Genomic DNA, 113,406 nt, shown 5'->3' on the forward strand with positions numbered 1-113,406 from the left:
CAAACGGCTCGACGCGCTCGTCGGGACGATGACCGCTTCGCGCCCGGACCCCGCCGGGGCCGGGGGGGGGGGGGGGGGGCCCGGGCGCGGGGGGGGGGGGGGGGGGGGGCGGGGGGGGCCCCCCCCCCCCCCCCCCGCAGCTGGGCCCCGGCGCGTTCGTCCCGGGGCTCGGCACGTTCGCGGAGTCCGGTCTCGTCCCGATCCCGTCCCTGCACGCGCAGGCGGACGGGCTGGGGCTGGCGGTCAGGCTCGACGCGGTCGACCCGTACCTGGCGGGCTTCGGCAGGCGGGGTGAGGCGGACCCGGTGTGGTGGCAGCGCGAGCTCGCCCGCGCCTGGCAGGTGCTCTGCGAACGGCATCACCACGCCGCCGGGACGATCGCGGCGGTCTTCACCACGCTGGTGCCGCTGGAGGGCCGGGATCGAGCGCGGCCCGCCAGCGCGACGTCCGGCTGGGCGTACGGGGCGATAGCGCTCTCGCCGCCGCCCGACCCGGTCGCGTTCGCGGAGAGCCTGGTCCACGAGGTGTGGCACCTGGTGCTCGGCGCGGTCGAGGACATGGTCGAGCTGACCGGCCCCGACGACGAACGCCGCTGGTACGCGCCCTGGCGCTCCGACCCGCGACCGCTCGGCGCGCTGCTGCAGGGCTGCTTCGCGAACTTCGCGATCACCGCGTTCTGGCGCGCCGAACGCCACGCAAGCCCGGCCGCCGAACGCCACGCGAGCCCGGCCGTCGAGCGGGCGGAGGCGGAGTTCGCCTACCGCCGGGCCATCACGTTCGAGGCGCTGACCCGCGCGAGCGGCTCGGGGGGCCTGACCGGGCCGGGCGAGGTGCTGGTGAACGGGCTGCTGGGCCGGCTCGGCGAGTGGCTGCACGAGCCGGTGCCCGCCTCGGCCGAGCGGCGGGCGGCCGAGCTCCGGGACGGGCACCGTGCGCGCTGGCTGAGCGCCAATCCCGGGTTTTCGATCTAGACCGTCAGTCGTTCATGGGCTCGATGCCCAGGTTGACCCGGCCGTACTGGGCGGCCAGCCGGGCGTGCGGATGGTCAGGCATGATCGAGCGCTGGTAGCCGTCGAGCATCTTCTCCCGCAGGCTCTGGGCGCCGTCCTTGTCTCCGTCGGCGTTGCGGTCGAGGGACAGGTTGGCCATGGCGGCCAGGGTGTTGGGGTGGTCGGGGCCCCGCGTCGTGACGTTGCGCTCGAGCACGGTCTCGCCCAGCCTCCGGGCCTGCCCCACCTCGCCCAGCGCGGCCAGGTCGCTGGCCAGGTTGTACATGGCGATGAGGGTGTTGGGGTGGGTGTCGCCCAGGAGGGCCTTCATCCCCTCGGCCGCTCGTTCGCTCAGCCCGCGGGCGCCGCCCGGATTGTTCCTGACCCGCAGCACGATGGCCAGGTTGTTGTAGGCCGCCAGCGTGTTGGGGTGGTCGGGGCCGGCCACCTTCTCCAGGCTCAGCACCGTCTCCTCGCCCAGCCGCTGGGCGCCGGCCAGGTCTTCGGTGAGCCGGTAGTCGTTGATGAGGTTGGTGGCCGACTGCAGCGTCTGGCGGTGCTCCTGGCCGAGGGTCGACTTGTGCCGCTCCCAGGCCTTCACGCCCTGGACGAAGGCGTCCTCGTAGAGGCCGACCCGGTTGAGTGCCACGCTGAAGTCGATGGCGACCAGGAGCCGGAACTGGTTCCATGGCTGGTTCTTGCGGTCGATGGCGTTGCTGATCCGCCGGATCAGGTCGAGGGACTCCTCGTAGCGCCCCAGCCCGCGCAGGTCGCGGGAGCGGCCGAACTGCGAGCTCAGCGTCGCGTGCTCGACCGGGCCGAAGATGCGCTGCCGCTCGGCCAGCGTCTCGTCGTCGTAGCGCAGGGCCTCCTGGAAGCGGCCCAGGCAGCGCAGGCTCACCGCCACGTTGCTGCGGATCCGCAGCGTGTCGGGGTGGTCGGGGCGCAGCTGCTGCTCGAAGAGCGGCAGCAGCCTCAGGTCGTTGTCCAGCGCGTCGGCGTAGCGGCCGAGCAGCCGCAGCCCGACGTCGTGCACGCGGGCGCAGCTCAGGTAGACGGCGTCCAGCTCGCCGAAGTTGTCGCGCAGCCGCTGGAGGGTGTCGGCGTGCAGGCGCAGGCTCTCCTCCCACTGGCCGGCGGTGCGCAGCGCGTTGCCGACCTGGACCGCCAGGGCCAGGGTCTGCTTGTCGTCCTGGCCGAACCGCTGCCGCCACAGCTCCAGCGTCGGCAGGCCGATCCGCAGGCTCTCCTGGTGGCCGCCGCGGCGGTAGAGCTGCTCGACCTGGTTGATGATCAGCTTGCGGACCAGGCGGTCGGCGGACTCGACCGCCCGCGAGGGCACCAGGTGCTGCAGGGACCGCTGGTAGATCTGCTCGCTGTCCTCGCGGTCGACCGCCCCGGGATCGGAGGCGGCCAGCAGGAGGTGGGCGGCCTCCTGGAAGCGGGCCGCGGCCTCCGGGTCCTCGCGCACCATGCGGTCCCTGGTCACGGCCTGCACGACGCGGTGCAGCTGCACGACGTTGCGCACGCCGTCGAGCTTGAGCATGGAGTAGCGGCCCAGCTCCCTGGCCGCCCTGCGGAACTCCGTCACGCCGCTCAGCACCCGGTCGAGCGGCGGCGGCAGCTTGGAGGCCACGGCGGGCTGCACGAGCAGCTCCTCGGCGATCGGCTCGGCGGAGAGGCTGGCCAGCAGCTTGAACAGCGCGTCGGCCTCCGGCGAGATCTTGCTGCGCGAGACGCTCCACGTCGTGGCCACGGTCTGGGGGTATTTGATGTCGACCGAGCTGGCCAGCAGCGCGTGCGCGTTGTCGCGGAACAACTCCAGGTATTCGGAGATGCTGGTGCCGGTCTCGTTCAGATACGCGGCGGCGTGCTCGGCGGCCAGCGGGAGGTTTCCGAGCTGATTGGCCAGCTCCTTCGCGTCGGCCTCGGCTTCCACGGAGCCGGACCTACCCGGGTCGGCCAGGGCGGTCACCCGCCTATGAAAGAACTTGACCGTTTCGTCGGGAAGGAACTCCCCTACCTCGATCCCGTCGAGGTCCATCGCCCGCCGCCAGTGGCGGTCGCGCGTGGTGATGATGACGTGGCCGCCGCCGCTGGGCAGGTAGTGCTGCACCGCGTTGGCGCTCTCGACGTTGTCGTAGATCAGCAGCCATCGCTCGTAGAGCTCGCGATTGGCGAGGGCGGACAGGACCAGCCTGGCGGAGTAGTCGCGATCGTCGGGGCGGAAGCCGTCGAGGGACATCTTGCGGCCCAGCCCGATCAGCGAGTTGACGATGGTCTCCTCCTGCTCGGCCCTGATCCACCAGACGAGGTCGTAGTGCTCCGCGTGGCGATGCGCGTATTCGGCGGCGATCTCGGTCTTGCCGATGCCGCCCATGCCGTAGACCGGCTGGGGCGGCTGGCCGACCAGCGCGGTCGAGTGCTGCGCGAGCCGGCTGTGGAGCTCGGCGAGCTCACGCTCACGACCGGTGAAACAGCGGTTGCGGAACGGGATCTCCCGCCCCCAGAGGGTGGGGCGGCGCTCCTGCCGCGCGACGTCCTCCATCACGATCACCGCCACTGGTCGCTATTCGGCTTTCGCCACCGATCCTAATGCGATATCTGCCCGCCGCAGGTCGCGTCCGCACCCAGCGGAAAGAGCATTTCCCCCTGAAGCGGACCGCCCTTAATGGCGGTTTGCTCCGTCACCTAAAGCGCTCTTTGCCGGGATTACTAACATATATTGAGCTATGTCGGAGATCACGCCGTGCCACCATGCGGCCATTCTCGGCTATTGACTGCGGCGGCCCTTTCATGGACCCTCTGAAGGGTTCCGCACCTCGCCGCCATGACCCGGAAGGCGGTGACGCGTGCACGCCGGTGGCATCGACCGCGACAACGAGGCCGCCTGGGATCTGCTGATCGGGGATCTCAACAATGGTGACTGCATCCCCTTTCTCGGCGCGGGAGCCAGCGCGGAGCGGCTCCCGCTCGGTGGTCAGCTCGCCGCGAAATGGGCCGGCAAGATCAACTACCCGTACGCGGATTCCGACAACCTGGCACGCGTGATGCAATACGCGACCACGATGGTCTATCGTGACGCAACCAGGACGAAACGCGAATTCCTGAGGGCCGAGTTCGCCAACGCGACCCCGCCCGACCGGACGGATCAATTCCCGGTGCACGCCGTGCTGGCCCGCTACCCTCTCCCCCTGTACATCACCACGAACTACGACGACTTCATGTTCCTGGCGCTGCAGCAGGCGAGGAAACAGCCCATCTGGGACTTGTGTCCGTGGTATGCGATGTCTTCCGACGACTGGACCGGGAGTCCTTTTCGTGAACCAGCCTTCACCCCGTGCGTGGAGCGGCCACTCGTGTTCCATCTGCACGGCCACCACAAGGAGCCGCACTCGATCGTGCTCATCGAGGACGACTACCTCGACTTCCTGGTCAGGCTGGCCCAGGACGGCAGGCACACCAACGCGTCGTCCGCTGCCCTCCGCGGCGGACACCCGATGACGCTGCTGCCCTTCCCGGTCCGCACCGCGCTGCGGACGAAGGCGCTGCTGTTCATCGGCTACGGCCTGCGCGACTGGACGTTCCACGTCATGTTCCGGACCCTGCTGCACGGCCTGCCCGGCACCATGCGCAGGGAGCACACGAGCATCCAGCTCAACCCGGACGACCACTCCGCCGAGGAGCGCCAATACCTCGCGCGCTACTTCCAGGCCCAGAGCATCCGCATCCTGTGGGAGACCCCGCGCTCGCTCAACGACAAGCTTGCCGCCGGACTCCGGGGGACGCCATGACCAGCAATCCCGAGCCGTACGTCGGCCCGCGCCCCTTCCGCCGCACCGAGTCCGCCCTGTTCCACGGCAGGTCGGAGGAGGCCCGCCACCTGCGGGACGCCTGGCTGTCCGAGCGGGTGGTGGTGCTCCACGGCCCCGCCGCAGTCGGCAAGACGTCCCTGCTGCACGCCGGGGTCCTCCCGCTGCTCGACGACGAGCCGCGCACGCTGACGCTACCCGTCGGACGGCTGATCCACCAGCCCACCTGGCCCCTCGCGCACGCGTCCGGGCCGGGCGGCTACCGCTTCACCCTGATCAGCAGCTGGACCCCCGCCCGCCAGACCCCGGACCCCGGGCAGACGGTCGGCTCGGCGCTGGAGAGCATCCTCTCCGGCGCCGCCCCGCACCGGGTGCTGGCCGCGATCGACCACATGGAAGAGCTGTTCACGGCCTTCCCCGCCCGGCTGCCCGAGCGCGACCGCCTCATCGGCGAGCTGGCCCAGGCCCTGCGGGACCTGCCGCTCAACCTGCTGCTCCTGGTGCGCGACGACCAGCTCGCCACGCTGAGCGGCTACGAAGGGCTGCTGAGCTCCCAGCCGTTCGCCTATGTGCGCCTCGACGGCCTGGGTCAGGCGTCCGCGGTGGCCGCGGTGACGAGACCGGCCTCGCACAGCGGCCACCGCTACGCGCCCGGCGTGGCGGAGCGGCTGGTCGAGCGGCTGCGCAAGACGACCTACACCGACCGGCTGGGCGAGAGCGTCGAGATCGTCAGCGAGCGGGTCTCGCCCTTCGAGCTGCAGATCGCGTGCGCGGCGCTCTGGTCCGGCCTGGGCGACTACGACGACACGATCACCGCGGAGCTGCTCGCCCAGCTCGGCGACCTCGCCGGCATCCTCGCCGCCTACTTCGACCGCGCGGTCCGCGACGTGAGCCTGGAGACCGGCGTGTCCGAGCCGGAGCTGCGCGCCTGGATCGAGACGACCTTCATCACCGAGCGGGGCACGCGCGGCACCGCCTACCGCGGCCTGACGCAGACCGCCGACATGCCCAACGCCGTGGTGGACGCCCTGGTGGCCCGGCACATCCTCACGGAGGAGCAGCGCGCCAGGAGCCTGTGGTACCAGCTCGGCCAGGAACGCCTGGTCGAGGCCATCCGCACCGCCCACCACGTCACGCCTGCCCGCGACCGGCCGCAGGAGCACACGCCCGCCGACTTCCGCGCCGCCGCCGAGGCCGCGCTCGGTGAGGGCAACTTCATCTCGGCCCGCCGCTTCGCGGACGTGGCGGCCAGCCGCTCCTTGGAGCAGGGCGACGAGCGGCAGTTCGCCAACCTGCTGGCGTTCAAGGCGGAGGTCGCCAGGGTCGAGGGCGACCTGGAGGCCGCCAGGGAGACGCTGACCGCGGCGCGCTCGCAGTTCGAGAGCCAGCAGGACGCCCTGGCCACCGTACGGGTCCTGACAGCGCTCGCCGAGGTCTGCCTGTCGATGGGCAGCCCGGACGAGGCGGTGGACCTGGGCCGGCAGGCGGTGGCCAGGATGCCGGGAGACGTCCCGGCCCGCACGCTCCTGGCCCACGCGCTCTGGCGGGCCGGCTCGCCCGCGGACGCGGAAGCCGCCTACAACGACGCCCTCGACCTGGACCGCAACGCCGCCCGGGCACTCTACGGCCGGGGCCAGGTCCGGATCGCGCTCCGCGACTTCCGCGGCGCGCTGGCGGACCTGGACCGGGCGCTGGCGCTCGGCCTGCCCCGGTCGGAGGAGGACCTGGCCAGGGAGGCGCGCGAGCAGGCGCTGAGGCGGCTCGTCGGCCATCCGGAGAGCTGAACCGAGGCGCGAGCAGGCGCCGGGGCGGCTATCCGGAGAGCTGAACCGTCGCGATCTCCCACGGCTTCAGCGCCAGGCGGAGCACACCGTCCGCGACCGGGAGCCGGTCGCCGGGGCGGCCGCGCAGGTCGGCGTGGCGGGCCTCGGTGAAGGCGCCCTCGATGACGGCCTCCGTGGCGGCCGGCGTGAGGGCCACGACCCTGAGCTCCTGCCGGTCGTCACGCATCCGCAGCGAGGTCATCACCACGCCGTCGCCCGTCACCGACAGCCCGGACGCGGGATCGGGCAGCGCCGAAGCGCGGTCGCCCTGGCCCGGGACCACGAGCAGGTCGTGGCGGAAGGTCTCGGCCTGCGGCACGACCTCCTGCCAGGACTCCGCGTACGGCATCAGCGCCAGGCTCACCGAGCGGATCCCGCGTGACTGGGCGGCCGGGGTCGGCAACTGCGGCCCGGCCGGCTCGGGGCGCAGGGCGTTGCGGTTGCGGGACAGGTAGGCGACCGAACGCAGGAGCGTCAGGGCCAGCTCGCCGTCCGCCACCTCGTACTCCGTCACATGCTCCAGCAGCGCCGCCACGCCTCCGGCCGCCACCCACGAGGAGGCGGGGAAGGTGGGCAGCGGGGTCTCGCCGCAGCCGCCCTCCGAGGTGAGCCCGCGGGTGACGACCGCGAACTGGCCCTCGGCGTGCGACTCCGTCGCCGGGGCGGGCAGCGGCACGTGCAGCCGGACCCGATGGTCCGCGCACCGGTTGTCGAACTCGACGCGCAGGCGTGCGTACGGCTCGCCGGCCCGCAGCTCGACGCGGGTGGCGACGACGATCTCCTCGGTCCGCGGGGCCCGCGAGGGAGCGGGCAACTCGGGCGCGCCGTCGATCCCGTCACCCGATGCCGGCCACCGGTACGTACGCCGTACGTCCACCGCCGCCACCAGCGGACCCGAGCAGATCAGCTCCGTCTCGACGGACGACGGCTCGGACACGAGCAGGTCGTCGGCCGGAGGCGCGTGGTTGTAGGTGTCGCCGACGTCGCCGCCGTCCACGATGCGCCCGGCTCCCGTGACCGTCGTGCCGTCCGCGCTCGCCAGCGTCAGCGTGCCGTCGCCGGCGATCGTGACCCGGAGCAGGCCGTTGTCCAGCACCTCCTCGTCGCCGCGCACCGGTGCCGGAGCCGGCCGGCCCTCACCGGCGGGCGACCCGTGCACCTGCTCGCGGGGCACCGGCCGGATGCTCGTGTGGCCCAGCGGCGGGACCTCCACCAGGGCGGCGACCGTGCGCCTGGGCTCGGCGAGGATGCGCACCCGCCGCACGCCGCCGGTCGCCGCGCGCAGGTCGTCCAGGTCGATCACGCCCGACGTCTCCCGCGCCACCGTGAACGTCAGCGTCTCGCCCTCCACCGACCAGGCCGTGATGTGCTGCCCGTACAGCTCGGTGCCGTGGACGAAGGTCAGCGCCGTGGCGGCGTCCATCTCCTCGTCCAGCAGCAGCGTGGGCGCGTACTCCAGCGGCTGCACCGGCACCGGCGCGCCCGAGGGGTCCACCAGCGGGTCGGTGCCGGCCACGTCCACGACCACGACGCCCCTGCGCACGGCGGGGGTCGGGTTGACGAGGAGCACCCCGTCGGAGGGCACCGACGCGGCCAGCCGGGCGGTCACCATGTCGCGTACGGCCTGGCCGAGGTGCTCGGCCTCGGCGATGCGCGCGGCCACCTGCTGGGCGGTGTCGTCCACGCCGCAGCCGGTCACCGAGTCGTGTCCGCTGGCGTCGACCAGCCGCCACCACGCCATGTCGAGGAAGCGGCCCGGCCATTCGGCGCCCCAGAGGGTGGCCAGCGGCTCGGCGTAGCGCTCGACCATCCGCTCGGCGCGGCCCATGGCCTGCTTGACGTGGGCCCGGACCGAGATGACGCCGGGCAGGATGTTGGCGCGGGCGTGGGAGCGCAGCTCGCCTTCGACGCGCGGCAGCCCGTCCACCTCACCGGAATATTTCCCGATATATCCGGACAGGGTGTCCATCCGGGCGCCGATCGCCGCCACCATCTCCGGCAGCCCGCGCACCGGCGCCGAGTGGTCCGTGCCGTACATGGCCAGCAGCGCCCCCTCGGCCCCGTGCCACTCCCGCATGGTCGTGACGAACGCGGCCGCCCGCTCGGCCAGCCCGGCCGAGTCCGAGAACAGGTGAGCCCCGTTCCCGTAACCGCCCGCGGGCAGGTACTGGGTGCGCAGCGCCGTCCCGTCCGGCGCGACCCAGGCGAAGGCGTCCGTGGTCACCGAGGACGGCACCCCGCGGTAGACGCACGCGTGCAGCAGCCCGGCCTTGCGCAGGATCTGCGGCATCTGCGCCGTGTGCCCGAACATGTCGGGCAGGTATCCCACCGGCATCGCCCCGCCGAGCTTGTCCGCCCGGCTCATGCCCAGTTCGAGGTTGCGCACGATGTTCTCGCCCGAGCACAGGAACTCGTCGAGCAGGATCTGCCACGGCCCCACCGCCAGCCGCCCCGACTCGACGAGCGCGGCGATGCGGTCGCGGTTCTCGGGCCGCACCTCCAGATAGTCGTCCACGCAGGCCAGCTGCCCGTCGAGGGTGAAGTGGTAGGCGGGCTCGCGCTCCATGGTGTCGAGCACCTCGTCGAGCAGCGCCACCAGCCGCAGCCGGAAGCGCTGGAACGGCTCGTACCACTCCCGGTCCCAGTGCGTGTGCGGTACGACGACGATCTCGGTGTTCACGCGGCCTCCCCTCCGATGGGCAGATCATGCTGTACGGCGTAACGAGCGGCGATCCGCTGGGCGGTCACGATGTCCTCCAGCCCGCCGCCCGCGTCGGTGAGGGGCGGCTTGCCATCGTTCACGAAAGCATGAAAGGCGGCCAGCTGTACCTCGAACGCCTCGGTCACGTCGCGGTATTCGGTGCGGCTCTCGGCGCCGGAGACCACGGTGAGCGTGGTGGGCGCGTTCATCAGGTAGGGCGAGGGGAAGACCAGCTCCAGCGAGCCCCTGTCGTGGTGGATGGCCACAGTCTCGCGGTAGGCCGGGTAGTCCTCCAGGTAGTGCCAGCGGATCGAGAACCGCCCCCGGACGGGCAGGGGCCCGGTGATCTCGATGGACCCCGGCGCGGGCCCCCACGCCTCAACGTACGAAATTTCCGCAGGAGACCCGGTAAAGCGCCTCAAGAGCGACAAATCGTGGCATATCGAGCCCAAGGCCACCCCGTACAGCGCCCGTACCTGCTCCGGCGCCGACTCCCCCAGCGCCCGCGAGACCAGGTCGCGCTCGGCGGCCCGCAACGAGTCGAGCAGCCCCGGATCCACGTCCCGCGCCTGCGTCAGGTTCGCGAACGCCAGCTGCGACTCCCCGCTCGGATGCAGCACGGTCACCTCGACCGACCTGATCGCCTCCGGTCCGCCCAGCTCGGCCAGCAGTTCCTCGGCCCGGCGCACGGCCGGGTCGTACTGCTTCATGTAGCCCACCATCAGCCGCCCCTCGGGGAGGCCGGCCACCTCGGCCCTGGTCAGCGCGAGCGGCTTCTCGCACAGCACGGCGTACCCGCCGGCCAGCGCCCGGCCGACCGTCTCCCCGTGCGAGCCCGAGGCGAGGACCAGCACGGCCTCGAAGCCCCCGGCCGAGAGCAGCTCAGCCACCGACGTGAAGCGCCCGGCGGCGCCCAGCCGGTCACCCACCGCGTCGGCGAGCGTCCGCGACAGGTCGCAGACCGCGACCACCTCGAACAGGTCGCGCCGCCTCGACAGCAACGGCACATAGACCGCCTGCGTGACGGCGCCGCATCCCACCAGCGCGATTCTCACAGCCCCAAGTCCTCCAGCCTGCGGCGGTTGGCCGCCTGGTCGGCGATGTTCTGGGCGACGGTGCGGCGTCCGGGCAGGGTGTCCTGCTCGATGACGACCCAGCCCGCGTAGTCGATCTCGTCCAGGACGCGCACCACGGCGGGCAGGTCCAGCTCGCCCTCACCGAGCGGGGCGAATCCGCCGCGCCCCATGAGCTCGCGCAGGTCCACGCCGTCGGCCAGGGCCTGGGCGAGGATCTTCGTGTCGCCGTCCTTGATGTGCACGTGCCCGACCCGGCCCGACCAGTCGCGCAGCGCGCTCACCGGCTCGCCCCCGGCCAGCAGCAGGTGGCCGGTGTCCAGGCAGAGCTGCACGTCGGTCAGCTCCAGCAGTCGCTCGACGTCGTCGGGGGTCTCGACGTAGGTGCCGAGGTGGTGGTGGAACACGGGCTCCAGCCCGCGCTCGCGGCACCGGTCGACCGCCCTCTGCACCCGGGCCGCGTAGCCCGCCCACTCGGACGCCGCCAATCCTGGAACGCTCCCACCCGGGCGCGCGAACCGCTCCGGCGACCCCGAGCAGGCCAGCGTGGGCCGCGGCCCGAACCCCTCGGGCGCCGGCGGCGCGGCGGCGAACACGTCGAGCGCGGCCTCCAGCGCGGGCAGCCCGGCCTCGTACGCCGCCGCGTCGCCGTAGGGCAGGTCCACCCAGCCGCCCGCGAGCAGCAGCCCGTTCCCGGCCAGCCGGTCGGCGAGCCCGGATCCGGTGCCCAGGTAGCCGATCGGCCCGGAGTCGATGCCCTCGTACCCGGCCTCGGACAGCGCCCGGACCATCTCGTCGGCGCTCAACGGTGGCGGCTCGGTGGCCAGCTCGAACACGCCGAAGCTCACGGGCGCGTTGGCGACTTTCACTCGCACAGTGCGATCACCTCGTTCTCGTAAGTTTCCAGGCGGTGGCGTCCGTCAAGGGCCCGCAGCAGGACGCGCTCCCCGCGTACGACCTGCCGGGTGCCGTCGGGGCGTACCAGGACCAGGCCGTCGGCGTCCAGGGCGAGCAGTTCGTCGCCCAGCCTGAGCAGCAGCGGGCCGTCGAGGCCGGTGGAGACGGCGGTGCGCCCGGCGCGCACGCCGTCCAGCACCGTGCTCGTGTCCTCGGCCAGCACCCACGTCGTCGGTCCGCCGGGCAGGCCGTCGGAGCCGTGGCGGTGGAAGTCGCTGCCGCCGATCGCGATCACGTCGTCGCGCCAGGCGTCCGCCCAGGCCAGCGGCGCCCCCCAGCGGCGGTCCCACCAGCCGGAGCTCCAGACCTCGGCGATCCGGGGCCGCCGGGTGATGGGCAGCAGCCAGGCGCAGTCGCCGCCGAGCGGGTGGTTGATCGAGATCAGCCCGCCCGCGCGCTCGGCGTGCTCGACCCAGGAGTCGGCCGGCTGCCGGAAGTCCACCCAGCCGACCTCCCCGAACACGTTCGCGTGGCCCCGGTCGGTGGTGACCTCCTGACCCGGGATGAGCGTGATCCCACGGTCGATCTTGCCCAGCCAGGGGTGGTGGCTGACGGTGTTGTGGTCGGTGACGGCCAGGAAGTCGAGGCCGCGCCCGTGGGCCAGCTCGGCCAGTTCGGCGATGGTCAGGCTGCCGTCGCTGTGCAGGGTGTGGGCGTGGAAGTCGCCCGCGAACCACCGCAGGCCGTCGACGGAGGGCACGTCCCGCCGGGGCGGGCGCTCCCCGTGCGGCGGCTCCTCGGCCACCGGCTCGGCGGGGGCGACGGCCGAGGTGGTGATCTCCAGCGAGTAGTCGAGGCCCTGCGGCGGGATGCGGTGCAGCCGCAGCCACACGTGCCACGTGCCCGCCTCAGGCTCGCCCGGCAGGTATCCGGGCGTCGCCCAGTCCGGGGTGATCGTGTACTCGTCACGCGCGCCGCCCGACCAGCCGCGGAAGCCGCCGGGAGCGCCGCAGCCGAGGTCGATGACACCCTGCGACCGGTCGTACGCCAGCCGCACGGTCACGGCGGCGGTCCCCGCGGGCACCTCGAAGGGCACCTCGCGCAGGATCCGCTCCAGCCGGTCGTCCAGACTCCAGTGCCCTCTCAAACAAGCTCTCCGTCCCGGTAGACGAGGGCGCGGTCGCGCCGGGGCGTCGCGTAGCCGTCGTCGCCGATCTCGGGCTCGCTCCCCTCGGGCACGACGGCCTGCACGGTCACGTCGTTGACATCGAGGGTCACCAGGTGGGACGCGCCGAGGTTCTCCACGATGGCCACCTTGCCGCCCAGCGCGCCCCCGCCGGGCTCGGGCGAGTAGGCCAGGTATTCGGGTCGCACGCCGTACACGATCTTCTCCCCGTCGGAGAGCCGTCCCTCGGCCGAGGCCGGGACCGCCACCTTGCACCCTGCCACCTCCAGCGTGTCACCTCGTACGACGCCGTCGAGCAGGTTCATGGGTGTCGAGCCGATGAATCCGGCCACGAACGTGTTCGCGGGCCGCTGGAAGACCTCGGCCGGCGTGCCGATCTGCCGGATGTGCCCGGCTTCCATGACGGCCATCCGGTCGGCCATGGCCAGGGCCTCCGCCTGGTCGTGGGTGACGAAGACGGTGGTGACGCCGAGCTCGCGCTGGAGCTTCTTCAGGAACGTACGCGCCTCCAGCCGCAGCCGGGCGTCCAGGTTGGACAGCGGCTCGTCGAACAGGAACGCCTGCGCCTGCGTGGCCATCACCCTGGCCAGCGCCACCCGCTGCTGCTGCCCGCCCGAGAGCTGGCCCGGCCGCCGGTCCATGAGCTGTTCCAGCCCGAGCCGCGCCCCCACCTCGGCGGCCTTGTCGCGGCGGGCGCCCTTGGCGACCTTCTTGATGCGCAACGGGTAGGCGATGTTGTCCGTGACGTCCATGTGCGGGAAGAGCGCGTAGTCCTGGAAGACCATGGCGACGTCCCGGCCGCCGGGCTGCACGCCCGTCACGTCCCGGTCGCCGATGACCACGGCCCCGCCGGTGGCGGTCTCCAGGCCGGCGATCGTGCGCAGCAGCGTGGTCTTGCCGCAGCCGGAGGGGCCGAGCAGGGCGAAGAACTCGCCGTCGGGGATGACCAGATCGAGCGAGTCGAGCGCCTTCACCCCGCCGGGATAGACCTTGGTCAGCCCGCGTAGTTCGATTCCGGCCATTAACGCTTGATCCCTCCGTGGAAGCGGAAGCCGTACTTCTTGCTGACGAACAGGTACATGAGCACCACGGGAATCGAGTACAGCAGGCCGAACGTGGACAACATGCTGAGGTTGGCCTGGCCGCCCTCGGTGTAGAGGGTGTACGTGATCACCGCCGCCGGATACTGCTCGACGTCCCTCAGCAGCAGATACGGCATCAGGAAGTTTCCCCACACGTTGGCCACGGCCCAGACCGCGACCGTCGCCAGGCCAGGACGTACGAGCGGCACCACCACGTGCCGCACGATCTGCAGCGGCGTGGCCCCGAACACCCGCGCCGACTCCTCGTACGACTTCGGCGTCGAGTCCATGAAGTCCTTGAGCATGAAGATCGCCGCCGGCAGCAGCCCGCCGGTCAGGATGAGAATCAGCCCGAACTGTGAGTCGATGAGGTTGAGCTCCACCGCGAGCTGGAACAACGGCACCATGGCCGCCGTCCCCGTGATGATCGACGACAGCAGCAGCAACGCGTAGAGCAGCGCGTCCCGGCCGGGCAGGCGCACCCGGCTCAGCGCGTACGCGGCCAGCCCGGCCATGATCACCACCAGGACGGCCGTGCCGACCGACAGCAGCACGGAGTTGTAGAGGGACGGCAGCGCGTACGGATGCTCGACGACCGCCTTGAAGTTCTCCAAGGTGAAGTCGGGCACCGTGACCTGGTACGTCGGGTTAGACGTGAAGGGCGCCGTCACCAGCCACAGCAGCGGGATCGTGAAGAAGGCCAGCAGCACCGCGATCAGCGTGTAGAAGCCGATCCGGCCCAGCACGAAACGCGTCATTTCTTGCTCCGGAGCAGCCGCAGGTAGAACACCGCCACGACCAGGTTGATGAGCAGGATGATCGTGGAGACCGCGGCGCCGTGGCCCAGCTCCCCGCTCTGCAGCGCGACCTTGTACACGTGCACGGCCAGCACCTCGGACTTGCCGTCGGGGCCGCCCGCGGTGAGCAGGAAGGGGGTGAAGTCGTTGAAGGTCCACAGGCTGATCAGCAGCAGGTTCGTCAGGATGTGGCCTCTGATGTGCGGGAACACCACGTCCCTGAGCTGCTGCCAGCCGGAGGCCCCGGCCAGGCGGGCGCTCTCCAGGTGCGACGGGGGCACGTTCCCGAGCGCGGCGCCGTACAACATCATCGAGAACGCCGTGCCGCGCCAGATGTTGAACACGATGATCGACAGCATGGGGTGATCGAGCAGCCAGGCGAAGCCCTGGATGCCGAGCAGCGCATTCAGCGTGCCCGCGTCGCGGTCGAGCAGCGCCACCCACAGGAACGACACGATCGCACTGGGCAGGATCCAGGCCAGGATGACCAGGCCCTCGACCACCCGCTTCACCGGCCCGCGCCGGTCGCGCAGCAACCAGGCGATCGTGAAGCCGAGCCCGACCTGCCCGATGACCGCCGAGCCCGCCACGAACTCGACCGTCAGCCAGGTGGAGCTCCAGAACTCCGGGTTGGAGACCGCGTCGATGAGGTTGGCCGGCCCGACGAACCGGGGAGCCGCCGCGGCGGCGCCGGTCAGGCGGTAGTTCGTGAGGCCGAGATAGAGCACCCAGAGCGCGGGGAAGACGAGGAAGACCGCGACGAGCAGCAGGGCGGGGGCCACGAAGGCCCCTGCCCGCAGCCTGCCCAGGCCCGCCGCGTCCGAGCTGTAGCGGCCCGGCGCGGCGGCCTCGGTGGCCTCAGGAGGCGATGTTGCCAGGGCCACCGACGATTCCTTCGAGCTTCTTCTGGTAGTCGGCCGCCGCCTGGTCGGGCGCCGTGCCACCCACCACCGCGGCCGTGGCCTCCTGCAGCGCCACCGACACCTGCGGGTAGACGGCCACCGGCGGCCGGTAGGCCGTCAGCGGCAGCACCTTCTCCGAGATGTACGTCAGCAGCGGCTCACCGGCGAGGATCTCCTTGTTGACGTCGGTGCGCGGCGTGATGCGGACGTTGCCGTCCTTGGTCTCCTCCTTCAGCCCCTCCGGCGAGAGCGTGAAGGTCGCCAGCTCGAAGGCCTCCTTCGGGTGCTTGCTGTCGGGGTTCACCGTACGCAGCGCGCCGCCCGACATGCTGACGAAGTCCTGGCCGCGGATGCCCTTGCCGGGCTCCATCGCGGGGATCATGGCATAGCCGACGACCTGGTCGCGGTCGGCCATCTTGGCCACGCCGGTCGCGGGGTTGACGACGCCGCGCCAGAAGTAGTCGCCCTCCATCAGGATGCCGATCTTGCCCGCGGCGAACTGCTGGAACGACTTGTCGCGGCCCTTGGCCTCCTGCTGGAGCTTGGGGTCGCCGAGGCCGCCGCCGTAGATCTTCTGGTAGAGGCCGAGCGCGTCCTTCAGCGGCTGGGAGGCGCCCGCCCACTTGCCGTCCTTCTGCACCTCGCCGCCCGCGCCCGCGAGCAGCGGCAGCACGCCCTGCATGGAGGTGGCCTCGCCCATCGCCGTGCCGGCGTTGATCTGGATCGGCACGGGCACGCCGGAGGACTTCAGCTTCGTCCCGGCGTCGAGGACCTCCTGCCAGCTCTTCGGCTGCCAGTCGGCCGGCAGCCCGGCCTTCTGGAAGAGCGTCTTGTTGAAGTAGAGCACCCGGCCGTCGGTGCCGACGGGCAGCGCGTACTTCTTGCCGTTGAACGTGGCCAGGCCCTGGACGGCCTCGGGGATCTGCGACCAGCCGTCCCAGCTGTCGGCGTCCGCGCCGACCAGGTCCGCCAGCGGCTTGAGGTAACCCGCCTCGGCGAACTCGCCCGCCCAGATGCCGTCGATGTCGATCACGTCGGCGCCCTTGCCTGACTTGAGGTCCAGGGAGAGCTTGGTCTTGTACTGCTCGTCGTCGACGCCGCTGGGGACGAACTTGACCTTGACGTTCTTGCCCTTCGCCTTCTGCGCCGCCTCGAACTTGGGAATCACCCAGTTCGCGATGAAGTTGGCGCCGGCGGCGTTCTTCCCGCCCGCGATGGCGTTCTGGGTGATCGTCAGCTCGATGGCGTCACCGCCTCCGCCGCCGCCGGACGACTGGCCGCAGGCCGCGAGCCCCAGCCCGGCCGCGGTGATGACCGCGACCACACCTATCGACCGTTTCCGCAATGCCATCCAAACCCTCCGACAGGTCCGTAAGGAGGTACGCCCTGGGCCAATATGTCATGACATCCATATGACGTAAAGGCCTGGCCAAATTTGCGGAGAGTGCTCACACGCTGTGTCTTTGCTCAGCGGGCCGGGAGCCAACCGTCCGAACAGGCGTGTTGTGAGTCGCCCGGGGGTTTGAGTCGAGGGACATTAGGTTACATAGCGGACATCCGAATGTCATGACAATATGCCATAGTGTCGAAGGTAAGCTCCATCCTGGAGGTGCTTTGTACGACCTGATCACGTTCGGGCGCTCCGGCGTCGACGTCTACCCGCTGCAGACCGGTGTCGGCCTGGCCGACGTCGAATCCTTCGGCAAGTTCCTCGGCGGCAGCCCCACCAACGTCGCCGTGGCCGCGGCGCGCCACGGGCTGCGCTCCGCCGTGATCACCGGTGTGGGAGCGGACCCCTTCGGAGAGTTCGTCCGCAGGGCGATCCGCGGGTTCGGCGTGGACGACGCCTTCGTGAGCACCGTCGAGGGCCCGCCGACTCCCGTGACGTTCTGCGAGATCTTCCCGCCCGACCACTTCCCGATCTACTTCTACCGTGGCGAGCACCCGCCTGACCTGCAGATCTCCCCGTCCCATCTCGACCTCGGGGCCATCGCGGAGACGAGCCTGTTCTGGTTCTCGCTGACCGGGCTGAGCCAGGAGCCGAGCGCCGCCGCCCACGCCGCCGCGCTGTCGGCGCGCACGTCGGGCTGGACCGTGTTCGACCTCGACTGGCGGCCGTCGCTGTGGAAGTCGCGGGAGGCGGCCCACGAGGCCGCGCGGCGGACGCTCCCGTACGCGAACGTCGCGGTCGGCAACCTCGACGAGGTGGAGAACGCGGTCGGCGTGCGCGACCCGGAGGCCGCCGCGCAGGCGCTCCTGGACGCCGGGGTGAAGGTCGCGATCGTGAAAATGGGCCCTGAGGGGGTTCTCGCGCGTACCTCCGAGGAGAGCGTGGTGGCGGAACCGGTGGAGGTGAAGGTGGTCAACGGCATCGGAGCGGGTGACGCGTTCGGCGGGGCGATCTGCCTCGGGCTGCTGCGCGGCTGGCCGCTGGAGCGGACGGTGCGCTTCGCCAACGCGGCCGGCGCGTTCGTGGCGGCCCGGCTGGCCTGCGCCGACGCCATGCCGTCCACGGCCGAGGTGGAAGACCTGCTGAACGGAGCGGGCTCTTGAGCGACCTCACCCTGCCCAGGACCTCCGGCTACGAGCGGCTCACCCAGATCCGGGCCACCCGGCCGGAGGAGATCGCCGAGGCCGCGGCCCGGCGGCAGCGGCGCGGACTGCCCGGCGAGGGCGAGCGACTGCTGATCATCGCCGCCGACCACACGGCCCGCGGCGCCCTGGGCGTACGCGACCGGCCGCTGGCCATGGCCAGCCGCGCCGACCTGCTCGACCGCCTCCAGGTGGCGCTCTCCCGCCCCGGCGTGGACGGCATCCTCGCCTCCCCCGACGTCATGGAGGACCTGCTCCTGCTCGGCGCCCTGGAGGGCAAGCTGGCCTTCGGCTCCATGAACCGGGGCGGCCTGCTGGGCTCGGTCTTCGAGGTGGACGACCGCTTCACCGGCTTCGACGCGGCCTCGATCGACGAGATGCGCCTGGACGGCGGCAAGATGCTGCTCCGCATCGACCCGGCCGACCCCGCCACGGTGGCCACCCTGGAGTCCTGCGCCCGGGCCGTCACCGACCTGGCCCGCCACCGCCTGCCGGCCATGGTGGAGCCCTTCTGGGCGCGGCGCTCCGAGTCCGGGGCGCTGCGCAACGACCTGTCCCCCGAGGCCGTGATCCGCGCGATCAGCATCGCCCAGGCGCTCGGCACCACCTCCGCCTACACCTGGCTCAAGATCCCGGCGGTGGCGGAGATGGAGCGCGTGATGGCCGCCACCACCCTGCCCGCGCTGCTGCTCGGCGGCGACCCGCCGGACATCGACGCCGCCTACGCCGACTGGGACCGCGCCCTGAGCCTTCCCGGCGTACGCGGCCTCGTCGTGGGCCGAGCCCTGCTCTACCCTCCGGATGACGACGTAGCGAAAGCGGTGGACAACGCCGCGGCACTGGTACGGGAGACCCGCGCATGACATACGTTCCGTTCGGCAAGGCCGCGAACGGCCCCTGGTCCGTCGAGATCACCCCGTCCCTGGCGGGCTGGACGTACTCGGGCCTGCGCATCGTGGACCTGGCGGACACACCGGTCTCGTTCGACACCGGCGACGAGGAGACGCTGGTCCTCCCGTTGTCGGGATCCTGCACGGTCACCACCTCCGCCGCGACGTTCGAGCTGACGGGACGGCCCTCGGTCTTCAGCGGGCCGAGCGACTTCGCCTACGTCCCGATCGGCTCCCACGTCACCCTCCGGGGCACCGGGCGCATCGCCCTGCCCTCCGCCCTCGCCACCCGCTCCCTCGAGCCCCGCTACGTGCCCGCCGACCAGGTCTCGGTCGAGATCCGCGGCGCGGGCCAGGCCACCCGCCAGGTGAACAACTTCTGCGCCCCCGGCGCCTTCGACTGCGACAAGCTCATGGCCGTGGAGGTCATCACCCCGGGCGGCAACTGGTCGTCGTACCCGCCGCACAAACACGACACCGACAACCCCGGCGAGGCGGTCCTGGAGGAGATCTACTACTTCGAGGTGGCCGGCCAGGGCAACGCCTACCAGCGCGTCTACTCCTCCGAACGCGGCCACATCGACACCCTGGCCGAGGTCTCCTCGGGCGACGTCGTCCTCGTCCCGTACGGCTACCACGGCCCCGCCATGGCCGCCCCCGGCTACGACCTCTACTACCTGAACGTCCTGGCGGGCCCGGCGGAGGAACGCTCGATGGCCTTCTGCGACGACCCCCGCCACGCGTGGATCCGCTCCTCCTGGGAAAGCCAGCCCACAGACCCGAGACTGCCGTTCGGGAGGACTTCATGACCCATATGACCGTCGCCCAGGCCGTCGTGCGCTTCCTGGCCCAGCAGTGGAGCGAGCGCGACGGCGTGGAGCGCAGGTTCTTCGGCGGCTGCTCCGGCATCTTCGGCCACGGCAACGTGGCCGGGCTCGGCCAGGCGCTGGCCACCTCCACCGAGGACCTCCCCTACCACCTGAGCCGCAACGAGCAGGCCATGGTCCACACGGCCGCCGCCTACGCCCGGGCCAGCAACCGCCTGGCCACCCTGGCCTGCACCACCTCCATCGGCCCCGGCGCGACCAACATGATCACGGGCGCGGCGGGCGCGACGATCAACCGGCTGCCGGTGCTGCTGCTGCCCGGCGACATCTTCTCCACCCGCGTGGCGGGCCCGGTGCTGCAGGAGCTGGAGGACCAGCGCTCGTACGACATCTCGGTCAACGACTGCTTCAAGCCGGTCTCCCGCTACTGGGACCGGATCAACCGCCCCGAGCAGCTCCCGTCGGCGCTGCTGGCCGCCATGCGCGTGCTCACCGACCCGGCCGAGACCGGCGCGGTGACGCTGGCGCTGCCGCAGGACGTGCAGGCGGAGGCCCACGACTGGCCGGAGGAGCTGTTCGCGCGCCGCGTCTGGCACGTCCCCAGGCCGCGCCCCGAGCGCGCCGCCGTGTTCCGGGCGGCCCAGCTGGTCAAGTCGGCCGTGCGCCCGCTGATCGTCGCGGGCGGCGGGACGATCTACAGCGAGGCCACCGAGCAGTTGCGGATCTTCGCCGAGACGTACGGCATCCCGGTCGCCGAGACGCAGGCCGGCAAGGGCGCGCTCCCGTACGGGCACCCGCTCGCCGTGGGCGCGATCGGCGCCACCGGCACCACGGCCGCCAACGCGCTGGCCCGCGAGGCCGACCTGATCATCGGCGTGGGCACCCGCTACAGCGACTTCACCACCGCCTCCCGGACGATCTTCGCTCCCGACGCCCGCTTCCTCAACCTCAACATCACCGCCTTCGACGCCGCCAAGCTGTCGGGACTGCAACTGGTCGGCGACGCCCGCGACGGGCTGGCGGACCTGGTCGAGGCGTTCGCGGGCTGGAGGGGCGCGCCGGAGGACTACCGCGCGCGGGCCGCCGAGCTGACCAGGGAGTGGGACGCGGCGGTGGACCGGGCCTACTCGCTGGAGGGCTCGCCGCTGCCCCAGTCCGCGGTGATCGGCGCGGTCAACGCCGCGGCGGCCGAGGACGGCGTGGTGGTGTGCGCGGCCGGCTCGATGCCCGGCGACCTGCACAAGCTCTGGCGGCCGAGCGGGCCCGGCAACTATCACGTCGAGTACGGCTACTCCTGCATGGGCTACGAGATCGCCGGCGGGCTGGGCGTCAAGATGGCGGTGCCGGAGCGCGAGGTGTTCGTCCTGGTGGGCGATGGCTCGTACCTGATGATGGCCCAGGAGCTGATCACGGCGATCTCCGAGGGGATCAAGCTGGTGGTCGTCCTGGTGGACAACTCCGGGTTCGCCTCCATCGGCCGCCTGTCGGAGAGCGTGGGCGCGGAGCGGCTCGGCACCTCGTACCGGCATCGCGACGGCGGGCCGCTGCCCGTCGACCTGGCCGCCAACGCGGCCAGCCTCGGCGCCACGGTGCTGCGCCCCGAGTCGGTCGCCGACCTGCGCAAGGCGCTCGAGGAGGCCCGCTCGGGTTCCAGGACCACGGTCATCTACGTACGCACCGACCCGATGGCGGACGACGCCCCGTCCTCCGAGGCGTGGTGGGACGTGCCGGTCGCGGAGGTCGGCGGCACGACCGGCGCGGCGCGGGAGACGTACGAGGAGAACAAGCGCTCCCAGCGCCTCCACCTGACGCCGCCCGCCTGACCAGGGTTGCCCCCCATCCCCCCGGGGAAGGCCTCTGACCAGGCACGATAGGGGGCAGGGGATGGGGCCGTGGCGGCTGCTCGGGTGGGTCGCGCTGATCGCGGTGGTCGGCTTCTGCCTCAACCAGATCGCCACGGTGGTCATCTCGGTCGTCGTCGGCGTGTTCATCACGGCGCTGCTGCTGCCCCCGGCCCGCTGGCTCAGGTCACGCGGGGTGAACCGCGCCCTGGCCACCGCGATCGTCTTCGTCGGCGGGATCGTGCTGGCCGGAGGGCTGATCGCGCTGCTGGTGCCGCCCACCATCGACAGCATCGCGCAGCTGCGGGTCAGCCTCACCAGGGTGCTCGACAACCTGTACGACCTGACCTCCAGGTTCGGGGTCGACCCGCGTAAGCTCGCCGCGCAGGCCAAGGAGTACCTGACCGCCCAGGGCCGCCAGATCGCCACGGGCGCGCTGGCCGGGGTCAGGACCGCGGGCGAGATCGTGGTGGGGGCGGCGGTGGCGTTCGTCCTGTCGGTGTACTTCGTGCACGGCGGCGACCGGCTCTTCCACTGGCTCGTGGAGCTCGCGCCCGTTTCGGCCAGGGCCCGCATCACCGAGACCGGCGTCCTGATCTTCTCCGTGATCGGCCGCTACATCCGCGGGATCGCGATCGTGGGTGCGGTGGACGGGTTCTTCATCGGCCTCGCGCTGTGGATCCTGGGCGTGCCCATCGCGCTGCCGCTGGCGGTGCTGACGTTCGTGGGGGCGTTCCTGCCGATCGTGGGGGCGTTCACGGCGGGGCTGCTGGCCGCGGTGGTGGCGCTCGTGGCCAAGGGCTGGCTGGTGGCGCTGATCGTGGTCGGGGTGACCGTGGCGATTCAGCAGATCGAGGGGCACGTGCTGGCGCCGCAGGTCTACGGCAAGGCTCTCGACCTGCCCGGGGTGATCATCCTGGTGGCGATCGCGGTGGGCGGCCTGCTCTGGGGGATCATCGGCGCGTTCCTGGCCGCCCCGGTGACCGCGGTGATCGTGGCCCTGCTGCACAGGCCGCGGGCCGAGCCCGCCCCTGTCACTCTCGCTCCGCCGCGACCTCCTCCAGCGACTCCCGCGACCAGGTGAGCCGCCCGGCCCGCAGGTCGTCGATGACCGCGCGCAGCCACTGGGTCTCCGCGGCCGTCACCTCGCGCAGGTATTCGATCTCCAGCATGGTGATGCGCGGCAGGTCGGCATCGTCGGCCAGGCTCGCCTCCAGCCCGGCCAGCGTTTCGGCGACCGCCCGCTCGCGCCGCTCGAGCGCCGCCGCCAGGTCCTCCGGGGCGAGCATGAGCGCGTTCGCCAGCGCGGCCGGGAACTGCGGGAACTCCTGCCTGGGCGTGGCCAGCATCTCGTCCAGCCACTTGAGCAGCGCCGTCCCGCCCTCGGCGGTGAGCTCGTAGACCGTGCGCTCGGGGTACTGCTGGTCGCGCTCGGTCTCCCGGACGCTGATCAGGCCGGCCTCCAGCAGCCGGTCGATGGTCCGGTAGAGGCCGGCCCGCTGGCCCACGTTGACGACCAGGTCCTTGCCCCACTGCTTGAGCATGCGCTGGATCCCGTACGGATGCAGCGGCTGGTGGCGCAGCAGGGCCAGCACGGTCAGGGCGAGAGGCGAGCCACGATCGAGAGCCATGGGCCAATACTAGCCTCAAAATTACTAGTTGACGTGAAACTAGTTTCACTGCAACTATCAATCTCATGAGCGACATCGAACGCATCCACACCGACCACGCCGTCACCCGGCGCCTGGGCAACTGGACCACCGCGGGCCGCTTCGAGATCCGCACCCGCTACGGCCAGACCACCGTCGACCTGCGCTCCCCCGGCCTGCCCGCCGAGATCGAGCTGCGGCTCGACCTCGACCGCGGCGTGGTCAAGCTGCTGGTCCCCGAGGACGCCACCGTCGAGCACCAGGACCTGCGCTGGAGCGGCAGGGGCCAGGTCAAGGACCACCAGGCGCCCGCTGAGGGCTCCGCGCGGCGCATCCGCCTGGTCGGCAGGGCCGCCGGCAGCGAGATCCGCGTCCGCCGCGGCGGCGTCGCGATCATCACCGCGATGTTGTCCCCCGAGTACGTACGCGACGTCCGCCAGGCCCACCGGAACGGCACCCACCCGACCGTCGACGACCCCGCCCGCACCCTGGAGAAGGCGTCGTGAAGCAGACCCCCGTCCTCATCGTCGGCGGCGGCTACGCCGGCCTCGCCTCGGCCCTCTTCCTCTCCCACCAGGGCGTGCCCTGCCTGCTGGTCGACCGCCACCCCGGCGTGTCGCTGCTGGGCCGGGCCCGGGGGATCAACCCGCGCACCCTCGAGATCTACCGGCCGCTCGGCCTGGACGAACCCGTGAAGGAGGCGGGCCGGCCCTTCGACGAGGAGGCCGGCGTGGCCCGCTGCGCGACGCTGGCGGGCGAGTGGCAGTGGCTGTTCGGCGACGAGTCCCCGCGGGCGCTGCCCGAGCTGACCGCGGGCGAGCTCTGCATGGCCGATCAGAGCACGGTCGAGCCCATCCTGATCGAGGCCGCCCGCGCCAAGGGCGCGGAGCTCTGGTTCGACACGCAGTGCCGGTCGATCGAGCCCGACGCCGACGGCGTGACGGCCGTGGTGGAGAACCGCGCCACCGGCGAGCGCCACACGATCAGGGCCCGGTATGTGATCGGCGCCGACGGCTACGGCGGCGCCACCAGGGAGCGGCTCGGCATCGCCCGCACCGGCCTCGGCCCCCTGCGGCACTTCGTGACCTACGTCATCAAGGCGGACCTGTCGGAGATCATCACCAAGCGGGCCCTGTTCTGGATCGTCGGCGAACCCGGCGGCACCGCCTCGGCGGCGTTCGTCTCCCACGCGCTGCCCGACCACTGGGGCCTGTCCCTGCTCTACGACCCGGACAAGGAGTCGCCCGACGACTTCACCGACGAGCACTGCGTCGCCGCGGCCAAGGCGGTCATCGGCCGCGACGTACCGGTCGAGATCGTCAGCAAGGCGTCCTGGACAGAGGCGGTCGGCGTGGCCGACAGCTACCGCTCCGGCCGGGTCTTCCTCGTCGGGGACGCCGCGCACGTGTGGCCGCCCGCCCAGGGGCTGGGCGCCAACTCGGCCGTCCAGGACGCGCACAACCTGGCCTGGAAGCTCGCCGCCGTGCTCGCGGGGCGGGCCTCGGACGCGCTGCTCGACACGTACGAGGCCGAGCGCCGCCCGGTGGCGCTGGAGCTGGCCGACGTGACCGTGCGCAGCCAGGCCGCCAGGTTCGGCTCCGGCTCGGAGGACGACCTGGTGGACCCGGTCACGTGCGTCCTCGGGCAGCGGTACGCGTCCACGGCGATGGCCGGGACCCCGCCCGAGTCGGTGTTCGGCGACGGGGTGTCACGACACGCCCTTCCCGGCACCCGGGCCCCGCACCTCTGGCTCTCCCTCGACGGGCGGCGGATCGGCGTCCACGACCTGTTCCACGACTCGTTCGTGCTGCTGTGCGGGCCCGGCGGGGAGGAGTGGGCGCGGGTGGCGGTCGAGGGCGTGCGGGTGTACCGGGTGGGGTCGGAGCTGGTCGACGTCGAGGGGCACTGGGAGTCGCGGTACGGCTGCGACGCCGTCCTGGTGCGCCCGGACGGCTACGTGGCCTGGCGCTCGGACGATTCGGCGAGCGAGGACGACCCGGCGACCCGCCTGACAGCCACCCTCCACCAGATCCTCCACTGACCCCGGCGCCCCTCACCGGCCCGCGCGGGGAGCGGGAGGTCAGAGGAGCAGCTCCAGCTCCAGCTCGTGCCGGATCGGGATGCCGTCGGCCTCGGCGGGAATGCCCGGCTTGAGGTCCCGCGCCCGGTCCACGCCGTTGCGGTGCAGGGCGATCAGGTCGAACCCGTACCGCTGGTAGAACCGCAGGGCGTGCGTGTTGTCGTTGGTGGTGACCAGCCAGAGCCTGGCCGCCCCGCCCTCGGCCGCGACGGCGCGCACCGCGTCCAGCAGCGCCGCCCCCACTCCCCTGCCGGGCACCACCGCGTCGATCGTGATGATCTCCACGGAGTCGCCACGCCGGGCGTACGTGATGATCCCGGCCGGCTCGCCCTCGATCTCGGCGATGAAGCCCGGCAGCGCGGCCGCGTCGACCAACTCCCCGCGGCCCAGGGCCACCACGGTCGAGCCACCCCAGCTCTCGGTCAGCACCCGGGTCACGTTCGCGAGATCTTGCGGCTCGATGGGACGCACGGATATCGCCATGTCCCTCATTATGAGATCTATGCGATGGGTAACGTTCGACTGCTTCGGAACACTTGTCGACTGGCGGCACGGCATCCGCACCAGCGCCGAGCTGATCGCGCCGGGTCAGGGGGCGCGGCTGCTGGAGGCGTACAACCGGCACGAGCACGTCGTGCAGGCCGAGTCCCCGACACTCCGCTACCGCCACGTGATGGCCGAGGCGCTCCGCAGGGCCTGCGCCGACGAGAAGGTGGAGCTGAACGAGGACGACGCCCAGGTGCTGGGCACGACGATCCCGTACTGGCCGGTGTTCCCCGAGGTGGGCGCCGAGCTGTCGGCGCTGCGCGGCGCGGGCTGGCGCCTGGCGCTGCTCACCAACTGCGACCGCGACCTCATCGCCGAGACGCGGCGGCGGCTGCCCGTGGCGTTCGACGCGGTGCTGACGTCGGAGGACGTGGGCGCGTACAAGCCGGCCGACGCGCACTTCGAGACCTTCAGGCGCTCGTACGAGCCCACTCAATGGGTGCATGTGGCGCAGAGCTACTTCCACGACATGGTCCCCGCCCACCGCCTCGGCATCCCGCGCGTGTGGATCAACCGCCAGGGCGAGCGACCCGCCGACGAGAAGATCATCCAGCAGCTGCTGCCCGACCTCGGCGGGCTGCTCTCCGTGGTCGAGAACGCCTAACGGCGCTGCTCCAGCACGTCCGCGATGCCGGCCAGGAAGGAGTCCACGTCCGCGATGAGGTAGCCGGACCGGAACAGCACGGTCGAGAACTTCGCCGCCCGCACCTCCTTGGCCGTCACCGGGAAGTCGGTCGTCCCGCGCAGGGTGGCCACGATGCGGTCCAGGAAGGCGTCGATCTCGTCCTCGTTGTAGCCGGTGCCCATGCGACCCGGGCGGAAGGCCACCCGTTCGACGCGGGCCGCCTGGGTCTCGAACCACTCCTCGCGCAGCATCTCGCCGGTCGGCTCGGCCATGGCGAGGCGTACCGGCCGCTTGGCCTGGGTCTCCAGCGCCACCACGAACGCCTCCAGGGCGAAGTCGACCGCGGTCTCGACATATCCGCCACGCTTGGCTCGGAACGTGGCCCGTCGCACGTCGTCCGCGCTGACGGGCTCCACAGTGGGCATGCCCCTGCCCAAGGTCGACTCGATCCGCCCGATCAGGGCGTCGACTTCGGCGGGGTCATAGCCTGAACGCATACCCATGACGCGTGGAAAGCGATTCAAGCCCACTCCTCTTGAGAACGTGCTGGGGGCGTCTCCATTGTGGGGCTCTTTATGCTAGCGATGCGACCCGACATATAGCGTTACAAGACCATGCGTCTGTCCAAGGTCTCCTTCCGCTATCGAAGACGTGATCCTTTCGTCATCGAAGACGTCGACACCCAGCTCGCCCCTGGCGATGTGATCGAGCTGACCGGCGTGAACGGGGCAGGCAAGTCGACTCTGCTCCGCCTCCTTGCGGGCCTCACCCGGCCCACGACCGGCACGATCGCCGGGCGTCCCGAGGCGGTCGGCTTCGCTCCCGACCGCTTCCCGACCGCCCAGCCGTTCACGGTCACGGCCTATCTGCGCCACATGTCCCGGGTACGCGGGGGCGCCCTCTGGGAGCCGTGGGCCGAGCGCCTGAACATGGGCCACCTCCTCACCGTCGCCCTGGGCGAGCTGTCGAAGGGCAGCGCGCACAAGGTCGGCCTGGTCCAGGCGCTGATGTCGGAGCCCGGGCTGCTGATCCTGGACGAGCCGTTCGCCGGGCTCGACGTGGACACCCGTGAAGCGCTCCCTTCGATCGCCGGCGAGGTGGCGGGCCGCGGCGGCATCGTCATCGTCAGCGACCACCAGGGCGGCCTGCGCTCGCTGCCCGGGATACGCCATTGGTCGCTGGTGGACGGCCGCCTCAAGGAGAGCACGACGGCGCCCGGCCTCGAACCGGTCGAGGACAGGGGGACGGTCGTCGCCGTCACGGTGCCCGCGTCCGAAGTCCACGACTTCCTCGCCAGGATGCGCGGCGAGGGTTACCTGGCCCGCGAGATCGAGGAGTCCGGATGATCGCCCTGGCCACGTTCCGGCTGGCCGCCTACATCCGTTCGCACCGCATGTTCCAGGCGCTCCTTCTGGCCTTCGCCATGCTGGCGATCCTCTACGGCAGCCGGGCGCCGCGCGGCGGCGAGGCCTCGGCCCTCACGGACGGCGCCGTGCTGATCATCCCCGTCCTGGCCTGGGCGACCAGGAGCCTCCTCGACACCGAGCCCGACCGGCAGCGCGAGTTGTCCGCGATCCAGGTGGGCGGGCGGGGCAGGGAGGTGGCGGCGGGGTTGATGGCGGCGTTCGTGACGTGTGTGGCGTTCGCGGCGCTCGGCATGGGCGCGGCGCTCCTGCTCGGCGTGAGCCAGGCTCCCTCGCGCGGCGTGCTGGCCGCCGCTCTCGTCCTGAACGCCCTGGCCGCGCTCACCGGCACCGCGCTGGGCGCCCTCACCAGCCGCGCGGTCATCAGCTCCCCCGCGCTTTCGATCATGGGGCTGCTGCTGGGGTTCCTGGCGATGCTGCTGCTCAGCTCCTCGCCCCTGCACTGGCTCACCGTCCCGCTCATCGCCTGGATGAAGGCGGCGAACGGGGGTCACCTCCTCGACCAGCTCCCCGAGCTCGGCGCCATCACCCTGGTGTGGTGCCTGATCGGCCTGGGGACGTACGTGTGGCTCCGGCGTAGGGTAGGTTAGTGAACACTCACTCACCCTAGAGGAGACGACGGTGAAAATGATCTGCCTGGGTGACAGCATCACCCGCGCACAGGTGAGCGCCGACTACGTGGCCATGCTCCGCTCCCGGCTGCCCGAGGCGACCGTGATCAACGCCGGGGTCAACTACGAGCCGTCGTCGGAGACGGTCAAGCGGCTCGACGACGTCGTAAGCCAGGACCCCGACGTGGTGACCGTACTGATCGGCACGAACGACGCGAACTCCACGCTCAGCGGGACGCTCGCCAAGACCCTGCGCAAGCGCTGGAAACTCTCCGCGGACCCCACCCCGGAGGCCTACGCCGCCAACCTCACCACCATCGCCCGCCGCCTCCAGGACGAGACGATGGCCCGCGTGGCGATGCTCTCCCTGCCCGTCATCGGCGAGGAGCTCGACTCGGTCTCGGTGCGGCGGGCCGCCGAGTACAGCGAGATCGTCCGGCGGGTCGCGGCGGCCGAGGGTGTCACGTACCTGCCGCTCAACGAGCGGATGACGGCTTACCTGGAGGAGCGGGGCCGGGCTCCCGGCATCCGCTACCAGGCGGAGGGGCGGCTGGCGCAGACCGCCGCGATGCAGCACTTCCTGCTCGGCCGCAGCCTGGACGCCATCTCCAAGGGCCGCGGCCTCCAGCTCACCACGGACAACATCCACCTGAACAGCAGGGGCGCCGCCATGATCGCCGACCTGATCGAGGGCTTCGCCGCCCGCTCGATCGCACCCCTCTAGCCCCGTTCCGCCCGGGGGAGCTCTTGGCGAGTGGGCTATTCGGCGGCTGCGAGCTGGCCGCAGGCGCCGTCGATCTCGCGGCCGCGCGTGTCGCGCACCGTCACCGGCACGCCGTGGAACTCCAGCCGCCGCACGAACGCCCGCTCGTCCTCGGGCCGGGAGGCCGTCCACTTCGATCCCGGGGTCGGGTTGAGCGGGATCAGGTTGACGTGCACGAGCTTGTTCCGGACCAGCTTGCCGAGCAGGTCGGCCCGCCACTCCTGGTCGTTGATGTCCTTGATCAGCGCGTACTCGATCGAGACCCGCCGCTTGGTCTTCGCCGCGTACGCCCACGCCGCGTCGAGGACCTCGGCCACCTTCCACCGCGTGTTGATCGGCACCAGCGTGTCACGCAGCTCGTCGTCGGGCGCGTGCAGCGACAGCGCCAGCGTGACGGGCAGCCCCTCGTCGGCGAGCTTGCCGATCGCGGGCACCAGCCCGACGGTGGAGACGGTGATGCCCCGGGCCGAGATGCCCAGCCCGTGCGGCGCGGGCTCCACCAGCCGCCGCACCGCGCCGATGACCTGCTTGTAGTTGGCCAGCGGCTCTCCCATGCCCATGAACACGACGTTGTTCACCCGGCCGGGCCCGCCGGGCACCTCGCCGGCCGCCAGCGACCGGGCGCCGGCGACGACCTGCTCGACGATCTCGGCGGTGGACATGTTGCGGGTGAGGCCGGCCTGGCCGGTGGCGCAGAAGGGGCAGTTCATGCCGCAGCCGGCCTGCGAGGACACGCACATCGTGACCCGGTCGGGATAGCGCATGAGCACCGACTCGACCAGCGCCCCGTCGAACAGCCGCCACAGCGTCTTACGCGTGGTGCCCCGGTCGGTGGTCATCTCCCTCACCGAGGTCAGCAGGTCGGGCAGGAGCGCGGCCAGCTTCTCGCGGGAGGCCGCCGGCAGGTCGGTCATCGCGCCGACGTCGGTGGTGAGCCGCTCGAAGTAGTGGCGCGAGAGCTGGTCGGCGCGGAACGCCTTCTCGCCCAGCTCGGTGACCGCGGCCCGCCGGTCGGCCATCGACAGGTCGGCCAGGTGCCGTGCGGGCTTGGCCCGCCGGGGCGCGACGAAGGTGAGCTGGCCTGGGGGCTGGGACACGTTCCTGCCTTTGCTTTGAGTGGCTGTCAATCAGGGTAATGAACGTTCGGATCGGAGGTGGCATTCCTGGTTACGGTACGGCTCGCATCGTGGCTGCCACCGGATCTACAGTCATCACGTATGGCGATTTTTCGGTCGGCATCTGGCGAGGGTGGCGCCGAGGTCGTTCTCGCCGCCGGTAACCCGTACGGCAGCCGGACGCTCGTGGTCGAGCGTGACGAGGACTCCTCGGTAGCTTACCTGTGCTCGCCCGACGGCACGGTGCACGGCGCCGTCTGGCTGGCCAACCATCGCCCCGCCCCGGCGGTGGTCGACCTGGCCCGCATCAACGCCGGCCTGCCGCCGCTGATGCCCAGGGCCAACACCCTCCACCCGGACGGCCGCAGGCCGCTCGGGCAGCTCACCGCGCTGTGGTTCGAGGAGGGGGACGGGGTCGCCCTGTACGAGGACGAGGAGCTGCTGGCGGTCATCCCCGGCTGGGCCGACATGAGCAGGGGCATGCCCGGCTACGCCCGCGACGCGGTGGGCGAGTCGCCGTTCGCGTGGGCGCTGTCGGAGGCGCTCGAAGGGCTGCAGTCCCGCCTCTCCAACGCCAGGTCCTACTGGGGCTGGCGGCACAGCGAGGGGTCGTGGCCGTCGTTCCAGCAGTTCGTGATGGGGCATCTGGACGGGGCGCTCGGTCCTGCGGGACGCTATTGGGACGCCAGCGGCGAGCGGCTGCCGACCGTCGGCATCACCGAACGGCCGCCGCATCAGGGCCGCGCCTACACCGTGCTGTCCACGGTGGGGATGAGCTGCCAGCGCATGCCCACGGTCGAGCAGTGGATCGACAAGCCGGGCGCGTACGCCAGGATCGAGCTGGCCGTGGCCACCCGCGAGGACCCGCGCGACGCGGCGCTGCTGCTGGTGTGGCTGTCGCAGTATCCGTGGCACTCGGTCACGTGGCTCGGCCACGGGCACACGGCGAAGTGGTATCACGAGCCTTCGACGTTCCCGTTGGGGCCGCGGTATTCGGGGGTCCTGATGCTGGCCAACGCACCCCACATGCCAGACATGTCAGGATTCGCGTTCGGGGGTGAGGCCGTACGGTGGCTCTGGCTCTCACCGGTCACCACCGAGACGCTGAAGGCGCAGCAGCGGTAGCTAGAAGAACAGCGTCATCAGCAGCCAGACCGGCACCAGCGTCGTCACCAGCGAGTCGAGCCGGTCCATCAGACCGCCGTGGCCGGGCAGGATCGTGCCCAGGTCCTTGATGCCGAGATCCCGCTTGATCATCGACTCGATCAGGTCGCCCACGGTGGCCAGCACCGCCGCCAGCGCGCCGATCAGCGCTCCCTGCCAGATGGCGCCGTGCATCAGCCAGACCACGAGCCACGCCCCGACGGCCGTGCACGCGATCACCGACCCGGCGAGCCCCTCCCAGGTCTTCTTCGGGCTGATCGCCGTCATCTTGTGCCGGCCGAACAGCACGCCCGCGAAGTAACCGCCGATGTCGCTGGCCACGGTCACCGCGATGAAGATCAGCACCCGGTGGTCGCCGTCGTGGAGACGCAGCATCATGGGCACGAACGCCGCGAGCATGGCGGGATAGAACAGCGTGAGCACCGAGGCCGACGCGTCCCGTACGTAACCGTCGGTCCCGTCACTGAACATGCGCCAGACCAGGAGCACCAACGCGAACACCGCGAACGTGGCCAGCAGCCACGTCGGCCCGCCCCAGTACGCGCCCGCATGCATCGCCACCAGGCCCGCGAGCACCGGCACGGCGGGCACCTTGATCCCACGGGTGGCGAAGGCCTTGATCAGCTCCATCGCGCCGACGCCCACGGCAGCGGCGACCACCGGGAGGAACAGCTCCTTGATCGTGTAGATCGTGCCGATGACCAGCGCGCCCAGCACCACACCGACCGCGATCGCGGCGGGCAGGTTCCTTCCGGTACGGCCGCCGCCGCTCGAGCTGGTGTCAGCCGTACGTTCTTCCACAGAGTTTCTCCAAGAGCCACGGCCCCCGCCACTCGGGGCGAGAGCCGTTCAAGACCCGCTACCTGCGGCCAACCCAACGCGACCACCGCAGGCCCAAGCCGCTACCCGCGACGACCCGCCGCAGGCACGAACCCCTTACCCACGACAACCCGCCGCAGGCACGAACCGCCGCCTACGACGACCGCGGAAGTGCGAACCACCGCCTGCGACGACCCGCCATAGGTGCGAACCGCTGCCTGCGGCGGCCGGCCCAACGCGACCACCGTAGGCCTGCTGCCTGCGGCGGCGAGTTGAACGCGGTCCGCCGTGCGGCGTGCCGCTCAGACTTCGAGCAGCTCGGCTTCCTTGTGCTTGAGCAGCTCGTCGATCTTCGCGACGTGCTTCTGGGTGAGGTCGTCGAGCTCCTTCTCGGCCCGCCTGACCTCGTCCTCCCCCGCCTCGCCGTCCTTGATCATCTTGTCGAGGACTTCCTTGGCGGAGCGGCGGATGTTGCGCACCGACACCTTGGCGTGCTCGCCCTTGTTCCTGGCGACCTTGATGTACTCCTTGCGCCGCTCCTCGGAGAGCTCCGGGAACGTCACGCGGATCACCTGGCCGTCGTCGGTGGGGTTGACACCGAGGTCGGAATCGCGGATGGCCTTCTCGATGGCGCCCATCGAACTCTTGTCGAAAGGCTGGATGAGCACCATGCGCGCCTCCGGCACATGGAACGACGCCAGCTGCTGGATCGGCGTCGGCGTGCCGTAGTACTCGGCGTTGATCTTGTTGAACATCGAGGGGGTGACGCGGCCCGTACGGATGGTCGCGAAGTCCTCCTTCGCGACCGAGACGGCCTTGTCCATTTTTTCCTCGGCTTCGAGGAGGGTTTCGTCGATCACAGCGGCTCCCTGTCTTCTAGCTGGCGATGTCGGGCTCGCTCCCTCATTTGCCTGCGGGACTCACCAGCGTGCCGATTTTCTCACCGCGTACCGCTCGCAGGATGTTGCCCTCGCCCATGAGGTCGAAGACCACGATCGGCAGGTCGTTGTCCTTGCACAGGCTGATCGCGGTGGCGTCCATGACAGCGAGGTCGCGGAGCAGCACCTCGCCGTAATCAAGGTGGTCGAACCTGACCGCATCCGGATTTTTGCGTGGATCGGAGTCGTAGATCCCGTCCACCTGCGTTCCCTTGAGCAGCGCCTCCGCGCCGATCTCCAGGGCCCGCTGGGACGCCGCGGTGTCGGTGGAGAAGTACGGCGAGCCGAGCCCCGCGCCGAAGATGACCACGCGCCCCTTCTCGAGGTGCCTGATCGCGCGGCGCGGCAGGAACGGCTCGGCCACCTGCTGCATGGTGATGGCGGTCTGGACGCGCGTCTCGACGCCCCGCCGCTCGAGGAAGTCCTGCAGGGCCAGGCAGTTGATGACCGTGCCGAGCATGCCCATGTAGTCGGCTCTGGCGCGGTCGATGCCTCCTTGCGACAGGGTGGCGCCGCGGAACATGTTGCCGCCGCCGACCACGACCGCGACCTGTACGCCTTCCTTGACGGCCTCGGCGATCGAATCGGCCAGATGATCGACGATCACCGGATCGATGCCCAGCGGCTCGCTGCCGGCGAACGCCTCTCCTGACAACTTCAGCATCACCCGCTTCCATCTGAGCGGGTTGTGCGGATTTTGAGATGAGGAAGCCGCCGTCCGTGTGGATTCGTGGGCTGGCTCCCGGTGGTCCTGCACGGCGGCGGCCTCCTTCGTTCGGTGAATCAAGTTCAGGCTGTCGGCTTGCTTCTTGCCTTGGCCGGGCGGCCCGCCTTGAGCGGCGGGCCTGCCTGGCCGGTTGCTTGCCTAAGCCTAAGCCTGACCGACCTTGAAGCGGACAAAGGCCTGGACCTCGACGCCGTTCTCCTCGGCGTACTTGCCCACGCTCTTCTTGTTCTCCTTGACGAAGGCCTGCTGGAGGAGGGTGAAGTCCTTGTACCAGCCGTTCACGCGGCCCTCGACGATCTTGGAGATGGCAGCCTCGGGCTTGCCCTCCTCGCGGGTCATCTCCTCGAAGAGCTTGCGCTCCTTCTCGACCACGTCGGCCGGGACGGAGGCGGCCTTGAGGTACTGCGGGGCCATCGCGGCGGCGTGCTGCGCGATGTCCTTGGCGACCTCGGCGTTCGGCTTGTCGAGCTGGATCAGCACGCCGACGGCCGGCGGCAACGCCGGGTCGGTCTTGTGCATGTAAGCACCGATGTAGCCGCCCTCGAGGACCGCGAACCGGCGGATCTCGATCTTCTCGCCGAGCGCGGCGTTGGCGACGTCGAGGTGCTCCTTGACGCTCTTGCCGTCGAAGGACGACTCGAGCAGCGAAGCCACGTCGGCGGGCTTGGTCTCGAGGATGTGCTCGACAACCTGGGCGGCCAGCTCCTGGAAGCGCTCGCCCTTGGCCACGAAGTCGGTCTCGCAGTTGAGCTCGAGCAGCGCGGCAGCGGAGTCGCCGTCCTGCTTGAGCGCGACCAGGCCGTTGGAGGCGGTGCGGGCCTCGCGCTTACCTACGTCCTTGGCGCCCTTGAGGCGCAGGAGCTCGATAGCGCGGTCGAAGTCACCCTCGGACTCCTCGAGCGCCTTCTTGCAGTCCATCATGCCGGCAGCGGTGATTTCGCGAAGCCGCTTGACATCGGCCATGTTCACGGAAGCCATTGCTTTTCCTTGTGGGATTTCGTCGTCGTCGTGGATCAGGTGGGCAACGGCACGCCTGCTCACCCTTGGTTCGTACGGCGGGCGCTTGCCGTACGGAAGCCTTTGTCTTGCGTCAGCCTCTGTCTTGCGTTTCGGGGCCCGGCTCGCCTGGCATACTGCCCAGCCTCGCCCTGGCTTACCATCCTGGACCATCACCAGCCAGCACCGACGCCACCCGGCCGGCCCGCCGCGCCCGGTTCGGGCGAACCCGCCCTCTCCGGCCCGGCCGACCACCCTGGCCCGCTGAACTACCCGGTCCAACCCGGCCCGGTCATCCGCCCCGGTCACCCGGAACGGCCCGGCTCGCCACCGGCCCGGCCTGCGACCCAACCCTGGATCGCAACCCGGACCTCGGCTCACAACCCCAGCCCGCGACCCAGACCTCAGGCCCCGGCCCGAACCTCGGCCCCGGGCCTTGAACCGCGACCTCACGGGCCCGGCCCTGGATCGCGGCTCTTGAACCGCGACCTCACGGACCCGGCCCTGGACCGTGACCCAGGCCTTTGACCTACGGCCCAGATCCCGGCTCACAGCCCCAGCCTCGGCATCGGCCCTGAACCTTGAGCCTCGATCTCAGCCCGGCTCTTGGTCCTTGCCTCACTGGGAAGCGTCCTCGCCCGGCGATCACTCACCCGGCGAGGCCGCGGCCCCTCGCTCAACCGTTCACTTGTCTTCGTGGCCCGTTCCTTGCCCGGTCACGGCAGGACCAGGGACATCCCTCGTCCTGCCGTTCCGTTCGCCGGAGCAAGGCGCGCGCCCTGCCTGGTGGACTCTTCACCCACCCGGCCGGGACGGGCCCGTACCTGGGAAACCCCGGGTACCTGAGCGCTGACGTCAGGCCTGCGGCTCGGCGTCAGCCTCAGGAGCAGCCTCCTCCGCGGGGGCCGCCTCAGCCGCAGGAGCGGCCTCAGGAGCAGCCTCGGCCGCGGGGGCGGGCGCCTCAGCCTCGGCCGGCGCCTCGGCCGGCGCCTCGGCAGCGGCGTCGCCGGTGCCCTGCTCGATGAGCTCGCGCTCCCACTCGGCCAGCGGCTCGGCGGCGGCAGGCTTCTCGTCACCGCGGGCGGCGCCGGAGCGAGCCATCAGACCGGCCGCGACACCGTCGGCGACGACCCTGGTCAGCAGACCGACGGCGCGAATGGCGTCGTCGTTGCCCGGGATCGGGTAGTCGACCTCGTCGGGGTCGCAGTTGGTGTCGAGGATCGCGACCACAGGGATGCCAAGCTTCTTGGCCTCGCTGATCGCGATGTGCTCCTTCTTGGTGTCGACGACCCATACGGCGCTGGGCACGCGGCCCATGTCACGGATACCGCCGAGCGTGCGCTCGAGCTTGTCCTTCTCGCGACGGCGCATGAGGAGCTCCTTCTTGGTGAGCCCCGAGCCCGCGACGTTGTCGAAGTCGAGCTCCTCGAGCTCCTTCAGCCGCTGAAGCCTCTTGTGCACGGTGGAGAAGTTGGTGAGCATGCCGCCCAGCCAGCGCTGGTTGACGTACGGCATCCCGACTCGGGCAGCCTGCTCGGAGATGGCCTCCTGAGCCTGCTTCTTGGTGCCGATGAACAGGATGGTACCGCCGTGGGCGACGGTCTCCTTGACGAAGTCGTACGCGCGGTCGATGTAAGAGAGCGACTTCTGCAGGTCAATGATGTAGATGCCGTTGCGCTCGGTGAAGATGAATCGCTTCATCTTCGGGTTCCAGCGCCGGGTCTGGTGACCGAAGTGAACGCCGCTCTCAAGCAGCTGTCGCATGGTGACGACGGGGGCCATGTGCTGGTCCTCCAGGTCTTGGCGCCCTGCGGAAGGGCGCGGTTCTCGGTTGTGCCGCAGCAGCGCGTCGTCTGCCGCCCTGATGCCCCGAAACCCCGCCAGCCGGGCCCATGGCCCGGACCGATGGCGCGGTCCGCAGTGGGGCATGCGAAGTCGGCCTGTGGTCACAGGCCACCGAAAAGTCTACCTCCCGCACCAGCCCAGCCTGACCGTCAACGGTCAATCAGACATCCAGCTCTCTACCCCCACACCCACCCCCATCGTGATCACTCAGTCATCCAGGCACCAAACACCATCAACATCTGACATGCACCGCGCCAACACCGGCCGCTTCCTGTAACTCGACCAACGCCCGGCAGCTCACCCCCACAAACCGCCCGACCAAACCCGCACCTCAGCGCGGATCAGAGCACGACTCCGCACGTCAACCACCGCCTCAGCCAGTCCCTCCGCCCACCCTTGGCCCTCCACCCGCCCTTGCCGAGAACCAGAACACGGTCCCGCACGCCAACCACCGCCCCAGCCAGGCCCTCCGCCCACCCTGACCGGAGACACCACTCAAAGTTCCACATCAGCCGGCCGCATCGTGATCCTCGGTAGGCAGCCCCGGCGTCGGCCTCTTCGCGACCGGGAAAAGGTTCAGTTGCGCTTCAGCGATCCTGGCCCCGCTCGGCGCGGCCTTCTCATCGCGATTGGCAATGAGGTACGGCTCGACCAGCTTCTCGATCGACTCGTTGAGCTGAGCCAGCTCCTCCGGGTCGACCCTGATCCGCATTCGGTTGAACCGGGTGACATCCCGCCACTCATCAGGCTCAGCCTCAACGGCCGCCATGGCGCGATCCGCCTCTTCATGCGCTTCCCTGCGGAACGCCAGCATCAGAGCCACCTTGGCATCCCGTACGTCCGGCTGATCGCCCGGCTTGACTCCGACGCTGATCGGCTTGTTCACGCTCTTCCACAGCCGTTCCCTGCCATCACCACGCGGCGGCGCGTCTTCCACGAACCCGTACTTGGCCAGCATGCGCAGGTGATAGCTCGCGGCACTGGGCGTGATCCCCGCGATCTCCGCCACTTCAGTGGCAGTGGCACTGCCCTCGAGACCCAGCCGATTGAGGATCATCAGGCGCGCCGGGTGGGCCAGCGCCCGCATCGCCCTGGGATCACTGAGCCCCTCACTCATGCCGCCAAGATTACCCGTCCCAAGGTATGAAGCATTGCCTTCATAACTACGAAGGGATATCTTCACAGTTATGAAGCGTTCCCTTCACAACTCCACCATGCCCCCGCACCAGCCAGAACGCTCGTCAATCACCCCAAACCACGCCCACCCAAGCACCGCCCACAGCCAACCAATACGTCCAGCACCCCGTCCCCCACCCTCACAACACCAACGCCGAAGCCACTCCCACCACCCGCGATCAACCCACCGGCCCGACGCCCCCGGGCGCACGGCCTGGGCACCCCACAACCGACGACGACCCAGACCGAATCCCCCGCAACCCATAACCAGCCAAAGGCCCGACGACCAGGCCAAACCCCCGCTCAGCCCCGCACCACCAAACGCCAACCCCATCAGCCCAAACGCCTATAACCACCGACCCACCCGGCCCTCACCGCCGCGCACCCAGTAACAGCCACGACGCCGGCACCCAAGCCCGACCCCAATCAGCTCAGTCCATCCCTCCAGCCGGCCACGTCCGAGGCTGCAGGCGCCATGACCGAGACCGCCACGTCATTGACCGAGGATCGAATGCCTGACCGCAACCTCACTAACGAAAACCGCGCCCCTCACCGCAACCACGCCGCCAGTGCGCACCACATCCCCCAGCGCCACACCCCCGACCCCAAGCACGCGGCTCGTGACGGCACCTCCGACGACCCCACCGCCGATTCGAGCCACCATCACGCAACTCCCGACAGCGCCTCGAGCTCAAACCACCCCAGCCACGCAGCTCCCGACGACACTTCCAACGACCCCAGCACGAGCTCGAACCACCCCAACCACGATGACCGCAGCTCAGATGCGCCCATCCCACTCAGAAAGCAGCGCGACTACCGCTTCCTCTGGGCCGCCCGAACGATCTCCGTCACCGGCTCGGAGGTATCCAAGCTGGCCATCCCCCTGACCGCGGTAACCCTGCTGGCCGCCTCCCCCTCCCAGATGGGCCTGCTGACGGCCGCCGCCTCGGTCCCTGCCCTCGTGTTCGGCCTCCAGTCAGGCGCCATCGCGGACCGGCTCCCCCGGCACCGGCCCCTCATGATCGCCTGCGAACTCGTCTCATGCGCAGCCGCCGCCACAGTCCCCCTGGCCTGGCTCCTCGACCTCCTCAGCGTCGCATGGCTGATCACCGTGGCCCTGGTGATCGGCACAGCCGGCGTACTCTTCAGGGCAGCGAACTTCCCCTACGTGGCAGCAGTCGCCGCCCCTCCCCAGCGAACCGAGGCGATGGCCGGCTTGAACGCCTCCTACTCGGTGGCGTCGGTCAGCGGCCCCAGCCTGGCCGGTCTCCTGGTTCAGCTCTTCACGGCCCCGCTGGCCGTGTTGGCGGAGGCATTGTCGTTCCTGACCTCAGCCCTCTTGCTCCGCGCCATCCGCACCCCGGAGAAGAACGAGCCGGCAACCTCCCGAGGCATGTGGAACGACGTCATGGAGGGCCTGCGGACCAGCGTCACCCATCCCGTACTCCGCGCTCTCCTGGGCGCAGGCGTCACGATCAACTTCTTCGCCATGGCGTACACGGCCATCTACATGCTCTACATGGTGAACACGCTCAACATCCCCAAGCCCCTGCTAGGCGCCCTCATCGCCCTGAGCGGCATCGGCGGCATGCTGGGCGCCTGGATCACGGCCCGCCTGTCCAAGCGCTACGGCGAGAACCGCATCCTGCTCGTCTCGGTGCTCTTCTTCCCCATCGAAATCCTCGCGGTAGGCCTGCTGACCGGCCCCCTTTGGTGGAAACTCTCGCTGCTCGCCCTAACCGGAACGATCACAGGCGGCATCGTCGTAGCCTTCGCCACCTGCATGGGCGCCATCACCCTGCGCGAAACCTCCCCAGAGCTCCGCGGCCGAGTGAACGCCACCATGACTTTCGCAGTACAAGGCGTCCTGGCCCTTGGCGGCATAACCGGCGGCATCCTCGCCGAATTCATTGGTCTACGCCCCGTCATCCTCATTTGCGCAGCAGGCATAGCCCTGAGCGCCGTCTGGATCTGGACATCTCCCCTACGCCCTCACCGCCAACCACGCCCCACCCGCCTGGCGAAACCCAGCAGCGAGCCACCCCCATCCCAAACCATGAACTCCTTGATCGCTTGCAAACGCTACGCTCCCCGCTGACCCGCCACCCCTCAGACGAAGCCCAACCCGAGGCCCCGAAACCAACAGATGGCGGGCGAAAGTGCGGGTCGAGTCAGAGGCGTTTGATCACTTCAACCCCCCGAAGAAGACCCGCAGATCCGTCGCCAGCATCTCCGGTGCCTCCATAGCCGGGAAGTGTCCGCCCCTCTCATACTCCGTCCAGTGGGCCTCGGCAGGCGGGTTGACGAGCTTGCGGACGGTGGGATCAGCGCTGAATACCGCGAAACCCTGCGGCACGGCTGGCGGCGCACCCCACTCGGAAGAGTGGGCCTGTTCGTACAGGAATCGAGCGGCGGAGATGCCAGAGCCGGTGAACCAGTAGAGGCTGGCGATCGTGAGAAGCTGATCCCGGTCGTAGGGCAGGTCGGTCGACCGCTCGAAGCTCTCTACGATCCAACCGAGCTGCCCGGCGGGCGAGTCGTTGAGCAGGTAGCCGATGTTCTGGGGGCGGGTGTTCTGGATCGCCAGATAACCGGAGCCGTCGGCGCGGAACTCGGCCATCCGCTCCAGGGCCGCCTGGTCGACCGGGTCCGCCGGGTCAAGCCTGTCGGCCATGCCGGGCAGGAACGTGGCCGTGGCCGCCGCCGTGTACGGATCGGTCACCGCATGAACGCCCACGACATGCTCGCCATCAAGGCCTGCCACCGCACCGGAGACGCCGGCGCCGATGTCGCCGCCGTGGACACCGTATCGGTCGTAACCGAGCCGCCGCATCAGCTCTATCCAGGCCCGAGCGGTACGAGCCATCGCCCAGCCCGTCTCGCCCACCGGTGTGGAGAAGGCGAAGCCGGGCAGTGACGGGACCACCACGTGAAAGTCCTGCCGCAGGTGCTCGATCAGCATGGTGAACTCGGCGAACGCGCTGGGGTAGCCGTGAGTGAGCACCAGCGGCAGAGCGTCGGGGTTGCCGGATCGGACGTGCAGGAAATGGATCCGCTGCCCGTCGATCTCGGTGGTGAACTGTGGGTACTCGTTGAGCCGCGCCTCGGCAGCGCGCCAGTCGTAACTCTCGGCCCAATACGCAACCAGCTCCTTCAGAAACTCCAGCGGCACCCCGCGACTCCACCCGATACCGGGCAGTTCGTCCGGCCAGCGAGTCCGGGCCAACCGGACTTTCAGGTCATCGACGTCGGGCTGAGGGACAGCGATGGTGAACGGCCGAATCTCCATCTGACGCTCCTTGTCGGCTTGAGTGTTCACCACGCTAGGAGCCAATGCGGCACACTTCCTTCCGCAATCCGCCGACGATTCAGCACCTGCGATCCCCCCAGCCACCACCGCCTCGGCAAAGCCCCGCCGGTTCCCCACACACGCGCCCCGACCAGACCGCCCGACGCGTGCCCCCTCCCACTGACCTGCCCAGGGCCAGAACCGGCAGCCTCATCATCGCAGCGCTTCATCCCGCCCCGAGCCGCCATCGAGCCAGTTATCCACAACCCATAAACACCTCGCCCGCTCCATCCCCAGAACCCCGTTCGCCTCCCCACCACCCCGACGCGCTCAACCAAACTCGCGCCATGACCTCTCTCCCTCCCACCCGGGCAACCCACCCACCAGCATCAACAACCACCCTCACAGCAGAAGGAAGGCCCACCTACTCCACAGAGCCCGACACCCACCACCCCATCGGCGCACCCACCCTGGGCAGCCTCCACCAAACACTCCACCCCAACAGAACGCCTTACCCACTCAAGGCAACACAGGGCACCCCACCACCGCCCACCCACCAGTTCCCCAAACCAGCCCAAGATGCCGCATCATCTCCAGCCCACCACCCCCTCAATCCGCCCGGAGAAGACAAACCACCCCACACTCACCAAGCCCTCACACTCAGCCAAGAACCCACACCACCCCGTACTGGCCAGGCCCCCACGCCCGGGCAAAAAGCCATGCCGCCCCACCCTCGCCATGCCCTCACGGCAGCCCTGGGCACCCTGACAACACTGCTCTTCGCTGCCGCCGCGATCCTTCTTCTCCCCGCTCCCCCGGCGAGAGCATCTCCACCCACATGGCGCTGGCCACTGGACGGACACCCCCACGTGCTGCGCCGCTTCACCCCACCGCCCGAGCCCTGGCTTGCCGGACACCGCGGCATCGACCTGGCCGCTGCCCCATCCACCCCAGTCCTGGCAGCCGGCCCCGGCACAATCCGCTTCGCCGGCCCCGTAGCCGGAAAAGGCGTGGTCACCGTCGAGCACGAGGGCGGCCTCCGTACGACGTACCTCCCTGTCAAAGCGTCCGTACGGCGAGGCGAACCCGTCGCCCCGGGATCCAGGCTCGGCGTCGTAGAAGCCTCACCAGGCCACTGCCGGGAATCTTGCCTGCATTGGGGCCTCCGACGCGGCACCCACTACCTCGATCCCCTCCTGCTCCTGGGCCAGGCGACTATCCGCCTCCTCCCCTTCTGGCACGAAGACAAGAATCCGCTCCCGCCCGCACATGAGGACTCTCCACGAGATGTTGGCGAGCACGAGCGCGCCCTCCAACCACCAGATGGAGAGACCATCAGACCGCTCACCACACAGCCACGAAGATCCCCAGCCGTCCTCGGCCCTGCACCCCCAGCAACGCCAAGGGCCCTGGCCGCCACCCCACGCACCCTCACTTTGATCACGCACGGGACCCACAGCCTGCCGCGGGACACCTCATCGCCAAGCCGTCACGACAGCACGCCAAGCCAACGCCACCCCCTGGCAGCAGCCGGCTCTTTCACTCCCACCACCTCACGTCGGAGACACCACCCCGCTCTCGCCACCCCGACGCTCGACTTCCTGACCCGCTCGGCCTCGACCACCACCACGACATCGGCAATTGGCCTCGGCACCCTGCTAGGGATAGGTCTCCTGATAACAGCCCTGCGCAGCCACAGACGTACTCGAACGGACCACCGGCCTCGAAGAAGGGGCCAGCACCGCGCCACCACAGGAGAAGAGCAAGGGCCCGCGAACACCGGCGCCCGGCACCGTGGTGAGAAACACCCAGCGCCCAGTCGCCTAACAACCACCAACGCGAAGTCCGGCCGCCACCGCAAATCCGCAACTGACAGAAATTAGAAGATCATCCGACGACGCATCCACCCAAACCATCGACGTACTCGCATGCTTGATCATCGCTATCCCTCGTCAGGCCCTCGGATGCGCCTGTCGGTAAGCCGCCCGCAGCCGCTCGATCGAGACATGCGTATAGATCTGCGTGGTGTTCAGAGACGCATGGCCAAGCAACTCCTGAACACTCCGTAGATCTGCACCACCCTCAAGCAAGTGAGTCGCCGCACTGTGCCGCAACCCATGCGGCCCCATGTCCGGAGCCCCGTCCACCTGAGCCAGCCGCGCATGCACGACCCGCCGAACGGTCCCCGCATCGATGCGGCCACCCCGTACCCCAAGGAAGAGCGCAGCCCCTGACCGCGCCCGAAACCACAACGGCCGCCCATGAATGCACCACTTGTCCACCGCCCGAAGAGCAGGCAACCCAAACGGCACAGACCGTTCCTTGCGCCCTTTTCCCAGGACCCGGATGACATGCCGATCCCGATCCACATCATCGACGTCGAGCCCGCACAACTCACTAACCCGCACACCGGTGGCGTACAGCAACTCAAGAAGGGCTTGATCTCGAAGTTCCTTCGGATCCCCAGCCGAGGGCACCTCCAGGACAGCCTGCGCCTGCTCTGGAGCAAGAACAGCAGGCAACGGCCGAGCCGCCTTCGCGCTGCCCAGCAACAACCCCGGATCGGCCGCAAGCCAGCCGCGGCGGTAGCAGTAGGCGGTAAAGGTACGAACGCAAGCGGTCCGCCGTGCCAGCGTGGCCCGAGCCTTGCCAGCCCGATACTGCTCAGCCAGCCACTCACGAAGCACCCCGATATCAAGTCCTTCCAGCCGCCCATCTACATGATCAAGCAAGGAGTTCACGTCACTCAGATAGGCCCGCACCGTGTGCTGCGAAAGATCCCGCTCAATCCGCAAATGCCGCCCGAACTCCCCCACCACTTCTTCACGACCGACACCCCCACTCATCCCAGAACCCCCACTCCGATCCCTCTCACTGCCAAGCCATGACAGGCAGGAAAAACTTCACCGCCCCACTCAAGCTCAACCCCATCCCAGGAACAACTCATAACCACCGGAGTCAGAACAACACCTCATCTCTCAACCAGGAACCAACTCCGCCCGTGGTCAACCAGCACCTGGTTTGCCCTGTCTCAGGTCAATTCGCGTCCGGTTCGCCAGCCCCGGTGGTGCCCAGAACCCGATTGCGCGCCAGGCCAGGCCCTCGACCGGGGCCCGCAGCTGTCCATCCCATCCCGCCCGAGCTAGCGGCACCTCGGAGACCCGTTCGAAGTCGGCCAGGTTGCAGGTTCTCGTCGGTGCCGTGGTGAACGGCTCCGGGGCCCTCCACCCTGGCATGGACCACCTCCACTCAACCCGGGACGCTCCAGCGACTCCACCGAAGTCGGGGCACACCAGTTCGAGAACGCGTCCACTGTGGCATGACAATCCAGAAACGCGACTCCACCAGACTCGGCGCACACCACGGCCTCCATCAAAGTCGGGGCGGTTCACGCTGCCTTCCCGCGTTGAGCCGACCCAGCACCATGGAGTGGAGTCACACCGCCTGGCCGCGCATCGCCCTGGACCCTTTCGGCCATGGCAGTAGTAGGCGCAGTGCCGCCTCAACTTGATCGTGGTTTGCACCATAGGACCAAGCGAACTCGAACGACTGCTCACGAGCGTGGAGTTGGAAGTTCAAGAGCGAGGAGCTGGGAAATGGTGACGGCCATCGCTTGATCCTTCGAGGGCCTAAGTCGAGACCGAAGGAGAGCAAAGCGATGGCCGCAGACATCAGTCTGCCCCGCGAGCGGTGGTTCGCGAAGGGGATCTGTAACCGGTGACCCCGACTTTGTCGCAGCCTATGCTCAATGCTCTGACCAGCACAGACAAAGCCCTTCACATCCCTGATTTCACTGACATCTTCGTCGTTCCGCTGACATTCACCAGTTGAAGCGGCCGACATTTAAGCGTGGAGAAAACGTCCCTCAGCCCCACTGCGTCCACCGACTCCTGGACGCCGGGCGCACTCTCCGGCGGATCAGCGGACGCGCGGTCTGAGGATGTGGTTGAGGCCGCGAGGGAACGCAGCGATGGGTGCCGGCAAAGATTGAGAGCACTTCAGAAACGACGGACTCTGGAGTACCTATGCGCTCCTCGAAAACAAGAACGCCGGGCGGGGCGGGACTCGAATGCGTGGCGGCGGCCCGGGCGCGAGGTAACGTCCCGCGGAGGCCGGCTTGCAGGAGTATGTTCGCCTGCCTCCACACGTCAGCGGCGGTGACTTATGGCATCGCCCGAACGGACACCCTCGCCTCGTACCAAGCGCCGGTCAGACAATTGACCCCACCCACCGCCCAGCCCACTGCATAGACGAACTCGGCGGTCTTGTCCGGGCCGGAGTTGTCCGTCAGACGGCGACACACCGTCCCGCCGACCGCCGACCGCCGACCGCCGACCGCCGACCGCCGACCGCCGACCGCCGACCGCCGACCGCCGACCGCCGACCGCCGACCGCCGACCAGAGCATCGCGGGCCGCTGCCCACGTGACAAGCCGTTACCCAGTTCCCAAGGCTCTGTCGTGTCGGACGCCATCCCCGAACATCACGGCCGGCTGTCGGCGCATGGCTGGGCGGCCTGACGGGCCGTCCCCAGCCCGAGCTGGCGGGCCATTCCCTGCCCGAGGGCCCTATACCGATCGGGCAGCAGTTTCTCGGGCCATAGCGGCCGTCGCATTGGCTCGGTCCGGGCGCCTTCAGAGGTGGATTGTTTGTGCCTCAGTGCCAACCATGCTGCTTGGGAACGAGGGGGAAGTCGTCGTCTGGGAACGGGGGGTCGTCGGATGTGTCGGGCTCGGGGGTGGCTGGGGGTTCTGGGGCGGCGGAATCGGGGGCTTTGGGGTAGGAGACGAACTGTTTGCGGAGGCGCCAGCCGTTTGTGGTTCGTTCTATGTAGCCCGCGGCTGCTAGGCCGCCCAAGGCGCTCAGGGTAGCGTCCAGGCTTAGCCCAGCGGCGACCGCTATGGACGCAGGACCTGCGCCGCCTCGGCTGGGGATTGCGTCGAGGACTTTTCGGGTTGGTTCGTTAAGTTTGTCTCTGGGGACTGCAGGAGCTCGGGACTGAGAGGCCAGGTCGTCGCCTATTACGCCGACCAGGTCGATCATCTCCTCCGGAGAGGTTACGCATACGGCTTTGCGGTCGCGAAGAAGCTTGTGGCAGCCGGCCGACATGCTCGAGGTGACCGGGCCAGGGACTGCCGCCAGGTGTCTGTTGAGCGACACGGCGTGGGCGGCTGTGTTGAGGGCTCCGCTGCGTAGGGCTGCCTCGACCACTACCGTCCCCCTCGACAGGGCGGCTATCAGGCGGTTTCTGATGAGGAAGCGGGCTCGGGTGGGGTGGACGCCGGGCGGGCATTCGCTGATCACGACGCCCCGATCTCTAACGGCGGCGAACAGGACTTCGTGGCTCGCCGGATAACAGATGTCCGCACCGCAGGCCAGGACTACGACCGTTGGTGCGTTGGCGGCCAGGGCTCCTCGGTGCGCAGCACCGTCCACACCGTGGGCACCGCCCGACACGACGGTCCAGCCCGACTCGCCGAGACCGACGCCGAACTCGGCTGCGATGTGGGTGCCGTACGACGTGGCGGCTCGCGCTCCGACGACCGCCACCGACTTGAGACAGGAGAAGCGCAGGTCGGCCGTGCCATGAAGCCACAGACCGAGGGGGCGGCCGGGGCCTAGTTGGTCGAGTTGGGTGGGCCATTCCGGGCTTCCTGGGGTGACCAATCGGGCTCCGGACCTTTCTCCGTTTTCGAGGTCTGCTGCTGGGTTGGCCGCTGCCAGGCGGGCGTGCCAGGCATTGAGACGGGCGGTGAGGTCGGGGGGACGATCTTGGTGGGCTTCCTGAGCCCGCTTGACTTCCTGGGCTACGAACTCTGGTGGCAGAGTGCGGGCGCGGATCGCCTCCACTACCGATGAGGCCCCGTACTGCATCACTAGACGGCCCATGATGGGGTCGCCGACGTCCGCCGCCCTCATGAGCGCAGCTCTGGCCTCAGTTTCGCTCCTGGCCGAGGTTGAAGCAGATGTCGATGTAGTGGCCGATGCAGCGACCCTGGCCGAGGGGGCAACCGTAGCCGAGGGGGTGATGGCGGGCGAGGTGGCGACCGCAGCCGAGGTAGAGGTCGTGGGCGAGGTGGTGATCGTGGCCGAGGTTGCGATCGTAGCGGTGGTGGCCGGGATGACGATCGTGGCTGGTGCGGTGGCGACGGTGGCTGGAGCGGGGGTGGCGGTGGCTGGAGCAGGAGCGGTGGATGGGGTGGAGATCGTGGCTGGGGCAGCGGTGGTGGATGGAACGGCGGTAGTGGATGTGAGTGAGGACAACGGCGGCGGCGACGGCGCGGCCGAAGGTCGGGGCGAAGTTGTGGATGTGGGCTGGGTGGTGGTCCCCGTCTGAGGCATGATCACGGGCTGATGCTTGGTTTCGCTTTCGGGCTTGATTGCGGGCTCATGCTGCGTATCGCTGGTCGTTGGGGTGGTGCTGGTGGGCTCAGGCGTTTCCCACAGCTGATCGACGGGAGTAATGCCGGCGTCGACGGCGATGTCCTCGCCCATGCCGGTGGCGGTTTCTGCGGCAGTGCCAGCGCCGGCGCGGCTTGTGTAGGCGACTGTGGCGGTGCCATTGCCTGCGCTGATGGCGGAGGTGACACTCGTTCCGGCGGAGGTGAGGAGGCTCGTGCAGGCGACAGCGGCGGTACCCAGTTCGCCGAGCGTATCGGGGCTTGTGCAGGTGGTCGCGGCCGTGGCGGTACCCGTGTTAGCGGCTGGAGCGGCGGTGGCTGCTGGAAGGGTGTTGGTCAAGGCTGTTTCGGTAGGCGCATGGGTCATGCCGTGGTCCGGATGGAGGCTTTGTGAACCGTCTGACCGCGGTAGGCCAGGGGTGGCGGCTGGTGGGGGTGTGAGGGGTGTGTCAGCTTCCGGGATTGAGCTGGACATGAGGGCTCCTGGAGGGATGGGGGGCGGGCGGTGGCGAGAGCTGAACGGGATGAGGACCTGGTCGTAGTTCGGGAGCAGGTCATGGTGCCGGAGCACGTCGCGGTGCCGGAGCACGTCGTAGTGCCGAAGCACCTCGCGGTGCCAGAGCACGTCGTAGTGCCAAAAGCACGTCGCGAGGCTGCATGGGGCGCGGTGTGGGGTGGTGGGGGTTGGGTTTGGGGTAGGTGTTAGGACTTCACTCCTAGCCAGAAGCTGAGGGCGGCGTTGGTTTCGTCCTCCTCCGGGGTGTCCTTGTCGGCCAGGTCGGCGAGGGTCCATGCCACGCGTACGACGCGGTCCAGGCCGCGGGCGGTGAGGGTGCCGGAGTCGAGGCAGGACGTCATGGGTTTCATGGCTTCGTTGGACGGGCGGTAGTCGGAGTGGAGCAAGGAGGAGGGGATTTCGGCATTCGTGCGCCAGGGCGTGCCGGTCAGGCGTTTGGCGGCGCGTTCGCGGGCCAGGAGGACGCGTTCGGCCACTGTCTTGCTCGTTTCTACGAACTGGCGGTCGGCCAGGAGTTCGCGTCTGGACGAGCGGACCACGGTGACCTTCATGTCTATGCGGTCCAGGAGCGGGCCGGAGAGCCTGCCCAGGTAGCGGCGCTTGATCGTGGGGGTGCACTTACAGGTATCCCCTTGGTCCTCGGCCTGGGCGCACGGGCAGGGATTGGCGGCCATGACGAGCATGAACCTGGCCGGGAACGTGACCGAGCCCGCAGACCTCGACACCGTCACGCGGCCGGACTCCAGAGGCTGCCGGAGGGCGTCGAGCACGTGGCGGGGGAACTCGGGAGCCTCGTCCAGGAAGAGGACGCCTCTGTGGGCGAGGGAGACCGCTCCTGGACGTACGATCGCGCTGCCTCCGCCGATGATCGCGGCGGACGTCGCCGTGTGATGAGGGCTGACGAACGGGGGTCTGCTCATCATGGGAGCGTTCGGCGGCAGCGCGCCCGCGACGGAGTGGATGGCCGTGACCTCCAGGGCGTGGTCGAGCTCCAGGTCCGGCAGGAGGGTGGGGAGGCGTTCGGCCAGCATGGTCTTGCCGGTGCCCGGCGGGCCGAGCATCCAGAGGTTGTGGCCGCCTGCCGCGCACACCTCCAGAGCCCGTCGGGCGACCGGCTGACCCACGACGTCCGCAAGATCCACCGTCGGGCCGTCGGTGGACTTGGGCAACTCGGCGCACTCCTCGACCCGGGGCTCGGGCTCGTCGTCTCCCCTGCGCAGCCACTCCACGAGCTGGCGGAGGTGCGAAATCGGGATCACTTTGACGTTGGGCACCAGGGCGGCCTCGGCTGAGTTCGCGGCGGGGACGACGACTGTGACGTCACCGTGTTTGGCCGCACCGAGGATGGAGGGCAGCACGCCGCGTACAGGTCTTACGCGGCCGTCGAGGCCGAGCTCACCCAGGAAGAACGGCTCCGCGATGCGCTCGGCCGGGATCACGCCAGCGGCGCCCAGAATGGCCACGGCTATGGCGAGATCGAACTGGGAACCGCGCTTTGGGAGGCTGGCCGGGAAGAGGCTGACGATGATGCGGGCGTCGGGCCAGGGATAGGCGCTGTTGACCATCGCGGACCTGACCCGATCTCGGGCCTCGCTGAGCGCCGTGTCGGGGAGGCCGATGAGGTGGATGCCGGCCAGGCCGTTGCCCACGTCGGCCTCGACCTCGACGGTGCGGCCTGCGACTCCGATAACGGCCACACTGCGCGTACGGGCCACGGCCATCTAGATCGCCCCCCGTACGTGACTCAGGGCGAAGTCACCAGCGAAACGCTCGAGGGCGACCACGTCCACCCGTACGGTGCGGAACGTGCGCGGCTGCGCGGCCAGCCACTTGGCCGCGAGCATCCTCAGCCTGGCCAGCTTGACCGGGCTCACGGATTCCAGGGCTGTGCCGTGAGATCTGCCCGATCGGGTTTTGACCTCGACGACGACCAGGGTGGCGCCTTCTTCGGCGATGATGTCGATCTCGCCGTGGCGGCAGCGCCAGTTGCGGGCGATTATCTGCATCCCCTCGGCCTCCAGGTAGGTCACCGCTACCTGTTCGCCTTGTTTGCCGAGGTCTTGGTCGTGTTTCGCGGCCATATGCCACCTCCGTCGTCGGTCTGGTGCTGGTCCGGGCACCGACTTTCGTGGATGAGGGGTGGTGGGGGTGGGGCCGAACGGGGTTCTGGGGATGGTGGGGGTGGGTCAGGGCTTGGTTGTGGATAGCGGGGTTGCGGACGGGCGGGGTTGCGATTCGCGGTATTGGATGGCGCGGTTCTGGGTCCGGGGATGGGTGGGGGCTGAGGCTCCGCTGTGCTGGTCGGCGGATGGCTCGGTCGCACGGGCCTCACGCGGTGGGGGGCCACGGGTCCGTGGACGAGGCTCGGGTCAGGCAGGGGCCGACGGTCTGAGGGCCAGCGGTCTGGGGCCGTGGGTCCGGTTCGTCGGGTGAGGGTTTGCAGTGCCGATTGCTGTGGTGATCTGGCATTTTGGCCAGTTGGTGCATGTGGGCATAGGTGGTGTGGCTGTGGGCACGGCGCCGTGGGGTAGTGCGGTGCGGTGGGTAGCGCGGTGCCGTGGGGCAGCGCGGTGCCGTGGGTGGTGTGGGCAGGCCTGTGGGTACGCGTGGGGTGCTGCGGCTGTGCGTTATCGCGTCTTGTGGCGGTGGATTGCGTCGCTCATCGAGCGAGGGGCAGCACGGGCATGAAACGGCCGATGCAAGATGGCAGCTTGGGGGCCTGAGTGATGACGCTCATGGGAGTGGTCCGCGGCGTCAGTCGACCTGACCGGCGCACCAGGGTTGGCGGCTGGCTCACAGGGGTCGATGCGGGTGGCGGTTTGGGGGCTGTACGCCGCGTTGAGCCATCCGGGCGCCACAGCGCCGACATGAGGCGCCCTGGGACGCCATAGGGCGCGGTGGGCTCATGAGCGTGGGTACGCGGCGCCGGCCGCCTCGCATCGCGCACGGTGACGGCTTGCCGGGGCAGTGCACAGTAGCGGCTGACCGGTTCCAGTCCTCAGTAGCGGCTGACCGTTGCAGTCCACGGTGGTGGTTCGCCGTTGCAGTCCCATGGTGACGGCTCGCGGTTACAGTCCACGGCGGCGGTTCCCCGGTGGGAAGCACGCGTGTGGCCCGCGAGAGGTGTCTGTGGCGCCTGGTGATGAGGTTGTGGGGCGCGTGCTGGCTGAGCCCGTCCAGGGCCGCGCCGCCGGCGGCCGGTCAAGCTGCGAGAGGGTACGGCCCCCGCCTCGTTACCCCGAGAACCCCTCCTTGGGCATCTCGAGGTCCGCCTTGGCCAGTTCTTCCACGTTCACATCTTTAAACGTGACCACCCGAACGTTCTTCACGAACCGCGCCGGCCGGTACATGTCCCACACCCAGGCGTCCTGCATCTTCACGTCGAAGAAGACGTCGCCGTTCTCCGCGGTACGGACGTCGAGGTCGACCGAGTTGGTCAGATAGAACCGACGCTCAGTCTCGACCACGTATGTGAACAAACCGACGACATCCCGGTATTCGCGGTAAAGCTGCAGCTCCATCTCGGTTTCGTACTTTTCGAGATCTTCTGCGCTCATCGCGGTCCTCCTGTCGTACCGGTCCCCCGGTTCGCCTGGTCAGGCAACCCCGGCCCCCATTTCATTTTCACCCATCCCCCTCGCCACCGTGACGAAGGAGTATCGGTGATCAGGACACGGCCCGTGCGTTTCCAGCGCCAGCCGGTGTCCTGGTGTGACATACCCCTTGTGCACGGCGAAACCGTACTGCGGGTAGCGCCCGTCGAGCGCGACCATGAGGCGGTCTCGAGTCACCTTGGCCACGATCGACGCCGCCGCCACGCATGCGGCCACCTGGTCCCCCTTCCACACGGCCAGCGACGGCGCCGGGAGGCCCGGCACCGGGAAGCCGTCCGTCAGGATGTACTCCGGGTCACAAGGCAACTGTGCGACAGCCCGCCGCATTCCTGAAACGTTGCATTTGTGAAGACCTTTAGCGTCGATCTCCCCCGGCGGGATGATCACCAATCCGATGTGGGAGACGCGGACGATCTGGTCGTACAGACGTTCGCGCACCGCCGGGGACAGCAGCTTCGAGTCGCCGAGGCCGTCGATCTGCCTGCGCAGGATCACGGCCGCGACGACGAGCGGTCCCGCGCAGGCGCCGCGGCCGGCCTCGTCGACGCCCGCGATGGGGGTGAGGCCGCGGCGGGCGAGCGCCCGCTCATAGGCGTAGAGTCCGGAATCGCGCCGGACGACGCTTGGCCGAGGGCGGAACGCAACTGTCATGACAGAGGCAGCGTACGCCCCAAACGCCGCGAACCGCGACCGAAAGCGACCGCTATTTGACCTTGTCGAAAGTGTCAGGACGGGAGAAGAGATACCCCCGGGACAGCGGCCAGTAGCGCACCACGGCCTTGCCGATCACGTCGTTCTCCGAGATGAACCCGCCTCCGGCCTCGTCCATGTGGGCCCGCGAGTCGGCCGAGGCGCTGCGGTGGTCGCCCATCAGCCAGAGCTTTCCGGACGGCACGGTGACGTTGAACTTATCGCCGGAAGCGTAATCGCCGGGGTAGAGGTAGGAAGTCTCCTCCAGCGGCGTGCCGTTGACCGTGATGCGCTTCTTGGAGTCGCAGCACACCACCTTGTCGCCGCCGACGCCGATGACCCGCTTGATGGTGTCCTCGCCGGTGGTCCAGCCCTTGAAGACCACGATGTCGCCGCGCTCGGGCTTGCCCGCCAGCTTGTTGACGAAGACCCGGTCGTTGACCAGCAGAGTGTTCTCCATCGAGACGGACGGGATGTAGAACGAGCCGACCACGAACGCCTGCAGCAGCAGCGCGATGCCCACGCCCAGGACCAGCAGCAGCACCGTCTCGCGGAAACCGCCCTTCTTCTTCTCTTTCGCCACGCCCTCCGCCTTCTTGGTGACGGCCATCAGCGCCTCTTCCCCTTCCAGCGGCGACGAACCAGGACCAAGGGTAGGGCCAGCCCGAACCCGGCGACCAGCGGTACGGAGCCACCGAGCGCCTGAAGCGCCGGTTGCGAGAACGTGTCCGGAATGTCGATCGAGGTCGCCCGGTTGAACGGCCAGACGATCACGAAGGCCCGCCCGATGACCTGGCTCACGGGAATGGAGCCACCGCCCGCGTCACCGGTGTGGGATCGGGAGTCGAGCGAGACCGACCGGTGGTCGCCCATCACCCACAGCCGCCCCTCAGGCACCGTGATGTTGAAGAACTTGTCGGACGGCACGTTGCCCGGATAGAGATAGCTCTCCTCGTCGATGGGCGTGCCGTTGACCGTGATGCGATTCTTGGAGTCGCAGCACTTCACGTGGTCGCCACCGACGCCGATGACCCGCTTGATGTAGTCCTTCTCGCCGGGCACGATGCCGAACGCCGTGCCGACCCAGCGGAAGAAGGCCGCGACCGGGTTGGACGGCTCCTCCATCTGGAACTCACCGTCCCAGGAGTCGACTCCCGAGAAGACCACCACGTCTCCGCGCTCGATGTCACGCGTGTGGTAGACGAGCTTGTTGACCAGAACCCTGTCGTTTTTCAACAGGGTGTTCTCCATCGACTCCGACGGAATGTAGAAGGCCTGGACCACAAACGTCTTGATGATCAGGGCCAGCACCAAGGCCACGACGACAAGAACGGGCAGCTCTTTCCAGAACGACCCCTTCTTCTCCTTTTTCTCGCCTTTTGCTGGCTTCTGAGTCTCTTCGGCGACCACGTCCACCTCGTCCTCGACAGGGCGGCGCGCCGCGCCGTGCTCCTGGCTCTCGCTAGTCATCGCTGACGAGCCTAGATGATGCTTCGGCTCGACAAGCCTCGACCGACGTTACACCCATGCACGAGTCGCTCCACATAAAGGAAACGGCCCTGTAAAGCCGAATGGCCCGCGCGAGTGCGCGGGCCACGGAAAAGACCGGGCTACTTGGCGGCCGTCGTCTCGCGCTTCTCGCGGATACGGGCGGCCTTGCCGCGCAGGTCGCGCATGTAGTAGAGCTTGGCCCGGCGCACGTCGCCGCGGGTCACGAGCACGATCTTCTCGATGACCGGGCTGTGCACGGGGAAGGTGCGCTCGACGCCGACGCCGTAGCTGACCTTGCGGACCGTGAAGGTCTCACGGGCGCCGCTGCCCTGCCGGCGCAGCACGAAGCCCTTGAAGACCTGGATACGGGAGCGGTTTCCTTCGACGACCCGTACGTGAACCTCGAGCGTGTCACCGGGGCGGAAGCTCGGCACGTCGCTGCGCAGCGTCGCCTTCTCGAGCTCCTGGATCTTCGTGTGCATGAGAGCTGTCCTCAAGTCCTCGCGAGCACGCGGAGGTCCACCCGGCCGTGGCTCGCGGCGGACACGCCTGCTGATGTGATGAACCCGGGATCGTTTCCCGGGCATGACAGACCAACCAAATGACGGTTGGCAGCGATTCAGTTTGCCATATCTTCGCGCTCGACGCGAAACGACAGCTCCTCAAGGAGCTTCCTGTCGTGCTTGTCGAGCGTGTCGGGGTCGAGCGCCGCCGCCAGCTCCGGCCTGTTCCGTACGGTACGGCGCAGCGCCTGGTCACGCCGCCATCTGGCGACTTTTCCGTGATGCCCGGACAGCAGCACCTCAGGCACTTCATGCCCCCGCCAGACGGGCGGCTTGGTGTAGACGGGGCCCTCGACCAGATTCTGCATGGAACCGGGCGCGAACGAGTCGTCCACGGCCGACTGGGCGTTGCCCAGCACACCGGGCAGCAGCCGTCCGATGGCCTCGACCATGACCAGCACCGCCACCTCGCCCCCGGCCAGCACGTAGTCACCGATGCCGACCTCGTCGACCCGCAGCCGGGAGCCGTACTCCTCCATGACCCGCGAGTCGATGCCCTCGTACCGCCCGCACGCGAACAGCAGCCACGGCTCCCCCGCCAGCTCCTGCGCCAGCTCCTGGGTGAACGGCCGCCCGCTCGGCGTCGGAACGATCAGCCGCGGCGCGCCGTCCCCGGCCACGTCGTCGATGGCCTCGCCCCACACCTCGGGCTTCATGACCATGCCCGGCCCCCCGCCGTAGGGGGTGTCGTCCACGGTCTTGTGCACGTCGTGGGTCCAGTCACGGAGCTGGTGTACGCGTACGTCGAGCGTGCCGCGCTCGCGGGCCTTGCCGATCAGCGAGACGTCGAGCGGCGCGAAGTATTCGGGGAAGATCGAGATGATGTCGAGCCGCATCACAGCAGGCCCTCTGGCGGGTCGACGACCAGCCGACCGCCCTCCAGGTCGATCTCGGGCACCAGTTCCTTGACGAACGGGATGAGCGCCTCGTCCGCCCCGATCCTGCGTACCACCAGGAGGTCCTGGCCGTGGTGGAGAACGTCGGTGATCTCGCCCACGGGCTCCCCCGCGGCGGTCTCCACCGTCAGGCCGATGAGCTGATGATCGTGGAACTCGTCGGGGTCGTCGGACGGCGCCACCTCGGCCGAGTCGATGACCAGCATGGTGCCCCGCAGCTCCTCCGCCACGTCGCGGTCGGTGACCCCCTCGAGGGTCAGCAGCAGGAAGCCCTTGTGCCAGCGGCGGGCCGCGACGACGAGCGGCCCCCTGTCGGCGGGGTCCGTGGCGATGGACGTGCCCACGGCGAAACGCAGCTCGGGATCGTCGGTGCGTACCTCCACGGACACTTCACCGCGCACCCCGTGCGGACGGCCGATCCGGCCGACGACCAGCTGCAACATGAACTCCTAACGCAAGCGCCCCCATCGGCCGGCAAAGCCGATGAGGGCGCGGAAACCTGACGCTAACGGACTGTTTCGTGCAGGTCGAGCAGGTCGACCCGTACGTACTTCCCGTCGGCCAGGGCGTTCACAACGGTGCGCAGCGCCTTGGCGGTGCGCCCGCCGCGTCCGATGACCTTGCCCAGGTCCTCGGGGTGCACCCGGACCTCCAGGACGCGCCCGCTGCGAATGCGGCGTGCGCGGACCCGGACATCGTCTGGATGTTCGACGATGCCCTTGACGAGGTGCTCGAGAGCCTCCTCGAGCACGTCAGGCCTCGCCCTCGGCCTGGGTCTCGGCGGGGGCCTCAGCCTCTTCCTTCTTCTTGGCCTTCTTCGGCGTGGTGGCGGCCGTGCCGGTGTCGCCACCGGACAGCGCCTCCTTGGCCGCGGCCTCGTAGAGGGCGTGACGGTCAGGCGCGGGCTCGGCGACCTTCAGCGGCGCAGGGGCGGGCTCGCCCTTGAACTTCTGCCAGTCGCCGGTGAGCTTGAGCAGCTTGAGGACGGGCTCGGTCGGCTGCGCGCCGACCCCCAGCCAGTAGGCCGCACGCTCGGCGTTGACCTCGATGCGCGAAGGGTTGTCCTTCGGGTGGTACAGGCCGATCTCCTCGATCGCCCGGCCGTCACGCTTGGTGCGGCTGTCGGCGACGACGATGCGGTATTGAGCGTTGCGGATCATGCCGAGCCGCTTGAGCTTGATCTTGACTGCCACGGGTGTGGTCTCTCCTGCATTCGAGCGTGGGTGAACGGCATCTCGCCGAGTGGGGCACGACGGGACGACGCTCCAGGGACAGGCGCGTCCGGCGGGAGATGAGAGGGCACCCGCATGGCCACGATGTTCCAACATGCCATTGTGCCAGATCCACGGCACTGCCATCGACGTTCCGTCACGGCGCGTCGCCTCCATCCGCGCCCGATCGGCGCCCGAAGGCTCGGCACTGCATGCGACCTGGCCGCATGTACGGCGAGCGACCCGCTCATGGTATCCCGCCGGCGCATGATCTCCGGCCGCGCGAACGGGGAGCGACCGGTTCCGGGTGGGCGTGCGGCAAGTCGAGGCGAGCAGCCGCACGAGGAGGCGGACGCAGGCGCTCAGGGAGACGGGGGCTGCCGGGAGTCCACCAGCGGGAAGGCGGGCCCGGGGCACGCGCCGCTGGAGAGCCATGGCGCGGACCGCGGATGGCCGGAGCGCCAGGGTGCGCCGACGCCCACGCCGCTGGAAATCCGGGGCACCGCCATCGGACGCCCAGGCACGCCACTGCCGGAGAGCCAAGGCAAGGACCGCGGATGGCCGGAGCACCAGGGTGCGCCGACGCCCATGCCACGGAAACCCGAGGTGCGCCACCCCGGAAACCGGAGCGGCATCGTCGAAAACCGAAGGGCAGGCCGGCCGGGGTTGGCCGCCGGGAGAGCAGGGTCCCGGCGGTGGTTACTTCTGGCCGGGCAGGCGGAACTTGGAGGGGTCGAAGCCGGGCGGCAGCTCCACGCCCGGAGGCAGCTTGCCCCCGAGGTTGCCCAGCAGGCCACCGCTCTTGGGCTCCGCCTCCGGAGCCTCGGCGGAAGAGGCCTTGCCGAGAGCCGCCTTGCGCGGGTCGCCGCTGACGCGCCGCCCCTTGGCCTTCTTCTGCGCCTTGCCCGCCTTGCCGCGACCGCCTGGCATGCCGGGAATGCCCATCCCGCCCGCCATCCGCTTCATCATCTTCTGCGCCTCGAAGAAGCGGGTGACGAGGTTGCTGACGGCGGTGACCGTGACGCCGGAGCCGGCCGCGATGCGGGCCCGGCGCGACCCGTTGATGATCTTGGGGTCCTGGCGCTCCCCGGGCGTCATCGAGCGGATGATGGCGGCGATGCGGTCGAGGTCGCGGTCGTCGATGGAGTTGAGCTGGTCGCGCATCTGCCCCATGCCGGGCATCATGCCCAGCAGGTTTTTGATGGGCCCCATCTTCTGGACCATCATCATCTGCTCGAGGAAGTCCTCGAGCGTGAAGTTTTCGCCCGACGTGAGCTTGCCCGCCATCTTGGCGGCCTGCTCCTCGTCGAACGTCTTCTGGGCCTGCTCGATCAGGGTGAGGATGTCACCCATGTCGAGGATGCGGGAGGCCATCCGGTCGGGGTGGAAGGCGTCGAAGTCTTCGAGCTTCTCGCCCGTGGAGGCGAACATGATCGGCCGGCCCGTGATGTGCCGCACCGACAGGGCGGCGCCACCGCGGGCGTCGCCGTCGAGCTTGGTCAGCACGACCCCGTCGAAGCCGACACCCTCCATGAACGCCTGCGCCGTCGTGACGGCGTCCTGGCCGATCATGGCGTCGACCACGAACAGGACCTCGTCGGGCGAGACCGCGTCGCGGATGTCGGCGGCCTGCTTCATCATCTCCTGGTCGATGCCCAGGCGGCCGGCGGTGTCGATGATGACGATGTCGTGCAGCAGGCGCTTGGCCTCGTCGATCGACGTGCGGGCGACCTCGATCGGGTCGCCGGCGCCGTTGCCCGGCTCGGGGGCGTAGACCGCGACCCCGGCGCGCTCGCCCACGACCTGGAGCTGCTGGACGGCGTTGGGGCGCTGCAGGTCGGCGGCGACGAGCAGGGGCGTGTGGCCCTGCTCGCGCAGCCACCTGGCCAGCTTGCCGGCCAGGGTGGTCTTACCGGCGCCCTGCAGACCCGCCAGCATGATGACGGTCGGCGGCGTCTTGGCGAGGCGGAGCCTGCGCGTCTCGCCGCCGAGGATCCCGATCAGCTCGTCATTGACGATCTTGACGACCTGCTGCGCCGGGTTGAGCGCCTGGGAGACCTCGGCCCCGCGGGCGCGCTCCTTGACCTGGGCGACGAACGCCTTGACCACCGGGAGCGCGACATCGGCCTCCAGCAGGGCGATGCGGATCTCGCGGGTGGTGGCGTCGATGTCGGCATCGGACAGCCGGCCTTTGGACCGGAGGGAGGAGAAGACCGATGTCAACCGGTCGGATAGCGTCTCGAACACGTGGTTGGCCAGTCCTCGAAGCGAATGAACGTCTAAGACTCCAGCCTATCCGCTCCGCTAGCCGCTCCAGCCTGGCACGGCCATGCGGACCGAGAGCGCGTGCTCGACCAGGTTGATCAGCGCGGTCTTGACCGAGTCCTTGGACCTGGCGTCGAGGCGCACCATCGGGATGTGCGGCGCCAGGGTCAGGGCGTCACGCACTTCGGTGTCGCTGTGGGCGTACTGGCCGTCCCAGCCGTTCACCCCCACGATGAACGGCAGCTGCGCCTCTTCGAAGTAGTCGATCGCGGGGAAGCTGTCCGCCAGGCGGCGCGTGTCCACGAGCACGACCGCGCCGATGGCGCCGCGGACGAGGTCGTCCCACATGAACCAGAACCGGTGCTGTCCGGGCGTGCCGAACAGGTACAGGATCAGGTCGCGATCGAGCGAGACGCGACCGAAGTCCATGGCGACGGTGGTGGTCGACTTGAGCGGCGTCATGCCCAGATCGTCGATGCCCTTGGAGGCGTCGGTCATGACGGCCTCCGTGGTCAACGGCATGATCTCCGACACCGCGCCGACGAAGGTCGTCTTGCCCACCCCGAACCCACCGGCGACCACGATCTTCGTCGAGGTCAAACCGGGGCTAGAGCCTGCGAAGTCCACTGAGCACCCTTTCCAGCAGGTTGACGTCCGGCCTACCCGCTTCCAGCTGCGGCTGATGCACCCGAACCAAACCCTCTGCCGCCATGTCCGCGATCAGAACACGCACCACACCGAGCGGGATCCGCAGCAGCGCCGAGACCTCAGCCACCGACCTGACCTGCAGGCACAGCTGGCTGATCGCCTTGTATTCGGGGGTGATGTGCGAGAACTCCCGGTGCTCGGCGGTCGCCGAGGACACCAGGGCCTCCATGGCCAGCTTGACCTTGGGCGCGGTACGCCCGCCGGTCACGGCATAGGGCCGTACCGGCGAGGCGGGGTCGTTGCTGGGCGGCGGCTGAGGGGGAGGCTGCCAGCTCCCACTGTTCTGGGAATCCCACGCACCGCTGTTATGGGAGTCCCAGCCGCCGCTGTTCCATCTGGGGTCTGTCACCTACATCACCTGGTCTGGCTGGCGCGCAACTCTGCGCGCACAGCCGGGGTAAGCACCTGGCCGGCGCGATCAACCATCAGCGTCATCTGATACGCCACCAGACCCATGTCACAGTCCGGAGCCGCCAGCACCGCCAGGCACGAGCCGTCACTGATCGACATGATCAGCATCAGCCCACGCTGCATCTCCACGATCGTCTGGTTGACCGGCCCGCCCTCGAACACCCTGGCCGCACCCTGCGTCAGGCTCACCAGGCCCGACGCGATGGCGGCCAGCTGGTCAGCCCGGTCGGCCGGGAATCCCGCGGAGGCCGCGAGCGGCAGCCCGTCTGAGGAGACGACCACCGCGTGCGCGACGCCAGGAACGGTGCTGACGAAATCGGTGATTAACCAGTCCACCCCACGTGCCGACTGGCTCAAGTCATTCATGCGCGCTCATCCCTGCTTTCAACACTTCTCGGACCGGAGGGGTACGTCCTGCCCTCGCTGATGTCGTCACGTGCCGCCCTGAACCCCTGCTGGAAGCTCGAAAGGCGGCTGCGCACCCGGTCCGGCGAGACCGCCGGCATGGGGGCGACGCCCTTGGGCGCCGAGACGGTGTCGGCCGAGCCGGGCACCAGGTTGGCCTTGGGCACCCGCTTGGGCAGCCCCGCCGCGGTCGCACCGTCGCGTACCGGCTCGACGACCGCCTCCGCGGCGCTCCAGCCCGCGTCGGCCTTGGCGGAACCCCAGGTGGCGGCGCCCTCGTTGCCGTGCTCGAACCAGGCCGACTCGACCGAGGCGAAGATCGGCAGGTATTCGTCGCCCGAAGAGGCGGGCTTCACGGCCGGGATGGGACCGGTCGCCGCCGACTCCGTTTCGGGGAAGTCGTACCTCGGCTGCCCCATGTCCATCTGGTCGCCGCCGAAAGGCCGCCTCGGCAGGGAGTTGCCGTTGTCCTGGCCCCACTCGCCCGGCCGGCTGTTGGAGTTGCGCGCCGGCACCCAGACGTCAGAGGTGTCGTAACCGCCGCTGCTGCTGCGCGGGTCGGCCGGCCAGCCCACGTCCACGCTCGGCTGGGCCGAGAAGGACGGCTGTGAGGGGAAGGACGGGTGCCCCGGCCCGGGCTGGTAGCCTCCCGGACCCCACTGGGGGGTGGGCGGCGGCGGCACGGGCGGCATGGGGGGCTGCTGCATCGGAGGCATGGGAGGCATGGAAGGCATGGGCGAACGGGCGCCGAAGCTCTCGTCGAACGAGTCCAGCGTCCCCATGCCGGTGCCGCCGGGGGTCGCGTAGGCGGGAGCCTGCGAGCCGAGCAGCGCTTCCGGCATCAGGACCATGGCGGTCAGACCGCCGGTGCCGTGGGGGCGCAGCTGCACCCGGATGCCGTGGCGGTGCGCCAGACGCGCGACCACGAACAGGCCCATGCGGCGCGACACCGACACGTCCACGGTGGGAGCGTCCATGAGGCGGTCGTTGGCGATGGTGAGCTCGTCCGGGGTCATGCCGATGCCGGAGTCGCTGATCGACAGCATGACGCCGCCGCCGTCGATCCGGCTGCCGGAGACGGTCACCCTGGTCTCGCGGGGCGAGAACGACAGGGCGTTCTCGATCAACTCGGCCAGCAGGTGGATGACGTCGTTGACGGCCTGACCGGCCACGGCGACGCCGTCGGGCACCTGGAGGACTACCCGCTCGTAGTTCTCGACCTCGGACAGCGAGGCGCGGGCGACGTCGACCAGCTTGACGGGCTTGCTCCAGCGGCGGGGCGGTTCCTGGCCGGCGAGGACCAGCAGGTTCTCGCTGTTACGCCGCATACGGGTGGCCAGGTGGTCCAGCTTGAACAGGTTGCCGAGTCGCTGCTCGTCCTGTTCGCCCTGCTCCAGACCGTCGATCAGGGTGATCTGGCGTTCCACCAGCGTCTGGCTTCGGCGGGACAGGTTCACGAACATCGCGTTGACGTTGCTTCGCAGGCGGGCCTCCTCGCCCGCCAGCCGGACCGCTTCGCGGTGGATCTCGTCGAACGCCCGCGCGACTTCACCGATCTCGTCCTGAGAGGCGACGCCGATGGGCTGGACGTCGACGCTCTCGACCGACTCGGACTCACGGAGCTGGCGCACGGTGTCGGGCAGGCGGCGACCGGCGATGAACAGTGCCTCCCTGCGCAGCCTGCGCAGGGGGCCGCTCAGCGAGCGCGCCATGAAGACGGTGACCAGCAGCACGAGGATGAGCAGGATCAGGATGCCGACGGCGACGATGACGGCGCTCTGCTGCTCGGACCCTTCCAGGGTGCGGCTGCGGAGCACGATCGAGTCGGCCACGCGCTGCTCGACCTTGCGCATCCCGTCGACGGTCTCGCTGATGGCGGCGAACCAGTCCTTGCCGTCACGGGTGAGCCCGAGCTTCGGGTCCGACACGTTCCGTGGTTGCCCCAGGCTCTGCAGGAACAGGGCTCGGGCGGCCAGGATCTCCGCGCGGTCGTTGGCCTTGCCGCTGACGGTGTCGTCGTACGCCTGGCGCAGCTCAAGGGGGACCTGCGCCCGGAAGGTGGCCAGCTCGCTGTTTTTCTGGGCGCGCGCGGCGATGAAGGAGTCAAGCTCCACCCGACCGAATTCCCGGGTGGCCAGGGCCGCTACGAGCAGCGCGCGCTGCGTGGAGACGTACTGCTTGGCGCGGGCGAGGGCGGCGAAGCCGGAGACGCTCGCCGAGAGCTCCTTGTCGACCGCACCTTGGTCGATGGTGTCGTTCAGGGAGAGGAGGTCTGTGATGAACCGGTCGTAGAGCTCGATGACGGAGTTCACGTCGAGCTGGGAGTCCATCGCGTTCTTACGCGCGGTGTCGAGCTCGTTGAGACGGTTCTTGATGCGCAGGGCCTCGGGCGCCTGAGGGCTGTCGGAGGTCGCCAGCGCGTCGACGCTGCCCTTGACCTCGGCGACGAGCTTGTTGACCGGCTCGTACTGATCGGTCACTTCGGTCCGGCCGGCCTTGCGCCCGAGGGCGACGAAGCGCGCGGTGTAGTCACGCTCCACCTCGACCTCGTGCGCGAGCGCGGTCAACCGGCTCGCCAGCACGGCGACCTCGTTGACCTGCGCGTAGTCGCCGGCGCTCGCGATCGAGGTGGTGACACGCAGGCCACCGAGCACGAGCGCGGCGAGGGTCGGGATGACGACCAGGACCAGCAGCTTGGAGCGCACACGCCAGTTACGCAGGGAGAAACGCGATCCCGTCCGAGCCTTCCCGGCTTCGCCCGCAACGCCAGGGGCGACCGGCTGCGGTCCACCGGACGCATGTCGGGGGGCTTCCTCTATTAAGCCCGGATCCCCGCCCACAGAGGGGACAACACTCTTCACTTGCCTCCGCAACCTCTCCTCTGACGGTTGGTGCACGAAGATCACGTTATGCAGGTGTTTGCGGTGTGACGCCGACGCACCCTTGGGGCGAGAGCTTATTGGAGCACATCAACACGAGATCGGCCAATAGCGCAAAGATCACGGTCGACACACAGCTGCACATTTTACGCAAATCACAACACCTGCCACAGGCCCTAGAAGTCAAGCCGGGTCCGAGATATTAATCGGACAAAAGGGATATATCGCCACATATGGTGATATATCTTGTTAATTTTAGGAGTTCCCGGTGCATCGGGAACTACGGGCTGCGCTAGGGTTCGACCGTCGCTGACACCCTCAGTTACCAACACCCCCACCCCCATGGGTTCATAAGGAGACGCGTAATGCGGTTCGGTGCATTAGGGCGTAGTGCCCTGATTGGGCTTGTGAGCACCCTCGTCATCACCGGGTGTTCAAGTTCCGGCGACAAACCAGAAAGCGCGAGTTCCGCCGGCGGCGGCATGAAAACCGACCTGTTGGTCGGACAGTATCCGGGTGCGGACTCTGCGCCACTGTTCATCGCCATGGAGCGCGGCTTCTTCAAGGAAGAGGGCCTCAACGTCAAGCAGGAGCCCATCCAGGCTCCCCAGGCGGTGCTCCCCAAGCTCGCCAACGGCCAGATGGACGTGGTGCTGGGCAGCTACGCCACCATCCTGACCATCCAGCAGGCCGGCACTGAGAAGTTCAAGTACATCGCGGACTCCTACCAGGGCGCGCCCGGGGCCTTCGGCATCATGGTCAAGAAGGACTCCCCGATCAAGCAGGTCGCCGACCTGAAGGGCAAGAAGATCGGCGTCAACATCGTCGGTGGTCTGGGCACGCTCACGATGAGCCCCCACTTCAAGATCGCCGGTCTCGACCCCACCCCCGGCAAGGACATCACCTACGTCGTGATCCCGACGACGGAGTGGATCTCCTCGCTGGACAAGGGCAGCGTCGACGCCGTGTGGATGACGGACCCGTACGTCAGCCAGGCGAAGAAGGAGATCGGCGCCACCATGCTGCTGGACACCATGTCCGGCCCGACCGACGGTCTGCCCATCACCGGCTGGGCGGCCACGGAGAAGTGGACGCAGAACAACCCCAAGACCCTGGCCGCCTTCCAGCGGGCCATGGCCAAGGCGCAGCAGATCGCCGCCACCGACCGGAGCGCGGTCACCAAGGTCCTGCCGACCTTCACCAAGATCCCGGCTGAGACCGCCGCCACGATCAACCTCGGCGCCTACCCGACCTCGCTGAACTCCCAGCGCATCCAGCGGGTGGCCGACCTGATGTTCGACTCCGGCCTGCTCAAGCAGAAGATGGACGTCAACTCGATGATCTACGCAGCACCTCAGGGATGATGACCACGATCAACCCGGCGCGGCGCGGGCAGCACCCGCTCGCCCGCGCCAAGCTGGCCAAATACACCCGCCACGCCATCGGCGTGGCGGGTTTTCTGCTTGCCTGGCAGCTTCTCGGCATGACGGGCCTGTTCAAGTGGATGCCTCCGGCCGCGGAGACCCTGGCCAGGACGTTCTCCCTGGCCGTGGACCCGGAGTTCCTCGGGGACATCGGGGGCACGCTCACGGCCGCGGTCATCGGGCTGCCGCTGGCCGTCCTGATCGCCGTACCGATCGGGCTGCTGCTGGGAACGGTCCCGGTGGTCGAGGAGATGACCCGGGTGTTCGTGGAGTTCCTGCGGCCCATCCCCTCGGTGGCGCTGATCCCGCTGGCGCTGTTCTTCTTCCAGCCGGAGATCAACGCCAAGGTGGCGCTCATCGTGTTCGCCGCCTCCTGGCCGATCCTGATCAACACCCTGTACGGCGTGCGTGACGTGGACCCGCTGGGCAAGGAGACGCTGCGCTCGTTCGGGTTCGGTCCCGGCGCGGTGATCTGGCGGGTAGCCCTGCCGAGCGCGGCGCCCTTCATCGCGACGGGCGTCCGGCTGGCCGCCTCCATCACGCTCATCCTGGCCATCAGCGTGGAGTACATCGTGGGCGGTTCGGTCGGCGTCGGAGGCTTCCTCATCGAGGCGAGCACCGGCATCGGCATGGACGCGCTGATCGATGTCGTCGCGGTCCTGATCTGGGCCGGCGTGATCGGGCTCGTCGTCAACATCCTGCTCGCGCGCGCCGAGCGCCGGCTGTTCAGGTGGCGGAACACATGATTCTCACCCTGGTCAAGCGCCTGTGGCTGGTCCCGGTCATGTTCTTCGGCTGGGAGCTGCTCGCGGGGGCGCTCGCCACTCCGTTTCTCCCCGGACCGAGCCTGATCCTGTCTCGGATGTACGAGATGTGGCTCTCCGGGCCTTACATCTTCACCGAAGAGGCGGTCCACAACTTCCTGCCCAGCCTGATCAGGGTGGTCGGTTCCTGGGCCATCGCCGTGGTCGTGGGCGTGGGCCTCGGCGTGGCGATCGGCAGGACCCCCTGGCTGGCCGACATCGTCGAACCGCTGATCGAGTTCGGCCGGGCCGTACCGCCTCCCGTGATGCTGCCGATCTTCCTCGTGCTCTTCCAGATCGGCCCGCAGGTGCAGGTCGCGACCATCGTGTTCGGCATCGTCTGGCCGATCCTGCTCAACTCCATCGACGGCGCGCGCAACCTCGACATGCTGAAGGTCGAGACCGCGGCGGTCTTCGGCGTGCCCGCCCACCTGCGGTTCTTCCGGATCATCCTGCCCGCCGCGGCACCGAAGATCTTCGCGGGCCTGCGCCTGAGCGTCTCCCTGGCGCTGATCCTCATGGTCATCTCCGAGCTCAAGGCCAGCACCGAGGGATTCGGTTATCTCCTCAACATGGCCGTCAGCGCCGCCGACATGCCCGCCATCTGGGCCAACGTGGTGCTGCTCGGCGTGCTGGGCTTCGCATTCAACTCACTGTTCCTCACGGTGGAGCGGCGCGTGCTGTCCTGGCACCGCCACGCCTACCGCCTCGCATAGGAAAGACCACTGCTGTGACCGACCTGTTGTTGAAGAACGTGAAGGTTGTCACCCACGAACACGACGACCCCGTGGAGGCGGACATCGCCATCGCGGACGGCCGCATCGTACGGGTGGAGCCGGGCCAGTCCGCCGCCGGCGAGGTGATCGACGGCGGCGGCAAGCTGGCCTTCCCCGGAGTCGTCGACGCCCACCAGCACTGGGGCATCTACAACCCGCTGCCCGAGGACACCGAGTCGGAGAGCCGGGCCAGCGCCCAGGGCGGCGTGACGACGGCGCTCACCTACATGCGGACCGGCCAGTACTACCTCAACAGGGGCGGCTCCTACGCCGAGTTCTTCCCGGAGGTGCTCAGGCAGGCCGAGGGCCGGGCCTACGTCGACTACGGCTTCCACCTGGCACCCATGTCGAGCGGGCACATCGGCGAACTGCCCGACCTGGTCGAGCGGTTCGGGGTGCCGTCGTTCAAGATCTTCATGTTCTACGGCGGGCACGGGCTGCACGGGCGCTCCGACGACCAGCGGGCGTTCCTCATGCTGCCGGAGGGCGAGCGCTACGACTACGCGCACTTCGAGTTCGTGATGCGCGGCGTGCAGGCGGCCCGGGAACGGCTGCCCGAGCTGGCGGGCGAGATCTCGTTGTCGCTGCACTGCGAGACGGCCGAGATCATGACCGCGTACACGAAGCTCGTGGAGGAGGCCGGGGACCTGAGCGGCCTGGCCGCCTACAGCGCCTCGCGCCCGCCGCACTCCGAGGGGCTGGCCGTCTTCATCGCCTCCTACCTCGCCCACGAGACGGGCCTGGCCAACGTCAACCTGCTGCACCTGTCCTCGGCCAAGGCCCTGGACGCCGCCGTCCGCATGGCGGCGACGTTCCCCCACATCGACTTCCGCCACGAGGTCACGATCGGTCACCTGCTCGCCGACATCGACACGGCCAGCGGCATCGGGGCCAAGGTCAACCCGCCGATCAGGCCCCGCGAGGACGTCGAGGCGCTGTGGGGACACGTGCTTGAAGGCACCGTGGACTGGGTGGTCAGCGACCACGCCTGCTGCCGCGAGGAACTCAAGTTCGGCGAGCCGAGCGACAACGTCTTCGTGGCCAAGGCCGGGTTCGGCGGCGCCGAGTACCTGCTGCCCGGCCTGGTCACCGAAGGCCGCCGCAGGGGCCTGCCGTACGGCAGGATCGCCGCGCTGACCTCGTGGAACCCCGCCAAGCGGTATGGCCTGCGCACCAAGGGGACCATCGCCCCCGGTTTCGACGCCGACATCTGCCTGGTCGACCCCGGGCAGACCTGGACGGTTCGCGCGCAGGACTCGGAGTCGACGCAGGAGTACACGCCGTTCGAGGGGTTCGAGCTGACCGCCAAGGTCACCGACACGTTCGTACGCGGCAACCACGTGCTCGACGCCGGCAAGATCGTGGGCCGGCCGGTGGGCCGCTACGTGTCCCGGCCCGCCTGAAAGCGCGTGCGCCTGCAAAAACGATCATTCCTCGGGTACGCTCACGCAAAGTAACGTGTCTCGCTCTCCCAAATCCCAGTAGGAGACCCCCCCATGGCACGCACTCTGCGCTGTCACGTACTCGCGCTCGGCTCCGTCGCCGTCCTCGCACTCACCGGCTGCAGCGGGGGCGGCGCGTCCCCGGCCTCGACGGGACCCAACGGCCTGGAGAAGGCCACCATCAAGGTCGGGGCGCTGCCGATTCCCGACCCGGTCGCGCTCTACATCGCCCAGGCCAAGGGCTTCTTCAAGGAAGAGGGCCTGACGGTGGAGCCGGTCACGATCACCGGCGGCGCCGCCGCGCTGCCGCAGATCGAGAGCGGCGCCCTGGACATCACGCAGACCAACTACGTGTCCTCGATCCTGGCGGCCGGCCAGGGCAAGAAGATCAAGCTGGTGGCCGACATGTACCGGGCGGCCCCCAACACCTTCGAGATCATGGTTCCCAAGGACTCGCCGATCCAGCAGGTCGCGGACCTGAAGGGCAAGACGGTACTGGTCAACAACCTCAGGAACATCGCCACGCTGGCGGTCACGACCCAGCTCAAGGCGGCCGGGCTCAGCGAGACGGACGTCAAGTTCGCCGAGAAGCCGTTCCCCGAGATGGGCAACGCGATCACCGCGGGGCAGGGCGACGCGGGCTGGATCACCGAGCCGTTCATCACGGCCAACAAGAACGCGCTCGGCTTCCGCACGATCGCCGACACCATGACGGGCCAGACCGCCGACCTGCCCATCGCGGGCTGGATGGCCACCGACGAATGGGTGCGGCAGAACCCGAAGACGCTGGCCGCCTTCCAGCGGGCGATCTCCAAGGCGCAGCAGCTCGCCTCCGGTGACCGCAAGGAGATCGAGGCGACGCTGCCGACGTACACGAAGATCGACGCCAAGACCGCCGCGGCGATCACCCTGGGTACCTACCCCAGCACCCTGGAGGCGGCCCGGCTGCAGAAGGTGGCCGACCTCATGCTCGAGTACAAGTACATCAACGGCCCGATCGACGTGAAGTCGCTCATCGCGGCGAGCCCGGGCGGATGACGGGTGCCCGCCTGCTCCGCGGCGCCGTCGGCGCCGCGGGGTTTCTCCTGGCCGGAGAGCTGTTCATCCGCTTCGGCCTGGGCGAGAACCTCCTCTTTCCACCGCCTTCGACCGTCCTGTACGAAGCCGTGCGCCTCCCGGCCGACGCCACGTTCCTGGCCGGGGTGGGCGCCACCCTCGCGAACTGGGTGCTCGGCCTGCTGACCGCCGTCGCGGTGGCCGTGCCCGCGGGCGTGCTGCTCGGCGCGCTGACGCCGGTGGAACGGGCGATCAGGCCCGTGCTGGAGTTCATGCGCCCGATCCCCTCCGTGGCCATCATCCCGCTCGCGATCCTGCTGGTCCCGGTGGACGAGCTGATGAAGGTCTCCGTCATCGTGTACGCGTCCGTCTGGCCGATCCTCATCAACACCCTGTACGGCATGCGTGACGTGGACCCGCTGGCCAAGGAGTCCCTGCGCAGCTTCGGGTTCGGCCCGCTGGCCGTGCTCGCCAGGGTGAGCCTGCCCAGCGCGGCCCCGTTCGTGGCGACCGGCGTCAGGATCGCCGCCGGGATCGCGCTCGTCCTGGCCGTCAGCGCCGAACTCGTGGCCGGCGGCGTGAACGGGATCGGCGTCTACGTGACGGTGGCCGGCAACGGCAACCGGACCGATCTCATGATGGCGGCGACGTTCTGGGCCGGTCTCTTCGGCGTGATCGCGAACATGGTGCTGCTCGCCGCCGAGCGCCGCCTGTTCCGCTGGCACCACGCGCGGACCGGGGCGGTTTCGTGAAAGGGCTGGCCCGGCTCTGGGTGGTCCCCGTGGTGCTGGCCGTCTGGGAGATCGCCGGGCGCGCGATCGGGGACACCGATTTCCCGCCGCCCACGACGATCCTGGCGCGCATGCACGAGCTGTGGTTCTCCGGCCCGCCCGCTCGTGGCTTCCTGACGAACGACGCGATCGCGAACATCCTGCCCAGCCTCGGCCGCATGTTCGGCGGCTGGCTGCTGGCCGCGTTGATCGGGATCGCGGCGGGCATGCTGCTCGGGCGTTCGCGCTCGGCGACCGACTACGTGGACCCGCTGATCGAGTTCGGCCGGGCCATCCCGCCTCCGCTGCTGCTGCCGCTGTTCCTCGTGTTGTTCAAGGCGGGCCTGACCACTCAGCTGGCCACTATCGTGTTCGGAGTGATCTGGCCGGTGCTGCTCAACACGATCGACGGTGTCAGGTCCGTCGATCGCACCTACACCGACACGGCCACGGTCTTCAACCTGTCGAGGCCGCAGCGCCTGGGCCTGGTCGTCCTCCCCGCCGCCGCTCCCAAGATCTTCGCCGGGCTGCGGCTGAGCCTGTCGCTGGCGCTGATCCTCATGGTGATCTCCGAGCTCGTCGGCGGCACGGACGGCATCGGCTACCAGTTGCTGACGGCCATGCGCAGCTTCGACGGCGCCGGGGTGTGGGCGGCGATCGCCCTGCTGGGCGTCCTCGGCTACGTCGTTAATTCCCTGTTCGTGCTGGCCGAGCGCCGGGCGCTCGTCTGGCACAGGCAGGCCACCGGAAATTCGTGAACTCTCAGGACCGAGAAAGGCATTGGCGATGAAGCTGGCCAGGTTCGTAGTCGCGGGTATGACGATCGCGCTCACGCTCAGCGCGTGCGGCGGCGGAGGAGGGAGCCAGACGGGCACGAGCAGCACTTCGGCCGCAGGTGGGCTGGAGAAGACCCAGCTGCTGGTCGGCGTGGTGCCGGTCCCGTCGTCGGCGCCGCTGTTCATCGCGGAGAAGCGTGGCTTCTTCAAGGAGGAGGGCCTGACCGTCAAGACGGAGATCATCCAGGCGCCGCAGGCGGTCATGCCGAAGATCCTCAACGGCAGCATGGACGCGTTCCTCACGAGCTACGTGTCGCTGATGGCCATCAACGACTCGGGCGCCGCCAAGCTCAAGCTCTTCCAGCACAGCCAGGAGGCCGCCCCCAACATCGCCGGCGTCGTCGTGGCCAAGGGCTCCCCCGTCAAGACGCCGGCCGATCTCAAGGGCAAGACCATCGCGGTCAACGTGCTCAAGGCGCTCGGCCAGACGCTGACCAACGCCCACCTGCAGGAGGCCGGGCTCAAGCCCGAGGACGTCAAGTACGTCCAGGTGCCGTTCGCCGACCAGATCTCCGCGCTGGGCTCGGGCAAGGTGGACGCGGCCTGGCTGGTCGAGCCGTTCCTGACGGCGGCGAAGAAGAGCGGCGCCACGCAGATCATCGACACCACCGACGGCGTGACGGCCGGCGTGCCGATCGACGGGTGGGGCGTCACGGAGGACTGGCTGGCCAAGAACCCGAAGACGGCCGCTGCCTTCCACCGCGCCCTGGCCAAGGCCCAGCAGATCGCGGGCTCCGACAGGAAGGCGATCGACGAGGTGGTGCCGACGTACACGCAGATCCCGGCGGACGCGGCGGCGGCGATGACGCTCGGCAAGTTCTCGATGGAGGCCGACAAGGCCGGTGTCCAGAAGCTGGCCGACCTGCTGCACGGCTATGGCTACCTCAAGTCCAAGGTGGACGTGGCGCAGCTGTTCGCGCCTGTGAGCGGATGATCGAACACCCGATCGGGCGGGCGGTGCTCGGGGCCCTCGGGCTCGCCGTGTTCATCGCCCTCGCCGAGCTGGCCGGGCGGCTCGGGCTGGCCCCGGCCGGATGGCCGTACGTGTCGTCCGTGCTGGCCACGGCGGCGGAGCTGCCGCTGGAGCCGCAGTTCAGGACCGACGTGCTGGCCACGCTGGGCGCGTGCGCGAGCGGGCTGGTGATCGCGGTCGCGGTCGCCGTGCCCGCGGGGCTGCTGCTCGGCACGGTCCCGTTCGTGGAGCGGTCGGTGCGGCCGCTGGTGGAGTTCCTGCGGCCGATCCCGTCGGTATCGCTGATCCCTATCGCGATGTTCCTGTGGACCGAGAGCCAGGACGCCAAGACGGCGCTGGTCGTCTACACCTGCACGTGGCCGGTGCTGATCAACACGCTGTACGGCCTGACCGACGTCGATCCGCTGGCCAAGGACACGCTGCGGAGCTTCGGCTTCGGGCCGGTCGCCGTGGCGCTGCGGGTGAGCCTGCCGAGTGCGGCGCCCTTCATCGCGACCGGCGTGCGGATCGCGGTGTCGGTCACCCTGATCGTGGCCGTCAGCGCGGAGCTGCTGGCGCCGGGCGGGGGCGGGATCGGCGCCTTCCTGTCGCTGGCCGGCAGCGCGAACCGGCTCGACCGCATGCTGGCGGCGCCGCTGTGGGCGGGGCTGATCGGGCTGGCCGCCAACCTGCTGTTCACGGCCGCCGAACGGCGCGTGTTCCGCTGGCACCGGGAACGGACTGGGGACGCCTCGTGAATTCTCTGCGCAGGCTCATGTGGTACTGGCTGCTGCCCGTGGCCGTGCTCTGCTGGGAGCTGGCCACGCGGTCCGCGCAGGCGGCGTACTTCCCGCCGCCGTCGCGGATCGTGGCCAAGCTGCACGAGCTGTGGTTCTCGGGGCCGTGGACGCGGGCGTTCCTGACCGACGAGGCCGTCGCCGACCTGCTGCCCAGCCTGGCCAGGCTGTTCGCGGGCTGGGCGGTGGCCTGCGCGGCCGGGATGGCGATCGGGGTCGCGCTCGGACGTTCGCGCTGGTTGTCGGCCCTGGTGGAGCCGCTGCTGCACTTCGGCCGCTCGGTGCCGCCCAGCACACTGGTGCCGGTCTTCCTGGCGCTGTTCAAGATCGGCACCCCGATGCAGCTGGCCGCGATCGTGTACGGCGTCGTCTGGCCCGTACTGATCAACTCCATGGACGGCGCCCGCAACGTGGACCGGCAGTACATCGAGACCGGGGTCGTCTACCGGCTCGGCCCCTGGCAGCGGCTCACCCGGATCATCCTGCCCGGCGCCTCCCCCAAGATCTTCGCCGGGCTGCGGCTGAGCGTGTCGCTGGCCCTGATCATGATGATCATCTCGGAGCTGGTCGGCAGCACCGAGGGCATCGGGCACCGGATGCTGGAGGCGCAGAGCCAGTTCGACATCCCGGCCATGTGGGCGGGGATCGTGCTGCTCGGGCTGCTGGGCATCCTGCTCAACGCCGGGTTCCTGGGGTTCGAGCGCGTGGTGCTGTCGTGGCACCGAGGGGCGAGAGGCTGAGTCAGCTCACGCGGCGCTCGTTGATCAGGGTGCGCTTCACGCACACGCCGTCCTTGATCCACTGCCAGACGCGGTTGCGGGACTTGCCGTCCTCGCTGAGCACGATCATCTCGTAGAGGCGCAGGTCCTCGTCCTCGGCCTTGTACTGCCAGTTGAGGTAGATGGTGCTGCCGTCCAGCTCCCAGAACTCACCCTTGATCCGCTCGGTGTCGAACCCGCAGCGCCCGCCGCCCAGGTACGTACCCGGGAACTCGTGCACCTCGGTGCGCCCGTCGTCCCAGATGTAGCGGTTGGTCTGGTGGTAGACGGTGTCGTCCAGGATCGCGCAGGTCATCTGGACGCGGTGCCGGTCGATCGGGTTTCCCTCTCGGTCGAGGTGGAGGTACTCGCCCTCCCACTCGCCCTCGTGGCGGGCCAGCAGCGGCATGTCCGCGCGAAGTCCCATCCGCGGCTACTCCTTCGTCGTGTGCCACCAGGGATCGGCGGCGTCGGAACGGTTGACCAGGAAGGCCCTGCGGCGTACGAACCGGCGGATGGAGGCGGCGCCCATCCGCGAGCCGCCGAGCCCCGACAGGCGGAAGGAGTGCTTCTCGCCCTCGTGCACGAGCGCGGTCAGCGAGGCGTCGTTGACGCTGATCGCGCCGGCCCTCAGCCGCGCCGCCACCGCCATGGCCTGCTCCTCCGTGGCGGCGAAGACCGCCGCCGACAGCCCGTAGACCGAGTCGTTGGCCATCGCGACCGCGTCGTCGGGCCCGTCCACGGCCATGACCGGCAACACCGGGCCGAACGTCTCCTCCGTCATCACCAGCATGCCGTGGTCGACGCCGGACAGCACGGTCGGGCGGCACCAGTGGCCGCCGCCGTGCCGCTCGATCCGGCCTCCCGTGTGCACGGTCGCGCCCTTGAAGACGGCGTCGGCCAGATGCGCGGCGATGACGTCCTCCTGGCCCGGGCCGATGATCGGCCCGATCGGGCCGCCCTCGCAGGTCAGGCCCACCTTGGCGGCCCGCTCCACCAGCAGCGCCAGGAACTCGTCGTGGACCTCACGGGCGACGTAGACGCGCTCGATCGACTGGCACGACTGCCCGGCGTTGGCGGTGCCGCCCCACAGGACGGCCGACGCGGCCCGCTCCAGGTCGGCCCCGGCCAGCACGATCGCCGGGTCCTTGCCGCCGAGTTCCAGGAACGCGGGCACGAACGCGCGGGCGGCCGCCTCGGCGACCACCTGTCCTGTCTCCACGCTCCCGGTGAAGACCACGGCGTCCACCAGGTCCACCAGGGCCGCGCCGGTATCGCCGTCGCCCTCGACGATCTCCAGCGGCAGCCCGTCCGGGACCAGCCGCATCAGCGGCTCGATGAACCTGGGGGTCACCTCGCTCGGCTTGACCAGCACCGCGCATCCCGCGGCCAGCGCGGGCACGGCGTCGATGAGGCCCAGCAGCAGCGGGAAGTTCCACGGGCTGATCACCCCGACCAGCTCGTACGGAACCACGTCGCCGCCCACGAAGACGCCGGGCAAGGAGGCGGGGGTCTCGGCCGGGGGTGCGAGGAGGGCGGGCGCCTGGCGTACCCACCGATCGATGAGACCGGCGACGATCTGCCGCTCCAGGACCGACTCCCCCACCCTGCCGGTGTCGGCCACCAGCGCGGCGAGCAGCTCCTCGTCGGCGGCCAGCGCGGCGGCGAACCGGGAGAGGACCTCGCCGCGGTCGGCCTCCAGCCAGCTCCGCTGCCTTTCGCGCAGACCGGCCGCCAGGGCGGCGAGCCGGTCGGGCGGCACAGGGGCGAGCGGCCTGTCGGCCTGCCCGGTGATCGGGTTCCTCACGTTCATGTGGTGCGGCCACGGGACATGATGCTCCTGCGATGCTCGGCGGGAGCCATTGTGATCAGGAGAGGGCCGCGGCTGTCAACGCGCCCACGCGGGCGAAAGCGGCGCGAAAGTGGAGCTAACCACCCCAGCCCGGTACGGCCATGCGGACCGAGAGCGCGTGTTCGACCAGGTTGATCAGCGCGACCTTGACCGAGTCCTTGGACCTGGCGTCGAGCCGCACCAACGGGATGTGCGGCGCCAGCGTCAAGGCGTCGCGTACCTCGGCGTCGCTGTGCGGATATTCACCATCCCAGCCGTTGACGCCCACCACGAACGGCAGTTGAGCCTCCTCGAAGTAGTCGATCGCCGGAAAACTGTCGGAAAGCCGGCGCGTGTCCACGAGCACGACCGCGCCGATGGCACCACGTACCAGGTCGTCCCACATGAACCAGAACCGGTGCTGTCCGGGCGTTCCGAACAGGTAGAGGATCAGATCACGGTCCAGGGAGACCCGGCCGAAGTCCATGGCGACGGTGGTGGTCGACTTGAGCGGCGTCATGCCCAGATCGTCGATCCCCACGGAGGCGTCGGTCATGACGGCCTCCGTGGTCAACGGCATGATCTCCGACACCGCGCCGACGAAGGTCGTCTTCCCCACCCCGAAACCTCCAGCCACCACGATCTTCGTCGAGGTGAGACCGGGGCTAGAGCCTGCGAAGTCCACTGAGCACCCTTTCGAGCAGATTGACGTCCGGCCTGCCCTCGTCCAGCTGTGGCTGATGCACACGGACGAGACCTTCGGCAGCCATGTCAGCGATCAGCACGCGCACCACGCCGAGGGGGATCCGCAGCAGGGCCGACACCTCTGCCACGGACCGCACCTGCCGGCACAGTTGACTGATCGCCTGGTACTCCGGCGTGATGTGCGAGAACTCCCGGTGCTCGGCGGTCGCCGAGGACACCAGGGCCTCCATCGCCAGTTTTACCCGCGGCGCCGTCCGTCCACCTGTCACGGCGTAAGGACGGACGGGCGACGCGGGGTCGGGATTCAGCTGCGGCTGGGACTGGGGCACAGGCGGGGGCGCCCAACCGCCGCTGTTCCATCTCGGGTCTGACACGTACATCACCTGGTCTGGCTGGCACGCAACTCTGCGCGCACAGCCGGGGTCAGCACCTGACCGGCGCGATCAACCATCAGCGTCATCTGATACGCCACCAGACCCATGTCACAGTCCGGAGCCGCCAGCACCGCCAGGCACGAACCGTCGCTGACCGACATGATCAGCATCAGCCCACGCTGCATCTCCACGATCGTCTGATTGACCGCACCGCCCTCGAACACCCTGGCCGCACCCTGCGTCAGGCTCACCAGACCCGACGCGATGGCGGCCAGCTGGTCAGCCCGGTCGGCCGGAAAGCCCGACGAGGCCGCCAGTGGCAGCCCGTCGGACGAGACGACCACCGCGTGCGCGACGCCCGGGACCGTGCTGACGAAGTCAGTGATCAGCCAGTCGACACCACGTGCCGCATGGCTCAGATCGCTCATGCGCCCTCCTCCGTCGGTCGCATGAGCGACAATCGGCTGTGTCTAATTGATCGTTCGCTTCGCTCACTCATGCTCCCTCCTCCCTGTCGTTGTTCCTGGGGCCAGAGGGGAACGCCCTGCCCTCGGTGATGTCGTCACGCGCCGCCCGGAAGCCCTGCTGGAAGCTCGAGAGCCGGTTGCGTATACGGTCCGGTGACACCGACGGCATCGGTGTCACGCCCTTCGGGGTCGAGGTGTCGGCCGAGCCGGGCACCAGGTTGGCCTTGGGCACCCGCTTCGGCAGCCCCGCCGCCGTCTGGCCGTCACGTACCGGTTCCACCACTGCCTCCGCCGCGCTCCATCCTTCGTCCGCCTTGCTCGAACCCCAGCTCGCCCCGCTGTCGCGGCCGAACCAGGCCGACTCCACCGCGGCGAAGATGGGTAAGTAGTCGTCTCCCGCCGAGGCGGGCGGTGCGGCCGGGATGGAGCCCGGGTTGGCCGACTCGGTCTCGGGGAAGTCGAACCCCGGCCGCTGCGGCGGCATGGTGTCGCGGCCCCAGCCGCCCGGCGGGGGCTCGGGGACGGGTCGTCTGGGCAGTGCGCGGTCGCCGTTCCAGGACGGGCTGCGGGGTGGGGTCCACACGTCGGAGCTGTCGTAGCCGCTGCCGATGCGCGGCTCCGACGGCCACGCGTTCGCGTCCGGCTGCCACTGCTGCGTCGGTGGCCAGTTGCCGCTCATCTCCGGGTGCGACGGGAAGGACGGGTGGCCGGGCCCCATCTGGCCGGGGCCCATCTGGCCAGGGACCATCTGGCCGGGGCCCATCTGGTACGTGGGCGGCTGCGGCCAGTCCGTGGCCGGAGGGGCGGGGTGCGGCCCCGAGTACGGCTGCTCGCCCGGGCCGCCGGCGGCCGAGCCCGCGAGGGCCGGAGGCTGGTTGCCCGAGAAGGACGGCATGCCGGAGAAGTTGGGGGCCTGGGAGCCGAGCATGTTCTCCGGGATGAGCACCATCGCGGTCAGGCCGCCCGAGGCGTGCGGGCGCAGCTGCACCCGGATGCCGTGCCGGTGCGCCAGACGCGCGACCACGAACAGGCCCATGCGGCGCGACACCGACACGTCCACGCTCGGCGCGTCCGTGAGGCGGTCGTTGGCCTGGACCAGCTCCTCCTGGGTCATGCCGATGCCGGCGTCGGTGATCGACAGCATCACGCCGCCGCCGTCGATCCGGCTGCCCGAGACGGTCACCCTGGTCTCGCGCGGCGAGAACGACAGGGCGTTCTCGACGAGCTCGGCCAGCAGGTGGATGACGTCGTTGACGGCCTGGCCGGCCACCGAGACGCCGTCCGGAACCTGGAGCACCACCCGCTCGTAGTTCTCCACCTCCGAGAGGGAGGCACGGGCCACGTCCACCAGCTTGACCGGCTGGCTCCAGCGGCGCGGCGGGTCCTGGCCCGCGAGGACCAGCAGGTTCTCGCTGTTGCGCCGCATACGGGTGGCCAGGTGGTCCAGCTTGAACAGGTTGCCGAGCCGCAGTTCGTCCTGCTCGCCCTGCTCCAGCCCGTCGATCAGGGTGATCTGCCGCTCCACCAGCGTCTGGCTGCGCCGCGACAGGTTCACGAACATCGCGTTGACGTTGCTCCGCAGGCGGGCCTCCTCACCCGCCAGCCGGACCGCCTCACGGTGGACCTCGTCGAACGCCCGCGCGACCTCGCCGATCTCGTCGTGCGTGTCCACGCCGATGGGGATGACAGGCCCGGCCGCGCCCTCGCCGCTCTCGCGCAGCTGCTGCACGGTCTCCGGCAGGCGGTGGCCGGCGATGTCGAGGGCCTCGCCGCGCAGCTTGCGCAGCGGCCTGATGAGCGAGCGGGCGATGAGCGAGATGATCGCGGTGACCACGATCATCAGGAGCAGGATGAGGCCGCCGGAGATCAGGGCCGAACGGTTGGCGGCTTCCTCCAGGGCGCGGGCGCGCAGGATGACGGAGGAGGACAGGTCCTTCTCCACGCTGCGCAGCGCGTCGATCTTGCCGGTGCTGACCTCGAACCAGGTGGAGACGTCCTTGTCCGGCCGTACACCGATGCTCAGCTCCTTGCCCTCGGCGGACTGCGCCACGGCCCGCAGCCTGAACAGGTCGGTCTGGTCGACGTCCCTGCCCACGACCGTGTTGCGGTAGAGCTCGAGCTGGTCGAGGGTGGCCAGGGTCGCGAACAGCGTCTCCTCGCTCTCCTCACGCGACTTGGCGTCGGTGAGCGCGTCGAGCTCGCCGCTGTCGAAGCCCTTCTTGTCCAGCGCGCTGGCCAGGACGCCGCGCTGTTTGGAGGCCTGCTCCTTGCCCCGGGCGATGGCGGCCATCGCGCTGGCGCTGTGCGAGACCTCGTCGTCCACCGCCACCTGGCCGACCTGGTCGTGGAACTGGAGCAGGGCCGCGATGATCTGCGAGTACTTCTGGATCATCGGAAGGGGCTGGATCTTCCCCTTGACGGCCGTCTCCCGCAGCGTCGGGATCTCGTCCAGTCGCCGGAGCACGGGTCGTACGGCGTCGGCGTGGGTGTCCGTGAGCTCCCGCGCCCGCCGTTTGGCCTCGTCGATGAGGTTGTTCACACCGCTGTAGGTCGTACGGAGCTGGGCCTCTCGATTGCCCGGGCGGCCCTGGGCGATGTAGAGAGCGGTCTGGTCGCGTTCGAAGGACAGCTCATGGGTGACGGCGCCGAGCTGCTCGCTGAGCTCGGCCACCTCTCTGAGGGTCTGATAGGTGTTGGCGTCCCTGAGCGAGGTGAACACGTTCAGTCCGCCCAGAGCCACGGCCACCGCCGTGGGGACGACGATCAGCGCGATAAGGCGCGATCGCACGTGCCAGTTGCCCAGCCCGAACCTGCGTGAAGGAGGGTTGGGCAGCCGTCGCTTCTGATGCCCGTGCGGCTCGCGGTCGGCGGAAGCTTCAGCGCTCTGCGTTCTCACTTGCCTTCGCAACCTCTCGCCCCTGGAGGGGAATTCTCGGTGACCATGCAGGTAAATGCACGTGGGGCAATATCTACGTCTAGATAGGCGTCATTTGAGCACAGCAGTTGGCGCGAGCCAACCACTACTAGTGCCCCATTGGGGCGTTTATCCCCGATTGTCCAAATATTTCGGCAGAATCGGTAAGGCTGCCCTCTAGCTGGCGAAACAGGCAACGGAAGGGTGCCCAGCGAGCCTCCTCAGGACTCGTGGAATATTCGACTGACTGGCCTCACCAGTAACAGTCGTCCCGTCAATCCCCTCCTTTCACAAACCGGACAAACACCGATCTCTTACCGGTCATCAAATTTTCACGATAGAACGAGAACCCGACATTGCAACCACAGGCGTCGTTTTCGCGATAATGACTACGGATTTGGTGTTACGGTCTATCCCTGTTGTGCGTCAGGCACACAGCCCCCGGGAGCAGAAGCCACCCGGTCCCCCCGCCTGGCTCCATCTGAAGGGAGTCCCTGACATGAGGCTTGGCCGTCCCGCCAGGGCCGCCATCATCGGGTTAGCTTTGACACTCGGCGCCGTTGCGTGCAGCACGGGCGGCTCCACGACACCCAGCGCGGCACCGTCCGCATCCGCCGGCGGCCTGGAGAAGACGAAGATCAAGGTCGCCACCCTGCCCGCCATCGACAGTGCCGCCATCTATGTCGCCATCGACCAGAAGCTCTTCGAGAAGGAAGGGCTGGAGGTCACCCCGCAAGTGGTCCAGGCCGCGCCGGAGGCCATCCCCATGCTGGTCAAGGGCGAGATCGACGCGATGTTCGGCAACTACGTGTCGATGTTCCAGGCGCACGACAAGCAGGCGCTGAAGCTGCGCATCCTGGCCGAGGGCTCTCGCGCGGCCCCCGACTCGCTGAGCATCATGGCCCTGCCGAACTCCCCCATCAAGACCGCCAAGGACCTCGAAGGCAAGACGATCAACGTGAACGTCCTGCACAACTTCCAGGAACTGGCGCTGACGCAGGTGCTCAAGGCGAACAACGTCGACCCGTCCAAGATCAAGTACGTCCAGGTGACGTTCCAGAACATCATGCCCTCGTGGAAGGGCGGGCAGATCGACGCCGCGTACCTGGGCGAGCCCATGGTCACGGCGGCCACGTCCGCGATGGGCGCCCGCAAGATCCTCGACCCGGCGTCGGGTCCCGCCGCCGAGTTCCCGATCTCCGGGTACGTCAGCACGCAGGACTGGTACGACAAGAACCCGAAGACGGCGGCCGCGTTCCAGCGGGCCATCCACAATGCGGCCAAGCTCATGGAGAACAACCGCGAAGTGGTGGCCAAGGTGCTGCCGAACTTCACCCAGATCGACGCGGCCACCGCGGCCACCGTCACGTTCCCGTACTTCTCCAGCAACGACAACCCGGTCCGCCTCCAGCGGGTGGCCGACTGGATGCTGGAGGCCAAGTGGCTCACGAAGGCGATCGACGTCAAGTCGCTGATGTCGCCCACCACGTCCGGGTGAGCACTCAGACCCTGGCACCCGCCCGCCCGGCGTCCGCCGCGACACGCTGGTCACGCCGGGCGGGCGGAGCCCTCGCCTTCGCCGCCCTGATCGAACTGCTCAGCCGGACCGGGCTGGTGGACCCGGAGACCCTGCCGCCCGCGACGGCGATACTCGGGCGGGCGGTGACGCTGATGGCCGACCCCGCCTTCCGCGCCCACGCCCTGACGAGCCTGCTCGCCTGGGCGATCGGCCTCGGCCTCGCGGCGGTGATCGCGGTGCCGCTCGGGCTGCTGCTCGGCAGCGTGCCGATCGTCGACGCCGCCACGCGCTCGGTCGTGGAGTTCCTGCGGCCGATCCCGTCGGTGGCGCTGATCCCCTTGGTGTCCCTCCTGATCGGCACGGGCCTGCAGGTACGCGTCACGCTCGCGGTCTACGCCTCGTTGTGGCCGATCCTCTACAACACGATGTACGGCCTGCGCGGCGTCGACCCGCTCGCCAAGGAGTCGCTGCGGTCGTACGGCTTCGGCCCCCTGGCGGTGCTGCTGCGCGTGTCGCTGCCGTCGTCGGCGCCCTTCATCACCACCGGGTTCCGGCTGGCCGCCGGAGTGGCGCTCATCCTGATCGTCAGCACCGAGATCGTGGCCGGGCGGGGCGAGGGCATCGGCGTGTTCATCTTCTTCGCCGGCATCGCCGTACCCGCGCGGATGACCGACATCCTGGCCGCGGTGTTCTGGGTCGGGCTGTTCGGGGTGCTGGTGAACGCGCTGCTCGTGGCCGCCGAACGGCGGGCGTTCCGCTGGCACCACGCGCGCCTGGGAGAGACGGCATGAGGACCAGGGGCATGCGAGGGGCGGCGTTCCGGTCGCTGGTGCTGGTCGGGCTGATCCTCGCCTGGGAGGTGGCCACGCGACTGGCGGGCAGCACGTTCTTCCCCTCACCCAGCACGATCGTGGTCAGGATGCACGCGATGTGGTTCTCGGGCCCGCCGGGCACGCTGTTCCTGACCGAGGACGCCATCGGGAACATCCTGCCGAGCCTGGGCCGGATGGCCGCCGGGTTCGCGGGGGGCGCGCTGGCCGGGGTCGTGCTCGGGCTCGCACTGGGGCTGTCCGCGCGGGCGTACGACTATCTCGACGGGGTGCTGCAGTTCCTGCGGGCCATCCCGCCGCCCGCGCTGGTCACGGTCTTCGTGGTGGTGTTCGGGTTCGGGCTGCGGATGCAGCTGACGTTCATCGTCTTCAGCATCGTCTGGCCGGTGCTGCTCAACACCGCCGACGGCGCCCGCTCGGTCGAACCGCTGCTCCTGCAGACCGCCCAGGCGTTCCGGCTGTCGAGGGCCGAGCGGCTGTTCCGGGTGATCCTGCCGTCGGCGCTGCCCAAGATGTTCGCGGGGCTGCGGCTCGCGCTGTCGCTCTCCTTGATCGTCATGGTCTTCTCCGAGCTGCTGCCGGGCACCGTGAACGGCATCGGGTTCCAGCTCACGGCCGCGTACCAGACCTTCGACCTGCCCGCCATGTGGGGCGGGATCGTGCTGCTCGGCGTGCTGGGCTACGCCCTCAACGAGCTCTTCCTGGTCGTCGAACGACGGGTGCTGGCCTGGCACCATGCCGCCCAGCAACTTTCCAGCACGTAAGAGTAAGATCACACGCGTTTACAAGTATGCCGATTCCGGCTCGGATAGAGTATTTCCGGCTCCGAGTTGTCCATGGTCTCGCCCCTGAGGAACTCCATTGCTCGAGATAGACAACCTCTCCCACGTCTACGGCGGCGGTACCCCCAACGCGCACCACGCCATCGAGGGCCTCAACCTGAGCGTCGCCGCGGGTGAACTGCTGTGCATCGTCGGCCCCTCCGGGGCGGGCAAGTCGACCCTGCTGCGTTCGATCGCCGGGCTGCTCACGCCGACGGGCGGCCAGATCAAGGTCGAGGGCAACCTCGTACGCCAGACGCCGGACAACCTCGCCGTGGTCTTCCAGGACTACAGCCGCTCCCTGTTCCCGTGGATGTCGGTGGCCGACAACGTGGCGCTGCCGCTGCGCCGCAAGAACATGGACAAGCGCCAGCGCCGCGAGGCCGCCCAGGAGGCCCTGGAGTCGGTCGGCCTGGCAGGCGCGGAGCGCAAATACCCGTTCCAGCTGTCGGGGGGCATGCAGCAGCGGGTGGCGATCGCGCGGGCGCTGGCCTACCGTCCGGCGCTGATGCTCATGGACGAGCCCTTCGGCTCGGTCGACGCGCAGACCCGCGAGGACCTGGAGGACCTCGTCCTCAAGGTACGCGGCCACCACCAGATGACGATCGTGCTCATCACGCACGACATCGACGAGAGCGTCTACGTGGGCGACCGCGTGGTGGTCCTGTCCAAGGCCCCGGCCCACGTGGTCGGCGACCTCAAGGTCGAACTGCCCGGGCCGCGCGACCAGATCACGACCCGCGAACACCCGGACTTCGTCCACCTACGCGCCGAGGTCGGCCGCCTGGTCCGCGGCAGCCACGCCACCGTGTAGGTGGGCCGGGCTCCCCCACCCGTTGCCCATCTGGGTGGTGGGCCTGCTGACACCCGCCCCGAACAAAGGGCCTCGCTCCGCTCGGGCTGTCTTACCAGGGCGCCTCCGGCGCAAACCCACGCGCCTTCGGCGCCATCAGGCCCACCCGTTGACCGACGAGGCGGTGGGCCGACTGATGCCCACCCTGCCGTCTGGATCAGCAATGCTTGTCGGCCGCGACACCCGCTTCGATCTCGGCAACGGTGAGAACGCTCAACTAGAGATCCGGCCGGAAAATCGATCGAGCCCAGGCGATGCGATGCGTTGGGATCAGGCTTCGGCCTCGTGGTGAGCTCGGCGACGACATTGGTGCAGAGCAGATAGATCACTCGCCGCCCTGCCGCTCATCGTAGGAGCGGGCGCCGAACTCCACGCCCTCGAAGGGAGTCGAGAGAAGAAAGTCCATGAAACCGTCGTTGGCGAGCGTGGCCCAACGAGTGAGCGTGGACTCCAGCTCGGAGATGTCGGTCTCGGCGCCGAAGTGGACCAACTGGTCGTCGGGCAGGGACTCGCGGATCTCCCGAATGGTCCGCAGGGGATGCCTGTCATCCGGGCGAGCAGGAAGCGACATGCCATACATGGCACTCATCGTCACTCCTTCCTCTCGGCTTCGTTCCAGAACAGGGCCGATTGGCACCGACGTCAATCGGGCTGTATCGACTGGTCGCCTGCGTGCAAACACCAGGATCACCTTTGCCGATCGAGCTGCTCATCGGGCCCCACCACGCAGGATCTGCTCGAAGGTGTGCCTGGCGATCGCGGTCAATGTCCACACGGTTTCGTGGACGGTTCGCTTGTCGCGGTCGGTACGGCGGACGAAAGCCTGACCGGCCGCGGCGCGCAGCTCGTACGTCGTCGGCCGGCATTCGCACGTCCACGAGACGACGCGGATGCGCAAAGCCCGGCGGTCTGGTTGGTACCAGGCCAATATCAGGTGGCCCGGCTGGGGCGGTGCGGCGTGCGGGCCGTGGAAGTCGGAATCTCGCGCGCCATGTCACCACACCCTTCCTTCGAAGATCTCGACGAGGTTCTTGAGTGCGAGGTCGACACGGGCCATGACGAGTTCGCGGATGTGATCACCGCCCGGAGGCAGCCGGTATCCATGCTTCTCAAGCACGGCATGGATCTCAGCCGCCAAGGGTTCGAATCGTAGATCTGTGGTTGGACCTGCCATGGGCCGGACCTCCAGCGTCCGTTCTAGGGCCCCACTCCAGCGCTTCCACCGGCGTAGGCGATATAGGCATCATAACGAACTAGGCCATGGCTGGCCATGGCCGGGCCTACCTATCTCGGGATAATCCTGGCCGCCTAACCTTCCCATCGTGAGAATCGATCCCAATGGGCTGCGTGCGCCCTACCTCCAACTGGCGGACGCACTTCGTGCCCGCATCGAGGCCGGCGAGATTCCGCCTGGACGCAAGGTGCCGTCTCAGACGGAGTTGGAAGAGGAATCTGGTCTGTCCCGGAACACCGTGAAGAAGGCACTCGACGTGCTGAAGAACGAGGGCCTTCTGATCACCGCGCCCGGTCGCGGACTGTTCGTCACCGAACGCGACGACACCCAACAGGCCTGACGTCGAAGGCAGAGTACCGAGCCGGCTCTGATCGCGGAGATCGACGCACTCGGCAGACAGAAATACCGTTTTCGTTCGGCGGCATGACGTCGGGAATGGCGGCGTGGCAAAGTGAATCGGAACGAATTTGAGACTTCGATGGCACGGCTTGCGTACCACTTCGGTGGGAGGTCTTCATGACTACTCGTGCCGAGTTGATGAACGCGCTGCGCCGTGCACAGGAATTGTCTGACCAGCACTGGCACGCACTGGACCAGCCACTGTCGCAAATGTCGAGCGGGCGCACGTGGACGGGGCCGGTCGCCGATAGATTCGGCGGTGACCTGGCGCAGCAGCGTGCGGAGTTGTGGCGCGGACTTCGCGGGGTCATCGACCATCTCCACGAAACGATCTCCGACCAGACCGTGATGGGGCCGAGAGACGAATGACTTTCTCCTCGATCGACCCCAGAGAAATGCACCAGCTCGGCTCCGGCGTGCAAAATGCCGGAAAAGGCCTGGCCGAATGCGCGGCGCAGCTCCGGGCGATTCTGAACGAGGTCGAGCTCACCCACCCGGGAGTGGCGGCGATCGGCCGGATCGGGCAGTGGCTGACCGAGCAGGCCCCCGACCTCTACCGGCGGCGCGATCTCGCGTACGAGGCCGAGAAGGTCGACGTGGACGTGTTCGGCAACCCGCTCGCCGGTGCGGTCGCCCCTGCCGGGATGGCGCAGATCGACGAGTCGAGGATAATCCCGGCCAGGGTACGTGCCGAGGCGGCACAGGCGGCCCCGCTGTTCGCAGCCGCCGCGCGCGGGGACGCGGGCGCGCTGGAAAAGCTCGCCGCCTTCAAGGGGCGACTGTCCGACCCGCAGTTCGCCACCGCCCTCATCGAACAACTCGGCCCACAGGGTCTCTTGACGCTTCCCGCCACCATGGGAACGCGGGTACGCAAGGCGCTCGACGCCGATCGCGATTCGGCGGCGGCCATCCGGCGGCAGAATCGCGACGTGCTGTCCATGCTGAGCAAGGCCCTCGCCGCTGCCACCGACCCGACCAAGAACGCGCATGTCGGCCGGAAGTTCACGGAGGAGCTGAAGCGGCAGGGGCGCACGGAGATCCCGGCTCCTGACATGGGCGGGCTGACGAACCCTGGATATTGGTCACTCGGCCAGATCCTCGCGGCAGCGCCGAAAGAGGCGTACAGCGAGTGGTTCATGAGGACCATCGGCCAGGACATGATCCGGTGGGACCGCGACTACCTGAAAGAGCATCGCGTACGGTTCCTGCCGAAGGACACCGACGTCTACAACCTTCCCGCGCCCATCGACACGCGGCCGTTCCAGGATTCCGACGTCATCGGCGCCGCCGATCCGATCGCCGCGTTGATGACCGTTGCGAGCACGTCGCGAGAGCGCGCGCAGGCGCTGCTCGACAACAAGGACCTGCTGAAGTACCTGATGAGCGACCGCCGGCCCCAGTGGGAGATGGGCGATCGCGGCGAATCGCTGGGGGAGGCCATGGAGGCGGCGATGAAGGGCTCCGACGCCGACTCCAAGCGGCTGGCCGTCATGGCCACGCAAATACTCGCCGACGAGGTCAAGCCGCATGTGTCGTTCAACGACGCCGGAGAGCTCGAGATCAAGAACCCGTCGGAACTCGATCGCCTCTCCGGCATCCGCGACAACATGGGCCGCATCCTCGCGGAGCACACCGGCGACATCGTCAGCTCGTACTACAAGAACTACGCGCGGGCGAAGGACGGGGAGTTTACGGGCATCGTCGATGGGCGGCCGATCGCCGAATTCAGCCCGCCGGACATCGATCTTGTCCTGCTCGATGTGGCCGCCGATGAGAAGGGGTATCAGGCCCTGCTCTTCGGGCAGATCGCACACATGCGGGGCAGGATCGACCAGGCGATCGCGGCGCACGACAACACCTTTCTGCAAAACGTGATCACGAATGACTCCAAGGCGCTGGGGCACCTGCTCGAGGCCCGCAAGCTGGCGCTGGTCGGCCGAGGTAAGGAGGCCGACGCCGCGGACGCGGCCTTCCGGAAAATGGTCGAGGAGGGCATCGGCCTCGTCCCCATTCCCTTCGCCGGACAGGTGGGCAAAGTGGGACTCAAGGCGGCTGACACCATCTACGAGAACTTCGTCAAGGACGGCTACGCGAAGGCCGGAAACTGGCTGGTGGTACAGGCCGGACACGGCGGCGGGAAGACGGCCAAGGGCTTCGGTGCGGCCGCGTCTGATCAGAAGGCCGCCGAGCAGATGGTGAAACAGATGCTCGAGTCATCCTCTGTCGCCCACGGGTACTACGATCGTGGCGGTCTGAAAGAGCAACCTTTCGTGGAGAACGACCCGCCACAGGTCAAAGCTCCGCACCGGATGACCAGATACGAGTACGACAACTTCGTGAGTTGGCTGGACCGTCATTCCAGAGTGCCCGACAACTTCGGGAGTGCCCAAACGAAAGCCAAAACGGGGGCGGACGAATTCAAGATCAACATCGGTGGCCCTGAACAGAAGGCAGGGGACGATGACTAGGCGGCAGGCAGTGTGGCTCTGTCTGGCCGTCATGGTCCTGCCAACTGTCTCGTGCACGGCGAACGAATCAGTCGGCCCAACTCCTATACCCTCGTCTGCGCGGCGCGACGTCGCTGACCGCCCTCCCTATCTGTGTAATTTCATCCCACAGGCCGCAGTGGCCGAGTTGACCGGTTACACCGGCCAATACACGACTGGCCCCAGCAAGCGCTCCATTGCGGATAGCTGCGCGGTTATGAACGACGTGCAGAGCATCCTCCTCACGGGTTACGAGCGCTCAACCGAGCAGGAAGTCATCGAGAAGTGGATGCGGAACGGGGAGGTGAACGGCCAAGTCAAGCTCCCGCGGGAACTGGGCATAGGATCAATGGACAACTACGAGGTCCGTGGCTATCCGTTTCGTGCGGCTGGCGCCTTGTTCCATTGCGGGAACGAGAAGTCGCTCATCACCATCTACGTTAAGAAAAATCCAGCTCGGGACCAGGACCACGACCTCGTCCAGCTCATGCAGATCGCTCAGCGACGGTTCGCCGAGATGTTCAAGTGCACGCTTGGCGCCCTGCCATCCGGTTAACACATCGCCGACGCCGACCGATTGACCACATATGAGGATGGAAAGGCCCGATGCTGACTGACCGGGGTCGCGGCTCTTCCTGGGCCGTCTATCCACCTGACATCGCCGTCACCGTGTCGCCCGCCATCGGGCCCGGCCCCTTGACCGTCTTGGCGGTGGGCCTGCCGACGCCCACCCTGCCGTCTGGATCAGCTTCGCTTGGCCGCACCGGTCCAGGTGGAGCCGCCGACCTTCCGATGACGTTCGTACTCTCGTGGTGAAGCGTGGTTCGATGCACCCGGCGGGCCGTGGAGGCTGCCTCACCACATCAGCAAGAGCACTTCTGCGGTTCCGCGTTCGACGAGCCCGCCGAGTTCATCCCACAGACTTTTCAGCCGCCGAACGATCCGAGTCGATCACAGACTTCGAACATCTCCATGTGCCGCCATAGGCCCAGCCTGCCCGGCGCGCTCCGAACCTCGACTCCTCAGGTCGTCGGCATCGGACGACAACGTGATCGTGCACTGACGTAATACTTCCGCGGCTTCCGCCGACGAGCATGTTCCGCGTATAGCATTTCCAATGCCATAATGGTTCCATGGCTGACGACGTTGACTTTTTCCCTGGTGATGGCCCCGCCAGCGGCATCTCCGTCACCCTCACCGCCGGCACTCTGCAAGCGATCCGCGAGCGGGTCGGCAAGCGGGGCGTGTCCGCATACCTGGAGAGGGCTGCTCAGCGTCAGATCGAGCGAGACAATCTGGACGAGCTGATCGCCGACTTCGAGGAGGTTCACGGCCCTGCCGATCCTGCGGCCGTGGCGGCCAAGCGGGCTCGACTCACCGGCGATGCCCCAGGGGCAGGGGCCGCCGCGTGAGCGGTGCCCTGGTCCTGGACAGCGAGGGCTTGGCGAAGGCCGTGCAGCGGGATCGGGAGGTGCATGAGTGGCTGGCGGCGGCCCGGGACGCGGACCTTCCGGTTGTGACCTCGGCGGCAGTGCTGGTCGAGGTGATTCACCCAAAGATCAACGACGTCGCGTTGAAGTGGACACTGTCGCGCCTTCGCGTGGAGCCGGTCACGCAGGCTGTCGCCCAGTCCGCCGCCACTCTTCTGCGGAGCGCGGGGTTGCACGGTCACAAGTACGCCATCGACGCCATGCTGTGCGCGACTGCCCTCCAGCATCCGGGCCAGGTGACGATCCTGACCTCCGACGCCGAAGACATTCGCCTGCTCATGGCCGATCATCCGCGAGTAGTAGCTGAGAAGGTCTGAAGCCCCGCTGGTTGTGCCCAGCGACGGGATGAATGCCATATACGGCCTCGATCGCCTAGCCTGTTTTCGTGGATGATGTCCTGGCGGGCCAGGGTTGCGCTTGGGTGTTCGAGGCGGATGCGCTGCGGATAAGGCCCGAAGGCGCCAAGGTCCCCAAACTCGTTTCCGAGCTCGGTGAACGTGTCATCCCCCATGGGGCGATCGCCGAGGTGACCGTGGCGGCGGGTAAGAGGGGCACCGTGGTGCTGCGCGTGGTGCCCAGGCGGGGTGCCGATCCGGTCATGACCGCGGCGGCCGGGCAGCTCAGGGAGGCGGCCGAGCCCTACCGGCTCGTGCTTCCCTCCGGACGGGAGACGCTCGCCGACTATTACGCGGATGAGTTGCGGGCGGCTATCGGCGAGTCCGGGCCGGTGACGCGGTTCATGGTGGAGGCGCCTTCGGTGCCCCGTTCGTTCAAGGGGTGGGACGGGGCGGCGACGTTCGACGGTGAGGCCATCACGTTCACGTGGTTCTGGTCGGGGGCGTCGACCGCCAAATACTCCGCGGGTGACCAGCGGTTCTCGGTCTCGGATCTGGAGAGCGTCGAGTGGCACGCGCCGGAGGGGGCGAGCGGCTGTCTTCGGTTGAGGGTTCGCGGGGGGCGGCCGGATCCCGATCCGAACAAGGATCCGGCCTCTGTCGTCTTCGGGCTCGGTTGGGGGGCGACGCACAAGTCCCTGCCCTTCGCGGCCGCCGTTCTCGCGTCGATCCCGGCCCCGGCGGTCCCGGAGGTGCGCCGGGCGCCGTCGGGTGCCGAGGTGGCCGAGCTGATCGCCAAGCTGGGCGATCTGCGGGACGCCGGGCTGCTCTCCGAGGAGGAGTTCCAGGCGAAGAAGGCTGAGCTGTTGTCCCGCATGTGAGTCCGGGTGAGGACGGGCCCGCACGTGAGTCGGGGTGGGGCCCGGCTCCCAGGTGAGCCCGGGTGCGGACGGGTGGGGACACGCGGGGGCGGGTGGGGGCGGGCGACGGGTCAGAGGGTGGTCAGGCGGATGGTTGAGCCGCCGTGGCCGAGCTTCAGCGACACCTGTCCCGCTGGGGCGTCGGAGTCGATCTCCGGGTAGTCATCGCTGGACACCGTGACGCTGATGCTGTGCCCGGCCGCGACACGATAGTGCGTGGGCCAGGTGCGGATGTCCAGGTCGTACGTCTTGCCGGGGCGTACCGGGACCGCGCGCTCGTGGCCGGAGCGGTGGCTCGCCTTCAGCCAGCCCTGGGTGATGCGGGTGGACGTGCCGTCGGGGGCGACGTCCTGCACCACGACCGCGAGGTTGCCGTCGGCCGCCGTGAACGAGGCCCGTACCTTGGCCTGGACCTCCCCCGCGAGGACCAGGTCGCGCTGGAGCGGCCCGGTCGCGAACGACAGCCGCTGACCCGGCCCGCCCGAGACCGGCTCGGTGTTGACCTCGAAGGTGCGGGTGGCGGGCCTGCCGGGGTCGGGGGCCAGGGTGCCGTCCGCCCCGAGGCCGAGCTTCACCGGCCGCGCTCCGGCAGGGGGCCAGCTGTCGAACTGCTGCCACCCCGTACCCGGCACCTCATAGGAGGTCACCCTGGCGGCGGGTAGCGGGGTGCCGGGGCGGCGGGCCAGCCAGCGGTCCCACCAGGCGAGATAAGCGCCGTTGCCGATGTCGGCGGGCTGCCCGGCCGGCCAGCCGTGCACCCAGGGGCCGGACACCAGCCAGACGTTGCGCTCGCGCGCCTGGAGGTTCTCCACCATGCCCTGGCGGTAGCGGTCGTACCAGCCGGCGATCTCCAGGACGGGGACGTCGAGGTTCTTCCAGCGGGACTTGACGCTGCGTTCGCGCCAGAAGTCGTCGTAGAGGGGGTGCTGGGCGTACGTGACGAGGGTGTCGGGGGCGACGGAGCGCTGCCAGTCGCGGATCCTGGCCGAGTAGATGCCGCCCCGGTAGATGGTGTTCTCGTACCAGTCGCTGATGCCGTCCACGGGGATGATGGCGGCCAGGTGGGGTGGCTTGTTGACGGCGACGAGCAGGGACGAGTGCCCGCCGTAGCTGACGCCCGTCTGGCCGATCCGGCCCGTCGACCAGGGCTGGGCTGGGCTGCCAGCCACTCGATGAGGTCGTAGTTGTCGCGCTGCTCCTGGCCGCTGAAGGGGTCGAGGTAGCCGGGCGAGTCGCCTGAGCCCCGAACGTTGCACACGGCCGCGACGTAACCCCGGGTGACGAAGTACGCGGCGGCCTGGCCCTGGGGGCCTAGCTGGTTGTAAGCGTTGTAGTCGTAGACGATGCCGGGGAAGCGGCCGGGGGCGGGGGTGCCGTCGGCGGTGGCGGGACGGTGCAGGTCGCAGGCCAGGTGGCTGCCGTCGCGCAGGGGTACGGTGACGCGTTCCCGGTGGACGCCGTACTCGGCGGGGCGGTCGTAGGCGAAGAACGGGTCGGGAGGGAGGGATGTGGGAAGAGCGGGTTCGGCGGCTGCGGGAAGGGCGGGGCCGCAGGTCAGGGCCAGGGCGGCGGCGGAAAGTGCGGCCATGATCTTGAGGGGTTTCATCTTCCGGTCCTCTGGGGTGAAGAGCGAGGGGTGGGTTAGAGGGGGTGGGAGGACGGAGGGGGGCCGAGGGGGGTGCCGCCGGGGCCGGTGGTGAAGGTGAGCCAGGGCTGTGGCGGCCGGAGGCGGCCCGTGGCCGGGTCCGTCTGGCCGACTCCGGGGCGGGAGTAGTCGCACACGCCCGCGGGGAAGGCCGAGCGCAGCCGCGCCCACTGCTCCCCCGTGAACGCGACGCCGTCGTAGTCCCCCCGCCGCAGCGGCTTGAGGCGGCATTTCAGCAGGTCGCTGGCCGGCCCCTCGCCGGCCGCGACCCGGGTGTCGGCCTTGTGCGGGTACGCCTGGTCGCAGGCGGCCTGGTCGGTGACCTTGGCGCCGGAGATCCAGCAGGCGTCCACGGCCTCGGTGGGCCGGTGGCGGACGACCTTGGCGGGCAGCGGGATCGGCCGGCGGTCGGCCTCGACGGCGGCGAGCCAGCGGTCCATGACGTCCAGGGGCGAGCCGTCGCTGCCGTTCGTCCAGAGCACCTGGTTGCGGTGGTGGCCGTTGGCCCGGTCGAGCCGGTTGCGGAGCACGAGGCTGCGCCACGGGTAGTGGTAGTCGTTGTTGTCGGTGCCGCGGACCACGAGGATCGGCACCTGGGCCAGCCCCCGGCCGAAGACGACGCGTCCGGTCCGGTGCGCGATCTCGACGGCCGCGGCGTCGGCCTCGCTCCGCGACGGGGTCCAGGTCATGTCGATGTCGAAGCCGCCGACCCGCTGGTTGAGGTCGACGAACTGCTCGGCGCTGATGCGGCCGTCGCGCAGCGCGGTCAGGCCGTACTGGACGCCGACGTTGTCCCACGGCCGCCGGGCGCACGGCACGCCGGCGCACCCCTGCGGACGGGTGCCGTAAATGGAGATCATGAAGTCCTGGAGGGTGCAGCGGACGCCGCCGGGGTTGCGTGCCGGGTCATAGCTCGCCTCGCCCGCGCAGGACGTGCCGTCGTCGGGCTTCATGTAGTCGGGGGCGCGGCCCGCGGAGGTGGCGCAGACGCCGGTGCCGCCGTGCCCGAAGACGGCGGTCCTGTCGTCGGGGTCGCTCCACAGCGGCGAGGCGTCCATGGCGCGGACCAGCGCGGCGCAGTCGCCGAACTCGCGGTAGGCCCCGACGATCTGGTCCGGCCAGTCCTGGGTCGGCAGGAGGCCGTCCAGCAGGCCCGGGTAGGCGTCGGCGACGAGGTACTGCTGGAGCGCCCCGCCCGAGCCGCCGCGGCCGATGGTGTAGCGGACCTCGCCGTACGTCTCGACGACGTGCTCCTTGACCATCATGACGGTCTCGGCGGAGGTGACGTCGTTGCTGTGCAGGGAGTTGTCGGTCATCGTGGACGACGCCACCGCGAACCCCCTGGCGGCCGCCTCCTGCGCCTCCGGCATGCTCAGCCCGCGGGAGACGCCCTGCCGGTACTGCTGGCCCGTGCCCGCCCCGAACACCCACACCAGCTTGTGGTTCCAGTTCGCCGGCACGAGCACGTCGTAGATCCCGCGGTTGACGGTGCCGCGTTCGAGGGTGGCCTTGACGCCGTTGCCGAGGGTGATCTCGCTGCGGACCGGGACGGCGTCGCACCGGTCGTTCAGCGCGGGGCCGAGGCCGTTCTCGGCGGTCTGGCACTGCCACGGCCGCACCTGCGGGCCCGAGAACACCGGGCCGCCCGGCGGGTGGTCAGTGATGGTCAGCCGCTCGGCCCGTCCTCGCGGCGGCCGGACGGTCAGGACGTTCGCGCCGGGCGAGAGGCCGTCGACCAGCCCGGTCAGGGTGCCGTCCGGCCCGGGTACGAAGCGGGAGGTGACGTCGGCGCCGTTGAGCTCGACCCGTACCCGTGCGGAGCCGGTGACCCTGACCAGCGCGTCACCTCCCGAGACCAGGTCGGCCCGGTTCGAGAGCACGTGGATGTCGAGATCCGGCTGCGGCGGGGACAGCGGCAGCGCCACCAGCGCCGGTATGAGGGCAAGCTCGCGCCAGGTCATGTCACTCTCCGGGGGTCAGAGGGAGAACGCGCCCGTGAGCAGCGCGACCACGGTCATCACGAGGGTGGTGGCGAAGGCCCACTTGAAGATGAAGCGCTGGTGCTCGCCCAGTTGCACGCCGCTCATCCCGACCAGGATGAACGTGGACGCGGTGAGCGGGCTCAGCGGGAACCCGGTGGTCATCTGGCCGAGGATGGCCGCCCTGGCCACCTCGGCCGGAGCGCCGCCGAAGCCGCTGACGGTCTCGGCGAGCACGGGCAGGACGCCGAAGTAGTAGGCGTCGGGGGTGAAGACCAGGCTGAGCGGCATGCCGGTGAGCGCCACGAGCACGGGCAGGTGCCCGCCGAGGGAGTCGGGGATGACGCTCACGAACGCCGACGCCATGCTGCTGATCATCTTGGTGCCGGTGAGGACACCGGTGAACACGCCGGCCGCGAAGATCATCGTGGTGACCAGGACGACGCTCTTGCCGTGCTTCTCCAGGAGTTCCTGCTGGCGTTCCCAGGTCGGGTGGTTGACCAGCAGCGCGATCGCGAACCCGACCACGAACAGCACCGGCAGCGGCATCACCTGCAGCACGAGCCCGACCAGCAGGGCGACCGTGAGGACCAGGTTGAAGGCGGTCAGAGCCGGGTGGACGGGCGCCCGCTGGGTGCCGGGGCCCTCGCCGACCAGCCGCTCTTCAGGCATCTCGGGGGCGGAGATCGTGCCGAGGCGGCGGCGCTCCTTGAGCCCGATCAGGTACGACGCCACCAGCACCCACGCGATGCCCGCCGCCATCGCGGGCAGGACCGGCGTGAACACCTGGGAGCTGTCCAGCTTCAGCGCCGCCATCGCGCGGGCGGTGGGCCCGCCCCAGGGGATGAGGTTCATGACCCCGGCGCCCAGGCAGACGACGCCCGACAGGACGAGCGGGCTCATGCCGAGCCGCCGGTAGACCGGCAGCAACGCCGAGACCGTGATGAGGAACGTCGAGGCGCCGTCGCCGTCGAGGGCCACGCACATGGTCAGTACGGCGGTGCCGACGGCGATGCGGAGCGGATCGCCCTTGGCCACGCGCAGGATGCCCCGGATGAGCGGATCGAAGAGACCGGCGTCGATCATCAGGCTGAAGTACAGGACCGCGAACGCGATCATGATGCCGGTCGGCGCGACCTTGGTCAGCCCGTCGAGGACCATCTTCCCCAGCTCGCCGCCGAAGCCCCCGGCCAGCGCCGCCAGAACCGGGATCAGCACCAGCGCGATCAGGACCGACACGCGCTTGGTCATGGTGAGCAGCAGGAACAGAACGATCGTGGTGAATCCCAGGGCCGCTAGCATCGGTGTTCGCCTTCTTCCTCGCCCGGCTCGCGGGGGGTGACGTGCCGGAGTGTTACGGAAGAGTTTCCGAGCGAGGAAATCTCAGGTCCAGCATCAAAGCAACATTTATCCATGCGTTCTGCGCAAAAGTTCGGGTCTATGCTCACGCCATGGAGGCGAACCTGCGGCTGCTGGCCGCGTACGCCGCCGTGGCCAGAGCGGCGAGCTTCACGGCGGCGGCGGCCGAGATGCACGTGTCGCAGTCGTCGCTCAGCCGCGCGGTGGCCGAGCTGGAACGGCTGCTCGGCGCGCAGTTGCTGGAGCGCGACACCCGCAACGTGCAGCTGACGGCGGCCGGGGTGGAGACGCTGCGGGTCGCCGAGCAGATCGTGTCCGCGCACCGGTCGGGCATGAAGGAGCTGGAGCGCTACCTGCTCGGCGAGTCGGGCGTGGTGGCCGTGGCCACGCTGCCGTCCGTGGCCGCGGTGCTGCTGCCCCGGGTGATCTCCGAGTTCCGGCTGCGGCGGCCGATGGCCGGATTGCGGATCATGGACGGCCTGGAGCAGGTGGTGCTCGGCCGGGTGCTCTCGGGGGACGCCGACTTCGCGATCTCCACCGTCGGCGCCGCCCCCGAGCAGCTCGAACACCGCCCGCTGATCAAGGACCGCTTCCACGCCGTGCTGCCCGAAGACCACCCGCTCACCGAGCTCCCGGAGATCACCTGGGAGGAGCTGGCCCGGGAGCCGTTCCTCGCGATCGGGCCGGAGTCGAGCGTGCGGCGGCTCACGGACGCGGCGTTCGCGCAGGCCGGGGCGGTCCCGACGCTGGCGGCCGAGGCGGGGAGCGTGGCGACGGTGGGCGGGCTGGTGACGGCCGGGCTGGGGGTCTCGGCAATGCCCGCGCTGGTGCTGCCGCTGATGGGGGCGGGGCGGCTGGTCTACCGTCCGCTCGCCGAACCCGTCGTGGACCGCCGGCTGGACGTCGTGGTCCGGGCCCGCCGCACGCTGCCGGTGGCGACGAGCGCGTTCCTGGACCTGCTGAACGGGTTCCGCCGCGAGCTGCGGGACCTGCCCGCGGGCGTCTCCTGGAACCGCGACTGAGGCCACCCCGTGATTCATGCGCAAAGCGCATTGAATGATGGGTTTCTTGTGCTGGACACGCATTTCACCGCCTCGGCAGGATGAAACGGATCGGGAGGCGAAGGAGCGCGGGTGACAGGCACGGGTCAGGAAACGGGCGGAAGCGGCCAGGGGCAGCTGCGCGGGCTGAAGGTGGTGGAGTTCGCGCACGTGGTGGCCGGGCCGATGGCCGGCTCCATGCTCGCCGACCAGGGTGCGGACGTGGTGCACGTGGAGGCCCCCGGCGCCGGCGACGCTGCCCGCGCGATGGGCCCGGTACGGGACGGCGTGCCCCTGTGGTTCAAGGTCGCCGGTCGCAACAAGCGTTCGGTCACCCTCGACCTGCACCACGCCGCCGGACGCGAGATCGCCCACCGGCTGGTCGCCTGGGCGGACGTCGTGATCGTCACCCTGCGGGCCGGGCGGCTGCGCGACTGGGAGCTGGATTGGGAGGCCGTGCACCGGCTCAACCCGAAGGCGATCCTGCTGCAGATCTCCGGGTTCGGGGCGACCTCCTCGCGGGCGAACGAGCCGGGCTTCGGCAAGATGGGCGAAGCCAGGAGCGGGGTGGTGCACCTGACCGGGTTCCCCGGCGGGCCGCCCGTGCACACGGGGTTCTCGCACGGGGACGCGGTCACCGGGCTGATGGGCGCGTACGCCGTGCTCGCCGCCCTCCACCGCCGCGCGGGCGACCCCGGCTTCGACGGCGAGTGGATCGACCTGGCCCTCTTCGAGCCCCTCTACCGGCTGATCGAGTGGCAGATCATCGCCTACGACCAGCTCGGCGTCGTACCCGAACGGGCGGGCAACCAGCTCGCCGTCGCGCCCGCCGCGGTGATCAACACCTACCGCTCGGGTGACGGCGAGTGGATCACCGTGACGTCCGCGACCCTCCGCTCGGTACGCAACGTGGCCCGCCTGCTCGGCCTGCCCGACGAGGACTTCGCCACGTCCGCGCAGCAGCACGAGGGCCGGGAGACCCTGGACAAGGGCCTGCGGGAGTGGGTGGCGGCGCGGACCACGGACGAGTGCCTGGCGGAGTTCGCCCGGGCGGAGGTGGTGGCCTCGCGGGTGTTCACCGCCGCCGACATCGCCGCCGACCCGGTCTACGCCGAGCGCGGCGACATCATCACCGTCGACGACGCCGACCTCGGCCCCGTGCGCATGCAGGGCGTGATCCCCCACTTCCACCGGCGGCCAGGGAAGGTCTGGCGCACCGGCCCCGCGCTCGGGCAGGACAACCACCTCGTCTACCACGAGTGGCTGGGGCTCGCCGAGGAGGAGCTGGCGGAGCTGGAGCAGCACGGTGTCATCTGAGCGTCCCCTGCTCCGTTCCCTGCTCTTCGTCCCCGGCACCAGGACGGAGTGGCTGGCCAAGGCGGAGGCGGCCGGGGCCGACGCGGTCATCCTCGACCTCGAGGACGCGGTCCCCGCCGACGGCAAGTCCGAGGCTCGCCGCGCGGTGGCCGCGGCGGTGGCCGGATATGCGGGGCACCTGGCCCTGTTCGTCCGCGTCAACCCGCTGGACGGGTGGGCGGGGGCCGAGGAGCTGCGGGCCGTCGCGGACGAGCGGCTCACCGGGGTCGTGCTACCCAAGGTGAGCGGCCCGGAGGACGTGCGCCTCGCCGACCGGCTGCTCGCCTGGTGCGAGCGCGAACGCGGCCTGCCTCGGGGGCACATCGCCCTGGTGCCGCTGCTGGAGACGGCCTCCGGGCTGCGGGCGGCGTACGACGTCGCCATGGCGGCCCCGTCCCGGATCGCCTACCTCGGCGCCGTCACCGCGCCGGGCGGCGACGTCGCCCGGGCCGTCGGCTACCGCTGGACCCCGGAGAGCACGCTCGGCCTGCGCTCCCGCGTGCTCCTCGACGTGCGCGCCGCCGGGATCCCCAACCCGGTCGCGGGCCTGTGGACGAGCATCGGCGACCTGGACGGGCTGCGCTTCTTCGCCGAGCAGAACCGCTCGCTCGGCTACGAAGGCATGATGGCCATCCACCCCTCCCACGTCCCCGTCATCAACGCGGCCTTCTCCCCCTCCCCCGACGAGCTGGCCCGCTACGCCCGGCTGATCGCGACGGTGGAGGCGGCCCAGGCCGGCGGGTCGGGAGCGGTGACGTTCGAGGGCGAGATGGTGGACGAGGCCATGGCCGCCACGGCACGCGCCGTCCTCGACCGGTACGGCGGATAAACCGGTTGCGGGCGCCGCGAGACTGAACGGCATGGAACGAACGCTGATCAGCTCCATCGCCCACCGTGACCATCCGATCGCCGCGCCCATCACGCCCGGCAACCTCGACCGCCTGCTGCTCCGGGCCGCGCTTCCGGAGGGGGCCCGCGTCCTCGACCTGGGATGCGGCGAGGGCGAATGGTCGCTCCGCGCGCTCGAACTCGTCCCCTCGGCCACGGCCGACGGCGTGGACCTCTCCGCGGAGGCCGTGTCCTCGGCGGGGCGGGCGGCGGACGCGCGTGGCCTGTCCGACCGGCTGAGGCTGCACGAGATGTCCGCGGCCGAGTTCTCCTCGGAGCAGCCGTACGACCTGGTGCTCTGCGTGGGCTCGACCCACGCGTTCCAGGGGTTGAAGGGCACGATGGACGCGGTCGCCAGGTTCGTCCGGCCGGGCGGGCTGGCGCTGATCGGGGAGGGCTTCTGGGAGCGAACGCCTGCTCCCGAGGTCGTGGAAGCCATCGGCGCGTACCCCGGCCTGGCGGGCACGGTGGCCGCCGCCGAGTCCGAGGGCTGGCTGGCGGTCTACGGCCACGTGAGCACCCTCGCCGAGTGGGACGAGTACGAATGGTCGTGGACCGGCACCCTGGCCCGATGGGCCGCCGCCAACCCGGGCCCCGACGGCGACCAGGCCCTCGCCGTCGCGCGGGAGCACCGCGAGCTGTGGCTCAACGGCTACCGGGAGGCGCTCGGCTTCGTCACCCTCCTGCTCCAGCGGGTATGAGAGAGCGGCCGGGCCTCTCGCCGAGAGGCCCGGCCATCGGGGACTAGCCGTTGATCAGGGCCACGGCCAGGTCGGGGTCGAACTGCCCGGCCGGCTTGGTGGAGGCGTTGCACACGCCGTCGGAGTCACCGGGCACCTTGACCCAGAAGATGTACTCGGCGCCGCTCAACTGCCTGACCGGCGAGGCGCCGAGCTTGCGCCCGGGCGGGTTGCACCAGTTGTCCTCGGGCGTGCTGTCCGAGTAGGGGCCGTTGCCGTTGCGGCTGGTGTCGATCACGTACTTCTTGGCGCCCACGGTGCCCGACAGCTGACCGTTGACCCCGACGGCGTACGTCTCGGAGTCGGTGGTCCAGAAGTAGTTCGACACGTTCACGGAGAAGCCGCGGGTGTTGGCGATGCCCGACTTGACCAGCAGCGGCGCGATGACGTCGGGCGCGAGCCAGGTGGCGTTGGCCGCGTCCAGGTAGACCCACGCGTTGGGGGCCTGGGCCTTCAGCACCTGCGTGGCGTCCAGCAGCATCGCGTACTGGTCCTCGGGGTTCTTGCCGATCTTGGTCACGCACCCGGCGGCGGCGACCGCGTCGGGCTCCAGCACGACGATCGCGTGCCTGGTGCCGATGGCCTTGGCGAACTCGGTGATCCACGCGTGATAGCCGGCCGCGTCGCCCGCGCCGCCGCCCGATTGGTTGGCGCACGCGTCCCGGTTGGGGATGTTGTACGCGACCAGCATCGGCAGCTTGTCCTGGGTCTGCGCCGCGCCGACGTAGGTGTCCACGGCCTGGGTGATGTCGCTGAACCAGCCGCCGAACCACTCGAAGATCGGCTTGTTGGCGATGTTCGCGGAGATGGCCGCGGTCTGGCTCGCGTTCGGATTGGCCGTGACGAACTTGGCCGGGTTGGACTGGTTCCACACGAACAGGGCGGTCGGGCGCGTCGTCTGCGTCTCCATCAGCGACACGTTGTCGAACCGGATCACGGGCGTCCCGCCGGACCCGCCGAGCTGGAACGTCACCTCTGCCGCCGTGTCCGTGGCGGTCGCGGCCGTGAACGGGATGCTGTAGCGCTTGCTCGACGTGGTGAGCTGCACGCCCGTGGCCAGCGACTGGTTGGCGCTGGGCGTGGCCTTGTACTGCACCGTGGCGGTGGCCTTGAAGGCGACGGTGGAGTAGGCGTCGAAGGAGAGGGTGTAGCTCTTGCCCGGGTTCAGGGCGGCGGTGGTGGGGGCGGCCACCATGGCGTCCCAGGGGTTGGCGACGACGGCCTTCACGTCCACCCGCAGCCGCTGGGCGTCGAGCGCGACCGTCGTCTGGCCGATCGCGGCCCAGGGGGCGGTGGAGCTGTCGAAGGTGCCGTTCCCGATGAGCTGGGCGGCGGCTGAGGCGGGCTGGGGGACGACGAGAACTGCTGTCAGGACGGCGGCTAAAGCCGCGGTCTTGCCTGCGATGAATCGCACGTGTGCACCTTTCGGCGGGAGTCGCGGTTGATCATTACCGACCCCGTCTGACAAGGTCAAGAGGCGAAGTATGAACGTACGCACCGGCACCGGCGGTGACGGAGCGTACGTGCTACGGCTCCGCTATGATCGGCCGCATGGTTCCTGGCACCTTGTTTCTCTGATCCGCGTCCCTGAGCGGACATCGCAGCGCCTCCGGCGACCCGTCGGCACGGGTCCGGCCGAGCGCTCTGTTCCGCGTTCTTCGACGCGTTGACCGCCGGCTTCCGGCATCCACCGAGAAACGAGTGCATTTCCATGACTTCCCGTTCCCTGTCAGGGCACACGACTGTCCTCAACACCCTCGACCCGGCCGACCCCGTTCTCGACGACCTCGAGCCGCTGCGCGGCGTGGTCGGTGACGCCCAGGTCGTGGCCGTCGGCGAGGGCGCCCATTTCGTCCGCGAGTTCAACCTCGCCCGTGCGCGGCTGCTGCGCTTCCTCCTCGAACGCTGCGGGTTCACCGACGTGGCGTTCGAGCTCGGATCCGCGGACGCCACCGCCGTCAACGCCTGGCTCGCCGGCGAGGGCGACGAGGCCGACCTCCTCCGGCTTGCCGGGCCCCTGACCCGCGGTGTGTTCGGAGAGCTGCTGCTCTGGCTGCGCCACTACAACCGGAGCAGGTCCCAGCCTGTCCGGATCGTGGGGATCGACCTGCCCAACACCCTCACCCTGCGGCCGGACCTCGACCCGGTCGCCGAATACCTGCGGCTGGTCGACCCGGACCTCGACGACTTGGTGGCCGGCGTCCTGCGCGCGGCCGACGAGATCACCGGCGGCTCGGCCGCCGTGTCGGCGCCCGCGTGGGGCGCTCTCGACCCGGCGTTCCGGGACTCCCTCACGGCGAGCCTGTCCCGGCTGTCGCTGCGGCTGCGGGCGCTCGAACCGCTCTACGTCTCCCGCGCCGACCGGCACCGATACGACACGGCCCGGCGCCACCTGGATGCCGCCTGCCACACCGACTACATGCTCCGGGCGATGAACGACCTGTTCTCCGGCGCGGGCCTGCCGGGCGACACGTCGGCGCGCGACCACTACATGGCGGCGGCCGTACGGTGGCATCTGGACAGGGCCGGCAACGGCGCGCGAGTCGTGCTGGTGGCCCACAACAACCACATACAGAAAACCCCGGTCACCTTCGGCGGCCACCTGGCCGGCCTGCCGATGGGCCACTACCTGGCACGCAACCTCGGCCCGCGCTACCGCGCCGTGGCGCTGACCCACACCGCCGGCCAGGTGCCGGAGATGATCGTCCCCGCCGAGGGCTCCCCTGTCGGGTTCACGCTCGACGTCGTCAGCCTCGACGCCCCGGCCCCTGGGAGCGTGGAAGGGGCCCTCGTCGACGCCGGGCTCGGCGGGGCCGTCACCCTGACTGACCTGCGTACGGGGCCGCCGCTGGACCGTATCCGGTCGCAGAGCGCGACCGTGGACACGCCGCTGCACCAGGCCTTCGACGCGGTCGTGTGCACTCCCACCGCGACGGCGGACTCGTCGACCATGTTTGGAGCATCTTCATGAACATCACCAACGCCGTCGTCACCGGCGCCGCCGGCGGGATCGGCAGGGCGCTGGCCGCCCGGCTCCGCTCGGACGGGGCACGGGTCGTGCTCGCCGACGTCGACGAGACAGCGCTCGCCGAAGCCGCGACCGTGCTGGGGGCCGAGGCCATCCGGACCGACGTCTCCGACGCCGCGCAGATGGAGGCGCTGGCCACCGCCGCCCCGGACGTCGATCTCGTCTGCCTGAACGCGGGCATCGTCGGCCGGGACCTGGGCGCGCCGTGGGAGGTGAGCCCGCAGGACTGGGACCGGGTGTTCGCCGTGAACGTGGGCGGCGTGGTCAACGGACTGCGCGCGTTCGTCCCGCGACTGCTCGCGTCCGGCCGGCCGGCGCACATTCTGATCACGGCTTCGCTGGCGGGGCTCGTCACGTTCCCGGCCGGTGGCGCGTACGCGGCCTCCAAGCACGCCGTCGTCGCCCTCGCCGAACAGGCGGCGCTGTCGCTGGCCGGCACGCCGATCGGCGTGACGATGCTGTGCCCGGCCCTGGTGCGCACCGGCATGTCGCCCGACGGCGAGGACCCCGCGGACATCGCCGACCAGGCCCTCGCGGCGGTGCGTGCGGGCGCCTTCACCGTGGTGCCGGACGGCTGGCCGGCCGCGATCACGCGGCGCGCCCACCGGCTGGCGACCGGAGCGCCTCCGGAGATGCCGGCCGCCGGGTGATTTTGACCTCCAGGTCCAGAAGCTGTTAGCGTCGTTGCCATGGGGAGGCCGAAGCAGTTCGATCCGGACGCGGCCGTCGGGCACGCCATGGACGTGTTCTGGCGCAAGGGCTACGCGGCCACCACGCCGCAGGACCTGGTGGACGCGCTCGGCATCGGCAAGGGCAGCCTCTACAACACCTTCGGCAGCAAGCACGCGCTGTTCGAGGCGGCGCTGAGCCGCTACCGCGACAGCCAGGCGGCGGCGCTGATCGAGATGCTGGAGGAGCCGGGCCCCGTCAAGGACAGGTTGCGCAGGGCGCTGCGCCTCCTGTCCGAGATGGACCTGGCCGATCCCGACCGGCGCGGCTGCATGGCCGTGAACACCGCGGCCGAGCTCGGCCAGGCGGACGAGAGCGCGGCGCAGCTCGTGCGGCGGATGTTCGACCGCACCGAGGACGCCTTCCGCGCGCTGGTCGAGGAGGGCCGGCGCACGGGCGAGATCGCCGCCGACCGGGACGCCCGGGCGGTCGGGAGCCTGCTGCTGAACACCGTCGTCGGCATGCGCCTGCTGGCGCGCGTCGCCGACGGCCCGGACCGCCTCACCAGAGTGGTCGACGCGGTCGTCGACTCCCTCTGACCCCACCCCCTGCCGGGATTTATCGCACCCTCATTTTGTACCTTGAGTTCAAGAAAATCGGAGAGATCATGAAGCTCGGACTCGACTCCAAGACCGCCGTCGTCACCGGCGCCAGCCGGGGCATCGGCCTGGCCACCGTGCGGACCCTGATCGACGAGGGGGTACGCGTGGCCGGCGCCGCCCGCACCATCACGCCCGAACTGGAGAAGTCGGGCGCCATAGCGGTGCCGGCCGACCTGAGCACCCCCGGCGGGGTCTCCACCCTCATCGACACCGCCCTCGCCGAACTGGGCGGCATCGACCTGCTGGTCAACAACGTGGGCGGCGGGGACGCCGTGGAGCCGGTCGGCTTCCTCGACACCGGCGACGCGGAGTGGGCCGCCATCTTCGACGTCAACCTGCTCAGCGCCGTCCGCGTCACCAGGGCCGCCCTGCCCAGCCTGATCGAGCGGCGCGGCTCGGTGGTGAACGTCTCGTCCATCAACTCCCGCCTTCCGGCCGCCGGCCCCGTCGCCTACAGCGCCGCCAAGGCCGCCCTGACCGCGCTCGGCAAGTCCCTCGCCGAGGAGTTCGGGCCGCGGGGCGTCCGGGTCAACACCGTCTCGCCCGGCGTCGTCCGTACCGCACTCTGGGACGATCCGGACGGCTTCGGCGGCAAGATGGCCGCTCTGGCGGGCGCGGACCACGGCGCGTTCCTGGAGGGGATCCCGGCGGCGTTCGGCATCACCACGGGCCGCATCACCGAGCCGCGGGAGGTGGCGGCGCTGATCGCGTTCCTGCTGTCGGACGTGGCGGGCAACATCACGGGCGCGGACCACGTCATCGACGGCGGCACCGTGAAGACCCTCTGACGCCCAGGACTTCTTTGGGCGGTGCAGTGGTGACAGCCGGCCCTTACCCGGCGAGCTCCCGTTGCCGTAGCGCCCAAGTAGACGGGCCGACGCCGCAAGCCCCAGGAACTATCCAGGTAAGCGGCCCATCTGATCGAGGCTGGCGGCAGTGAAAATCCAGGTCTATGGCCAACCGGGATCCGGGTGCCCGGTCACCGTAGCTCACCCTCCAAAAGGCCCATCAGGACCATGTCATGCCACGCGCCGTCCCGGCGGAAGGCTTCTCGTTCACGGCCCTCCACGACGAAGCCGACCTTTTCATAGACGCGGAGGGCGGCGGCGTTCTCCGCGACCACCGAGAGCCGAATTCTGTGGAGTCGCATCTCCGCGAAGCCGTATCGGCAGATCACTCTCACGGTGTCGGTGGCATAGCCGCGCCTCCAATACTCCTTGTCCCCGATCCGAAGGTCGAGTTCGGCGGCGCCGGTCTCGGGTTCGGCATCGCGGAGCCGTACTGAGCCGATCAACCGCTTTTCGTTGAGCGGCTCGACGCCGAAGAAGGCGCTGGCATAGGAGTTGCGGGGCAGGTCCTCGAAGCGTCTGGTGATCTGTGCGAGCGACTCGGGATAGCTGCCGAACATCCAGCGCCCGACCTCGGGGTCATTGTTCCAACGCCACATCGGCTCGGCGTCGGAGGGTTCAAGGGAGCGTAGCCGTATGAGATCGCCGGTCAGCAAGAGCCTCTCCATTCACAATGGATCATCTGGTCAACCGATCGACCCTTCCTCGATCTTCGACAGGAGCGGATCGGGGCACGCCCGCAAGATCGAGAGACTACATGGCCATTGAGCAGGATTTCCGATGACCGACCGCTTGGACTCTTATGTCCGCGTACGTGGAACCCGGTGACGACCAACCCGGAGATCCTGATGGCCCCCACCCAGGCATACTGCCCTGCAGCCTCGGGCGGAGGAGCCCCGATCGGGGAATGCGAGGGAATCCGCCAATCGGGGCGTGAAGTGGGTGCCCCTGAGCCACGCCCCCGTCTCTAGAAGCGGTCTATGGCAGCGGCGCCCAGGGAAGCGGAGGCCCGTATTTCTCCTGCGCGGACTTCAGGCAGGAGATGCCTCCGATGGATCTGTGATGTCTCAGCCAACTGACCTTGGCGTAGTGACGCCACTGACGAACAAGCGCGACAGTTCGTGATCACCGAGGCCCGTCACGGGCTTCGAGGGCTGCTGATGACCCTGCCGAACAGCCGACGACGGGCCCCGCTTCCGGTTATCGCCCCGGGGCGGGGCCTCTGCATACGCCACGCCTGGGCGTGTCAGAGCGAGGGGTGACATTCGCCTATCGGCGAAGACCGGAACCGGCACTACCCCCTTGCCCACTCCGCACCGTATCCATACGATCACAATGAGCAACTCATCTAGACGTAGGAGGCAGGCATGGGAAAGCACAAGGGCGAGGAGCCCAGCCTGAAGCCGTTCACTCCCCCAAAGGAGAAGAAGAAGAGCCAGGGCGACGGAGACGGCAGCGCGGGTAAGCGCGGCAGCGGGGACGGGGACAAGAAGGACGGCAAGTGACCCTCGACTTGGGCGCCCGCATTGACGGCCTGATCGACGCCATCAGCGAGCGCCGCCGGGTCAGCGGCGCCATCGACAAGGCGCTGCGGGCCGTGCCCCGGCATCGGTTCGTGCCCCCCACCGGGGTCGTTCTCACCGGAGGCGGCCCCCGCCTCATCGACCGGCACGCCGACCCGGACACCTGGTGGGCCATGGTGTACGGACCGGACGCCATCGTGACTCAGCTCGATGCCGGCGCAACCGACATCCGCGAGGTGGACGGGCGCTACACCTCCTCCAACTCTGCTCCGGGGACCGTCGTCGATCTGCTCACCCTGCTCGATCCGAAGCCAGGCGATCGGGTGCTGGAGATCGGCACAGGGACGGGCTGGACCGCCGCGCTGCTGTCGCACCTGGTCGGGGAGCACGGCATCGTGACCTCGATCGAGGTCGACCAGGCCGTCGCCGAGCAAGCGGGAAAGACGCTGGCCGCGGCCGGCGTGCACCCGCGCCTGATCGTCGGTGACGGGGCGGACGGGTGGGCCGAGGGAGCACCGTACGACCGGGTCCACGTCACCTGCGCCGTCCACACGGTGCCGTATGCATGGGTCGAGCAGACTCGGCCGGGCGGCGTGATCGTGGCGCCGTTCTCGCCCGGCTTCGACGTCGACCTCTCCGTGCGGCTCGTGGTGATGCCGGACGGGGTCGCCGCCGGCCGGTTCCCCGGCTACACGTCGTACATGATGATGCGCTCGCAGGACGGATCCCCTGTCTCCGACGACGACGGCAGCGGCCGACGGTCCACGACCCAGGTAGACCCGCGCACGATCGCGCACGCGCCGGCGGGGGCGGGGCTGGCCATGTCGGCTCTCAGCGGCCTGCATATCCGCGAGGTGGACGAGGGGGACCGTTTCGTGCTGTACGTGGTCGACCCGGCCCACCCGGCCCACTGGGCGGCGGCGGTTCACGACCCGGACGGCGATCACCTCGCATACCAACTCGGCGATCGGTCCCTGTGGGATGAGATCACCGACGCTTACGCACAGTGGGTGTCCTGGGGCGAGCCGGACCGGGAGCGGTTCGGCATGACCATCACGCGGGAGGGCCAACGGATCTGGCTGGACACTCCGGAGCGTACGCTGGGCCGCGCCGGGGCCTGAGCAGGTGGAGAGCGGCCGCCTCTGGCCAGGTGTCAGGACCTCAACCAGGGAGATCGTGCCCCGGGCGCACGCGCCGTTGTCGCGGAACCGCCGACGACCGCCAACCGGGTTCCGCAGGGCTTCCAACCGCGATGAGGCGTGGGGTGCCGGAAGAGGTCCGTCAGGCGCGTGCCACGGCAGACGCTCCGGCCTTCGGTCATCGCGGCGTGCTCGTCCCCTGTGCCATGAGCCGAAGGTACTGATCGCGTCGGTCCGCGACCGGCGCGGGTCCCCGCTTCTACCTGTCCGACACGCCTCGTTCATGGCAACGCCCCCTCAAGGTCAGGTGTTGCGATCGCCTTCAGCACCCAAGCCGCCCAGGTGAGGCCGCTTCAAGTCATCATGACCACCGGCGAGTGTTCATGGGGGGTTCACGCCGGTCTTGTCTGGGATGGAGATGATCAGCCCCGATTGTGGAGGTGTGCGTGTATACGCGAAAAACGACTGGCCGTGTGGCCTTGACCATGTCCATCGTGGTGTCTCTGTTATTGGGCCTGACACCCCCGGCGACAGCGGAAACGGGTTCTGAGTGAAACCGAGAGGCCGGCGCGGCATGATCAGCTTCGCCATTCGTGCGATCGCGAGCGGGTTGGTCCTGGTCCTGACCTTGAGTCTTCTTCGCGTTCCCGCCCAGTCGCAGTCGGCGACGACCGACTGCGGCCTGCCACGCGCGCTGCAGACCACCGCGCCCGCGGGCACGACGGGGATGGAGGTCCTCTGCGGCGAGGACGCCGTCCTCGCCGATGCCACGCTGGTGGCCGCCGACGACGACCTGGTGCTCCGCTTCGCCTTCGAGGGCGTGACCCAGGCGATGATGCAGGACGCGATCGAGAAGGTGTACCAGCCCGGCGTCTCGCTGAGCGACCAGGCGCTCGCCGTGCTGAACGGGCAGCGGGAGCACTTCGAGGACGCGCCGACGGATATCGTCGACATCAGCGACTATGACGACGTCGACGTCGACGGCAAGCTCCAAGCGACGAGTGACGGGCTCGCGATCGTCATCCCGTCCGCGGACGTCGGTGAGGCGTCCTGGGGGTGGTGGTGGCGATCGGTCGTCGTCATGATGGCCACGCTCGGCGTACGCGTGGCCACCTTCGCGTTCTGCGTCTCCTTCGCCGCCCCGCCCGCCAGCGCGCTGTTCATCAACGTCTGCTCGGCCGTCTCCCAGGGCATAGCGGCCTTCAGCGGGTACATGGTGGCCTCCTACTTCGCGGGTAGAGCGCCCAGCGATCCGCAACTGTGGGCCGAAGCGCTCGCGTTCGGGCTGGTCGCGGCGCTGCTGCCCGGAGCCGGCTGGGACCTGGGCAAGAACTGGATGAGCAAGGCGCTGCCCGGCACGGCGGTCAGGGTCGGCAAGACGCTCAAGGACGTGGCCGTGGCCATCAGAGGATGGGCGGGCGAGACCCTCAGCAACCTCGTCAACAGAGCCGGCGAGAAGTGGACGGAACTCTCCGAGCGGGTCTGGGACGCGATCGTGCGCGAGGCGCACCGGCGTGGCATCCCCATGACCGCCTCCTCGCTGCGGGTGATGCCGCTCGGAGACTCGATCACCTACGGCGTGGAGAGTTCCGACGGGAACGGCTACCGCGACGAGTTGTACGCCTACTTGAAGGCCATCGCGCCCGAGGTTGACTTCGTCGGGTCGGTGCAGGCCGGCTCGATGAGCGACCGCGACAACCAGGGGCACCCGGGCAAACGGATCGGCCAGATCGCGGCCTTCGCCTACTGCAGCGTGCCGCGGTACCAGCCGAACGTGATCACCCTGCACGCTGGCACCAACGACATGAACCAGGACTACAACCTGCCGGCCGCGCCCACCCGGCTCAAGAAGCTGATCAACCAGGCGCTGACGCACTCACCACGTGCCGCGGTGCTGGTCGCCAAGCTCATCCCGACCGCCAAGGCCGGGCTGCAGCCGCGCATCGACGCCTACAACGCGGCGCTGCCCGGCATGGTGGAGGACCTGCAGAGCGAGGGCAAGCACGTACTTCTGGTCGATATGAAGCGGGTGCTGGTCAGCGACGGACTGGAGAACGACGCGCACCCGACGGACGCGGGCTACGCCAAGATGGCCGACGCCTGGTACAGCGCCGTGCTCCAGGCGGACGCCAAGGGCTGGATTCAGGCCCCGCTGCCCGAGCGGGCGGCCAACGGCTGCGACCCGGCGGACTCCCCTGTCGACGACGACCCGGGAAACTCTACCGTCGAACCCGGCGACCCGAACCCGGGGGGCCTCGAGCCCGGCGAGACGGCTCTCGGCGAGGGATGGCGCAGGCTGGGCGTGATCGCGCCCGGATACGGTTACGACGTAGGCCGTACGATCATCGCCGAGCTCAACGGCGACAAGCGGGCCGACTATCTCCAGGTCCGGGACGACGGCAGCATCCGCACATCGATCAACACCGTCGGCACACCCGGGTTCCCCGACTGGGTGGACGTGGGTGTGTACGACCCGGGGGCCCATCCTGGTGACGGGGGCCAAACAATCGACGTCCATGGGGACGAGGTGCGCTTCGCCGACCTCAACGGGGACGGCCGCGACGACTACCTCGTGGTCAGCTCCGACAGCAAGGTACGGGCCTACCTCAACTTCCCCGGGACGGGCAACCAGCTCAAGTTCGTCTACAAGGGGATCGCCTTCGACGAGGAGTCGTTCAACCGGGCGAACCTCCGCTTCGCGGACGTCACCGGAGACGGGCGCGACGACATCCTGCGGGTCAGCGCGGAGGGCGCGGTCCACGTGTACCGGAACCTGTGGAACCCCGACGGCGGCGGAGGCAATGGCAACGTAGAGCCCGAATACTGGCCGCTGTGGCTCAACTGGGCCGGCGGCACCCGGGGCTCATCGCTGGAAGCCGTCCGGTTCGCCGACGGCGACGGTGACGGCCGGGCCGACTATCTGCAGGTCAGCGTCGAGGGCGCGGTGCACGCCTTCCTCAACCGCGGTGGCGGGGGCAACGGCAGCTTCGAGGCCCGCTACGACTGGGCCCACGCGTCCAACTACCCCCGCGAGTACGTCCAGTTCGCCGACATCAGCGGTGACGGCAAAGCGGACTATCTGGTCGTCTACCAAGGAGGCGCGGTCCGCGCCTGGCTGAACCGCGGCGGCAACTAGAAGCCCACGGCCCGGTCCAGATAGTCGCCGCAAGAGTGAGTGCGGCCTGGCGGCCTCCGGCGACCTCGTCGCCCCGGACAGCCAGGCCGCACCTCTGCCAGGCCCGATCTACCGACACGGGCCTGGCAGATCCTCCGTGCGATCTCGCGTCAGTGACGATGCGCCGGCGGGCGATCTCAGCTAGGCGATCGCTCAACGAAGCTTGCCTGATCCGGTAAGCAGGCTGGGTAGAAGTCGGCCCACCGCCTCGTAGGTCAAGGGGTGGGCCGACCAGTCGCCGAAGGCGTGGGGTGCGCCGAAGGCGCCCAGACAAGAACGTCTGAGCGCCTTCGGCGCGAAGCGCCCCATTGCGAAGGCCGTTGGCCTCGGGGCGGGATCCAGCAGGTTGAACCCGGACGGGCCGCTGTCCGCCTACACCGGGGTGTGCATGTGGCGGGTCAGGGCGTGTTCCACCAGAGTGATCAAGGTGGATTTCACCGACTCCCGCTGCCTGGCGTCCAGGCGCACGATCGGGATGTGGCCGCCGATCGACAGGGCCTCGCGGAGTTCGTCCTCCGCGTGCGCGAACTGCCCGTCCCAGCCGTTGATGCCGATCACGAACGGCAGCTTCGCCTCTTCGAAATAGTCGATCGCGGGGAAGCTGTCCGCCAGGCGGCGCGTGTCCACGAGGACGACCGCGCCGATCGCACCGCGTACCAGGTCGTCCCACATGAACCAGAAGCGGTGCTGTCCGGGCGTGCCGAACAGGTAAAGGATCAAGTCGCGATCGAGCGAGACCCGGCCGAAGTCCATGGCCACGGTCGTGGTGGTCTTGTTCGGTGTGAGGGAGACGTCGTCCACGTGCGCGGAGGCGTCCGTCATGACCGCTTCGGTGGTGAGCGGCAGGATCTCCGATACCGCACCCACGAATGTCGTCTTCCCCACGCCGAAGCCCCCGGCCACGACGATCTTCGTCGAGGTTAGGCCGGGGCTAGAGCCTGCGAAGTCCACTGAGCACCCTTTCGAGCAAGTTGAGGTCCGGCTTTCCGGCGTCCAGCGCAGGCTGGTGCACGCGGATCAGGCCCTCGGACGCCATGTCGGCGATCAGCACCCGGACCACCCCAAGGGGCTGGCGTAAAAGGGCGGAGATCTCGGCAACCGACCGGACGTTCCGGGTCAGTTGAATAATCGCCTGATACTCCGGACTAAGTAGGGAAATGTCTTGGTATTCCGACGTCACGGAGGACACCAATGCCTCCATGGCGAACTTCATCCGCGGAGCGGTGCGCCCCCCGGTCACGGCATAGGGCCGTACCAGGGAGCTCTGCTTCTGCGGACGGGGAGCCGCCGGATGCGGCGGAGTGCTATCACCAGCCCAACCCTGACCTGACACCATGATCTCCTGTCACCGCCCCACTAACGGGGGCGGGCCGCTTGCAGCTCGGCGCGTACGGCCGGCGTCAGCACCTGGCCCGCTCGCTCGACCAGCAGGGTCATCTGGTAAGCCACCAGGCCCATGTCACAGTCGGGAGCAGCCAGGACCGCCAAACAGGACCCATCACTGATGGACATGATCATCAAGAGCCCACGCTGCATCTCGATAACGGTCTGGGTCACCATACCGCCCTCGAAGACCCGCGCGGCGCCCTGGGTCAGGCTGATCACGCCGGACGCCACAGCGGCGAGCTGGTCGGCCCGATCCTTGGGAAAACCCTCGGAGAAGGCCAGCGGCAAACCGTCGGACGACACCACGACCGTGTGGGCGACGCCCGGCACGTTGTTCACGAAGTCCGTGATCAACCAACTGATGCCGCGCGCTCCCTGGCTCATTTCTCTCATTTGTCCTCCTCATTCTCTTCGCCCCGGGTGAACGCTCGGCCCTGGCGGACGCCCTGCTGGAAGCTGGAGAGCCGGCTGCGCAGCCGCTCGGGTGAGATCTGCGGTGCCGGTGACGAAGCCTGGGGTTCGGCGAGGCTGGCCGTACCGGGCACCAGGTTGGCCTTGGGCACGCGACGGGGCAGACCCGAGGACGTCGTGCCGCCCTGCGCGGGCTGCGCGGCGGCCTGCGCGGCCTGGAAGCCGGAGTCCGCGGGCGAGGACCACGTCGCGCCCGCCCCGGACGCGCCGGGCGTGCGCCGCGGCAGCCCCGACGGGGACTGCGCGGGAGCGACCGGGGCCGGGTCGGCGGGCACGGCCGGATGCACGACCGTGGTCTCCGGCTCGGGCTCGTAGGAAGCGGCCTCGTAGGAAGCGGGCTCGTAGGAAGCGGCCTCGTAGGGAGCGGGCTCGCTGGGCGGCTGCAGCACCTCGGGCTCCGGCCGCCGGAACCAGTCGGACCCGACCGACGAGAAGATCGGCAGGAACTCGTCGCCCTGCTCCTCCATGGGCGAGTTGCGCACCACAGGGAGCGGGCCGGTCATGTCCTGCGAGGAGTAGTCGCCGGGCCCGAACCTGTCGTAGTTGGACTGCCCGTTCTGCTGGAACTGGTCGGCGGGCTTGAGGTCATCCGCGAACGGCGAGCGGTACGACTCCCCGAACTGCGGCTGCGGACGATCCTCGGACTCGAACAGCGACCTGCGCGGCGTCGGGTCGGCGAACGACGACCACCGCGGCTCCTCCTGCGGCTGCTTGGGCGGCTCGGTGGCGAAGGACGGCCAGCGCGGCTCCTCCTCCTGCAGGGGCGGCGGCTGCTCCGCGAAGGACGGCCACCGGTTCTCCGCGAACGAGTTGGGCTGCGGCGCGGGAGGCGGCGTCTCCTCGGCGAACGACGGCCAGCGCGGCTCCCCGAACGGCTGCTCCCCGAACGGCGGCTGCGCGGGCGCAGGGGGCTCCTCGGCGAAGGACGGCCAGCGCGGCTGGTCGCCGTTCTGCGAGCTCTGCGGCTGCTCGGCGTAGGGCGGCTGCCGCTCCCCAAAAGGCTGCTCACCGAACGGCTGCTCACCGAAGGGCTGCGGCTCACTGAACGGCTGGTCCCCGAAGGGCTGCTCACCGAACGGGCGATCCGCGGCGGGCCGGTCGTTGAACGCGGCGGGCTGCTCGTTGAACGGCGCCTGCTGGTCGCCGCCGAAGGGAGCCCAGTTGCCGCTCCCCGGCACCGGCAGCGACCCCGGCCACTGCGTGTCCACCACGTGCTCGGGACCGTCGCCGGAGGGCGCCGCGCCGTAGGAGCTGGACCCGTTCCGCGACGGCTCCGCGAACATGCTCGGGTCGAAGTCCGTGAACGCCTCGTACTGCCCGCCCTGCTGCGGCCCGCCCAGGCCGTTGCTGATCAGCATGTCCGGCATGAAGACCAGCGCGCTCAGGCCGCCCGTCTCCCGGGGGCTGAGCTGCACGCGGACGCCGTGGCGCAGGGCCAGGCGGCCGACCACGAACAGGCCCATGCGCCGCGACACCG

The 113,406-nt window shown here is 69.3% G+C and carries 106 protein-coding genes and 1 pseudogene (1 of these 107 only partly in view); 52 read left to right on the forward strand and 55 right to left on the reverse strand.

Annotated features, from left to right (window positions below):
- The first annotated feature begins 305 nt into the window (after window positions 1-305).
- On the forward strand, window positions 306-971 hold the full coding sequence (locus tag ACIHFD_RS23525) for an aKG-HExxH-type peptide beta-hydroxylase (RefSeq protein WP_397368711.1): 666 nt from the start codon (window positions 306-308) through the stop codon (window positions 969-971).
- A gap of 4 nt (window positions 972-975) precedes the next feature.
- Here ACIHFD_RS23525 and fxsT read toward each other — a convergent pair whose 3' ends face one another.
- Complete coding sequence (gene fxsT / locus ACIHFD_RS23530; protein WP_397368712.1) at window positions 976-3,552, reverse strand: FxSxx-COOH system tetratricopeptide repeat protein; 2,577 nt, start codon at window positions 3,550-3,552, stop codon at window positions 976-978.
- Window positions 3,553-3,841: 289 nt separating this feature from the next.
- On the opposite strand from fxsT, the gene ACIHFD_RS23535 reads away from it, so the two are divergent.
- The gene (locus ACIHFD_RS23535; protein ID WP_350738981.1) at window positions 3,842-4,783 is read left to right on the forward strand and encodes an SIR2 family protein; all 942 of its coding nucleotides are present in this window, start codon (window positions 3,842-3,844) and stop codon (window positions 4,781-4,783) included.
- Entirely contained in the window at window positions 4,780-6,585 is a 1,806-nt protein-coding gene (locus ACIHFD_RS23540; RefSeq protein ID WP_397368713.1) for a tetratricopeptide repeat protein, read from the forward strand. Before ACIHFD_RS23535 ends, ACIHFD_RS23540 begins: the two co-directional genes overlap by 4 nt.
- Window positions 6,586-6,613: 28 nt before the next feature.
- Here ACIHFD_RS23540 and ACIHFD_RS23545 read toward each other — a convergent pair whose 3' ends face one another.
- The 8 genes from ACIHFD_RS23545 to ACIHFD_RS23580 are packed head-to-tail and all read right to left on the reverse strand — an operon-like array spanning window position 6,614 to window position 16,613.
- Window positions 6,614-9,304 (reverse strand): glycoside hydrolase family 38 C-terminal domain-containing protein, encoded by a 2,691-nt coding sequence (locus ACIHFD_RS23545; protein WP_397368714.1) that lies wholly within the window; start codon window positions 9,302-9,304, stop codon window positions 6,614-6,616.
- A complete protein-coding gene (locus ACIHFD_RS23550) occupies window positions 9,301-10,380 on the reverse strand; it encodes a Gfo/Idh/MocA family protein (RefSeq protein ID WP_397368715.1) in 1,080 nt (359 codons plus the stop codon). Before ACIHFD_RS23550 ends, ACIHFD_RS23545 begins: the two co-directional genes overlap by 4 nt.
- A complete protein-coding gene (locus tag ACIHFD_RS23555; RefSeq protein ID WP_397368716.1) occupies window positions 10,377-11,273 on the reverse strand; it encodes a TIM barrel protein in 897 nt (298 codons plus the stop codon). The genes ACIHFD_RS23550 and ACIHFD_RS23555 overlap by 4 nt, the downstream gene beginning before the upstream one ends.
- Complete coding sequence (locus ACIHFD_RS23560) at window positions 11,264-12,442, reverse strand: CehA/McbA family metallohydrolase (protein ID WP_397368717.1); 1,179 nt, start codon at window positions 12,440-12,442, stop codon at window positions 11,264-11,266. The genes ACIHFD_RS23555 and ACIHFD_RS23560 overlap by 10 nt, the downstream gene beginning before the upstream one ends.
- Window positions 12,439-13,503, reverse strand: coding sequence for an ABC transporter ATP-binding protein (locus ACIHFD_RS23565; RefSeq protein WP_350738999.1), 1,065 nt, complete (start codon window positions 13,501-13,503; stop codon window positions 12,439-12,441). Before ACIHFD_RS23565 ends, ACIHFD_RS23560 begins: the two co-directional genes overlap by 4 nt.
- The gene (locus ACIHFD_RS23570) at window positions 13,503-14,321 is read right to left on the reverse strand and encodes a carbohydrate ABC transporter permease (protein ID WP_397368718.1); all 819 of its coding nucleotides are present in this window, start codon (window positions 14,319-14,321) and stop codon (window positions 13,503-13,505) included. Before ACIHFD_RS23570 ends, ACIHFD_RS23565 begins: the two co-directional genes overlap by 1 nt.
- A complete protein-coding gene (locus ACIHFD_RS23575; RefSeq protein WP_397368719.1) occupies window positions 14,318-15,244 on the reverse strand; it encodes a carbohydrate ABC transporter permease in 927 nt (308 codons plus the stop codon). The genes ACIHFD_RS23570 and ACIHFD_RS23575 overlap by 4 nt, the downstream gene beginning before the upstream one ends.
- The gene (locus ACIHFD_RS23580; protein ID WP_397368720.1) at window positions 15,219-16,613 is read right to left on the reverse strand and encodes an extracellular solute-binding protein; all 1,395 of its coding nucleotides are present in this window, start codon (window positions 16,611-16,613) and stop codon (window positions 15,219-15,221) included. Before ACIHFD_RS23580 ends, ACIHFD_RS23575 begins: the two co-directional genes overlap by 26 nt.
- Before the next feature lie 263 nt (window positions 16,614-16,876).
- Here ACIHFD_RS23580 and iolC point away from each other — a divergent pair, with 263 nt between their 5' ends.
- The 5 genes from iolC to ACIHFD_RS23605 all read left to right on the forward strand — a co-directional run bounded on the left by iolC (window position 16,877) and on the right by ACIHFD_RS23605 (window position 22,496).
- A complete protein-coding gene (gene iolC / locus ACIHFD_RS23585) occupies window positions 16,877-17,815 on the forward strand; it encodes a 5-dehydro-2-deoxygluconokinase (protein WP_350739009.1) in 939 nt (312 codons plus the stop codon).
- Window positions 17,812-18,717, forward strand: coding sequence for a deoxyribose-phosphate aldolase (locus ACIHFD_RS23590; RefSeq protein WP_355209954.1), 906 nt, complete (start codon window positions 17,812-17,814; stop codon window positions 18,715-18,717). The genes iolC and ACIHFD_RS23590 overlap by 4 nt, the downstream gene beginning before the upstream one ends.
- Window positions 18,714-19,553 carry a 5-deoxy-glucuronate isomerase gene (iolB, locus tag ACIHFD_RS23595; protein WP_397368721.1) on the forward strand — a complete coding sequence of 280 codons (840 nt, stop codon included), beginning with the start codon at window positions 18,714-18,716 and terminating at the stop codon, window positions 19,551-19,553. Before ACIHFD_RS23590 ends, iolB begins: the two co-directional genes overlap by 4 nt.
- Before the next feature lie 5 nt (window positions 19,554-19,558).
- On the forward strand, window positions 19,559-21,394 hold the full coding sequence (gene iolD / locus ACIHFD_RS23600) for a 3D-(3,5/4)-trihydroxycyclohexane-1,2-dione acylhydrolase (decyclizing) (RefSeq protein WP_397368876.1): 1,836 nt from the start codon (window positions 19,559-19,561) through the stop codon (window positions 21,392-21,394).
- A gap of 61 nt (window positions 21,395-21,455) precedes the next feature.
- The gene (locus ACIHFD_RS23605) at window positions 21,456-22,496 is read left to right on the forward strand and encodes an AI-2E family transporter (RefSeq protein WP_397368722.1); all 1,041 of its coding nucleotides are present in this window, start codon (window positions 21,456-21,458) and stop codon (window positions 22,494-22,496) included.
- On the opposite strand, the gene ACIHFD_RS23610 is transcribed toward ACIHFD_RS23605, so the two are convergent.
- Window positions 22,447-23,043 (reverse strand): PadR family transcriptional regulator, encoded by a 597-nt coding sequence (locus tag ACIHFD_RS23610; protein ID WP_397368723.1) that lies wholly within the window; start codon window positions 23,041-23,043, stop codon window positions 22,447-22,449. The genes ACIHFD_RS23605 and ACIHFD_RS23610 overlap by 50 nt on opposite strands.
- A 65-nt stretch (window positions 23,044-23,108) precedes the next feature.
- Between ACIHFD_RS23610 and ACIHFD_RS23615 the strand changes: the two genes are divergently transcribed.
- Together ACIHFD_RS23615 and ACIHFD_RS23620 are read left to right on the forward strand one after the other, a co-directional pair.
- Entirely contained in the window at window positions 23,109-23,567 is a 459-nt protein-coding gene (locus ACIHFD_RS23615) for a hypothetical protein (RefSeq protein ID WP_397368724.1), read from the forward strand.
- Complete coding sequence (locus tag ACIHFD_RS23620; protein WP_397368725.1) at window positions 23,564-25,102, forward strand: FAD-dependent monooxygenase; 1,539 nt, start codon at window positions 23,564-23,566, stop codon at window positions 25,100-25,102. The genes ACIHFD_RS23615 and ACIHFD_RS23620 overlap by 4 nt, the downstream gene beginning before the upstream one ends.
- Window positions 25,103-25,141: 39 nt before the next feature.
- Here the strand turns inward: ACIHFD_RS23620 and ACIHFD_RS23625 are convergent, their stop codons facing one another.
- Entirely contained in the window at window positions 25,142-25,624 is a 483-nt protein-coding gene (locus tag ACIHFD_RS23625; protein WP_397368726.1) for a GNAT family N-acetyltransferase, read from the reverse strand.
- A 19-nt stretch (window positions 25,625-25,643) separates the two neighbouring features.
- Here ACIHFD_RS23625 and ACIHFD_RS23630 point away from each other — a divergent pair, with 19 nt between their 5' ends.
- A complete protein-coding gene (locus ACIHFD_RS23630) occupies window positions 25,644-26,291 on the forward strand; it encodes an HAD-IA family hydrolase (RefSeq protein WP_397368727.1) in 648 nt (215 codons plus the stop codon).
- Here ACIHFD_RS23630 and ACIHFD_RS23635 read toward each other — a convergent pair.
- On the reverse strand, window positions 26,288-26,842 hold the full coding sequence (locus ACIHFD_RS23635; protein ID WP_350739033.1) for a DivIVA domain-containing protein: 555 nt from the start codon (window positions 26,840-26,842) through the stop codon (window positions 26,288-26,290). The genes ACIHFD_RS23630 and ACIHFD_RS23635 overlap by 4 nt on opposite strands.
- Window positions 26,843-26,926: 84 nt before the next feature.
- On the opposite strand from ACIHFD_RS23635, the gene ACIHFD_RS23640 reads away from it, so the two are divergent.
- From ACIHFD_RS23640 to ACIHFD_RS23650, 3 genes are read left to right on the forward strand one after another with little or no spacing between them, the layout of a single operon-like run.
- Complete coding sequence (locus ACIHFD_RS23640) at window positions 26,927-27,658, forward strand: ATP-binding cassette domain-containing protein (protein ID WP_397368728.1); 732 nt, start codon at window positions 26,927-26,929, stop codon at window positions 27,656-27,658.
- The gene (locus tag ACIHFD_RS23645; RefSeq protein WP_397368729.1) at window positions 27,655-28,326 is read left to right on the forward strand and encodes a hypothetical protein; all 672 of its coding nucleotides are present in this window, start codon (window positions 27,655-27,657) and stop codon (window positions 28,324-28,326) included. The genes ACIHFD_RS23640 and ACIHFD_RS23645 overlap by 4 nt, the downstream gene beginning before the upstream one ends.
- A gap of 37 nt (window positions 28,327-28,363) precedes the next feature.
- Entirely contained in the window at window positions 28,364-29,071 is a 708-nt protein-coding gene (locus tag ACIHFD_RS23650) for an SGNH/GDSL hydrolase family protein (RefSeq protein ID WP_397368877.1), read from the forward strand.
- Window positions 29,072-29,106: 35 nt separating this feature from the next.
- Here the strand turns inward: ACIHFD_RS23650 and rlmN are convergent, their stop codons facing one another.
- A complete protein-coding gene (rlmN, locus tag ACIHFD_RS23655) occupies window positions 29,107-30,207 on the reverse strand; it encodes a 23S rRNA (adenine(2503)-C(2))-methyltransferase RlmN (protein ID WP_397368730.1) in 1,101 nt (366 codons plus the stop codon).
- A 120-nt stretch (window positions 30,208-30,327) separates the two neighbouring features.
- On the opposite strand from rlmN, the gene ACIHFD_RS23660 reads away from it, so the two are divergent.
- Window positions 30,328-31,350: a suppressor of fused domain protein gene (locus ACIHFD_RS23660; RefSeq protein WP_397368731.1), complete on the forward strand. Its 1,023-nt coding sequence runs from the start codon at window positions 30,328-30,330 to the stop codon at window positions 31,348-31,350.
- Here the strand turns inward: ACIHFD_RS23660 and ACIHFD_RS23665 are convergent, their stop codons facing one another.
- From ACIHFD_RS23665 to ACIHFD_RS23690, 6 genes are all read right to left on the reverse strand, one after another.
- Window positions 31,351-32,190: a phosphatidate cytidylyltransferase gene (locus ACIHFD_RS23665; protein ID WP_350739047.1), complete on the reverse strand. Its 840-nt coding sequence runs from the start codon at window positions 32,188-32,190 to the stop codon at window positions 31,351-31,353.
- Window positions 32,191-32,510: 320 nt separating this feature from the next.
- Window positions 32,511-33,068, reverse strand: a complete 558-nt coding sequence (gene frr / locus ACIHFD_RS23670) for a ribosome recycling factor (protein ID WP_192790776.1) — start codon at window positions 33,066-33,068, stop codon at window positions 32,511-32,513.
- Between the two features lie 43 nt (window positions 33,069-33,111).
- Window positions 33,112-33,810 carry a UMP kinase gene (gene pyrH, locus ACIHFD_RS23675; protein ID WP_219912434.1) on the reverse strand — a complete coding sequence of 233 codons (699 nt, stop codon included), beginning with the start codon at window positions 33,808-33,810 and terminating at the stop codon, window positions 33,112-33,114.
- Window positions 33,811-34,017: 207 nt separating this feature from the next.
- A complete protein-coding gene (gene tsf, locus ACIHFD_RS23680) occupies window positions 34,018-34,851 on the reverse strand; it encodes a translation elongation factor Ts (RefSeq protein ID WP_397368732.1) in 834 nt (277 codons plus the stop codon).
- An 873-nt stretch (window positions 34,852-35,724) separates the two neighbouring features.
- Window positions 35,725-36,651: a 30S ribosomal protein S2 gene (gene rpsB / locus ACIHFD_RS23685; protein ID WP_397368733.1), complete on the reverse strand. Its 927-nt coding sequence runs from the start codon at window positions 36,649-36,651 to the stop codon at window positions 35,725-35,727.
- Between the two features lie 571 nt (window positions 36,652-37,222).
- Window positions 37,223-37,831 carry a helix-turn-helix domain-containing protein gene (locus tag ACIHFD_RS23690; protein ID WP_350739058.1) on the reverse strand — a complete coding sequence of 203 codons (609 nt, stop codon included), beginning with the start codon at window positions 37,829-37,831 and terminating at the stop codon, window positions 37,223-37,225.
- A 534-nt stretch (window positions 37,832-38,365) separates the two neighbouring features.
- Between ACIHFD_RS23690 and ACIHFD_RS23695 the strand changes: the two genes are divergently transcribed.
- Complete coding sequence (locus ACIHFD_RS23695) at window positions 38,366-39,988, forward strand: MFS transporter (RefSeq protein WP_397368734.1); 1,623 nt, start codon at window positions 38,366-38,368, stop codon at window positions 39,986-39,988.
- Between the two features lie 87 nt (window positions 39,989-40,075).
- Here ACIHFD_RS23695 and ACIHFD_RS23700 read toward each other — a convergent pair whose 3' ends face one another.
- Window positions 40,076-41,179 (reverse strand): epoxide hydrolase family protein, encoded by a 1,104-nt coding sequence (locus ACIHFD_RS23700; protein WP_397368735.1) that lies wholly within the window; start codon window positions 41,177-41,179, stop codon window positions 40,076-40,078.
- A gap of 719 nt (window positions 41,180-41,898) precedes the next feature.
- Between ACIHFD_RS23700 and ACIHFD_RS23705 the strand changes: the two genes are divergently transcribed.
- Window positions 41,899-43,062 carry a peptidoglycan DD-metalloendopeptidase family protein gene (locus ACIHFD_RS23705; protein WP_397368736.1) on the forward strand — a complete coding sequence of 388 codons (1,164 nt, stop codon included), beginning with the start codon at window positions 41,899-41,901 and terminating at the stop codon, window positions 43,060-43,062.
- A gap of 69 nt (window positions 43,063-43,131) precedes the next feature.
- Here ACIHFD_RS23705 and ACIHFD_RS23710 read toward each other — a convergent pair whose 3' ends face one another.
- The gene (locus ACIHFD_RS23710; RefSeq protein ID WP_397368737.1) at window positions 43,132-44,025 is read right to left on the reverse strand and encodes a tyrosine recombinase XerC; all 894 of its coding nucleotides are present in this window, start codon (window positions 44,023-44,025) and stop codon (window positions 43,132-43,134) included.
- Window positions 44,026-45,834: 1,809 nt separating this feature from the next.
- Window positions 45,835-47,097, reverse strand: a complete 1,263-nt coding sequence (gene dprA, locus ACIHFD_RS23715) for a DNA-processing protein DprA (protein ID WP_397368738.1) — start codon at window positions 47,095-47,097, stop codon at window positions 45,835-45,837.
- Here dprA and ACIHFD_RS23720 point away from each other — a divergent pair.
- Entirely contained in the window at window positions 47,096-47,515 is a 420-nt protein-coding gene (locus ACIHFD_RS23720) for a hypothetical protein (protein ID WP_397368739.1), read from the forward strand. The two genes, dprA and ACIHFD_RS23720, sit on opposite strands and share 2 nt — an antisense overlap.
- A 766-nt stretch (window positions 47,516-48,281) precedes the next feature.
- Here ACIHFD_RS23720 and ACIHFD_RS23725 read toward each other — a convergent pair.
- The 16 genes from ACIHFD_RS23725 to ACIHFD_RS23800 all read right to left on the reverse strand — a co-directional run bounded on the left by ACIHFD_RS23725 (window position 48,282) and on the right by ACIHFD_RS23800 (window position 63,055).
- Window positions 48,282-49,817, reverse strand: coding sequence for a YifB family Mg chelatase-like AAA ATPase (locus ACIHFD_RS23725; RefSeq protein WP_397368740.1), 1,536 nt, complete (start codon window positions 49,815-49,817; stop codon window positions 48,282-48,284).
- Window positions 49,818-50,177 (reverse strand): YraN family protein, encoded by a 360-nt coding sequence (locus ACIHFD_RS23730; RefSeq protein ID WP_363962937.1) that lies wholly within the window; start codon window positions 50,175-50,177, stop codon window positions 49,818-49,820.
- Window positions 50,178-51,329: 1,152 nt separating this feature from the next.
- Entirely contained in the window at window positions 51,330-51,653 is a 324-nt protein-coding gene (locus tag ACIHFD_RS23735; RefSeq protein WP_026215037.1) for a DUF2469 domain-containing protein, read from the reverse strand.
- Window positions 51,654-51,692: 39 nt separating this feature from the next.
- Complete coding sequence (locus ACIHFD_RS23740; RefSeq protein ID WP_350730342.1) at window positions 51,693-52,361, reverse strand: ribonuclease HII; 669 nt, start codon at window positions 52,359-52,361, stop codon at window positions 51,693-51,695.
- A 52-nt stretch (window positions 52,362-52,413) separates the two neighbouring features.
- On the reverse strand, window positions 52,414-53,010 hold the full coding sequence (lepB, locus tag ACIHFD_RS23745) for a signal peptidase I (protein WP_397368741.1): 597 nt from the start codon (window positions 53,008-53,010) through the stop codon (window positions 52,414-52,416).
- Entirely contained in the window at window positions 53,010-53,870 is an 861-nt protein-coding gene (lepB, locus tag ACIHFD_RS23750) for a signal peptidase I (protein ID WP_397368742.1), read from the reverse strand. Before lepB (ACIHFD_RS23750) ends, lepB (ACIHFD_RS23745) begins: the two co-directional genes overlap by 1 nt.
- 140 nt (window positions 53,871-54,010) lie before the next feature.
- Entirely contained in the window at window positions 54,011-54,373 is a 363-nt protein-coding gene (rplS, locus tag ACIHFD_RS23755) for a 50S ribosomal protein L19 (protein WP_185071559.1), read from the reverse strand.
- A gap of 137 nt (window positions 54,374-54,510) precedes the next feature.
- Entirely contained in the window at window positions 54,511-55,290 is a 780-nt protein-coding gene (gene trmD, locus ACIHFD_RS23760; RefSeq protein WP_350730336.1) for a tRNA (guanosine(37)-N1)-methyltransferase TrmD, read from the reverse strand.
- Window positions 55,290-55,790, reverse strand: a complete 501-nt coding sequence (rimM, locus tag ACIHFD_RS23765) for a ribosome maturation factor RimM (RefSeq protein WP_364251064.1) — start codon at window positions 55,788-55,790, stop codon at window positions 55,290-55,292. Before rimM ends, trmD begins: the two co-directional genes overlap by 1 nt.
- A 65-nt stretch (window positions 55,791-55,855) precedes the next feature.
- Entirely contained in the window at window positions 55,856-56,101 is a 246-nt protein-coding gene (locus ACIHFD_RS23770) for an RNA-binding protein (protein ID WP_113699978.1), read from the reverse strand.
- A gap of 1 nt (window position 56,102) precedes the next feature.
- On the reverse strand, window positions 56,103-56,543 hold the full coding sequence (rpsP, locus tag ACIHFD_RS23775) for a 30S ribosomal protein S16 (RefSeq protein ID WP_394495865.1): 441 nt from the start codon (window positions 56,541-56,543) through the stop codon (window positions 56,103-56,105).
- A 717-nt stretch (window positions 56,544-57,260) separates the two neighbouring features.
- Complete coding sequence (gene ffh, locus ACIHFD_RS23780; protein ID WP_350730332.1) at window positions 57,261-58,808, reverse strand: signal recognition particle protein; 1,548 nt, start codon at window positions 58,806-58,808, stop codon at window positions 57,261-57,263.
- A gap of 57 nt (window positions 58,809-58,865) precedes the next feature.
- Complete coding sequence (locus tag ACIHFD_RS23785; RefSeq protein WP_350730330.1) at window positions 58,866-59,426, reverse strand: ATP/GTP-binding protein; 561 nt, start codon at window positions 59,424-59,426, stop codon at window positions 58,866-58,868.
- A gap of 7 nt (window positions 59,427-59,433) precedes the next feature.
- Complete coding sequence (locus ACIHFD_RS23790) at window positions 59,434-59,742, reverse strand: DUF742 domain-containing protein (RefSeq protein WP_319719344.1); 309 nt, start codon at window positions 59,740-59,742, stop codon at window positions 59,434-59,436.
- A gap of 146 nt (window positions 59,743-59,888) precedes the next feature.
- The gene (locus ACIHFD_RS23795; RefSeq protein ID WP_185071550.1) at window positions 59,889-60,311 is read right to left on the reverse strand and encodes a roadblock/LC7 domain-containing protein; all 423 of its coding nucleotides are present in this window, start codon (window positions 60,309-60,311) and stop codon (window positions 59,889-59,891) included.
- Window positions 60,308-63,055, reverse strand: a complete 2,748-nt coding sequence (locus tag ACIHFD_RS23800) for a nitrate- and nitrite sensing domain-containing protein (protein WP_397368743.1) — start codon at window positions 63,053-63,055, stop codon at window positions 60,308-60,310. Before ACIHFD_RS23800 ends, ACIHFD_RS23795 begins: the two co-directional genes overlap by 4 nt.
- Window positions 63,056-63,711: 656 nt before the next feature.
- On the opposite strand from ACIHFD_RS23800, the gene ACIHFD_RS23805 reads away from it, so the two are divergent.
- The 10 genes from ACIHFD_RS23805 (at window position 63,712) to ACIHFD_RS23850 (ending at window position 72,825) form a co-directional block, all read left to right on the forward strand.
- A complete protein-coding gene (locus ACIHFD_RS23805; protein WP_355207017.1) occupies window positions 63,712-64,593 on the forward strand; it encodes an ABC transporter substrate-binding protein in 882 nt (293 codons plus the stop codon).
- The gene (locus ACIHFD_RS23810) at window positions 64,590-65,399 is read left to right on the forward strand and encodes an ABC transporter permease subunit (protein ID WP_350730324.1); all 810 of its coding nucleotides are present in this window, start codon (window positions 64,590-64,592) and stop codon (window positions 65,397-65,399) included. The genes ACIHFD_RS23805 and ACIHFD_RS23810 overlap by 4 nt, the downstream gene beginning before the upstream one ends.
- Complete coding sequence (locus ACIHFD_RS23815) at window positions 65,396-66,172, forward strand: ABC transporter permease subunit (RefSeq protein ID WP_350730322.1); 777 nt, start codon at window positions 65,396-65,398, stop codon at window positions 66,170-66,172. Before ACIHFD_RS23810 ends, ACIHFD_RS23815 begins: the two co-directional genes overlap by 4 nt.
- A gap of 14 nt (window positions 66,173-66,186) precedes the next feature.
- Window positions 66,187-67,635 carry a dihydroorotase family protein gene (locus tag ACIHFD_RS23820; protein WP_397368744.1) on the forward strand — a complete coding sequence of 483 codons (1,449 nt, stop codon included), beginning with the start codon at window positions 66,187-66,189 and terminating at the stop codon, window positions 67,633-67,635.
- A 93-nt stretch (window positions 67,636-67,728) separates the two neighbouring features.
- Entirely contained in the window at window positions 67,729-68,712 is a 984-nt protein-coding gene (locus ACIHFD_RS23825) for an ABC transporter substrate-binding protein (RefSeq protein ID WP_350730319.1), read from the forward strand.
- The gene (locus ACIHFD_RS23830; RefSeq protein WP_397368745.1) at window positions 68,709-69,482 is read left to right on the forward strand and encodes an ABC transporter permease; all 774 of its coding nucleotides are present in this window, start codon (window positions 68,709-68,711) and stop codon (window positions 69,480-69,482) included. The genes ACIHFD_RS23825 and ACIHFD_RS23830 overlap by 4 nt, the downstream gene beginning before the upstream one ends.
- Window positions 69,479-70,258 carry an ABC transporter permease gene (locus tag ACIHFD_RS23835; RefSeq protein ID WP_397368746.1) on the forward strand — a complete coding sequence of 260 codons (780 nt, stop codon included), beginning with the start codon at window positions 69,479-69,481 and terminating at the stop codon, window positions 70,256-70,258. The genes ACIHFD_RS23830 and ACIHFD_RS23835 overlap by 4 nt, the downstream gene beginning before the upstream one ends.
- 58 nt (window positions 70,259-70,316) lie before the next feature.
- Window positions 70,317-71,270, forward strand: a complete 954-nt coding sequence (locus ACIHFD_RS23840) for an ABC transporter substrate-binding protein (protein WP_397368747.1) — start codon at window positions 70,317-70,319, stop codon at window positions 71,268-71,270.
- Entirely contained in the window at window positions 71,267-72,046 is a 780-nt protein-coding gene (locus tag ACIHFD_RS23845; RefSeq protein WP_397368748.1) for an ABC transporter permease, read from the forward strand. The genes ACIHFD_RS23840 and ACIHFD_RS23845 overlap by 4 nt, the downstream gene beginning before the upstream one ends.
- On the forward strand, window positions 72,043-72,825 hold the full coding sequence (locus ACIHFD_RS23850; protein WP_350730310.1) for an ABC transporter permease: 783 nt from the start codon (window positions 72,043-72,045) through the stop codon (window positions 72,823-72,825). The genes ACIHFD_RS23845 and ACIHFD_RS23850 overlap by 4 nt, the downstream gene beginning before the upstream one ends.
- Before the next feature lies 1 nt (window position 72,826).
- Here ACIHFD_RS23850 and ACIHFD_RS23855 read toward each other — a convergent pair whose 3' ends face one another.
- From ACIHFD_RS23855 to ACIHFD_RS23880, 6 genes are all read right to left on the reverse strand, one after another.
- On the reverse strand, window positions 72,827-73,270 hold the full coding sequence (locus ACIHFD_RS23855) for a hypothetical protein (protein WP_397368749.1): 444 nt from the start codon (window positions 73,268-73,270) through the stop codon (window positions 72,827-72,829).
- A 6-nt stretch (window positions 73,271-73,276) separates the two neighbouring features.
- A complete protein-coding gene (locus ACIHFD_RS23860; RefSeq protein WP_397368750.1) occupies window positions 73,277-74,650 on the reverse strand; it encodes an aldehyde dehydrogenase family protein in 1,374 nt (457 codons plus the stop codon).
- A 121-nt stretch (window positions 74,651-74,771) separates the two neighbouring features.
- On the reverse strand, window positions 74,772-75,359 hold the full coding sequence (locus ACIHFD_RS23865; RefSeq protein ID WP_350730304.1) for an ATP/GTP-binding protein: 588 nt from the start codon (window positions 75,357-75,359) through the stop codon (window positions 74,772-74,774).
- A complete protein-coding gene (locus tag ACIHFD_RS23870; protein WP_397368751.1) occupies window positions 75,340-75,759 on the reverse strand; it encodes a DUF742 domain-containing protein in 420 nt (139 codons plus the stop codon). Before ACIHFD_RS23870 ends, ACIHFD_RS23865 begins: the two co-directional genes overlap by 20 nt.
- Window positions 75,759-76,181, reverse strand: a complete 423-nt coding sequence (locus ACIHFD_RS23875) for a roadblock/LC7 domain-containing protein (RefSeq protein WP_350730302.1) — start codon at window positions 76,179-76,181, stop codon at window positions 75,759-75,761. Before ACIHFD_RS23875 ends, ACIHFD_RS23870 begins: the two co-directional genes overlap by 1 nt.
- Before the next feature lie 67 nt (window positions 76,182-76,248).
- The gene (locus ACIHFD_RS23880) at window positions 76,249-79,008 is read right to left on the reverse strand and encodes a nitrate- and nitrite sensing domain-containing protein (RefSeq protein ID WP_397368752.1); all 2,760 of its coding nucleotides are present in this window, start codon (window positions 79,006-79,008) and stop codon (window positions 76,249-76,251) included.
- A gap of 625 nt (window positions 79,009-79,633) precedes the next feature.
- On the opposite strand from ACIHFD_RS23880, the gene ACIHFD_RS23885 reads away from it, so the two are divergent.
- The 5 genes from ACIHFD_RS23885 to ACIHFD_RS23905 all read left to right on the forward strand — a co-directional run bounded on the left by ACIHFD_RS23885 (window position 79,634) and on the right by ACIHFD_RS23905 (window position 83,449).
- Window positions 79,634-80,632 carry an ABC transporter substrate-binding protein gene (locus ACIHFD_RS23885; RefSeq protein ID WP_350730298.1) on the forward strand — a complete coding sequence of 333 codons (999 nt, stop codon included), beginning with the start codon at window positions 79,634-79,636 and terminating at the stop codon, window positions 80,630-80,632.
- The gene (locus tag ACIHFD_RS23890; protein WP_397368753.1) at window positions 80,629-81,444 is read left to right on the forward strand and encodes an ABC transporter permease; all 816 of its coding nucleotides are present in this window, start codon (window positions 80,629-80,631) and stop codon (window positions 81,442-81,444) included. Before ACIHFD_RS23885 ends, ACIHFD_RS23890 begins: the two co-directional genes overlap by 4 nt.
- Complete coding sequence (locus ACIHFD_RS23895) at window positions 81,441-82,247, forward strand: ABC transporter permease (RefSeq protein ID WP_397368754.1); 807 nt, start codon at window positions 81,441-81,443, stop codon at window positions 82,245-82,247. Before ACIHFD_RS23890 ends, ACIHFD_RS23895 begins: the two co-directional genes overlap by 4 nt.
- Before the next feature lie 97 nt (window positions 82,248-82,344).
- Window positions 82,345-83,118 (forward strand): ABC transporter ATP-binding protein, encoded by a 774-nt coding sequence (locus tag ACIHFD_RS23900; protein WP_319718892.1) that lies wholly within the window; start codon window positions 82,345-82,347, stop codon window positions 83,116-83,118.
- A gap of 148 nt (window positions 83,119-83,266) precedes the next feature.
- On the forward strand, window positions 83,267-83,449 hold the full coding sequence (locus ACIHFD_RS23905; RefSeq protein WP_397368755.1) for a hypothetical protein: 183 nt from the start codon (window positions 83,267-83,269) through the stop codon (window positions 83,447-83,449).
- 33 nt (window positions 83,450-83,482) lie between these two features.
- On the opposite strand, the gene ACIHFD_RS23910 is transcribed toward ACIHFD_RS23905, so the two are convergent.
- Entirely contained in the window at window positions 83,483-83,746 is a 264-nt protein-coding gene (locus ACIHFD_RS23910; RefSeq protein WP_397368756.1) for a hypothetical protein, read from the reverse strand.
- A 192-nt stretch (window positions 83,747-83,938) separates the two neighbouring features.
- Here ACIHFD_RS23910 and ACIHFD_RS23915 point away from each other — a divergent pair, with 192 nt between their 5' ends.
- From ACIHFD_RS23915 to ACIHFD_RS23950, 8 genes are all read left to right on the forward strand, one after another.
- Window positions 83,939-84,310: a hypothetical protein gene (locus ACIHFD_RS23915; protein WP_397368757.1), complete on the forward strand. Its 372-nt coding sequence runs from the start codon at window positions 83,939-83,941 to the stop codon at window positions 84,308-84,310.
- Window positions 84,311-84,479: 169 nt separating this feature from the next.
- The gene (locus ACIHFD_RS23920) at window positions 84,480-84,731 is read left to right on the forward strand and encodes a winged helix-turn-helix domain-containing protein (protein ID WP_357743122.1); all 252 of its coding nucleotides are present in this window, start codon (window positions 84,480-84,482) and stop codon (window positions 84,729-84,731) included.
- A gap of 176 nt (window positions 84,732-84,907) precedes the next feature.
- Window positions 84,908-85,159 carry a hypothetical protein gene (locus ACIHFD_RS23925; protein ID WP_397368758.1) on the forward strand — a complete coding sequence of 84 codons (252 nt, stop codon included), beginning with the start codon at window positions 84,908-84,910 and terminating at the stop codon, window positions 85,157-85,159.
- A gap of 26 nt (window positions 85,160-85,185) precedes the next feature.
- Window positions 85,186-87,258 carry a hypothetical protein gene (locus ACIHFD_RS23930; protein WP_397368759.1) on the forward strand — a complete coding sequence of 691 codons (2,073 nt, stop codon included), beginning with the start codon at window positions 85,186-85,188 and terminating at the stop codon, window positions 87,256-87,258.
- Between the two features lie 235 nt (window positions 87,259-87,493).
- Entirely contained in the window at window positions 87,494-87,832 is a 339-nt protein-coding gene (locus ACIHFD_RS23935; protein WP_397368761.1) for a hypothetical protein, read from the forward strand.
- 577 nt (window positions 87,833-88,409) lie between these two features.
- Window positions 88,410-88,688, forward strand: coding sequence for a hypothetical protein (locus ACIHFD_RS23940; RefSeq protein ID WP_355207071.1), 279 nt, complete (start codon window positions 88,410-88,412; stop codon window positions 88,686-88,688).
- Window positions 88,685-89,083: a PIN domain-containing protein gene (locus tag ACIHFD_RS23945; RefSeq protein WP_355207074.1), complete on the forward strand. Its 399-nt coding sequence runs from the start codon at window positions 88,685-88,687 to the stop codon at window positions 89,081-89,083. The genes ACIHFD_RS23940 and ACIHFD_RS23945 overlap by 4 nt, the downstream gene beginning before the upstream one ends.
- Before the next feature lie 68 nt (window positions 89,084-89,151).
- The gene (locus ACIHFD_RS23950) at window positions 89,152-89,982 is read left to right on the forward strand and encodes a DUF4429 domain-containing protein (RefSeq protein WP_397368762.1); all 831 of its coding nucleotides are present in this window, start codon (window positions 89,152-89,154) and stop codon (window positions 89,980-89,982) included.
- Window positions 89,983-90,092: 110 nt separating this feature from the next.
- Here ACIHFD_RS23950 and ACIHFD_RS23955 read toward each other — a convergent pair whose 3' ends face one another.
- The 4 genes and pseudogenes from ACIHFD_RS23955 to ACIHFD_RS23970 all read right to left on the reverse strand — a co-directional run bounded on the left by ACIHFD_RS23955 (window position 90,093) and on the right by ACIHFD_RS23970 (window position 94,947).
- Complete coding sequence (locus tag ACIHFD_RS23955; RefSeq protein WP_397368764.1) at window positions 90,093-91,190, reverse strand: CocE/NonD family hydrolase; 1,098 nt, start codon at window positions 91,188-91,190, stop codon at window positions 90,093-90,095.
- Window positions 91,191-91,228: 38 nt separating this feature from the next.
- Window positions 91,229-91,627: pseudogene (locus ACIHFD_RS23960) on the reverse strand (CocE/NonD family hydrolase); the annotation flags it as partial.
- A 35-nt stretch (window positions 91,628-91,662) separates the two neighbouring features.
- Window positions 91,663-93,627 carry a DUF6351 family protein gene (locus ACIHFD_RS23965; protein ID WP_397368765.1) on the reverse strand — a complete coding sequence of 655 codons (1,965 nt, stop codon included), beginning with the start codon at window positions 93,625-93,627 and terminating at the stop codon, window positions 91,663-91,665.
- Between the two features lie 15 nt (window positions 93,628-93,642).
- Window positions 93,643-94,947 carry a CitMHS family transporter gene (locus tag ACIHFD_RS23970; protein ID WP_397368766.1) on the reverse strand — a complete coding sequence of 435 codons (1,305 nt, stop codon included), beginning with the start codon at window positions 94,945-94,947 and terminating at the stop codon, window positions 93,643-93,645.
- 149 nt (window positions 94,948-95,096) lie between these two features.
- Between ACIHFD_RS23970 and ACIHFD_RS23975 the strand changes: the two genes are divergently transcribed.
- The 4 genes from ACIHFD_RS23975 to ACIHFD_RS23990 all read left to right on the forward strand — a co-directional run bounded on the left by ACIHFD_RS23975 (window position 95,097) and on the right by ACIHFD_RS23990 (window position 98,989).
- On the forward strand, window positions 95,097-96,026 hold the full coding sequence (locus ACIHFD_RS23975; RefSeq protein WP_397368767.1) for a LysR family transcriptional regulator: 930 nt from the start codon (window positions 95,097-95,099) through the stop codon (window positions 96,024-96,026).
- A gap of 111 nt (window positions 96,027-96,137) precedes the next feature.
- Window positions 96,138-97,361, forward strand: coding sequence for a CaiB/BaiF CoA transferase family protein (locus ACIHFD_RS23980; protein ID WP_397368768.1), 1,224 nt, complete (start codon window positions 96,138-96,140; stop codon window positions 97,359-97,361).
- Window positions 97,351-98,229, forward strand: a complete 879-nt coding sequence (locus ACIHFD_RS23985; protein WP_397368769.1) for an HpcH/HpaI aldolase/citrate lyase family protein — start codon at window positions 97,351-97,353, stop codon at window positions 98,227-98,229. Before ACIHFD_RS23980 ends, ACIHFD_RS23985 begins: the two co-directional genes overlap by 11 nt.
- A gap of 31 nt (window positions 98,230-98,260) precedes the next feature.
- On the forward strand, window positions 98,261-98,989 hold the full coding sequence (locus ACIHFD_RS23990; RefSeq protein ID WP_397368770.1) for an SAM-dependent methyltransferase: 729 nt from the start codon (window positions 98,261-98,263) through the stop codon (window positions 98,987-98,989).
- Between the two features lie 43 nt (window positions 98,990-99,032).
- Here ACIHFD_RS23990 and ACIHFD_RS23995 read toward each other — a convergent pair whose 3' ends face one another.
- Window positions 99,033-100,442, reverse strand: a complete 1,410-nt coding sequence (locus ACIHFD_RS23995; protein WP_397368771.1) for a glycoside hydrolase family 6 protein — start codon at window positions 100,440-100,442, stop codon at window positions 99,033-99,035.
- A gap of 297 nt (window positions 100,443-100,739) precedes the next feature.
- On the opposite strand from ACIHFD_RS23995, the gene ACIHFD_RS24000 reads away from it, so the two are divergent.
- The 4 genes from ACIHFD_RS24000 to ACIHFD_RS24015 all read left to right on the forward strand — a co-directional run bounded on the left by ACIHFD_RS24000 (window position 100,740) and on the right by ACIHFD_RS24015 (window position 104,175).
- Window positions 100,740-101,999 (forward strand): erythromycin esterase family protein, encoded by a 1,260-nt coding sequence (locus ACIHFD_RS24000; RefSeq protein WP_397368772.1) that lies wholly within the window; start codon window positions 100,740-100,742, stop codon window positions 101,997-101,999.
- Window positions 101,996-102,706, forward strand: coding sequence for an SDR family NAD(P)-dependent oxidoreductase (locus ACIHFD_RS24005; protein ID WP_397368773.1), 711 nt, complete (start codon window positions 101,996-101,998; stop codon window positions 102,704-102,706). The genes ACIHFD_RS24000 and ACIHFD_RS24005 overlap by 4 nt, the downstream gene beginning before the upstream one ends.
- A 39-nt stretch (window positions 102,707-102,745) precedes the next feature.
- Window positions 102,746-103,324, forward strand: a complete 579-nt coding sequence (locus ACIHFD_RS24010; RefSeq protein WP_397368775.1) for a TetR/AcrR family transcriptional regulator — start codon at window positions 102,746-102,748, stop codon at window positions 103,322-103,324.
- A gap of 68 nt (window positions 103,325-103,392) precedes the next feature.
- The gene (locus tag ACIHFD_RS24015) at window positions 103,393-104,175 is read left to right on the forward strand and encodes an oxidoreductase (protein WP_397368776.1); all 783 of its coding nucleotides are present in this window, start codon (window positions 103,393-103,395) and stop codon (window positions 104,173-104,175) included.
- A 191-nt stretch (window positions 104,176-104,366) separates the two neighbouring features.
- On the opposite strand, the gene ACIHFD_RS24020 is transcribed toward ACIHFD_RS24015, so the two are convergent.
- Window positions 104,367-104,891 (reverse strand): GNAT family N-acetyltransferase, encoded by a 525-nt coding sequence (locus tag ACIHFD_RS24020; RefSeq protein ID WP_397368777.1) that lies wholly within the window; start codon window positions 104,889-104,891, stop codon window positions 104,367-104,369.
- Window positions 104,892-105,602: 711 nt separating this feature from the next.
- On the opposite strand from ACIHFD_RS24020, the gene ACIHFD_RS24025 reads away from it, so the two are divergent.
- The 3 genes from ACIHFD_RS24025 to ACIHFD_RS24035 all read left to right on the forward strand — a co-directional run bounded on the left by ACIHFD_RS24025 (window position 105,603) and on the right by ACIHFD_RS24035 (window position 110,033).
- Window positions 105,603-105,740 carry a hypothetical protein gene (locus ACIHFD_RS24025; RefSeq protein ID WP_363962887.1) on the forward strand — a complete coding sequence of 46 codons (138 nt, stop codon included), beginning with the start codon at window positions 105,603-105,605 and terminating at the stop codon, window positions 105,738-105,740.
- Window positions 105,737-106,879, forward strand: coding sequence for a methyltransferase domain-containing protein (locus tag ACIHFD_RS24030; RefSeq protein WP_397368778.1), 1,143 nt, complete (start codon window positions 105,737-105,739; stop codon window positions 106,877-106,879). Before ACIHFD_RS24025 ends, ACIHFD_RS24030 begins: the two co-directional genes overlap by 4 nt.
- Window positions 106,880-107,525: 646 nt before the next feature.
- A complete protein-coding gene (locus tag ACIHFD_RS24035) occupies window positions 107,526-110,033 on the forward strand; it encodes an FG-GAP-like repeat-containing protein (protein WP_397368779.1) in 2,508 nt (835 codons plus the stop codon).
- 411 nt (window positions 110,034-110,444) lie between these two features.
- Here the strand turns inward: ACIHFD_RS24035 and ACIHFD_RS24040 are convergent, their stop codons facing one another.
- The 4 genes in view from ACIHFD_RS24040 to ACIHFD_RS24055 are tightly spaced (at most 20 nt apart) and all read right to left on the reverse strand, a layout consistent with a single transcriptional unit that may run on beyond the window.
- Window positions 110,445-111,023 (reverse strand): ATP/GTP-binding protein, encoded by a 579-nt coding sequence (locus tag ACIHFD_RS24040; protein WP_192790701.1) that lies wholly within the window; start codon window positions 111,021-111,023, stop codon window positions 110,445-110,447.
- The gene (locus ACIHFD_RS24045; RefSeq protein ID WP_225964010.1) at window positions 111,004-111,408 is read right to left on the reverse strand and encodes a DUF742 domain-containing protein; all 405 of its coding nucleotides are present in this window, start codon (window positions 111,406-111,408) and stop codon (window positions 111,004-111,006) included. The genes ACIHFD_RS24040 and ACIHFD_RS24045 overlap by 20 nt, the downstream gene beginning before the upstream one ends.
- Window positions 111,409-111,428: 20 nt before the next feature.
- A complete protein-coding gene (locus ACIHFD_RS24050; protein WP_201760494.1) occupies window positions 111,429-111,842 on the reverse strand; it encodes a roadblock/LC7 domain-containing protein in 414 nt (137 codons plus the stop codon).
- Between the two features lie 5 nt (window positions 111,843-111,847).
- Window positions 111,848-113,406 carry the final stretch of a nitrate- and nitrite sensing domain-containing protein gene (locus ACIHFD_RS24055; RefSeq protein ID WP_397368780.1) on the reverse strand. The gene runs 1,750 nt beyond the window's last position, so only the last 1,559 of its 3,309 coding nucleotides appear in the window; the start codon falls outside the window, past its right edge; the stop codon is at window positions 111,848-111,850.

The sequence above is a fragment of the Nonomuraea sp. NPDC051941 genome (assembly GCF_044593615.1).

What these genes read in the sequence shown, in the direction of transcription:
- ACIHFD_RS23540 (WP_397368713.1), top strand. Translation starts at nt 4,780, where the DNA reads ATGACCAGCAATCCCGAGCCGTACGTCGGCCCGCGCCCCTTCCGCCGC.
- ACIHFD_RS23565 (WP_350738999.1), bottom strand. Translation starts at nt 13,503, where the DNA reads ATGGCCGGAATCGAACTACGCGGGCTGACCAAGGTCTATCCCGGCGGG.
- ACIHFD_RS23570 (WP_397368718.1), bottom strand. Translation starts at nt 14,321, where the DNA reads ATGACGCGTTTCGTGCTGGGCCGGATCGGCTTCTACACGCTGATCGCG.
- ACIHFD_RS23580 (WP_397368720.1), bottom strand. Translation starts at nt 16,613, where the DNA reads ATGGCATTGCGGAAACGGTCGATAGGTGTGGTCGCGGTCATCACCGCG.
- iolB (WP_397368721.1), top strand. Translation starts at nt 18,714, where the DNA reads ATGACATACGTTCCGTTCGGCAAGGCCGCGAACGGCCCCTGGTCCGTC.
- iolD (WP_397368876.1), top strand. Translation starts at nt 19,559, where the DNA reads ATGACCGTCGCCCAGGCCGTCGTGCGCTTCCTGGCCCAGCAGTGGAGC.
- ACIHFD_RS23605 (WP_397368722.1), top strand. Translation starts at nt 21,456, where the DNA reads ATGGGGCCGTGGCGGCTGCTCGGGTGGGTCGCGCTGATCGCGGTGGTC.
- ACIHFD_RS23610 (WP_397368723.1), bottom strand. Translation starts at nt 23,043, where the DNA reads ATGGCTCTCGATCGTGGCTCGCCTCTCGCCCTGACCGTGCTGGCCCTG.
- ACIHFD_RS23615 (WP_397368724.1), top strand. Translation starts at nt 23,109, where the DNA reads ATGAGCGACATCGAACGCATCCACACCGACCACGCCGTCACCCGGCGC.
- ACIHFD_RS23625 (WP_397368726.1), bottom strand. Translation starts at nt 25,624, where the DNA reads ATGGCGATATCCGTGCGTCCCATCGAGCCGCAAGATCTCGCGAACGTG.
- ACIHFD_RS23630 (WP_397368727.1), top strand. Translation starts at nt 25,644, where the DNA reads ATGCGATGGGTAACGTTCGACTGCTTCGGAACACTTGTCGACTGGCGG.
- ACIHFD_RS23640 (WP_397368728.1), top strand. Translation starts at nt 26,927, where the DNA reads ATGCGTCTGTCCAAGGTCTCCTTCCGCTATCGAAGACGTGATCCTTTC.
- ACIHFD_RS23645 (WP_397368729.1), top strand. Translation starts at nt 27,655, where the DNA reads ATGATCGCCCTGGCCACGTTCCGGCTGGCCGCCTACATCCGTTCGCAC.
- ACIHFD_RS23650 (WP_397368877.1), top strand. Translation starts at nt 28,364, where the DNA reads ATGATCTGCCTGGGTGACAGCATCACCCGCGCACAGGTGAGCGCCGAC.
- ACIHFD_RS23660 (WP_397368731.1), top strand. Translation starts at nt 30,328, where the DNA reads ATGGCGATTTTTCGGTCGGCATCTGGCGAGGGTGGCGCCGAGGTCGTT.
- pyrH (WP_219912434.1), bottom strand. Translation starts at nt 33,810, where the DNA reads ATGCTGAAGTTGTCAGGAGAGGCGTTCGCCGGCAGCGAGCCGCTGGGC.
- tsf (WP_397368732.1), bottom strand. Translation starts at nt 34,851, where the DNA reads ATGGCTTCCGTGAACATGGCCGATGTCAAGCGGCTTCGCGAAATCACC.
- rpsB (WP_397368733.1), bottom strand. Translation starts at nt 36,651, where the DNA reads ATGGCCCCCGTCGTCACCATGCGACAGCTGCTTGAGAGCGGCGTTCAC.
- ACIHFD_RS23690 (WP_350739058.1), bottom strand. Translation starts at nt 37,831, where the DNA reads ATGAGTGAGGGGCTCAGTGATCCCAGGGCGATGCGGGCGCTGGCCCAC.
- ACIHFD_RS23695 (WP_397368734.1), top strand. Translation starts at nt 38,366, where the DNA reads ATGACCGAGACCGCCACGTCATTGACCGAGGATCGAATGCCTGACCGC.
- ACIHFD_RS23700 (WP_397368735.1), bottom strand. Translation starts at nt 41,179, where the DNA reads ATGGAGATTCGGCCGTTCACCATCGCTGTCCCTCAGCCCGACGTCGAT.
- ACIHFD_RS23705 (WP_397368736.1), top strand. Translation starts at nt 41,899, where the DNA reads ATGCCGCCCCACCCTCGCCATGCCCTCACGGCAGCCCTGGGCACCCTG.
- ACIHFD_RS23710 (WP_397368737.1), bottom strand. Translation starts at nt 44,025, where the DNA reads ATGAGTGGGGGTGTCGGTCGTGAAGAAGTGGTGGGGGAGTTCGGGCGG.
- ACIHFD_RS23720 (WP_397368739.1), top strand. Translation starts at nt 47,096, where the DNA reads ATGAGCGCAGCTCTGGCCTCAGTTTCGCTCCTGGCCGAGGTTGAAGCA.
- dprA (WP_397368738.1), bottom strand. Translation starts at nt 47,097, where the DNA reads ATGAGGGCGGCGGACGTCGGCGACCCCATCATGGGCCGTCTAGTGATG.
- ACIHFD_RS23725 (WP_397368740.1), bottom strand. Translation starts at nt 49,817, where the DNA reads ATGGCCGTGGCCCGTACGCGCAGTGTGGCCGTTATCGGAGTCGCAGGC.
- ACIHFD_RS23730 (WP_363962937.1), bottom strand. Translation starts at nt 50,177, where the DNA reads ATGGCCGCGAAACACGACCAAGACCTCGGCAAACAAGGCGAACAGGTA.
- ACIHFD_RS23735 (WP_026215037.1), bottom strand. Translation starts at nt 51,653, where the DNA reads ATGAGCGCAGAAGATCTCGAAAAGTACGAAACCGAGATGGAGCTGCAG.
- ACIHFD_RS23740 (WP_350730342.1), bottom strand. Translation starts at nt 52,361, where the DNA reads ATGACAGTTGCGTTCCGCCCTCGGCCAAGCGTCGTCCGGCGCGATTCC.
- lepB (WP_397368741.1), bottom strand. Translation starts at nt 53,010, where the DNA reads ATGGCCGTCACCAAGAAGGCGGAGGGCGTGGCGAAAGAGAAGAAGAAG.
- lepB (WP_397368742.1), bottom strand. Translation starts at nt 53,870, where the DNA reads ATGACTAGCGAGAGCCAGGAGCACGGCGCGGCGCGCCGCCCTGTCGAG.
- rplS (WP_185071559.1), bottom strand. Translation starts at nt 54,373, where the DNA reads ATGCACACGAAGATCCAGGAGCTCGAGAAGGCGACGCTGCGCAGCGAC.
- trmD (WP_350730336.1), bottom strand. Translation starts at nt 55,290, where the DNA reads ATGCGGCTCGACATCATCTCGATCTTCCCCGAATACTTCGCGCCGCTC.
- ACIHFD_RS23795 (WP_185071550.1), bottom strand. Translation starts at nt 60,311, where the DNA reads ATGAATGACTTGAGCCAGTCGGCACGTGGGGTGGACTGGTTAATCACC.
- ACIHFD_RS23805 (WP_355207017.1), top strand. Translation starts at nt 63,712, where the DNA reads ATGAAAACCGACCTGTTGGTCGGACAGTATCCGGGTGCGGACTCTGCG.
- ACIHFD_RS23810 (WP_350730324.1), top strand. Translation starts at nt 64,590, where the DNA reads ATGATGACCACGATCAACCCGGCGCGGCGCGGGCAGCACCCGCTCGCC.
- ACIHFD_RS23815 (WP_350730322.1), top strand. Translation starts at nt 65,396, where the DNA reads ATGATTCTCACCCTGGTCAAGCGCCTGTGGCTGGTCCCGGTCATGTTC.
- ACIHFD_RS23825 (WP_350730319.1), top strand. Translation starts at nt 67,729, where the DNA reads ATGGCACGCACTCTGCGCTGTCACGTACTCGCGCTCGGCTCCGTCGCC.
- ACIHFD_RS23830 (WP_397368745.1), top strand. Translation starts at nt 68,709, where the DNA reads ATGACGGGTGCCCGCCTGCTCCGCGGCGCCGTCGGCGCCGCGGGGTTT.
- ACIHFD_RS23840 (WP_397368747.1), top strand. Translation starts at nt 70,317, where the DNA reads ATGACGATCGCGCTCACGCTCAGCGCGTGCGGCGGCGGAGGAGGGAGC.
- ACIHFD_RS23845 (WP_397368748.1), top strand. Translation starts at nt 71,267, where the DNA reads ATGATCGAACACCCGATCGGGCGGGCGGTGCTCGGGGCCCTCGGGCTC.
- ACIHFD_RS23855 (WP_397368749.1), bottom strand. Translation starts at nt 73,270, where the DNA reads ATGGGACTTCGCGCGGACATGCCGCTGCTGGCCCGCCACGAGGGCGAG.
- ACIHFD_RS23870 (WP_397368751.1), bottom strand. Translation starts at nt 75,759, where the DNA reads ATGTACGTGTCAGACCCGAGATGGAACAGCGGCGGTTGGGCGCCCCCG.
- ACIHFD_RS23875 (WP_350730302.1), bottom strand. Translation starts at nt 76,181, where the DNA reads ATGAGCGATCTGAGCCATGCGGCACGTGGTGTCGACTGGCTGATCACT.
- ACIHFD_RS23885 (WP_350730298.1), top strand. Translation starts at nt 79,634, where the DNA reads ATGAGGCTTGGCCGTCCCGCCAGGGCCGCCATCATCGGGTTAGCTTTG.
- ACIHFD_RS23895 (WP_397368754.1), top strand. Translation starts at nt 81,441, where the DNA reads ATGAGGACCAGGGGCATGCGAGGGGCGGCGTTCCGGTCGCTGGTGCTG.
- ACIHFD_RS23910 (WP_397368756.1), bottom strand. Translation starts at nt 83,746, where the DNA reads ATGAGTGCCATGTATGGCATGTCGCTTCCTGCTCGCCCGGATGACAGG.
- ACIHFD_RS23925 (WP_397368758.1), top strand. Translation starts at nt 84,908, where the DNA reads ATGACTACTCGTGCCGAGTTGATGAACGCGCTGCGCCGTGCACAGGAA.
- ACIHFD_RS23930 (WP_397368759.1), top strand. Translation starts at nt 85,186, where the DNA reads ATGCACCAGCTCGGCTCCGGCGTGCAAAATGCCGGAAAAGGCCTGGCC.
- ACIHFD_RS23935 (WP_397368761.1), top strand. Translation starts at nt 87,494, where the DNA reads ATGAACGACGTGCAGAGCATCCTCCTCACGGGTTACGAGCGCTCAACC.
- ACIHFD_RS23940 (WP_355207071.1), top strand. Translation starts at nt 88,410, where the DNA reads ATGGCTGACGACGTTGACTTTTTCCCTGGTGATGGCCCCGCCAGCGGC.
- ACIHFD_RS23965 (WP_397368765.1), bottom strand. Translation starts at nt 93,627, where the DNA reads ATGACCTGGCGCGAGCTTGCCCTCATACCGGCGCTGGTGGCGCTGCCG.
- ACIHFD_RS23970 (WP_397368766.1), bottom strand. Translation starts at nt 94,947, where the DNA reads ATGCTAGCGGCCCTGGGATTCACCACGATCGTTCTGTTCCTGCTGCTC.
- ACIHFD_RS23975 (WP_397368767.1), top strand. Translation starts at nt 95,097, where the DNA reads ATGGAGGCGAACCTGCGGCTGCTGGCCGCGTACGCCGCCGTGGCCAGA.
- ACIHFD_RS23990 (WP_397368770.1), top strand. Translation starts at nt 98,261, where the DNA reads ATGGAACGAACGCTGATCAGCTCCATCGCCCACCGTGACCATCCGATC.
- ACIHFD_RS24000 (WP_397368772.1), top strand. Translation starts at nt 100,740, where the DNA reads ATGACTTCCCGTTCCCTGTCAGGGCACACGACTGTCCTCAACACCCTC.
- ACIHFD_RS24005 (WP_397368773.1), top strand. Translation starts at nt 101,996, where the DNA reads ATGAACATCACCAACGCCGTCGTCACCGGCGCCGCCGGCGGGATCGGC.
- ACIHFD_RS24010 (WP_397368775.1), top strand. Translation starts at nt 102,746, where the DNA reads ATGGGGAGGCCGAAGCAGTTCGATCCGGACGCGGCCGTCGGGCACGCC.
- ACIHFD_RS24015 (WP_397368776.1), top strand. Translation starts at nt 103,393, where the DNA reads ATGAAGCTCGGACTCGACTCCAAGACCGCCGTCGTCACCGGCGCCAGC.
- ACIHFD_RS24025 (WP_363962887.1), top strand. Translation starts at nt 105,603, where the DNA reads ATGGGAAAGCACAAGGGCGAGGAGCCCAGCCTGAAGCCGTTCACTCCC.
- ACIHFD_RS24045 (WP_225964010.1), bottom strand. Translation starts at nt 111,408, where the DNA reads ATGGTGTCAGGTCAGGGTTGGGCTGGTGATAGCACTCCGCCGCATCCG.
- ACIHFD_RS24050 (WP_201760494.1), bottom strand. Translation starts at nt 111,842, where the DNA reads ATGAGCCAGGGAGCGCGCGGCATCAGTTGGTTGATCACGGACTTCGTG.